Annotated in this window: 104 protein-coding genes (1 of these 104 cut by a window edge); 52 read left to right on the forward strand and 52 right to left on the reverse strand. The window is 74.4% G+C overall.

The features are described from left to right. A protein-coding gene (locus ACH5A8_RS15190; RefSeq protein WP_399001921.1) for a hypothetical protein crosses the window boundary here: on the reverse strand, positions 1–272 show its 5' portion. It extends 2,335 nt beyond the left edge of the window; only the first 272 of its 2,607 coding nucleotides appear in the window; the start codon lies at positions 270–272; its stop codon lies beyond the left edge, outside the window. A 389-nt stretch (positions 273–661) separates the two neighbouring features. Here ACH5A8_RS15190 and ACH5A8_RS15195 point away from each other — a divergent pair, with 389 nt between their 5' ends. Beyond that, entirely contained in the window at positions 662–1,498 is an 837-nt protein-coding gene (locus ACH5A8_RS15195) for a DeoR/GlpR family DNA-binding transcription regulator (RefSeq protein WP_399001923.1), read from the forward strand. Between the two features lie 162 nt (positions 1,499–1,660). Here ACH5A8_RS15195 and ACH5A8_RS15200 read toward each other — a convergent pair whose 3' ends face one another. Continuing rightward, on the reverse strand, positions 1,661–2,785 hold the full coding sequence (locus tag ACH5A8_RS15200) for a PLP-dependent cysteine synthase family protein (protein ID WP_399001925.1): 1,125 nt from the start codon (positions 2,783–2,785) through the stop codon (positions 1,661–1,663). 368 nt (positions 2,786–3,153) lie between these two features. Between ACH5A8_RS15200 and ACH5A8_RS15205 the strand changes: the two genes are divergently transcribed. Beyond that, on the forward strand, positions 3,154–3,477 hold the full coding sequence (locus ACH5A8_RS15205) for a hypothetical protein (RefSeq protein ID WP_399001927.1): 324 nt from the start codon (positions 3,154–3,156) through the stop codon (positions 3,475–3,477). Positions 3,478–3,672: 195 nt separating this feature from the next. Continuing rightward, complete coding sequence (locus ACH5A8_RS15210; RefSeq protein ID WP_399001929.1) at positions 3,673–4,227, forward strand: ATP-binding protein; 555 nt, start codon at positions 3,673–3,675, stop codon at positions 4,225–4,227. A 531-nt stretch (positions 4,228–4,758) separates the two neighbouring features. On the opposite strand, the gene ACH5A8_RS15215 is transcribed toward ACH5A8_RS15210, so the two are convergent. Beyond that, positions 4,759–5,073 (reverse strand): SHOCT domain-containing protein, encoded by a 315-nt coding sequence (locus tag ACH5A8_RS15215; protein WP_399001931.1) that lies wholly within the window; start codon positions 5,071–5,073, stop codon positions 4,759–4,761. 170 nt (positions 5,074–5,243) lie between these two features. Here ACH5A8_RS15215 and ACH5A8_RS15220 point away from each other — a divergent pair, with 170 nt between their 5' ends. The 5 genes from ACH5A8_RS15220 (at position 5,244) to ACH5A8_RS15240 (ending at position 9,087) form a co-directional block, all read left to right on the forward strand. Further along, positions 5,244–5,882 (forward strand): TetR/AcrR family transcriptional regulator, encoded by a 639-nt coding sequence (locus tag ACH5A8_RS15220; protein ID WP_399001933.1) that lies wholly within the window; start codon positions 5,244–5,246, stop codon positions 5,880–5,882. 88 nt (positions 5,883–5,970) lie between these two features. Continuing rightward, positions 5,971–6,363: a cupin domain-containing protein gene (locus ACH5A8_RS15225; RefSeq protein ID WP_399001935.1), complete on the forward strand. Its 393-nt coding sequence runs from the start codon at positions 5,971–5,973 to the stop codon at positions 6,361–6,363. 22 nt (positions 6,364–6,385) lie between these two features. After that, positions 6,386–6,970, forward strand: coding sequence for a DUF4865 family protein (locus ACH5A8_RS15230; protein ID WP_399001937.1), 585 nt, complete (start codon positions 6,386–6,388; stop codon positions 6,968–6,970). Further along, positions 6,967–7,875, forward strand: a complete 909-nt coding sequence (locus tag ACH5A8_RS15235; protein ID WP_399001939.1) for a phosphotriesterase — start codon at positions 6,967–6,969, stop codon at positions 7,873–7,875. The genes ACH5A8_RS15230 and ACH5A8_RS15235 overlap by 4 nt, the downstream gene beginning before the upstream one ends. Positions 7,876–8,070: 195 nt before the next feature. After that, positions 8,071–9,087 carry a zinc-dependent alcohol dehydrogenase family protein gene (locus ACH5A8_RS15240; protein WP_399001941.1) on the forward strand — a complete coding sequence of 339 codons (1,017 nt, stop codon included), beginning with the start codon at positions 8,071–8,073 and terminating at the stop codon, positions 9,085–9,087. Between the two features lie 61 nt (positions 9,088–9,148). On the opposite strand, the gene ACH5A8_RS15245 is transcribed toward ACH5A8_RS15240, so the two are convergent. After that, the gene (locus ACH5A8_RS15245; RefSeq protein WP_399001943.1) at positions 9,149–10,387 is read right to left on the reverse strand and encodes an ROK family protein; all 1,239 of its coding nucleotides are present in this window, start codon (positions 10,385–10,387) and stop codon (positions 9,149–9,151) included. A gap of 52 nt (positions 10,388–10,439) precedes the next feature. Continuing rightward, positions 10,440–11,132, reverse strand: coding sequence for an alpha-ketoglutarate-dependent dioxygenase AlkB family protein (locus ACH5A8_RS15250; protein WP_399001945.1), 693 nt, complete (start codon positions 11,130–11,132; stop codon positions 10,440–10,442). Between the two features lie 76 nt (positions 11,133–11,208). On the opposite strand from ACH5A8_RS15250, the gene ACH5A8_RS15255 reads away from it, so the two are divergent. Then, positions 11,209–12,342, forward strand: a complete 1,134-nt coding sequence (locus ACH5A8_RS15255) for a methyltransferase (protein ID WP_399002401.1) — start codon at positions 11,209–11,211, stop codon at positions 12,340–12,342. A 143-nt stretch (positions 12,343–12,485) separates the two neighbouring features. On the opposite strand, the gene ACH5A8_RS15260 is transcribed toward ACH5A8_RS15255, so the two are convergent. Then, positions 12,486–13,358: a ketose-bisphosphate aldolase gene (locus ACH5A8_RS15260; protein ID WP_399001947.1), complete on the reverse strand. Its 873-nt coding sequence runs from the start codon at positions 13,356–13,358 to the stop codon at positions 12,486–12,488. Positions 13,359–13,395: 37 nt separating this feature from the next. Beyond that, positions 13,396–14,277 (reverse strand): SIS domain-containing protein, encoded by an 882-nt coding sequence (locus tag ACH5A8_RS15265; RefSeq protein WP_399001949.1) that lies wholly within the window; start codon positions 14,275–14,277, stop codon positions 13,396–13,398. 123 nt (positions 14,278–14,400) lie between these two features. Between ACH5A8_RS15265 and ACH5A8_RS15270 the strand changes: the two genes are divergently transcribed. Continuing rightward, positions 14,401–15,180, forward strand: a complete 780-nt coding sequence (locus ACH5A8_RS15270) for a DeoR/GlpR family DNA-binding transcription regulator (protein ID WP_399001951.1) — start codon at positions 14,401–14,403, stop codon at positions 15,178–15,180. A gap of 111 nt (positions 15,181–15,291) precedes the next feature. Here ACH5A8_RS15270 and ACH5A8_RS15275 read toward each other — a convergent pair whose 3' ends face one another. Then, positions 15,292–15,675, reverse strand: a complete 384-nt coding sequence (locus ACH5A8_RS15275) for a luciferase family protein (protein WP_399001953.1) — start codon at positions 15,673–15,675, stop codon at positions 15,292–15,294. 186 nt (positions 15,676–15,861) lie between these two features. On the opposite strand from ACH5A8_RS15275, the gene ACH5A8_RS15280 reads away from it, so the two are divergent. Together ACH5A8_RS15280 and ACH5A8_RS15285 are read left to right on the forward strand one after the other, a co-directional pair. Beyond that, a complete protein-coding gene (locus tag ACH5A8_RS15280; protein ID WP_399001955.1) occupies positions 15,862–16,434 on the forward strand; it encodes a hypothetical protein in 573 nt (190 codons plus the stop codon). A 94-nt stretch (positions 16,435–16,528) separates the two neighbouring features. Next, complete coding sequence (locus ACH5A8_RS15285; RefSeq protein WP_399001957.1) at positions 16,529–17,779, forward strand: MFS transporter; 1,251 nt, start codon at positions 16,529–16,531, stop codon at positions 17,777–17,779. Here ACH5A8_RS15285 and ACH5A8_RS15290 read toward each other — a convergent pair. Then, positions 17,740–20,286, reverse strand: coding sequence for an ATP-dependent Clp protease ATP-binding subunit (locus ACH5A8_RS15290; protein ID WP_399001959.1), 2,547 nt, complete (start codon positions 20,284–20,286; stop codon positions 17,740–17,742). The genes ACH5A8_RS15285 and ACH5A8_RS15290 overlap by 40 nt on opposite strands. Before the next feature lie 235 nt (positions 20,287–20,521). Here ACH5A8_RS15290 and ACH5A8_RS15295 point away from each other — a divergent pair, with 235 nt between their 5' ends. Next, complete coding sequence (locus ACH5A8_RS15295) at positions 20,522–21,277, forward strand: maleylpyruvate isomerase family mycothiol-dependent enzyme (protein WP_399001961.1); 756 nt, start codon at positions 20,522–20,524, stop codon at positions 21,275–21,277. A gap of 28 nt (positions 21,278–21,305) precedes the next feature. Here ACH5A8_RS15295 and ACH5A8_RS15300 read toward each other — a convergent pair whose 3' ends face one another. The 3 genes from ACH5A8_RS15300 to ACH5A8_RS15310 form a co-directional block, all read right to left on the reverse strand. Next, on the reverse strand, positions 21,306–21,971 hold the full coding sequence (locus tag ACH5A8_RS15300; RefSeq protein ID WP_399001963.1) for a response regulator: 666 nt from the start codon (positions 21,969–21,971) through the stop codon (positions 21,306–21,308). Beyond that, positions 21,968–23,329 carry a sensor histidine kinase gene (locus tag ACH5A8_RS15305; RefSeq protein WP_399001965.1) on the reverse strand — a complete coding sequence of 454 codons (1,362 nt, stop codon included), beginning with the start codon at positions 23,327–23,329 and terminating at the stop codon, positions 21,968–21,970. The genes ACH5A8_RS15300 and ACH5A8_RS15305 overlap by 4 nt, the downstream gene beginning before the upstream one ends. A gap of 129 nt (positions 23,330–23,458) precedes the next feature. Further along, the gene (locus ACH5A8_RS15310) at positions 23,459–24,148 is read right to left on the reverse strand and encodes a TetR/AcrR family transcriptional regulator (RefSeq protein WP_399001967.1); all 690 of its coding nucleotides are present in this window, start codon (positions 24,146–24,148) and stop codon (positions 23,459–23,461) included. A 149-nt stretch (positions 24,149–24,297) separates the two neighbouring features. Here ACH5A8_RS15310 and ACH5A8_RS15315 point away from each other — a divergent pair, with 149 nt between their 5' ends. After that, positions 24,298–24,750 (forward strand): nitroreductase family deazaflavin-dependent oxidoreductase, encoded by a 453-nt coding sequence (locus tag ACH5A8_RS15315; RefSeq protein ID WP_399001969.1) that lies wholly within the window; start codon positions 24,298–24,300, stop codon positions 24,748–24,750. On the opposite strand, the gene ACH5A8_RS15320 is transcribed toward ACH5A8_RS15315, so the two are convergent. Then, positions 24,740–26,020, reverse strand: a complete 1,281-nt coding sequence (locus ACH5A8_RS15320; protein ID WP_399001971.1) for a geranylgeranyl reductase family protein — start codon at positions 26,018–26,020, stop codon at positions 24,740–24,742. The two genes, ACH5A8_RS15315 and ACH5A8_RS15320, sit on opposite strands and share 11 nt — an antisense overlap. Positions 26,021–26,237: 217 nt before the next feature. Between ACH5A8_RS15320 and ACH5A8_RS15325 the strand changes: the two genes are divergently transcribed. Then, on the forward strand, positions 26,238–27,593 hold the full coding sequence (locus ACH5A8_RS15325; RefSeq protein ID WP_399001973.1) for a dipeptidase: 1,356 nt from the start codon (positions 26,238–26,240) through the stop codon (positions 27,591–27,593). Positions 27,594–27,913: 320 nt separating this feature from the next. Here the strand turns inward: ACH5A8_RS15325 and ACH5A8_RS15330 are convergent, their stop codons facing one another. From ACH5A8_RS15330 to ACH5A8_RS15340, 3 genes are all read right to left on the reverse strand, one after another. Continuing rightward, positions 27,914–28,957: an NUDIX domain-containing protein gene (locus ACH5A8_RS15330; RefSeq protein ID WP_399001976.1), complete on the reverse strand. Its 1,044-nt coding sequence runs from the start codon at positions 28,955–28,957 to the stop codon at positions 27,914–27,916. A 147-nt stretch (positions 28,958–29,104) separates the two neighbouring features. Further along, a complete protein-coding gene (locus ACH5A8_RS15335) occupies positions 29,105–29,299 on the reverse strand; it encodes a hypothetical protein (protein ID WP_399001978.1) in 195 nt (64 codons plus the stop codon). A gap of 335 nt (positions 29,300–29,634) precedes the next feature. Continuing rightward, the gene (locus ACH5A8_RS15340; protein ID WP_399002403.1) at positions 29,635–30,576 is read right to left on the reverse strand and encodes an ROK family protein; all 942 of its coding nucleotides are present in this window, start codon (positions 30,574–30,576) and stop codon (positions 29,635–29,637) included. Positions 30,577–30,961: 385 nt separating this feature from the next. Here ACH5A8_RS15340 and ACH5A8_RS15345 point away from each other — a divergent pair, with 385 nt between their 5' ends. Continuing rightward, complete coding sequence (locus ACH5A8_RS15345; protein ID WP_399001980.1) at positions 30,962–32,035, forward strand: LacI family DNA-binding transcriptional regulator; 1,074 nt, start codon at positions 30,962–30,964, stop codon at positions 32,033–32,035. Between the two features lie 85 nt (positions 32,036–32,120). Here ACH5A8_RS15345 and ACH5A8_RS15350 read toward each other — a convergent pair whose 3' ends face one another. The 5 genes from ACH5A8_RS15350 to ACH5A8_RS15370 all read right to left on the reverse strand — a co-directional run bounded on the left by ACH5A8_RS15350 (position 32,121) and on the right by ACH5A8_RS15370 (position 36,716). Beyond that, positions 32,121–33,425: a DUF6986 family protein gene (locus ACH5A8_RS15350; RefSeq protein ID WP_399001982.1), complete on the reverse strand. Its 1,305-nt coding sequence runs from the start codon at positions 33,423–33,425 to the stop codon at positions 32,121–32,123. Positions 33,426–33,623: 198 nt separating this feature from the next. Beyond that, the gene (locus ACH5A8_RS15355) at positions 33,624–34,586 is read right to left on the reverse strand and encodes an electron transfer flavoprotein subunit alpha/FixB family protein (protein WP_399001984.1); all 963 of its coding nucleotides are present in this window, start codon (positions 34,584–34,586) and stop codon (positions 33,624–33,626) included. A gap of 55 nt (positions 34,587–34,641) precedes the next feature. Further along, entirely contained in the window at positions 34,642–35,427 is a 786-nt protein-coding gene (locus ACH5A8_RS15360) for an electron transfer flavoprotein subunit beta/FixA family protein (RefSeq protein ID WP_399001987.1), read from the reverse strand. Between the two features lie 230 nt (positions 35,428–35,657). Further along, positions 35,658–36,176: a flavin reductase family protein gene (locus ACH5A8_RS15365; protein WP_399001989.1), complete on the reverse strand. Its 519-nt coding sequence runs from the start codon at positions 36,174–36,176 to the stop codon at positions 35,658–35,660. Positions 36,177–36,383: 207 nt separating this feature from the next. Further along, the gene (locus ACH5A8_RS15370; RefSeq protein ID WP_399001991.1) at positions 36,384–36,716 is read right to left on the reverse strand and encodes a TlpA family protein disulfide reductase; all 333 of its coding nucleotides are present in this window, start codon (positions 36,714–36,716) and stop codon (positions 36,384–36,386) included. Positions 36,717–37,024: 308 nt separating this feature from the next. On the opposite strand from ACH5A8_RS15370, the gene ACH5A8_RS15375 reads away from it, so the two are divergent. Continuing rightward, positions 37,025–37,753: a lysophospholipid acyltransferase family protein gene (locus tag ACH5A8_RS15375; RefSeq protein ID WP_399001992.1), complete on the forward strand. Its 729-nt coding sequence runs from the start codon at positions 37,025–37,027 to the stop codon at positions 37,751–37,753. Between the two features lie 201 nt (positions 37,754–37,954). On the opposite strand, the gene ACH5A8_RS15380 is transcribed toward ACH5A8_RS15375, so the two are convergent. The 5 genes from ACH5A8_RS15380 to ACH5A8_RS15400 all read right to left on the reverse strand — a co-directional run bounded on the left by ACH5A8_RS15380 (position 37,955) and on the right by ACH5A8_RS15400 (position 42,634). Beyond that, positions 37,955–38,656: a B3/4 domain-containing protein gene (locus ACH5A8_RS15380; protein ID WP_399001994.1), complete on the reverse strand. Its 702-nt coding sequence runs from the start codon at positions 38,654–38,656 to the stop codon at positions 37,955–37,957. Between the two features lie 20 nt (positions 38,657–38,676). Then, positions 38,677–39,270, reverse strand: coding sequence for a transglutaminase domain-containing protein (locus tag ACH5A8_RS15385; RefSeq protein WP_399001996.1), 594 nt, complete (start codon positions 39,268–39,270; stop codon positions 38,677–38,679). Between the two features lie 99 nt (positions 39,271–39,369). Further along, complete coding sequence (locus tag ACH5A8_RS15390; protein WP_399002405.1) at positions 39,370–40,440, reverse strand: threonine aldolase family protein; 1,071 nt, start codon at positions 40,438–40,440, stop codon at positions 39,370–39,372. After that, complete coding sequence (locus ACH5A8_RS15395) at positions 40,437–41,195, reverse strand: SDR family NAD(P)-dependent oxidoreductase (RefSeq protein WP_399002407.1); 759 nt, start codon at positions 41,193–41,195, stop codon at positions 40,437–40,439. The genes ACH5A8_RS15390 and ACH5A8_RS15395 overlap by 4 nt, the downstream gene beginning before the upstream one ends. Positions 41,196–41,236: 41 nt before the next feature. Beyond that, positions 41,237–42,634 (reverse strand): DUF6421 family protein, encoded by a 1,398-nt coding sequence (locus tag ACH5A8_RS15400; RefSeq protein WP_399001998.1) that lies wholly within the window; start codon positions 42,632–42,634, stop codon positions 41,237–41,239. A 443-nt stretch (positions 42,635–43,077) separates the two neighbouring features. Between ACH5A8_RS15400 and ACH5A8_RS15405 the strand changes: the two genes are divergently transcribed. Further along, positions 43,078–43,761 carry a glycerophosphodiester phosphodiesterase gene (locus tag ACH5A8_RS15405; RefSeq protein ID WP_399002000.1) on the forward strand — a complete coding sequence of 228 codons (684 nt, stop codon included), beginning with the start codon at positions 43,078–43,080 and terminating at the stop codon, positions 43,759–43,761. Between the two features lie 36 nt (positions 43,762–43,797). Here ACH5A8_RS15405 and ACH5A8_RS15410 read toward each other — a convergent pair whose 3' ends face one another. Continuing rightward, positions 43,798–44,346 carry a GNAT family N-acetyltransferase gene (locus ACH5A8_RS15410; protein ID WP_399002002.1) on the reverse strand — a complete coding sequence of 183 codons (549 nt, stop codon included), beginning with the start codon at positions 44,344–44,346 and terminating at the stop codon, positions 43,798–43,800. Between the two features lie 72 nt (positions 44,347–44,418). Here ACH5A8_RS15410 and ACH5A8_RS15415 point away from each other — a divergent pair, with 72 nt between their 5' ends. Together ACH5A8_RS15415 and ACH5A8_RS15420 are read left to right on the forward strand one after the other, a co-directional pair. Continuing rightward, on the forward strand, positions 44,419–44,811 hold the full coding sequence (locus tag ACH5A8_RS15415) for a VOC family protein (RefSeq protein WP_399002004.1): 393 nt from the start codon (positions 44,419–44,421) through the stop codon (positions 44,809–44,811). Positions 44,812–44,914: 103 nt separating this feature from the next. Next, a complete protein-coding gene (locus ACH5A8_RS15420; RefSeq protein ID WP_399002006.1) occupies positions 44,915–45,715 on the forward strand; it encodes a VOC family protein in 801 nt (266 codons plus the stop codon). A 206-nt stretch (positions 45,716–45,921) separates the two neighbouring features. Here ACH5A8_RS15420 and ACH5A8_RS15425 read toward each other — a convergent pair whose 3' ends face one another. Then, positions 45,922–46,536: a MarR family winged helix-turn-helix transcriptional regulator gene (locus ACH5A8_RS15425; protein ID WP_399002409.1), complete on the reverse strand. Its 615-nt coding sequence runs from the start codon at positions 46,534–46,536 to the stop codon at positions 45,922–45,924. 110 nt (positions 46,537–46,646) lie between these two features. Then, positions 46,647–48,347: an FUSC family protein gene (locus ACH5A8_RS15430; RefSeq protein WP_399002008.1), complete on the reverse strand. Its 1,701-nt coding sequence runs from the start codon at positions 48,345–48,347 to the stop codon at positions 46,647–46,649. 191 nt (positions 48,348–48,538) lie between these two features. Between ACH5A8_RS15430 and ACH5A8_RS15435 the strand changes: the two genes are divergently transcribed. The 5 genes from ACH5A8_RS15435 to ACH5A8_RS15455 all read left to right on the forward strand — a co-directional run bounded on the left by ACH5A8_RS15435 (position 48,539) and on the right by ACH5A8_RS15455 (position 53,447). Continuing rightward, positions 48,539–49,108 carry a DUF5134 domain-containing protein gene (locus tag ACH5A8_RS15435; RefSeq protein WP_399002010.1) on the forward strand — a complete coding sequence of 190 codons (570 nt, stop codon included), beginning with the start codon at positions 48,539–48,541 and terminating at the stop codon, positions 49,106–49,108. A 234-nt stretch (positions 49,109–49,342) separates the two neighbouring features. Next, positions 49,343–50,278 (forward strand): M56 family metallopeptidase, encoded by a 936-nt coding sequence (locus tag ACH5A8_RS15440; protein ID WP_399002012.1) that lies wholly within the window; start codon positions 49,343–49,345, stop codon positions 50,276–50,278. Positions 50,279–50,364: 86 nt separating this feature from the next. Then, positions 50,365–51,069 carry an HAD family hydrolase gene (locus ACH5A8_RS15445; RefSeq protein WP_399002014.1) on the forward strand — a complete coding sequence of 235 codons (705 nt, stop codon included), beginning with the start codon at positions 50,365–50,367 and terminating at the stop codon, positions 51,067–51,069. Between the two features lie 154 nt (positions 51,070–51,223). After that, positions 51,224–51,901, forward strand: coding sequence for a TetR/AcrR family transcriptional regulator (locus tag ACH5A8_RS15450; RefSeq protein ID WP_399002016.1), 678 nt, complete (start codon positions 51,224–51,226; stop codon positions 51,899–51,901). Positions 51,902–52,100: 199 nt separating this feature from the next. Continuing rightward, positions 52,101–53,447 (forward strand): FAD-dependent oxidoreductase, encoded by a 1,347-nt coding sequence (locus ACH5A8_RS15455; protein ID WP_399002018.1) that lies wholly within the window; start codon positions 52,101–52,103, stop codon positions 53,445–53,447. Positions 53,448–53,685: 238 nt separating this feature from the next. Here the strand turns inward: ACH5A8_RS15455 and ACH5A8_RS15460 are convergent, their stop codons facing one another. Further along, positions 53,686–54,051 carry an ArsR/SmtB family transcription factor gene (locus ACH5A8_RS15460; RefSeq protein ID WP_399002020.1) on the reverse strand — a complete coding sequence of 122 codons (366 nt, stop codon included), beginning with the start codon at positions 54,049–54,051 and terminating at the stop codon, positions 53,686–53,688. A 120-nt stretch (positions 54,052–54,171) separates the two neighbouring features. Here ACH5A8_RS15460 and ACH5A8_RS15465 point away from each other — a divergent pair, with 120 nt between their 5' ends. Beyond that, positions 54,172–55,251, forward strand: a complete 1,080-nt coding sequence (locus ACH5A8_RS15465; RefSeq protein ID WP_399002022.1) for an NADH:flavin oxidoreductase/NADH oxidase — start codon at positions 54,172–54,174, stop codon at positions 55,249–55,251. 39 nt (positions 55,252–55,290) lie between these two features. Here ACH5A8_RS15465 and ACH5A8_RS15470 read toward each other — a convergent pair whose 3' ends face one another. From ACH5A8_RS15470 to ACH5A8_RS15480, 3 genes are all read right to left on the reverse strand, one after another. After that, on the reverse strand, positions 55,291–59,649 hold the full coding sequence (locus tag ACH5A8_RS15470; RefSeq protein ID WP_399002024.1) for an HAD-IC family P-type ATPase: 4,359 nt from the start codon (positions 59,647–59,649) through the stop codon (positions 55,291–55,293). 9 nt (positions 59,650–59,658) lie between these two features. Then, on the reverse strand, positions 59,659–60,459 hold the full coding sequence (locus tag ACH5A8_RS15475; protein WP_399002026.1) for a hypothetical protein: 801 nt from the start codon (positions 60,457–60,459) through the stop codon (positions 59,659–59,661). A gap of 389 nt (positions 60,460–60,848) precedes the next feature. After that, positions 60,849–61,598 (reverse strand): PaaX family transcriptional regulator C-terminal domain-containing protein, encoded by a 750-nt coding sequence (locus ACH5A8_RS15480; protein ID WP_399002028.1) that lies wholly within the window; start codon positions 61,596–61,598, stop codon positions 60,849–60,851. Positions 61,599–61,670: 72 nt separating this feature from the next. On the opposite strand from ACH5A8_RS15480, the gene ACH5A8_RS15485 reads away from it, so the two are divergent. Continuing rightward, positions 61,671–63,404, forward strand: coding sequence for an acyl-CoA dehydrogenase family protein (locus ACH5A8_RS15485; protein ID WP_399002031.1), 1,734 nt, complete (start codon positions 61,671–61,673; stop codon positions 63,402–63,404). 120 nt (positions 63,405–63,524) lie between these two features. On the opposite strand, the gene ACH5A8_RS15490 is transcribed toward ACH5A8_RS15485, so the two are convergent. Then, positions 63,525–64,157 (reverse strand): hypothetical protein, encoded by a 633-nt coding sequence (locus ACH5A8_RS15490; RefSeq protein ID WP_399002033.1) that lies wholly within the window; start codon positions 64,155–64,157, stop codon positions 63,525–63,527. 268 nt (positions 64,158–64,425) lie between these two features. Here ACH5A8_RS15490 and ACH5A8_RS15495 point away from each other — a divergent pair, with 268 nt between their 5' ends. The 4 genes from ACH5A8_RS15495 to ACH5A8_RS15510 all read left to right on the forward strand — a co-directional run bounded on the left by ACH5A8_RS15495 (position 64,426) and on the right by ACH5A8_RS15510 (position 68,441). Beyond that, positions 64,426–65,511, forward strand: a complete 1,086-nt coding sequence (locus tag ACH5A8_RS15495; RefSeq protein ID WP_399002035.1) for a WD40/YVTN/BNR-like repeat-containing protein — start codon at positions 64,426–64,428, stop codon at positions 65,509–65,511. A gap of 128 nt (positions 65,512–65,639) precedes the next feature. Then, entirely contained in the window at positions 65,640–66,317 is a 678-nt protein-coding gene (locus ACH5A8_RS15500) for a uracil-DNA glycosylase (RefSeq protein ID WP_399002037.1), read from the forward strand. After that, a complete protein-coding gene (locus ACH5A8_RS15505) occupies positions 66,314–67,309 on the forward strand; it encodes an N-acetylglucosamine kinase (RefSeq protein ID WP_399002039.1) in 996 nt (331 codons plus the stop codon). Before ACH5A8_RS15500 ends, ACH5A8_RS15505 begins: the two co-directional genes overlap by 4 nt. 208 nt (positions 67,310–67,517) lie before the next feature. Further along, a complete protein-coding gene (locus tag ACH5A8_RS15510) occupies positions 67,518–68,441 on the forward strand; it encodes a sirohydrochlorin chelatase (RefSeq protein ID WP_399002041.1) in 924 nt (307 codons plus the stop codon). 177 nt (positions 68,442–68,618) lie between these two features. Here ACH5A8_RS15510 and ACH5A8_RS15515 read toward each other — a convergent pair whose 3' ends face one another. Then, positions 68,619–69,692, reverse strand: a complete 1,074-nt coding sequence (locus ACH5A8_RS15515; RefSeq protein ID WP_399002043.1) for a lactonase family protein — start codon at positions 69,690–69,692, stop codon at positions 68,619–68,621. A 255-nt stretch (positions 69,693–69,947) separates the two neighbouring features. Beyond that, complete coding sequence (locus ACH5A8_RS15520) at positions 69,948–71,441, reverse strand: FUSC family protein (protein WP_399002045.1); 1,494 nt, start codon at positions 71,439–71,441, stop codon at positions 69,948–69,950. A 305-nt stretch (positions 71,442–71,746) separates the two neighbouring features. Here ACH5A8_RS15520 and ACH5A8_RS15525 point away from each other — a divergent pair, with 305 nt between their 5' ends. Beyond that, complete coding sequence (locus ACH5A8_RS15525; protein ID WP_399002048.1) at positions 71,747–72,223, forward strand: Lrp/AsnC family transcriptional regulator; 477 nt, start codon at positions 71,747–71,749, stop codon at positions 72,221–72,223. Between the two features lie 20 nt (positions 72,224–72,243). Here the strand turns inward: ACH5A8_RS15525 and ACH5A8_RS15530 are convergent, their stop codons facing one another. Continuing rightward, the gene (locus ACH5A8_RS15530; protein ID WP_399002050.1) at positions 72,244–74,217 is read right to left on the reverse strand and encodes a BTAD domain-containing putative transcriptional regulator; all 1,974 of its coding nucleotides are present in this window, start codon (positions 74,215–74,217) and stop codon (positions 72,244–72,246) included. A 417-nt stretch (positions 74,218–74,634) separates the two neighbouring features. Between ACH5A8_RS15530 and ACH5A8_RS15535 the strand changes: the two genes are divergently transcribed. Then, a complete protein-coding gene (locus tag ACH5A8_RS15535; protein WP_399002052.1) occupies positions 74,635–75,513 on the forward strand; it encodes an alpha/beta fold hydrolase in 879 nt (292 codons plus the stop codon). Positions 75,514–75,682: 169 nt separating this feature from the next. On the opposite strand, the gene ACH5A8_RS15540 is transcribed toward ACH5A8_RS15535, so the two are convergent. Continuing rightward, positions 75,683–76,510, reverse strand: coding sequence for a LysR substrate-binding domain-containing protein (locus ACH5A8_RS15540; RefSeq protein WP_399002054.1), 828 nt, complete (start codon positions 76,508–76,510; stop codon positions 75,683–75,685). A gap of 58 nt (positions 76,511–76,568) precedes the next feature. Between ACH5A8_RS15540 and ACH5A8_RS15545 the strand changes: the two genes are divergently transcribed. The 4 genes from ACH5A8_RS15545 (at position 76,569) to ACH5A8_RS15560 (ending at position 79,789) form a co-directional block, all read left to right on the forward strand. Next, a complete protein-coding gene (locus tag ACH5A8_RS15545; protein WP_399002056.1) occupies positions 76,569–76,973 on the forward strand; it encodes a DUF5997 family protein in 405 nt (134 codons plus the stop codon). Positions 76,974–77,105: 132 nt separating this feature from the next. After that, positions 77,106–77,948 (forward strand): patatin-like phospholipase family protein, encoded by an 843-nt coding sequence (locus tag ACH5A8_RS15550; RefSeq protein ID WP_399002058.1) that lies wholly within the window; start codon positions 77,106–77,108, stop codon positions 77,946–77,948. A gap of 207 nt (positions 77,949–78,155) precedes the next feature. Continuing rightward, the gene (locus ACH5A8_RS15555; RefSeq protein WP_399002060.1) at positions 78,156–78,830 is read left to right on the forward strand and encodes a dienelactone hydrolase family protein; all 675 of its coding nucleotides are present in this window, start codon (positions 78,156–78,158) and stop codon (positions 78,828–78,830) included. 92 nt (positions 78,831–78,922) lie between these two features. Continuing rightward, on the forward strand, positions 78,923–79,789 hold the full coding sequence (locus ACH5A8_RS15560; protein ID WP_399002062.1) for a universal stress protein: 867 nt from the start codon (positions 78,923–78,925) through the stop codon (positions 79,787–79,789). A gap of 404 nt (positions 79,790–80,193) precedes the next feature. Here the strand turns inward: ACH5A8_RS15560 and ACH5A8_RS15565 are convergent, their stop codons facing one another. Both ACH5A8_RS15565 and ACH5A8_RS15570 read right to left on the reverse strand, forming a co-directional pair. Then, a complete protein-coding gene (locus tag ACH5A8_RS15565) occupies positions 80,194–81,501 on the reverse strand; it encodes a glycoside hydrolase family 3 N-terminal domain-containing protein (protein WP_399002064.1) in 1,308 nt (435 codons plus the stop codon). Between the two features lie 176 nt (positions 81,502–81,677). After that, positions 81,678–82,100 carry a secondary thiamine-phosphate synthase enzyme YjbQ gene (locus tag ACH5A8_RS15570; protein WP_399002066.1) on the reverse strand — a complete coding sequence of 141 codons (423 nt, stop codon included), beginning with the start codon at positions 82,098–82,100 and terminating at the stop codon, positions 81,678–81,680. Between the two features lie 59 nt (positions 82,101–82,159). On the opposite strand from ACH5A8_RS15570, the gene ACH5A8_RS15575 reads away from it, so the two are divergent. Continuing rightward, positions 82,160–83,242 (forward strand): NAD(P)-binding domain-containing protein, encoded by a 1,083-nt coding sequence (locus ACH5A8_RS15575; RefSeq protein WP_399002068.1) that lies wholly within the window; start codon positions 82,160–82,162, stop codon positions 83,240–83,242. Positions 83,243–83,314: 72 nt separating this feature from the next. Here the strand turns inward: ACH5A8_RS15575 and mltG are convergent, their stop codons facing one another. Both mltG and ACH5A8_RS15585 read right to left on the reverse strand, forming a co-directional pair. After that, positions 83,315–84,178: an endolytic transglycosylase MltG gene (mltG, locus tag ACH5A8_RS15580; protein WP_399002070.1), complete on the reverse strand. Its 864-nt coding sequence runs from the start codon at positions 84,176–84,178 to the stop codon at positions 83,315–83,317. A gap of 43 nt (positions 84,179–84,221) precedes the next feature. Then, on the reverse strand, positions 84,222–86,024 hold the full coding sequence (locus ACH5A8_RS15585; protein WP_399002072.1) for an ABC transporter ATP-binding protein: 1,803 nt from the start codon (positions 86,022–86,024) through the stop codon (positions 84,222–84,224). 115 nt (positions 86,025–86,139) lie between these two features. On the opposite strand from ACH5A8_RS15585, the gene ACH5A8_RS15590 reads away from it, so the two are divergent. Continuing rightward, a complete protein-coding gene (locus ACH5A8_RS15590) occupies positions 86,140–86,595 on the forward strand; it encodes a MarR family winged helix-turn-helix transcriptional regulator (RefSeq protein WP_399002074.1) in 456 nt (151 codons plus the stop codon). 30 nt (positions 86,596–86,625) lie between these two features. Here ACH5A8_RS15590 and ACH5A8_RS15595 read toward each other — a convergent pair whose 3' ends face one another. Next, positions 86,626–87,375 carry a L,D-transpeptidase family protein gene (locus ACH5A8_RS15595; RefSeq protein ID WP_399002076.1) on the reverse strand — a complete coding sequence of 250 codons (750 nt, stop codon included), beginning with the start codon at positions 87,373–87,375 and terminating at the stop codon, positions 86,626–86,628. Positions 87,376–88,021: 646 nt separating this feature from the next. On the opposite strand from ACH5A8_RS15595, the gene ACH5A8_RS15600 reads away from it, so the two are divergent. The 4 genes from ACH5A8_RS15600 to ACH5A8_RS15615 all read left to right on the forward strand — a co-directional run bounded on the left by ACH5A8_RS15600 (position 88,022) and on the right by ACH5A8_RS15615 (position 92,997). Then, a complete protein-coding gene (locus tag ACH5A8_RS15600; RefSeq protein ID WP_399002078.1) occupies positions 88,022–90,016 on the forward strand; it encodes an ABC transporter transmembrane domain-containing protein in 1,995 nt (664 codons plus the stop codon). Continuing rightward, positions 90,013–91,794 (forward strand): ABC transporter ATP-binding protein, encoded by a 1,782-nt coding sequence (locus ACH5A8_RS15605; RefSeq protein WP_399002080.1) that lies wholly within the window; start codon positions 90,013–90,015, stop codon positions 91,792–91,794. Before ACH5A8_RS15600 ends, ACH5A8_RS15605 begins: the two co-directional genes overlap by 4 nt. 393 nt (positions 91,795–92,187) lie before the next feature. Continuing rightward, positions 92,188–92,661, forward strand: a complete 474-nt coding sequence (locus ACH5A8_RS15610) for a DUF5709 domain-containing protein (protein WP_399002082.1) — start codon at positions 92,188–92,190, stop codon at positions 92,659–92,661. A 57-nt stretch (positions 92,662–92,718) separates the two neighbouring features. Continuing rightward, a complete protein-coding gene (locus tag ACH5A8_RS15615) occupies positions 92,719–92,997 on the forward strand; it encodes a type B 50S ribosomal protein L31 (protein ID WP_399002084.1) in 279 nt (92 codons plus the stop codon). Between the two features lie 89 nt (positions 92,998–93,086). On the opposite strand, the gene ACH5A8_RS15620 is transcribed toward ACH5A8_RS15615, so the two are convergent. Beyond that, the gene (locus tag ACH5A8_RS15620) at positions 93,087–93,881 is read right to left on the reverse strand and encodes a metal-dependent hydrolase (protein ID WP_399002086.1); all 795 of its coding nucleotides are present in this window, start codon (positions 93,879–93,881) and stop codon (positions 93,087–93,089) included. A 145-nt stretch (positions 93,882–94,026) separates the two neighbouring features. Between ACH5A8_RS15620 and ACH5A8_RS15625 the strand changes: the two genes are divergently transcribed. After that, positions 94,027–96,540, forward strand: a complete 2,514-nt coding sequence (locus tag ACH5A8_RS15625) for a DEAD/DEAH box helicase (protein WP_399002088.1) — start codon at positions 94,027–94,029, stop codon at positions 96,538–96,540. A 19-nt stretch (positions 96,541–96,559) separates the two neighbouring features. After that, entirely contained in the window at positions 96,560–97,426 is an 867-nt protein-coding gene (locus ACH5A8_RS15630) for an acyl-CoA thioesterase (protein ID WP_399002090.1), read from the forward strand. A 45-nt stretch (positions 97,427–97,471) separates the two neighbouring features. Here the strand turns inward: ACH5A8_RS15630 and ACH5A8_RS15635 are convergent, their stop codons facing one another. Further along, a complete protein-coding gene (locus ACH5A8_RS15635; RefSeq protein ID WP_399002092.1) occupies positions 97,472–98,491 on the reverse strand; it encodes a DUF6397 family protein in 1,020 nt (339 codons plus the stop codon). A 124-nt stretch (positions 98,492–98,615) separates the two neighbouring features. Next, complete coding sequence (locus tag ACH5A8_RS15640) at positions 98,616–99,029, reverse strand: roadblock/LC7 domain-containing protein (RefSeq protein ID WP_399002094.1); 414 nt, start codon at positions 99,027–99,029, stop codon at positions 98,616–98,618. 94 nt (positions 99,030–99,123) lie between these two features. On the opposite strand from ACH5A8_RS15640, the gene ACH5A8_RS15645 reads away from it, so the two are divergent. Further along, positions 99,124–99,552, forward strand: coding sequence for a PPOX class F420-dependent oxidoreductase (locus ACH5A8_RS15645; RefSeq protein ID WP_399002096.1), 429 nt, complete (start codon positions 99,124–99,126; stop codon positions 99,550–99,552). 42 nt (positions 99,553–99,594) lie between these two features. On the opposite strand, the gene ACH5A8_RS15650 is transcribed toward ACH5A8_RS15645, so the two are convergent. Next, positions 99,595–100,200 (reverse strand): GTP-binding protein, encoded by a 606-nt coding sequence (locus ACH5A8_RS15650; RefSeq protein ID WP_399002098.1) that lies wholly within the window; start codon positions 100,198–100,200, stop codon positions 99,595–99,597. 248 nt (positions 100,201–100,448) lie between these two features. Here ACH5A8_RS15650 and ACH5A8_RS15655 point away from each other — a divergent pair, with 248 nt between their 5' ends. Further along, complete coding sequence (locus ACH5A8_RS15655) at positions 100,449–101,048, forward strand: class I SAM-dependent methyltransferase (RefSeq protein WP_399002100.1); 600 nt, start codon at positions 100,449–100,451, stop codon at positions 101,046–101,048. Positions 101,049–101,084: 36 nt separating this feature from the next. On the opposite strand, the gene ACH5A8_RS15660 is transcribed toward ACH5A8_RS15655, so the two are convergent. After that, on the reverse strand, positions 101,085–101,840 hold the full coding sequence (locus tag ACH5A8_RS15660) for an alpha/beta fold hydrolase (protein WP_399002102.1): 756 nt from the start codon (positions 101,838–101,840) through the stop codon (positions 101,085–101,087). A gap of 124 nt (positions 101,841–101,964) precedes the next feature. Between ACH5A8_RS15660 and ACH5A8_RS15665 the strand changes: the two genes are divergently transcribed. Further along, the gene (locus ACH5A8_RS15665; protein WP_399002411.1) at positions 101,965–102,498 is read left to right on the forward strand and encodes a PadR family transcriptional regulator; all 534 of its coding nucleotides are present in this window, start codon (positions 101,965–101,967) and stop codon (positions 102,496–102,498) included. Here the strand turns inward: ACH5A8_RS15665 and ACH5A8_RS15670 are convergent. Continuing rightward, positions 102,475–103,383, reverse strand: a complete 909-nt coding sequence (locus tag ACH5A8_RS15670; protein WP_399002104.1) for an oxygenase MpaB family protein — start codon at positions 103,381–103,383, stop codon at positions 102,475–102,477. The genes ACH5A8_RS15665 and ACH5A8_RS15670 overlap by 24 nt on opposite strands. Positions 103,384–103,672: 289 nt before the next feature. Here ACH5A8_RS15670 and ACH5A8_RS15675 point away from each other — a divergent pair, with 289 nt between their 5' ends. Next, positions 103,673–104,632 (forward strand): hypothetical protein, encoded by a 960-nt coding sequence (locus tag ACH5A8_RS15675; protein ID WP_399002106.1) that lies wholly within the window; start codon positions 103,673–103,675, stop codon positions 104,630–104,632. Positions 104,633–104,797: 165 nt separating this feature from the next. Here the strand turns inward: ACH5A8_RS15675 and ACH5A8_RS15680 are convergent, their stop codons facing one another. The 3 genes from ACH5A8_RS15680 to xylA form a co-directional block, all read right to left on the reverse strand. Then, positions 104,798–104,980 carry a hypothetical protein gene (locus ACH5A8_RS15680; protein ID WP_112467663.1) on the reverse strand — a complete coding sequence of 61 codons (183 nt, stop codon included), beginning with the start codon at positions 104,978–104,980 and terminating at the stop codon, positions 104,798–104,800. Positions 104,981–105,143: 163 nt separating this feature from the next. Beyond that, positions 105,144–106,199 carry a fatty acid desaturase family protein gene (locus ACH5A8_RS15685; RefSeq protein WP_399002108.1) on the reverse strand — a complete coding sequence of 352 codons (1,056 nt, stop codon included), beginning with the start codon at positions 106,197–106,199 and terminating at the stop codon, positions 105,144–105,146. Between the two features lie 243 nt (positions 106,200–106,442). Beyond that, positions 106,443–107,609 (reverse strand): xylose isomerase, encoded by a 1,167-nt coding sequence (xylA, locus tag ACH5A8_RS15690; protein WP_399002110.1) that lies wholly within the window; start codon positions 107,607–107,609, stop codon positions 106,443–106,445. 180 nt (positions 107,610–107,789) lie between these two features. On the opposite strand from xylA, the gene xylB reads away from it, so the two are divergent. The 3 genes from xylB (at position 107,790) to ACH5A8_RS15705 (ending at position 111,454) form a co-directional block, all read left to right on the forward strand. Then, complete coding sequence (xylB, locus tag ACH5A8_RS15695; RefSeq protein ID WP_399002112.1) at positions 107,790–109,232, forward strand: xylulokinase; 1,443 nt, start codon at positions 107,790–107,792, stop codon at positions 109,230–109,232. 78 nt (positions 109,233–109,310) lie between these two features. Then, positions 109,311–110,519, forward strand: a complete 1,209-nt coding sequence (locus tag ACH5A8_RS15700; protein ID WP_399002114.1) for an ROK family protein — start codon at positions 109,311–109,313, stop codon at positions 110,517–110,519. 332 nt (positions 110,520–110,851) lie between these two features. Then, on the forward strand, positions 110,852–111,454 hold the full coding sequence (locus tag ACH5A8_RS15705; protein ID WP_399002116.1) for an N-acetylmuramoyl-L-alanine amidase: 603 nt from the start codon (positions 110,852–110,854) through the stop codon (positions 111,452–111,454). Positions 111,455–111,491 lie beyond the last annotated feature (37 nt).

A 111,491-nucleotide genomic window follows, 5' to 3' on the forward strand; every position in this document is an offset into this window, starting at 1 on the left:
GGCACCGGCGCGTCGCGGGACCGCTCGGGCCGGGACTCCGCGTCCACGTCGGCGGCGCGCCGGTGGAGGGCGGCGGTGTCGTCCCCGCTGATCCGTACCGTGTGCGGATCGTCCAGCATCTCCTCGGGCGTGGTGCCGCCCACCCCGTGGACGAGGAGTTCCAGTGCGGGCCGCGTGGGGGCGGGTGTCCGCGGGCAGGGCTTCGCCCGGTCCGTCCCCTCGTGTCCCGCCGGCCGACCCGCCGCCGGGCGCCGCTGTGCGCGTCCCGCCATGGGCACCCCCGGTGCCGTGCCGTCGCCCGTGTTCTCGCGGGGACAGGATCGCCGGCGGCGGAGGCCGGCACACCCGCCGCCACCGGAATGCCCCCGATCCGGTGACGCGCGCCGTGAGCGGAAGGACTGGACGGCGGTCCGGTGGGGGTGCCGGACGGATCGGTGGGGGGCGCCGGACTACGGTCCGGCGGGGTGACGGACGGCGGTCCGATGGAGGTGTCGACGGCGGTCCGGTGGGCGCGTGTGCGCCGCGGGGCGGGCGATGGCGCGACGGACGGAGCCCCGTGAAAGGATGGGACGCCCGCGTGCCGCCCTCGGGGGCGACTCCTCGTCGCGGCGGGCGCGCCGGGCCTGTCGAGCGGCTTGAGGCGAAAGGAACCGGAGCACACGTGAGTGAGAATCAGAACCTCCTCGCGGAGCAGCGGCGCGCCCTGATCCTGGACGAGGTCCGGCGGCGTGGCGGCGTACGGGTCAACGAGCTGACGCGCAAGCTCGGCGTGTCGGACATGACGATCCGTCGCGACCTGGACGCGCTGGCCCGTCAGGGCATGCTGGAGAAGGTGCACGGTGGCGCCGTCCCGGTGGTCGAGGCCAGCACCCACGAGCCGGGCTTCGAGGCGAAGTCGGGCCTGGAGACGACGGCCAAGGAGGACATCGCACGGGCGGCGGCCCGGTTGGTCGCGCCGGGTTCGGCGATCGCCCTGTCGGGCGGTACGACGACGTACGCGCTGGCCCATCATCTGGTGGACGTGCCGGACCTGACGGTGGTCACCAACTCGGTGCGGGTGGCGGACGTCTTCCACACCGCGCAGCGCACCTCCGGTCAGCGGCAGGGCGTGGCGACGGTGGTGCTGACCGGCGGGGTGCGCACCCCGTCCGACTCGCTCGTGGGGCCGGTGGCGGACCAGGCGATCGCCGCGCTCCACTTCGACGTGCTGTTCCTCGGCGTGCACGGCATATCGGCCGAGGCGGGACTGTCGACGCCGAACCTGGCGGAGGCCGAGACCAACCGGCGGCTGGTGCAGTCCGCACGGCGGGTCGTGGTGGTCGCCGACCACACCAAGTGGGGCGTGGTGGGCCTGAGTTCCTTCGCTTCGCTGGAGCGGATCGACACGCTGGTGACGGACGCGGGCCTGCCGCCCGAGGCGCGCGCCGAGATCTCGGAGCATCTGCGGCTGGTGGTGGCCGGCGAGAGCCCGGAGACCTCGGGGACCGAGGACATCTGAGCGCACGTCAGCGCTCACCGCTCACGACCGTGTCCGATCCGTGAAGCGCGGCGGTCGTCACGGCCCGCGTCGGCCGCGTTCCCGCGAAGGCCTGCCCGGCCCCCAGGGGTCAGCCGACGGCCCCCGTACGTCCCGGTGGGACGGCGGCACCGCCGAGGGCGCTCAGCGCGGCCACGCGCCTGTCGACAGGAACGAGTCGATCGCCGCCGTGTACGGCGTGCTGTCCAGGCCCTGTTCGGCCAGCCACGCGTCGGAGTAGTACTTGTCGAGGTAACGGTCACCCGGGTCGCACAGCAGGGTCACGACGCTGCCCCGGCGGCCCTGAGCCACCATCTCCGCGACGATCTTCAGCGCGCTCCACAGACCGGTCCCGGTGGAGCCGCCCGCCTTGCGGCCGATGGCCCGCTCCAGCGCGCGTACGGCGGCGACGGCCGCCGCGTCGGGCACCTTCATCATCCGGTCGATCGCGCCGGGCACGAAGCTCGGTTCCATGCGCGGCCGGCCGATGCCCTCGATCCGCGAGCCGCGGTCGCAGGTGATGTCCGGATCGCCGGTGGTCCAGCCGTCGAAGAAGCAGGAGTTGTCCGGGTCGGCGACGCAGATACGGGTGTCGTACTGCATGTAGTGGACGTAGCGGGCGAGGGTCGCGGAGGTGCCGCCGGTGCCGGCGGTGGCGACGATCCACGCCGGCTCGGGGAAGCGCTCCAGTTCCAGCTGGCGGAAGATTGACTCGGCGATGTTGTTGTTGCCGCGCCAGTCCGTGGCCCGCTCGGCGTAGGTGAACTGGTCCATGTAGTGGCCGCCGGTCTCCACGGCGAGCCCGGCGGAGGCCTCGTACATGGTGCGCGGATCGTCCACGAAGTGGCAGCGGCCGCCGTGGAACTCGATCAGACGGCACTTCTCGGCGCTGGTCGTGCGCGGCATCACCGCGATGAACGGCACGCCGATCAGCTTGGCGAAGTACGCCTCCGAGACGGCCGTCGAACCGCTGGACGCCTCGATCACCGGGCGGTCCGGCCGGATCCAGCCGTTGCACAGGCCGTACAGGAACAGCGAGCGCGCCAGCCGGTGCTTGAGGCTCCCGGTCGGGTGGGTCGACTCGTCCTTCAGGTACAGGTCGATGCCCCACTCCTCGGGCAGCGGGAAGCGCAGCAGATGGGTGTCGGCCGACCGGTTGGCGTCGGCCTGGACCTTGCGGACCGCCTCTTTGAGCCAGTCGCGGTAGCCGGTGTCACTGCGGTCGACGTCGAGGGTCTCGCCGCTCCGGCGCTGCTCGGTGGTGATCACGGCAGGACTCCTTACGCTGGGCGCCGACGGCGTGTCGCACGGCCGGACCCCACCGATGATAGACACCTTGCTCACGCTTCTCACCTGCATAAACACCACTTTGAGAGGCTCAAAGACAGCCCTGGGGCGCGACCCGCCAGAGCGCGTCGCGGGCGCATGGGCCGCACCGGCGGGGGCGCGTTCACGCGAGTGCTCCGGGCGTCCGCGGTGAACGCGCCACGCGCACTGGTGCCGCGTGGCGAAGGGGGGCAGACTGCGGCGCGGGACGGGAGGCCGGACGGGGGCGCGAAGGAGATCTCGGCCGGACCGTACCGTCCCGCGACCGGGCCGGATCACGGGCCGGCGGCACGCGCGAGGGGGCGGGCAGGATGGCGGAAGCGGAGTTCACGGCCACGGGCGTGGGGATCGCCAGGCGACTGCGCTCACTCACCCGGGCCGGGCGCGTCCGGATCAGCGGCGGCAGGCTCGAACTGCTCACCAGCCTCGGCAGCGAGATCGACAGCGCGCCGGTGGGCGCGGTGCGCACGTCCAGGCCCTGGCTCGGCCCGGACGGGCGGGTGCGCGCCGACCTGAACGGAACCCGGTACCTGCTGGCCCTCGGCGACCACGACCCCTTGCCCGGGGAGCCGGGGCCGCCGGCGGCGCACCGGTTCATCGAGGCCGTCCGCGAGGCGACGGGGCGCGGCGGCTGAGGCGTCGCGAAGGTGGCGCGAAGTTGCGGTGCCGAACCCCTTGCGTCACGCTGGTCTCACGTCACTCTGGGTTTACCGGCGATAACGCTGCGAACCAGCCCGCCGGCCACGACAGCAGGCGGCAGTGTCACGCAGGCGCCCGCTGCATCCGAAACGTCGTGTTCTTCCGGACCTCAACGTCGGGGAGTCGCAGCCGTGATCAGTCACCCAAGCAGGCACTGCACGGTGGAGCTCCAAGCCCTGCCGTCGCGGATCGGCCAGGTCCGCAGAATCGTATCGGCGCACTTGCGCTACTGGCATCTGGACCCTCTGATAGACCGGGCCGCGCTCGGTGTGACGGAGTTGTTGACCAACGTCCACCAGCACGCCCGTCCCGACAAGTTGTGCACCGTCGAGCTCGAATTGCTGCTCGACCGGCTCACCGTCTCCGTGCGCGACCACGATCCGCGTCTTCCCGTGGTGGAGGAGATGGGCGACATCGCGCCACTGGCCACGGAAGGCCGGGGACTGGCGATGGTGGCCGCGATGAGCGAGAGCTGGGGCGCGCGCCCGGACGGCGAACAGGGAGGCAAGGTGGTCTGGTTCACCCTGCCCACCTGCGCCGACCAGGTCGCCGTCACGATGCCGGCGCGGGTACCGCGGCTGGCGGCCGGGGAGCAGCAGCCCGTTCGCCGGTTCACGGAGGCCGGGCCCGCGCTCGACGGCGCCGGGGCCGCACCCGTCCCCGCCCGGTCCGCCGTCCCCGGCTGACCGGGGCGGGCCGGCCACCCGCCGCCACCGCCGGGCACCGGCCGGTGACGGCGGACCCGCGCGCCGGGCCGGACGGCACCCGCCGCCGTCATCTTTGCCGGCCTCCGCCCGGCCGACCTCCGCCCCGGCCTGCCTCCGCCCCGACCGGGCGCCGCGACCGGTCGGCGGGGTTCGGCCACCGTGCGAGAACCAGCCGGGACCCGGTCCGGCGCCGGTTCGGCAACGGTCGACCGGTCGCGGCCGCTCGACAACGGACCGACCGGTCGCGGCGGTCCGACCATGAAGCGACCGGTCCCTGTGCTTCGACCACGGACCGACCGGTCCCGGCGGTCCGACCACGGACGGGCCGGGCCCCCTGGACGGCGGGTCGGCCGGTCCGCCGTCGCGCCGTCGGCCCGCCCGCGCCGCCCGGCACGGGCAGCCGCCCGGGCGAGCCATGACGGTCGCCCTCACGAGTCGCCGTCACGGATCGCCTCTCACGACGGTCGATCAGCCGTGCCGGCGAGCCCGTGGCGTCCGCTGCCGCGCCGGTCAGGGGGCGCCGCGCTTCTCGGTACGGCCGAACTGCTCCTCCAGGACCGACGCCCGCCGCCAGTACTCGTCCTCGTCGATCTCGCCGGTAGCGAAGCGCCGGCCGAGGACGGCGAGCGGCGAGTCGCCCGCGGGACGGCCGTCCGGGTCCCGCCACGGTCCGGCGGCGAGGCCGGGCCGGAGCCCTCCCCGGCCGCGCCGGGCGGTGCGCCGCACCAGCGTGACCACCGCGGCGATCGCGGCCGCCCAGAGCAGCGGGAAGAGGAGGATCCACGGCCCGGGGCCGCCGGCCTCCCAGTTCGCCAGGGTCTGCATCGCGCTCGTCTCCTTCGGGTTCTTCCGTGTTCTCCGGTGCTGCACCGACGATGCCTCCCGGACGGGGCCCGGGTCGTCGTACGGCCGGCGGCGGCTCCCGTACCTCCCGAGGAGTACGGACACCCCCGCGCGACCGCTTCCCCAAGGGCTCGACTTCTGTAACTACTAGTATGTACAGTGCCGTCATGAGCACCTCGGAGCGACTGATCGAGTCCACCCGCGAGCTGCTGTGGGAGCGCGGCTACGTGGGCACCAGCCCCAAGGCGATCCTGGAGCGCGCGGGCGCCGGCCAGGGCAGCATGTACCACCACTTCAAGGGCAAGTCCGACCTGGCGCTGACGGCCATCCGGCGGACCTGCGAGGAGCTGCTGGCCACCGCGGAGACGCTGCTCGGCGGGCCGGGCACGCCCTTCGAGCGCATCGAGGCGTACTTGCGGCGCGAGCGCGACGTGCTGCGCGGCTGCCCGGTCGGCCGCCTGACGATGGACCCGGACGTCATCGCCGACCCCGGGCTGCGCGCGCCGGTGGACGAGACGCTCGACCGGCTCCGCGAGCGGCTGGCGGCGATCGTCGAGGAGGGCAAGGAGCGGGGCCAGTTCCCGCCCCGCCTCGACGGCGAGGAGATCGCGGCGGCGATCGTCGCCACCGTGCAGGGCGGCTATGTGCTGGCGCGCGCCTCCGGGTCCCCCGCCGCCTTCGACGCCGGCGTGCGAGGGCTGCTCTCCCTGCTCGCCCCGGGCGATGCCCGGCAGGCCCCGCGCGTCCCGCACACCCACACCCCGCACGGCCCCGACGTCGACCCGCGGTGACGAGGGCCCGCGACGACGTCGGGGACTACGTCGACCGGAACGACGGCGGCCGCAACGACGGCGCCGGACCCAGGAGGAATCAGCGCACATGCACATCACCAGGCAGCGTCCGGACACCCAGTCGGGTCCGGCCGCGAACTTCACCGGCGCGGTGTGGCTCGACGAGGTCGCCGCGCCGCCGTCCCCGTCCCGGCTGCGGATGTTCAACGTCCACTTCGCGCCCGGCGCCCGCACCGCCTGGCACCGCCACCCCCACGGGCAGGTCCTGTACGTCCTCGACGGCGAGGGGCTGGTCCAGCGCGAGGGCGGCGCGGTGGAGCGGATCCGGGCCGGCGACACGGTCTGGACCGAACCGGGTGAGTGGCACTGGCACGGCGCCGCGCCCCGCACCTTCATGACGCACCTCGCGGTCGTCGAGGCCGCCCAGGACGGTACGACCGTCGAGTGGGGCGCGCACGCCGAAGCCTGCTGCCCGGCCTGACCCCCGAGGAGGGACTTTCTCCATGCACGCGATGCAGTACGAACTGACCCTGCCCGCCGACTACGACATGGGCGTCATCCGCGACCGTGTGGCCCGCATCGGGCATCTGCTCGACGACTGGGACGGCCTCGGCATCAAGGCGTACCTGATGCGCGAGCGCGGAACGCACGGCTCGCCGGTCAACCAGTACGCGCCGTTCTACCTCTGGAACACCGTGGAGGGCATGAACTCCTTCCTGTGGACAGGCGCCTTCCAGGGGCTGGCGGACGGTTTCGGCCGGCCCGTGGCGCGGCAGTGGACGGGGCTCTCGTACGAGGAGGGCCCCGCCGCGGACTCGGTCCCGGCCGTCGCCGTGCGGCATCGGCTGCCCGTCCCGGAGGGGGTGGTGCTGTCCGAGGTCGCGGACGAGGCGGTGCGCGAGACGGGGCGGCTGGCCGAGCGGGACGGCGCGGTGCTCGCGGCGACCGCGGTGGACACGAGCCGCTGGGAGCTGGTGCGCTTCTCGCTCTGGGCCCATGATGCGCCGCAGGCCGACGGCGAGGTCTTCCAGGTCCTCCATGTGTCCGTGCCCGGACGCGAGACGCTGCCCGCCGGACGGCAGTGGTGAGCCTGGTCCGCACGGTCCTCGGCGACGTCCGCCCCGGCGAACTGGGCCTGACCGACGCGCACGACCACCTCTTCTTCCGCAGCCCCCTGCTGCCCGGCCAGGAGCTGGACGACGCCCGGGCCGCGCGGGCCGAACTGGCCGCGTTCCGCGCGGCCGGCGGGTCGGGTGTCGTGCAGTGGACGCCGTACGGGCTCGGCCGCCGGGCCGCCGACCTGCCGCCGCTCTCCCGGGCCACCGGTGTGCACGTGGTGTGCGCGACGGGGCTGCACCAGGCCGCCCACTACGACGACGAGACGCTGAAGGATCTGCGCGGCCGGCTCGCGGAGGTGTTCGTCGCCGAACTCACCGTGGGGATCGGCTCCTCGGGCGTGCGGGCCGGACTCGTCAAGGTCGCCGGCGGTTTCCACGGTCTCGACGCGCACGCGCGCTGGACGATGGCCGCCGCGGCCGAGGCCCATCACGCCACCGGCGCGCCCGTCGCCGTCCACCTGGAGATGGGGACGGCCGCCCTCGACGTGCTGGACCTGCTGTGCGGCGAGCTGGCGATGCCGCCGCACCGGGTGATCCTCGGCCACCTCAACCGCTCCCCGGACCCCGTGGTGCAGCGCCAGGCGGCCGGCACCGGCTGCTACCTGGCCTTCGACGGCCCGTCCCGGTCCCACCACGCCACCGACTGGCGGATGCCCGCCGCCGTGCGGGCCCTGGCCGAGGCCGGGTTCGGCGACCGGCTGCTGCTCGGCGGCGACACGGTGGTCGCCGGCGCCCGGTCGGTCGACGGCGGCCCCGGCATGCCGTACCTGCCGCGCCGCCTGCGCCCGCGGCTGGCGGCCGAGCTGGGCGAGGAGCTGGTGGAGCGCGTCCTCACCGAGAATCCGGGCCGGGCCTTCGCCGTCGACTGGCGCTGAGGGCCGCCCCGGACCCGGTCGGGTCGAGACAGTGCGGGGCCCGCGCGCGCGACCGCGCCTCCCGGAGCGCGAGGGAGGCCGGCGGGACTTCAGGCCGGCGCGGGCGGGGTACTCGGGGCGGGTCCCGGATCCCCGACCCGCTCCCCTCTCCCGCCTCCCGGGCGACACTCCCGGACCTACACCAGAGACACGATCATGCGCGCAACCATCATCCACGCACCCGGTGACATCCGGGTGGAGAACGTTCCCGAGCCGTCGGTCACCGCGCCGACCGACGCGGTCGTCCGCACCGTCGCCACCTGTGTGTGCGGCTCCGACCTGTGGGCGTACCGCGGGATCGAGCCCGTCGACGAGCCCCGTCCCATGGGCCACGAGTACGTCGGCGTCGTCGAGGAGACCGGCGACGACGTCACCTCGGTCCGGCCGGGGCAGCTGGTGATCGGCTCGTTCGCCACCTCGGACAACACCTGTCCGAACTGCCGGGCGGGTTACCAGTCCGCCTGCGTGAACCGGGAGTTCATGAGCACCTGTCAGGCCGAGCGCATCCGCGTCCCGCAGGCCGAGGGCACCCTCGTGGCGGTTCCCGACGGCGCGGCGGACGAGCTGCTCCCGAGCCTGCTGACCCTGTCGGACGTGATGGGCACCGGCTGGTACGCGGCCCTGGCGGCCGAGGTGCGGCCGGGCGCCACCGCCGTCGTCGTCGGCGACGGCGCGGTCGGCCTGTGCGGTGTCATCGCCGCCAGGGAGCTGGGCGCCGAGCGCGTCGTCGCGATGAGCCGGCACGAGACCCGCCAGAAGCTGGCCGAGGAGTTCGGCGCCACCGACATCGTGGCCGAACGCGGCGAGGAGGGCGTCGCCCGCGTGCGGGACCTGACCGACGGCGTCGGCGCCGACTCGGTCCTGGAGTGCGTCGGCACCGCCGAGTCCATGAGCCAGGCGCTGCGGTCGACCCGCCCGGGCGGCAACGTCGGTTTCGTCGGCCTTCCGCACGGTGTGCGGATCGACGGGCAGGAGCTGTTCCTCTCCCACGTCGGCCTGCGCGGCGGTCCCGCGCCCGTCCGCGCCTATCTGCCCGATCTCATCCAGCGGGTCCTGGACGGCCGGATCGACCCGGGCCGGGTCTTCGACCTGACGCTGCCGCTGGAGGAGGTCGCCGAGGGCTACCGGGCCATGGACGAGCGCCGCGCGATCAAGGCACTGTTGCGGCCCTGACCCTCCCCGGGCGCCGGAGGGCGCGGGGCGGGCCCGGTCCAGGGCAGGGCCGCCGGCCGGCTCAGGCCAGGGCCGCCAGCGGATCGTCCAGGACCGGCTGCCAGGCCAGTTCCGCCGCGCCGACCAGACTGTTGTGGTCGAGGGTGCAGGGCAGGATGGGCACTCCGCCGCTCTGCCCCCACAGGCTGCGGTCGGCGACGACCGCCCGCAGCCGGTCCGGGGCGGCCTCCAGCAGGGTGCGGTGCAGTCCGCCGAGGATGATCCGGTCCGGGTTGAGGAGGTTGACCAGGCCGGCCAGGCCGAGTCCGAGGCGGTCGACGAGTATCTCCACGGCCCCGCGAACGGCCGGGTCGTCGTGCCGGCCGCCGATCAGGTCGTCGGCCTGCTTGAGCAGCGACACCTCGGGGCCCGGCTCGCGGCCCGCGGCGGTGAGCAGGGCCAGCGGGTCGGTCTCCACGTCCAGGCAGCCGCGGCCGCCGCAGTGGCAGGGGCGTCCCTCGGGGCGGACGGTGAGGTGCCCGACCTCCAGCGCCAGGCCCGAACTGCCCGTGTGCAGCCGCCCGTCCAGCACCAGCGCTCCGCCCACGCCGCGGTGCCCGGTGGCCACGCACAACAGGTCGCGGGCGCCGCGCCCGGCGCCGTGCCGGTGCTCGGCGAGCGCCGCCAGGTTCACGTCGTTGGCCGCGAACGCCGGTCCGGTGATGCCCGCCGCGCGCACGCACTCGGCGAAGATCCGCCGCACCGGCGCTCCCACGGGCCAGGCGAGGTGGAGCGGGTTCAGGGCCAGGCCGTCCGGTTCGGCGACCGCGGACGGCACGGCGAGCCCGGCGCCGACGCAGCGCCGGCCGGTCGCGCGCAGCAGCTCGGCGCCCGCCTCGACGACGGAGCCGAGCACCTTCGCCGGGTCGGCCTCCACGGTCTCGCAGCCGGGCGCGGTGGCCACGATCCGGCCGCCGAGGCCGACCAGGGCCGCGCGGAACCCGTCGGCGTGCACCTGCGCGGCGAGGGCCACGGGCCCGTCCTCGGCGAGCGAGAGCCGGTGCGAGGGCCGTCCCTGCGAACCGGCGGCCGCGCCCGGCCGGGCGTCCACCCGGATCAGGCCGAGCGCCTCCAGTTCGGCGGCGACCGCGCCGGCGGTCGCCCGGGTCACCCCCAGCTCCGCGGTGAGCACGGCCCGGGTCGGCGCGCGCCCGGTGTGCACCAGCTCCAGCGCGGGCCCGAGCGCACCGCGTCCCCGGTCCAGCCGCGTCCTCGAGGTGGTCCCCTCCCCCGCCGTCCGGGGGTCAGCCTTGCCGCTCATGAGGGCGAGTCTCCCATGATCGCGGGCCCGGCCGCCCGGCATCCTGCCCGGCTCAGACCCGCTGTCCGCTTCGGCCGGGGTAGGGGGCGGGGTCCCGCAGGCCGCTCACCCGGAGGGTGACGTTCAGCCGTCCGGCGAGCCCCAACTCGCCGGGGCCCGTGCCCGGGTGGACGCGCGGCACGCCGTGGTACGCGAGCCGGGAGGGGCCGCCGAACACGAAGAGGTCGCCGCTGCGCAGCTCCACGTCCGTCCACGGCCGGGTACGGGCGCGGGTGTTGCCGAAGCGGAACACGCAGGTGTCGCCGAGGCTCAGCGACACCACCGGCGCGCCGGACTTCTCGTCGCCGTCGCGGTGCATGCCCATGCGGGCGTCGGCGTCGTAGAAGTTGATCAGGGCGATGTCGTAGTCCGCGTCCCCGGCCGCCCGAGGCCCGAGCGCGTCCGCCACCGCGCGCCGTCCCAGCTCGCCCAGCCAGGCGGGGAAGGGCTTGACCGGCGCGCCGTCCCCGTCGGCGACGGTGCGGGCGTAGGCGTACGGGTACCAGTGCCAGCCCAGGCAGACCTGCCGGGCGGTCATGGTGCCGCCGCCGGGAGTGCGCACCGTGCGCAGGCCGGCCGGCGGCCGGGCCCATCGCCGGCAGGCGTCCAGCAGCTCGCGCTGGAGCGCCGGGTCCAGCCAGTCCGGGACGTGCACCGCGCCGGGCGCGATCTCGCTCCGGCCGCGGGGGAACAGCTCGGCGTCCATGGATCCATCCTGCCGCAGCGGCCCCGACCACCGTGAGCTGCGGCTCCGCTAGCCTGGACGGACGATGAACGACCGTATGACGACTCCCTGGGGCGAGCTCGAGCTGTCCCGGTTCCCCGTGGACCCGCGTGACCGGCTGCGCGCCTGGGACGCCTCCGACGAATACCTCCTGCGGCACCTCGCCGAACAGGCGACCGACCTGTCCGGGACGGTCGTGGTCGTCGGGGACCGCTGGGGCGCGCTGGCCACGGCGCTGGCGGCGCACCGGCCGACGCAGATCACCGACTCCTTCCTCGGGCAGGAGGCGACGCGCCTCAACCTCGCCCGCGCCGGCGCCGAGCCCGGCACCGTGCGCCTGCTCACCACGCAGGACCCGCCGCCCGAGCGCGTCGACGTGCTGCTGGTGCGGGTGCCCAAGAGCCTCGCGCTGCTGGAGGACCAGCTGCTGCGGCTGGCGCCCGCCGTGCACGCGGGCACCGTCGTCGTGGGCACGGGCATGGTGAAGGAGATCCACACCTCCACCCTGGCGCTGTTCGAGCGGATCCTCGGTCCGACGCGGACCTCGCTCGCCGAGCGCAAGGCCCGGCTGATCCTGTGCGCCCCGGATCCGTCGCTGAGGCGGCCCGAGAACCCGTGGCCGTACCGCTACACCCTGCCCGGCGGCGTCGGCCCGGTCTCCGGCCGGACCGTCGTCAACCACGCGGGGGTGTTCTGCGCCGACCGGCTGGACATCGGAACCCGTTTCCTCCTCCGGCACCTGCCGGACGCCGGGGACGCGCGGCGCGTGGTGGACCTGGGCTGCGGCAACGGTGTGGTGGGCACGGCGATGGGGCTGGCGCACCCGGAGGCCGAGGTGCTGTTCACCGACGAGTCGTTCCAGGCGGTGGCGTCGGCGGAGGCGACGTACAAGGCGAACGAGGTGCCCGGGCACGCCGAGTTCCGGGTCGGCGACGGGCTGTCCGGGGTGCCGGCCGGCAGCGTGGACCTGGTGCTCAACAACCCGCCGTTCCACTCCCACCAGGCGACGACGGACGCGACGGCGTGGCGCATGTTCAGCGGCGCGCGGCGCGCGCTGCGCCCCGGCGGCGCCCTGTGGGTGATCGGCAACCGGCACCTGGGCTACCACGTGAAGCTGCGCCGGCTGTTCGGCAACAGCCAACTGGTGGCGAGTGACCCGAAGTTCGTGCTGCTGCGGGCCGTCAAGCGGTAGGGAGGGCGTCCGCCGGACCGCGCGGGGGCGGCGGACGGACGCCGGGCGAGGAGCGGCGGGCGGACGCGTTTCGGGGCGCCGTCGGTCGGCCCACGCCGTACGGGGCGTGCCCAGGCCGGCCGAGGCCTGGCGGGGGTGTGCCGTCAGCCGACGGGCACGGTGCGGGGTGTGCCGATCACCCCGAGGAGCCGCGTCACCTCCTTCACCATCGCCTCGCGGCCCACGCCGAGGTACTTGCGGGAGTCGACCGCCTCGGGGTTGCCCGCGAGGAAGTCGCGGATGGCCCGGGTCATGGCGATGTTCAGGGCGGTGCCGACGTTGACCTTCGCGATGCCGCCGGTGACGGCCGCGGTCAGCTCGCCGTCGGCGAGTCCGGAGGAGCCGTGCAGGACGAGGGGGACCTCCAGCGCGCCGGCGAGGCGTTTGAGGAGGTCGTGGTCGAGGGCGGCGGTGCGCTCGGTCATGGCGTGCGCGTTGCCGACGGCCACGGCCAGGGCGTCCACTCCGGAGCCGGTGACGAACGCGTGCGCCTCCCCGGGGTCGGTGCGGGCGCCGGGGGCGTGGGCGTCCAGCGGCGGCCGGCCGTCCTTGCCGCCGACCTCGCCGAGCTCCGCCTCGATCCACAGGCCCTGCGCATGCGCCCATTCGGCGGCGGCCCTGGTGGCGGCGAGGTTCTCCGCGTACGGCAGCCGGGAGGCGTCGTACATCACGGAGCTGAAGCCCGCCTCGGGCGCCTGGCGCAGCAGGTCGTCGCTCTGCACGTGGTCGAGGTGCAGGGCGACGGGCACGGTGGCGCACCGGGCGGCGGCCACGGCCGCCCGGGCCAGCGGCAGCAGCCGTCCGTAGCGGTATCTGACCGCGTTCTCGCTGATCTGGAGGATGACGGGCGTGCCGGCCGTCTCGGCGCCGGCGACGACGGCCTCGACGTGTTCCAGCGTGATGATGTTGAAGGCGACGACGGCGGAGCGCGCGGCGGCGGCGCTGCCGACCAGCTCTCCGGTGGCTGCGAGCGGCACGGCCTGTCCTTTCCGTGGCGAAGTGGGTGACGGGGCGTCAGGGCGTGAGGATCACCGAGCGGGTGAGGTGGCGCGGCTGGTCGGGGTCGAGGCCGCGGGCCGCCGCGACGGCGACGGCGAGCCGCTGGGCGCGGACGAGTTCGGCGAGCGGGTCGAGGCCGCCGTCGACCCACGACGCGCCCGTCGCGCGGACCTGTTCGGCCAGTCCGTCGGGCGCCGGGCCGAGCATCCAGGTCGCCGTGCCGCTGGTGGAGACGCTGATGGGGCCGTGCCGGTACTCCATCGCCGGGTAGGCCTCGGTCCACGACAGCGAGGCCTCGCGCATCTTCAGCCCGGCCTCGTTGGCGAGTCCGACGGTCCAGCCGCGGCCCAGGAAGGTGAACTGCCCGCAGTCGACGAGCCCTTCGGGCAGCGGCCGGGACAGCGCGGTGCGGGCGTCGTCGACGACGGCGTCGGTGTGCAGGCCGAGGTGGGCGCGCAGCAGGGTGAGCGCGGTCGTGGCGAACCGGGTCTGCACGACGGAGCGTTCGTCGGCGTAGTCCAGTACGACCACGTCGTCGGCGGCCCCCATCACCGGGGTGCCGGGGTCGGCGGTGACCGCCGTGGTGCGGGTGCGGCCCTTCAACCGGCCGAGCAGGTCGAGCACTTCGGTGGTGGTGCCGGAACGGGTGAGGGCGAGGACGCGGTCGTAGGCGCGGCCGTCGGGGAACTCGGATGCGGCGAAGGCGTCGGTCTCGCCCTGCCCCGCGCCCTCGCGCAGCGCGGCGGCGGCCTGCGCCATGAAGTACGAGGTGCCGCAGCCGACGATCGCCACGCGCTCCCCCGGAGCGGGCAGCCCCCGGCCGTGCCCGGCGGCTTCGTCGGCGACGCGGGTCCAGCACTCGGGCTGACTGGTCAGCTCGTCCTCGACATGGCTCATGGCACACCCTCCCGACCTTCTGATTGTTCTTGCAAGATAGCGCCGAGTTTCGAGCACAATCAAGCATTTCACTCGTCAGTGGGTGCGTTAGGGTCACGGAGGACCGAGGAACGGAGGCCGTCGATGTCGCGCGACGCCCGCTGGAAGGCGCTGCTGGAACTGCTCGTCGAGCGCGGCCGGCTGGAGGTCGAGGAGGCCGCGGCCCGGCTCGAGGTGTCGGCCGCGACGATCCGGCGGGACTTCGACCAGCTCGCCGAGCAGCAGATGCTCGTGCGCACCCGGGGCGGCGCGGTCGTGCACGGCGTCTCCTACGAACTGCCCCTGCGCTACAAGACCGCCCGGCGTGCGAGCGAGAAGCAGCGGATCGCCGAAGCGGTCGCCGAACTCGTCTCACCCGGCGAGGCCGTGGGCCTGACGGGCGGCACCACCACCACGGAGGTGGCCCGCGCCCTGGCGGTGCGCGCCGACCTCGCCGACGGCTCGCCCGCCCTCACCGTGGTCACCAACGCGCTCAACATCGCCAACGAGCTGGCGGTGCGGCCGCAGTTCAAGATCGTGCTGACCGGCGGCGTGGCGCGGCCGCAGTCGTACGAGCTCATCGGGCCGCTGGCGGACGGCGTGCTGAGCCAGATCACGCTCGACGTGGCCGTGCTCGGCGTGGTCGCCTTCGACGTCACGCACGGCGCGGCGGCGCACGACGAGGCGGAGGCGGCCATCAACCGGCTGCTGTGCGAGCGCGCCGAGCGGGTGGTCGTCGCCGCGGACTCCAGCAAGCTCGGCCGGCGCGCCTTCGCCCGCATCTGTCCGGTGGAGTCGGTGGACACCCTGGTCACGGACTCGGCGGCGGGGCAGGACACGGTGCGCAGGTTCGAGGAGGCCGGGATCCGCGTCGTCACGGTCTGAGGGCCGGCGGACCGGGTCGTCACGGTCCGAGGGCCGGACGGACCGCGTCGTCACGGTCCGAGGGCCGGGCGGACCGGGTCGTCAGACCAAGGGCAGGGGGATCATGTCGGCTCAGGTGCGCAGGAAACCCACCCCGCGGCCGTCGTTGCAGCCGGCGGGCACCGGGCGGTCGTCGGCGGCGGGACCGCCGAGGTGGGCCTTGAGCGCGACGCTCATCAGGGACAGCAGCAGGTCGACGTCGGCGGAGGCGTCGAGGCGGATCGTCACCCAGGACGAGCCCGGCACGACGCGGACGGCGGCGAAGCGCCTGAGGTCGCCCGCCAGCCGGCGTATGGCCCGGTCGGTCAGGTTCAGGTCGACGTCGCGGTCGGAGTGGAAGTGGGCGATCTCCCCGTACGGCGAGCTGAGCGCCTGCCCGGCGCCACAGCTCGGAGCCGCTTCCATCAGGTCGGGCCAGGTGGCCAGTTGGGCGAAGGCACGCGCGGCGAGCGTCATGGCTCCATCATGACGCGCTCACCGCACGGCAACCGATACGTGAGCGAGCCTTAACCGATCCGTGTCCCGGCCCGCGTCCGGTCCACGTCACGACCCGGCCCTCCCCCGGCCCTCACCGGGGCCCTCGGCCGCCTTCGGGGGCACACTGGCAGTAGGAGCCCGTCGGTGCACGAGGGGGTGTCGAAGGTGACACGTCGTGCGGGAGTGAGGCTGTGGCGATGGCGGCGCAATCCGCTCCGGCGCACCAGCGACGTCGTCGAGGCGTGGATCGTGCTCGCCGCCTGGGTGCTCGCCGTGGTGGGAGCGCTGGCGACGGCGCTGCTGACGGCGGGCGCCATGCAGCAGAGCGCGCAGCGCGTCCGCCAGCAGAGCCACGCCGTGTCGGCCGTGCTGACCCGGGAGCCGGAGCGGACGACGGCCCGGACCACCGGCGCGCAGCTGGTGTGGGGCACCGTGCGCTGGACGGATCCGGGCGGCGCGGCGCACACCGACCGGACCAGGGTCCCGGCCACCGCGACGCCCGGCGCCCGTGTCACGGTGTGGACGAACGGGCGCGGCGCCCTGACGGCCCCGCCCCCGTCGCCCGCCGACACCGCCTTCCAGTCCGTGCTGGGCGCGCTGTGGGCCGGTACGGCCACGGCGGGCCTCGTCGCCGGGGGCGCCAGGCTGGCACGCACCCGGCTGGACCGCCGCCGCTTCGACCAGTGGGCCGAGGAATGGGCCCGGATGGACACGCCGTGGGGGCGCACGAGGGGCTGACACCGCCCCCCGCACCGCCGTGGGGCGACGCCGGGCCTGCCGGGCGGTGGACCCGCCCCTTGCCGGGTGCCGCGCGCGCTCCTAGCCTCAGTTTGTGCCGCTCATAAACAAAGTCCGTCAGCACAGTGCCGTGCCGGACGCCTCCCTCACCCGGCTCCGGGTCGCCCTCACCGCTTTCTTCGCCCTCGACGGCTTCGTCTTCGCGGGGTGGGTGGTGCGCATCCCGGCCGTCAAGCACCAGACCCACGCCTCCGCCGGGGCCCTGGGCCTCGCCCTCCTCGGCGTCTCGGCCGGGGCCGTGGTCACGATGACCCTCACCGGGCGCCTGTGCCGCCGCTACGGCAGCCACCCGGTCACCGTCGTCTGCGCCGTCCTGCTCTCGCTCAGCGTCGCCCTGCCCCCGCTCACCCACTCGGCCTGGACCCTGGGCGCCGTGCTGCTGGCCTTCGGCGCGTCGTACGGCGGTATCAACGTCGCCTTCAACAGCGCGGCCGTCGACCTGGTGGCCGCGCTGCGGCGGCCGGTCATGTCCACCTTCCACGCCGCCTTCAGCCTCGGCGGCATGGTGGGCGCGGGGCTCGGCGGCCTCGTGGCCGGCTCCCTGTCCCCCACCCGCCATCTGCTGGGCCTGACCGTGATCGGCCTGCTCGTCACGGCCGTCGCCGGACCCATCCTGCTGCGGCAGCCCTCGCCCGCGCCGGCCGACCGCGGCCGGCCCGCCGAGCCGGGCCCGCGCCGCCCGGACCGCCGCACGCGCGGGCTCGTCGTCGTCCTCGGCCTGATCGCCCTGTGCACCTCCTACGGCGAGGGCGCCATGGCCGACTGGGGCGCCCTGCACTTCCAGCAGGACCTGGGCGCGTCGGCCGGCACCGCGGCCGCCGGCTACTCGTGCTTCGCCCTCGCCATGACGGCCGGGCGCCTGACCGGGACCACACTCCTCCAGCGGCTGGGCCGGTCCCGGACGATCGTGGCCGGCGGCGTCACCGCGGCGGCCGGCATGCTGCTCGGCTCCCTGGCGCCGTCCGTGTGGGCGGCGCTGCTCGGCTTCACCGTCACCGGGCTGGGACTCGCCAACGTCTTCCCGGTCACCGTGGAACGCGCCGGCGCCCTGGCCGGACCCGGCGGCGTAGCCGTCGCCTCCACACTCGGCTACGGCGGCATGCTGCTCGGGCCCCCGGCCATCGGCCTCATGGCCGACCGGTTCTCCCTGCCGGCCGCGCTGACCAGCGTCGCCGTCCTCGCCGCCGTCGCCGCCGGGATCGGTCGGGCCACCCGGCGGTCGGCGCACGAGCCGGCCGCCGCCGGTCAGCCGGCCGGGACCGGTCCCGGCTCGCCCTCCTCGTAGACCTTCGCGTCGGACGGGACCGGGCGTTCGACACGGCACACGAGGGCGTCGTTCACGACGTCGGCCACGATGGTGTCGCCGGGATCGGCCTCGTCGCTCAGCAGCAGGGACGCGATGCGGTTGTCCAGTTCGGCCTGGATGGTGCGGCGCAGCGGTCGGGCGCCGAACTCGGGCTGGTGGCCGTGGGCGACCAGGAGCCTCTTCGCCGCGTCGGTGACCTCCAGCTCCAGGCCCTGGGCGCGCACCCGCCGGCGGCTGTTGTCCAGCAGCAGGTCCACGATTTGGTTCAGCTCGTCCTCGCCCAGGCCGTGGAAGACGATGATGTCGTCGATGCGGTTGAGGAACTCGGGCAGGAACCTGCCGCGCAGGTCCTCCATCAGCCGGTCCTTGATGTCGGCCACGTCGCCGTGGTGGGCGAGGATCCGCTGCGCGCCGATGTTGGAGGTCATGACGACCACCGTGTTGCGGAAGTCGACGGTGCGGCCCTGCGCGTCGGTGAGCCGTCCGTCGTCCAGGACCTGGAGCAGGGCGTTGAAGACGTCCGGGTGGGCCTTCTCCACCTCGTCGAACAGCAGCACGCTGTAGGGCTGGCGGCGGATCTTCTCGGTGAGCTGGCCGGCCTCCTCGTGGCCGACGTAGCCGGGCGGGGCGCCGACCAGCCGGGAGACGGTGTGCTTCTCCTGGAACTCGCTCATGTCGAAGCGGACCAGGCGGTTCTCGTCGCCGAACAGGAGTTCCGCGAGCGCCTTGGCCAGTTCGGTCTTGCCGACGCCGGTCGGGCCGAGGAAGAGGAAGGAGCCGACGGGACGGTTCGGGTCACCCATGCCGGCGCGGCTGCGGCGCACCGCCTGCGCGATCGCGGTGACCGCCTCGTCCTGCCCGACCACCCGGGCGTGCAGGGCGTCCTCCAGCTTCAGCAGCCGTTCCTTCTCGCTCTCGGTCAGCTGGGCGACGGGGATGCCGGTACGCCGGGACAGCACGTCGGCGATGTCGTCGACGGTCACCTCCAGCACGCCCTCGCGCCGCTCGGCGAGCCCCTCCAGTTCGTCCTCCACCTCCGCGATGCGGTCCTTCAGCTCGCTGGCCCGCTCGAAGTCCTCCGCGGCCACGGCCTGGTCCTTCTCGCGGCGCAGCTCGGCGAGCCGGTCCTCGCCGTCGGCGACCTCGGTGGAGCGGCCCAGCGAGCGCAGCCGCACCCGGGCGCCGGCCTGGTCGAGCAGGTCGATGGCCTTGTCCGGCAGGAAACGGTCGCTGACGTAGCGGTCGGACAGTTCGGCCGCCGCGGCGAGGGCGTCGTCGCTGTAGCGGACCTGGTGGTGGGCCTCGTAGGAGTCGCGCAGTCCCTCCAGGATCTGCACGGTCTCCTCGACGCTCGGCTCGGGCACCATGACGGGCTGGAAGCGCCGCTCCAGGGCCGCGTCCTTCTCCACGTACCGGCGGTACTCGTCGAGCGTGGTGGCCCCGACGACGTGCAGCTCGCCGCGGGCCAGGGCCGGTTTGAGGATGTTGCCCGCGTCCATGGACCCCTCGCCGGTGGCGCCCGCGCCGACGACGGTGTGCATCTCGTCGAGGAACAGGATCGTCGACTCGGAGGCCGCCTTCACCTCGTCGATGACGTTCTTCAGCCGCTCCTCGAACTGGCCCCGGTACTGGGCGCCCGCCACCAGCCCGGTCAGGTCGAGGGCGACCACCCGCTTGTCCTCCAGCGTCTTCGGCACGTCCCCGGCCACGATCCGCTGGGCCAGGCCCTCGACGATCGCGGTCTTGCCGACGCCCGGTTCGCCGATGAGGACGGGGTTGTTCTTCGAGCGGCGGGAGAGGATCTCCACGGTCTGCTCGATCTCCAGGGCCCGGCCGACCACCGGGTCCAGCTTCCCGTCGCGCGCCTCCTCGGTCAGGTCGCGGCCGTACTGGTCCAGGGTCGGTGTGTCGCTCGGCCGCTCGTCGCCGCCCGGCGCGCTCTCGCCGCGCGTCGCCTCCTCGGTGCCCCGGCGCAGCCGCTCCGCCTCCAGGCCGTGCGTGGACAGTACGCGTGCCGCCGCCGTGCCCGGCGCGTCCAGCAGGGCGCCGAGCACGTGTTCGGGCCCGATGTACGACACCCCGGCGGCCCGGGAGCGCTCGTAGGCGCGCAGCAGGACCCGCTTGGCGGCGGGGGTGAGCCCGGGCTCGGCGGAGGGGGCGCCGCTCTCGCCGGGCAGCGCGGCGGCGAGCTCCGCCCCGAGCCGTTCGGGGTCGGCGCCCGCCTGGGCGAGCAGTCCTCGGGTGGGGTCCACCTGGGTGCACGCCCACAGCAGGTGCTCGGTGTCCAGGTCGGAGCTGCCGTCCTCGGCCGCCCGCCGGGTGGCCGTGTTGATCAGCTCGCGCGCGGACTCGGTCAGCAGCCGCCCGATCGGCACCCGCTGCACCTGCGGCGGCGAGGCGGCCGGCGTCATGCCGAAGAAGCGGTTGAGGATCTCGGAGAACGGGTCCTGGCCGCCGAAGGAGGCGCCGAAGGGGGACATCGTCATGATCGCCGCCCGAGCGTGGGAAGTAGGGGTCCTCACCAGCCCACCTCCATCGGGGTACGAGCGCAACGCGACGTACGCCGACCCGGTGCCGGACCGGCCCGGAACGCCGTGGCGCCCCTCGGCGGCGCCCGCCCCGCCACCGGCGCGCCCGCCCCGCGGGCAGGGTGGCGCCTCGTCCGCCCGAGGGGCGGGACGGCCCTGTCCGGACAGGTGCCCGTCGGGCACACTTCCTGGAATGAAGACTGCCGAGTTCCTTGACGTGCTCGACCGGGAGGGCGCGCTGCTGGCCGCGGCGGCCGAGGAGGCGGGGACCGACGCCGAGGTGCCGTCCTGCCCGGGATGGCGGGTGCGCGACCTGCTGAGGCACACGGGCACGGTGCACGAGTGGGCCGCCGCGTTCGTCGCCGACGGCCACACCTCGCCCCGCCCCATGGGCGATCCGCCGGATCTCGACGGCGCCGCACTGGTGGCCTGGTACCGGGACAGCCACCGCCGGCTCGTGCGGACCCTGGCGAAGGCGCCGGCCGAGGTGCGGTGCTGGACGTTCCACCCCGCGCCCCAGGATCCCCCCTCGCCCCTGGCCTTCTGGACCCGGCGGCAGGCGCACGAGACGGCCGTCCACCGCTTCGACGCCGAGTCGGCGCGCGGCGGCGACCCGACGGCGATCGACGCCGACTTCGCCGTGGACGGCGTCGACGAGCTGCTGCGCGGCTTCCACGCCCGCTCCAGGAGCCGGGTCCGCGTTCCCGAGCCGCGCGTCCTGCGGGTACGCGCCACGGACGCCGGCGAGGGCGACGAGGCGGTGTGGACCGTACGGCTGTCGGACGGGCCGCCGGTCACGGCGCGGGACGCCCTCGGCGCGGCCGACGCCGAACTCGCCGGTCCGGCGGACCGGTTGTACCTGGCGCTGTGGAACCGGGCGTCGGTGCCGAGCGTGACGGGCGACGCCTCGCTCGCCGCGCTGTGGCGGGAGACCTCGGCGATCGTCTGAGCCGCAGGCCGTCGGCGCCGCGCGGGCCTCAGCCCAGCCAGCCCGGCCGTACGAGCCCCGACTCGTAGGCGAGGACGACCAGTTGAGCGCGGTCGCGGGCGCCGAGCTTGACCATGGTGCGGCTGACGTGGGTCTTGGCGGTGAGGGGGCTGACGACCAGGCGGCGGGCGATCTCCTCGTTGGACAGGCCGATGCCGACCAAGGCCATGACCTCGCGTTCGCGCTCGGTGAGCCGGCCGAGGGCGTCGGCCGCCGCGGGCTCCTTGGAGCGGGCGGCGAACTCGGCGATCAGCCGGCGGGTGACGCCCGGCGACAGCAGGGCGTCACCGGCGACCACCGCCCGTACCGCGCGCAGCAGTTCGTCCGGTTCGGTGTCCTTGACGAGGAAGCCGGAGGCGCCCGAGCGGATCGCCTCGAAGACGTACTCGTCGAGTTCGAAGGTGGTCAGCATGACCACCCTGACGTCCGCCAGGGAGGGATCGTCCGTGAGGCGGCGGGTGGCGGCCAGGCCGTCCAGCACCGGCATGCGGATGTCCATCAGCACGACGTCCGGGCGCAGACCGCGCACCTGGCGCAGGGCCTCCTCGCCGTCGGCGGCCTCCCCGGTGACCTCGATGTCCGGCTGGGCGTCGAGCAGCGCCCGGAACCCGGCCCGGACCAGCGACTGGTCGTCGGCGAGCAGCACACGGATCACCGGTCGTCCTCCTCGGTCGTCAGGGGCAGTACGGCCAGCACCCGCCAGCCGCCGTCGGGGCGCGCGCCCGCGTCGATCGTGCCACCGAGCGCGGCGGCCCTCTCCCGCATCCCGGCCAGTCCGTTGCCGCTGCCGCCCGCTGCCGCGCCGGTCGCGGGCCCGTCGTCGTCGACGCGCAGCCGCAGCGCGCCGCCGTCCTGATCGAGGCGTACCCGCGCGTGCCGCGAACCGGAGTGCCGTACGACGTTGGTCAGGGCCTCCTGGACGATGCGGAACGCGGCGAGGTCGGTGCCGGGCGGCAGCCGGGGCGGGTCGCCGTCGACCTCGACGGTGAGGCCGGCGCCGGCCGCCTGCTCCACCAGTTCGGGCAGTCGGCCGAGGCCGGGCGCCGGGGCGCGCGGCGCGTCGCCGGGGGTGCGCAGCGTGTCGAGCACCTGCCGCACCTCGCCGAGCGCCTCCTTGCTGGCGGCCCTGATGGCGGTGAGCGCCGTACGGGCCTGTTCGGGATCGATGTCCAGGAGGGCGAGGCCGGCGCCCGCCTGCACGTTGATGACGGAGATGCTGTGCGCGAGGACGTCGTGCAGCTCACGGGCGATGCGCAGCCGTTCCTCGTCGGCGCGCCGCCGGGCCGCCCGGGCGCGCTCGGCGCGTTCCTGGGCCCACTGCTCGCGGCGGGCCCGGGCCAGTTCGGAGACGGCGACGACGGCCACCACCCAGGTGGCGACGACGAGTTCCTGCCCCCAGGAGGAGGGGCCGTCACCGGGCGGCGGCAGCCACCGGTACAGCCAGAGCGCGATCAGCGCGTGCCCCGCCCACAGCAGCCCGACCGACGTCCAGGCGGCGCGGCGGTGTCCGGCGACGACGGCGCTGAAGCAGCTGACGGCGACGGCCGCGAACACCGGCCCGTAGGGGTATCCGGCGGCGAGGTAGGCCAGTGTGGCCGCCGCGGTGCCGTACGCCACGAGGCCGGGGTGCCGGTGGCGCCACAGCAGCAGGCCCGAGGCCACGAGCAGCAGCGCGTACGCGTAGCCGTCCAGCGGCTCGCGGTGGCCGTGCTGGCCCCGGGCGGCGAAGTGGGAGCCGGCGAGCACGAGGGCGGTGCACAGCACGGTGGAGAGCCAGGGCCGGTGCGGGCCGGGCACGCCCCGCCCTCCGATGTGCGGGCCTGACGCGTCCGGGCTCTGGGAGTACGGCCCCGGCGCGCCCGGGCTGTCGGCGCGTGGGCCCGGCGTCCCCCCGCTCCCGGCGGGCCGGCCGGGCGCGCTGCGTCCGTCGGCGCGGTTCCACCACGGCGGGCCGTGCCGCCACCGCCGCGGCGGGCCGCCCCGGCGGACGCGCTGCTCTTCCATGACCGCCACGCTAGACGCCGCGCACCGCCCGTGCGTCGGCCCGGAGAGGTGATCATCCGTACTCCCCGGGGAGTACGGCCCCTGACGGCGGCGGGCGGCCGGTGAGCGCGGTCGGCACCGGCGCCGCGGTCGGTGCGGTCAGGAGGGAAGGCCCACCCCGTGCGCGAGCCGGACCACCGCGTGCCGGAAGAACGGTTCCCGGTCCTCCACCACCCGGTTGAACTGCCCGAACAGCTCGAACCCGACGAGTCCGTACAGCTGCGCCCAGGCGGCGACGAGCGCCGTCGCGATCTCGGGCGGCAGGTCGGGGGCGAGGTCGGCGGTCATCCGCTCGGCCTCCCTGCGCAGTTCGCCGGGGAGCGCGGGGCCGGTCAGGCGGCCCTGCTCGTGGGCGTCGCGGACGATGCCGATGAGCAGGAGGCCGACGCGGGCCGCGGCCGGCACGGTCGTCCGAGGCGCGGTGTAGCCGGGCACGGGCGAGCCGTAGATCAGGGCGTACTCGTGCGGATGGGCGAGCGCCCAGCCGCGTACCGCCTCGCAGACGGTGGTCCAGCGTTCCAGGGGCCCGGCGTCCGCGACCGCGCGGTGGGCGGTCTCGGCGGTGGCGCCGAGCGAGTCGTAGGCGTCGATGATGAGCGCGGTCAGCAGGTCGTCGCGGCTGGGGAAGTACCGGTACAGCGCGGAGGAGACCATGCCGAGTTCACGGGCCACGGCGCGCAGCGAGAGTTTCGCGGCGCCCTCGGCGGCCAGCTGTCCGCGCGCCGCCTCCTTGATGGCCGCGGTGATCTCCGTCCTGGCCCGTGCGCGGGCTCCCTTGGCGGTGTTCATGGGAGTAGTGTTCCACGATTCCGGAGCACCGCACACAAAAGAGAGCGCCGCACAGAAAAGAGAGCACTGCTCTTGCCCCGGAGCGGCGATCCGTGCACACTGGAACCCGGAAGCGAGAGCACCGCTCTCCCGAATCTGTGGGGGTCACCATGCCGTCGTCGCCGTACTACCTCCAGGGCAGCCCTGTGAACGTCCGTCTGAACGGCGTGATCGGCTGGCTGGCCCGGCACGGACTGAGCCTCGCGGGCACGGCGGAGATGTCCGTGCGCGGCCGCAAGAGCGGCAAGCTCCAGCGCATCCCGGTCAACCCGCACACGTACGAGGGCGGGCAGTACCTCGTCTCGGCCCGCGGCCACTCCCAGTGGGTGCGCAACATGCGCGCCGCGGGCGGCGGGGAACTGCGCGTCGGCCGGAAGGTGCGCGCGTTCACCGCGGTGGAGCTCCCCGACGCGGAGAAGCTCCCGGTCCTGCGGACCTACCTGGAGAAGTGGGGCTGGGAGGTCAACCAGTACTTCCAGGGGGTCACCGCCAAGTCCTCCGACGAGGAGCTCGCCGCGGCCGCCGGCGACCACCCGGTCTTCCGCATCACGGTCACGGACTGACCGAGTCCTCCGCGTCCTGGGCGTCCTCGGCGTCCCGCTCGACGGGCGGGACGGGCGTGGCGGCCCTGCGGTCCATCACGGACAGGGCCCGCTGGGCCATCGGGTGGCTGCGGACCAGCTCGCCCAGCGAGGTCGAACCCTGGGTGATGTCCCTGAACGCCTTCCAGGCCGGGCGGAAACCGGTCAGCGCGGCGTGGAAGAGGCCGGGACGGCGCTCGAAGACCGCGAGCATCCGCTTGCCGACGGCCATCTCGACGCCGAGCCCCGCCTTGATCGCGAACGCGTAATTCAGCGCCTGGCGCCGGGCGTCGACCGCGTCGTGGGCCTCGGCGATCCGCACCGCCCACTCCCCCGCGAGCCGCCCGGACCGCAGGGCGAACGAGATGCCCTCGCGCGTCCACGGCTCCAGCATCCCGGCCGCGTCGCCGCACACCAGCACCCGCCCGCGCGACAGCGGCGAGTCCTCGGCTCGGCACCGCGTCAGATGCCCGGAGGAGACGCTCGGCTCGAAGCCGGCCAGGCCCAGGCGGGCGATGAAGTCCTCCAGGTACCGCTTGGTGGCGGCGCCCTCGCCGCGGGCCGAGATCACGCCGACCGTCAGCGTGTCGTCCTTGGGGAAGACCCAGCCGTAGCTGCCGGGCATCGGGCCCCAGTCGATCAGCACCCGCCCGCGCCAGTCCTCGGCCACGGTCTGGGGCACCGGGATCTCCGCCTCCAGGCCGAGGTCCACCTGGTCCAGTTTGACGCCGACGTGGGCGCCTATGCGGCTCGCGCTGCCGTCGGCGCCGACCACCGCCCGCGCCAGGACCGTCTCGCCGCCCTGGAGCACCACGGCGACCGTACGCCGGTCCGGCACCGACGAGCCGTGCTGCTCGACCCGGGAGACGGTGGCGCCGGTGCGCAGCTCGGCGCCGGCCTTCTGCGCGTGCTCGACGAGCTGCTGGTCGAACTCGGGCCGGTTGATCAGCCCGAACAGCATCTGCTTGGAGCGGCGGGTACGGGTGAAGCGCCCGTTGTTCGAGAACGTCACCGCGTGCACGCGGTCCTTCAGCGGGAGTTCGAAGCCGGGCGGCAGCGAGTCGCGGGACGGGCCGATGATGCCGCCGCCGCACGTCTTGTAGCGCGGCAGCTCCGCCTTCTCCAGCAGGAGCACGCGCCGCCCCGCGACCGCCGCCGCGTAGGCCGCCGAGGCCCCCGCGGGTCCCGCGCCCACCACGACGACGTCCCACACCTGCCGCACGTCGTCCGCCGAAGAGTTTTCGCTGCTCACGATGGTCTACCGCTCCAGATCAAGCCGGCTGCCGCTGCTGTCCCACGCATCCTACGGCGGTCGGCGGCGAGGTCCTCTGTGGGAGGATCGGCAGCGTGGGCGCCCCGGCCGCCGAAAGGCGCCTACGCTGAGTCGATCACCCGCAGAAACACCAGCGCCCGCGAGTACCCCGACACGTGCTCACGAGTGCGACGTCGCACCCACAAGGAGCGTGCCCATGTCGTCGAATCAGGTCGCCGAGACCGTCGCCTCCCTGATGCCCAGGGCCAAGGCGGAACTCGCCGAACTGGTGGCCTTCAAGTCGGTGGCGGACTTCGACCAGTATCCGCGCAGCGAGAGCGAGGGCGCCGCCGCCTGGATCGTCGACGCGCTGCGCGCCGAGGGCTTCACCGACCTGGCCCTGCTCGACACCCCCGACGGCACCCAGTCGGTGTACGGCTGCCTGCCCGGCCCCGAGGGCGCCAGGACGGTCCTCCTGTACGCCCACTACGACGTGCAGCCGCCGCTGGACGAGGCCGCCTGGATCACCCCGCCGTTCGAGCTGACCGAGCGCGACGGCCGCTGGTACGGGCGCGGCAGCGCCGACTGCAAGGGCGGGTTCATCATGCACCTGCTCGCGCTGCGCGCCCTCAAGGCCGACGGCGGCATACCGGTCGCCGTGAAGATCATCGTCGAGGGTTCCGAGGAGCAGGGCACCGGTGGCCTGGAGCGCTACGCCGAGCAGCACCCCGAGCTGCTCACGGCCGACGCCATCGTGATCGGCGACGCCGGCAACTTCCGCGTCGGCCTGCCCACCGTCACCTCCACCCTGCGCGGCATGACCCTGATGCGCGTCCAGGTCGACACCCTGGAGGGCAACCTTCACTCCGGCCAGTTCGGCGGCGCCGCCCCCGACGCCCTCGGCGCGCTGATCCGCGCCCTGGACTCGCTGCGCGCCGAGGACGGTTCGACGACCGTGGACGGCCTGGCCTGCGACGCGGCCTGGGACGGACTGCAGTACGACGAGGAGCAGTTCCGCAAGGACGCCAAGGTGCTCGACGGCGTCGGGCTGATCGGTTCGGGCACGGTCGCCGACCGCATCTGGGCCCGCCCGGCCGTCACCGTCCTCGGCATCGACTGCCCGCCGGTCGTCGGCGCCACCCCGTCGGTGCAGGCCGCGGCCCGCGCGCTGATCAGCCTGCGGGTGCCGCCGGGCGTCGACGCGGCCGAGGCGACCAAGCTGCTCCAGGCCCACCTGGAGGCGCACACGCCGTGGGGCGCCCGGGTGCGCACCGAGCCGATCGGCCAGGGCCAGGCCTTCCGCGCCGACACCACCAGCCCGGCCTACCAGGCGATGGCCGACGCGATGGCGGTCGCCTACCCCGGCGAGGAGATGCAGTACGCGGGCCAGGGCGGCTCCATCCCGCTGTGCAACACCCTCGCCTCGCTCTACCCGCGGGCCGAGATCCTGCTGATCGGCCTGAGCGAGCCCGAGGCGCAGATCCACGCCGTCAACGAGAGCGTCTCCCCCGAGGAGCTGGAGCGGCTGTCGGTCGCGGAGGCGCTGTTCCTGCGCAACTACGCGGCGAGCTGAGCCGGAGGGCGGCTTGGCCCGGGGCGGCGGGACTCCGCTCCGAACAGGGCTTGGGCCCGCGGTCGCGCCGTGCGGCATGGACCGGGCCGGGCGTCCTCGACCCCGGCCGGGCCCGGCCCCTCGCCTCCTTCCAGCGGCTCACCGCGACGGGGAGCGGAGGCAATCCGCTCCGGGCACGGCGCGCCGGTGACCGAGGGGGCGGTCAGGCGCCGCGCGAGGCGGCCGGCAGGCACCCCGTGCGGGACTCGCCGGGGCGCGCCGCGGGGTCCCGGGACCCCGCCGTCCCCCGTCCGGGTCCCGGGACGTGGACGTACGGCCCCTCAGCCCACCGGCACGCCCGCCTCCAGGTACACCGCCGCGCCGCGTTCCCGGGCCCGCAGCGCCCAGCGCAGCCGTTCATAGCGGACGGGCGGGAGCAGGGTCGCGGCCTCCCGCTCGGTGACGAAGCGGCAGTCGCGCAGCTCGGGCCCGGGCAGCAGCAGCCGGCCGGCCGCCTCGGAGTCCAGCCGGCCGCCGTCGAACAGCAGCCGCAGCCCGCCGAAGCCGGGAGGTCTGGGCGACTCCCAGTCGACGACGAGCAGCCGCGGCACCTCCTCCAGCCGTATCCCGGTCTCCTCGGCGACCTCGCGGATCCCGGCGCGGGCCGGCGCCTCGCCGGGCTCGACGATCCCGCCGGGGAACTCCCAGCCGGGCTTGTAGGTGGGGTCGACGAGCAGCACCCGGTCCCGCTCGTCGAAGAGGAGCACACCGGAGGCGACGGTCTCCGCGGTGGGCTCCGGGGTCTGCACGATGTCGCAGGCGGGCACGGTGCCGCTGCCGACCGCCTCGGCGATACGGAAGGCCGTCTCGTACGGGGTCAGGGCGCCGGTGTCGACGACGTGGGCGTCGGCGGTGAGCCAGGAGGCGAGGGCCGCCCGGTAGGGCTCTATGTGGTCGTAGGACCACTGGCGTATCCGCAGTTCGCCGTCGGGCAGGTCGGGCGGGACCTCGCGCCCGGCGATCCGCTCCCGCAGGATCGTTTCGGCCGGCGCGAGGAGGATGTGCCGGACATCGATGCGGCGGGCGGCGAGGCCGCCGAAGATCTCGTCGCGGTACTCCTGGCGCAGCAAGGTCATGGGCACCACCAGGGTGCCGCCGAGCTCGGCGAGCATGGCCGCCGCCGTGTCGATCACCAGCCGCCGCCAGATCGGCAGGTCCTGGAAGTCGCCGACCTCGGCGAGGTGTTTGGGCGGCAGCAGGTGCGCGAGTGCGCCGCCGATCACCTCGGGGTCGAAGAGCGTGCTGTTCGGGATCAGCTCGATCAGTTCCCGTGCGGTGGTGCTCTTGCCCGCACCGAACGTGCCGTTGATCCAGACGACGGTCACTGGTCCCCCTCTTCTGTTGGCCCCCTGTGGCTTGCCCGCTCCACCCTGCCATGGAAACCAGGCCCAGTTGAGGACGTGCACGAGACGGCGCCGGCGCCCCCGCGACGGGGACGCCGGCGCCGTGCCGGGAACGGTCTGCCGGCGGGCTCAGCCCCGCTCCGCCGGGGCCCGGCCGTCGTCGGCGGGGTCTTCGTGGTCGACGGAATGGTCCAGGGCGCCCACGGCTTCCCTGGCCTTCGCGTCGCCGGTGGCCGGATGGCCGGTGGCGTGCGAGGGGCTGACGGCGGCGACCACGAAGCCGGTGGCGAGGGAGGCGAGGGCGAGCATGCTGCGCTTCTTCATGCCTGCTCAACGGCGTGGGACGCGGTCGGTCACGGCACCGCGGGCCGAAGATGCGGAACCTCCGGGCCCGCATCTCGGTCCGCCCGGGCCCAGGACGCGCCCGGCCCGGCACGGCCGGCCCCGGCGGGCCCCTGCCCCGCACGGCCATCCACGGCAGGCCCCTGCCCGCACCGCGCACATCGTCGCCCCGGCGGGGTTTCCGCCCGTCACCGGGCGGGCCCGCCCTCGACGGGGTCCGCCACCGCCCGGACGGGGCGGAGCCCGGTGACCGGGACCACCACCGGCGTGCCCGCTGCCCGCCGGACGCGGCGGAACCCGGCGGGCAGCGGGCAGGGTCAGACGCCGGCGGCCGCCGCCTTCGCCGGTCCGGCCAGCGCGGCGGCGGCCGCTCCGACCAGGCCGGCGTCCGTGCCCATCCGGGCCGGGACGACCGTCAGACGCTGCACGAAGGACAGGGTGGCGTAATCGGCCAGGGCCTTGCGCAGCGGGTCGAGGAGCACGTCGCCCGCCTTGCCCACACCGCCGCCGATGACGGCGATGTCGATCTCGACGAGGGTCGCGGTGGCGGCGATGCCCGCGGCCAGGGCCCGTGCCGCGCGGGCGAAGGAGGCCATGGCGACCGGATCCCCGGCACGGGCGGCGGCGGCCACCGCGGCGGCCGAGGCGTCGCCGTCGGAGCCCGGCCGCCAGCCGTCCGCCAGCGCGCGGCGGGCGATGTTCGGGCCGCTGGCGATGCGCTCCACGCAGCCGCGCGAGCCGCACGGGCACGGGTCGCCGTCCAGGTCGACGCTGATGTGCCCGATGTGCCCGGCGTTGCCCGTCGGGCCCGGGTGCAGCCGGCCGCCCAGCACCAGACCGCCGCCCACGCCGGTGGAGACCACCATGCACAGCGCGTTGTCGTGGCCGCGGGCGGCGCCCTGCCAGTGCTCGGCCGCGGTGATGGCGACCCCGTCGCCGATCAGCTCCACGGGCAGCCCCCCGACCGCCGAGCGGACCCGCTCCACCAGCGGGTAGCCGCGCCAGCCCGGCACGTTGACCGGGCTGACGGTGCCCGCGGAGGCGTCCACGGGCCCGGCGCTGCCGATCCCCAGGGCCACGACCCGCCCCCACAGCGGCGACGTGGTCAGCTCGCCGAGGACGTCCGTCACCGCCCGCATCACGGTGTCGCCGTCCTCCTGCGCGGGCGTCGCGCGCTGGGCGCGCACCAGGATGTCGCCGCGGCCGTCCACCAGGGCCGCTGCGATCTTCGTACCGCCGATGTCGAGCGCGGCCACCAGCGCCCCGGAGGGGGAGGTCCCCCCGTCGGGCAGCGGTGTACGGTGCGTGCTCTCGGCAAGCCGGCCGGAAGCCCCCGTGCCGGGCGGCGCACCCGGGCTCTCGACGGGTGCGGCGAGAGGGCGTGCCGGGCGTCGCGACGGGGCGAACGATGCCTGTCGGGGCACTGGGTCGGTGTGCATCAGAGTCGGATCTCCCCGTCAACCGTGAAGGAACCAAGAGGCGGGCACAGTCGCGGTCGCGCGGTGGGGCGGCGGGCCGAGTGTGCGATGGACAGTCTCTCGCGCCCATGACAACGTTGTCCAGGCTCTATGCTCGACGCCACATCAGTAATCGCCTCCGGGGACCGACGTCCCCGCGTCGACGAGCAGGACAGGACGCCGCATCGTGCCAGAGACCGCCCGCCGGGCCGACCGCCCCGGCGACCGCCGCCCGGACCGCCTCTCCGGGACCCGTTACGGCAACCGTCCGACCATGAAGGACGTGGCGGCCCGGGCCGGCGTGGGCCTCAAGACCGTCTCCCGCGTCGTCAACGGCGAGCCCGGCGTCACCCCCGACACCGAGCGCCGGGTCCAGGAGGCCATCGACGCCCTGGGCTTCCGCCGCAACGACAGCGCCCGGGTGCTGCGCAAGGGCCGCACGGCGAGCATCGGGCTGGTGCTGGAGGACCTCGCCGACCCGTTCTACGGGCCGCTCAGCCGCGCGGTCGAGGAGGTCGCCCGGGCGCACGGCGCGCTGCTCATCAACGGCTCCAGCGCCGAGGACCCGGAGCGCGAGCAGGAACTGGCGCTGGCGTTGTGCGCGCGGCGGGTGGACGGGCTGGTCGTCATCCCGGCCGGCGACGACCACCGGTACCTGGAGCCGGAGATCAAGGCCGGCGTCGCGACGGTGTTCGTGGACCGGCCCGCCGGGCGGATCGACGCCGACGTGGTGCTGTCGGACAACTTCGGCGGCGCCCGGGACGGCGTCGCGCACCTGATCGCCCACGGCCACCGCCGGATCGGCTTCATCGGCGACATGCCCCGGATCCACACCGCCGCCGAGCGGCTGCGCGGCTACCGGGCGGCCATGGAGGACGCGGGCATACCGGTCGAGGCTTCGTGGATGTCGCTGGGCGTCACGGACCCGGAGCGGGTGCGCCGGGCGGCCGAGGAGATGCTCTCCGGGCCGGATCCCGTCACCGCCGTCTTCACGGGCAACAACCGGGTGACCGTCACCGTCATCCGGGTGCTGGCCGGACTGCCCCGCCCCGTCGCGCTCGTCGGCTTCGACGACATCGAACTGGCCGATCTGCTCCAGCCGGGCGTCACCGTCGTCGCCCAGGACGCGGCGGCCCTCGGCCGCACCGCCGCCGAACGCCTCTTCCGCCAACTGGACGGCAGTCCGCTCGGTCCCGAGCGGATCGAACTGCCGACCCGGCTGATAGAGCGCGGCTCGGGCGAACTGCCCCCGCCGGCCTGAGCGGGCGGCCCGAGGGCGTGAGGAAGGCGGGCGCGTCCGCGGCGCCCGCCGCGGTCACGCCCGCCTGTGACGGTGCGGCGCTCCCCTACTGGGCGGACGCCGTCAGGTCGCCCCGGCGCGGGGCGGCGAAGCCCTCCAGGTCGGCCCGGGTCAGGCCGGTGAGGCGGGCCACCTCGGAGATGTCGAGGGCGCCGCAGTCCAGGCCGCGCAGCAGGTAGCCGCTGAGCGCCTTGGCGGTGGCGGGCTCGTCCATGACGTCGCCGGCCGTGCGGTTGGCGTAGCGGGACAGCCGGGCGGCGGCCTGCTCGAAGCCCTCGCGGTAGAAGGCGAACACGGCCGCGTACCGGGTGGGGATGTGCCCGGGGTGCATGTCCCAGCCCTGGTAGTAGGCGCGGGCCAGGGCGCGGCGGGTGAGGCCGAAGTGCAGCCGCCAGGCGTCGTGCACCTTCTCGGTCGGGCCGACGGGCAGGACGTTGGTGGAGCCGTCCGACACACGTACGCCGGTGCCGGCCGCGGCGACCTGCATGACGGCCTTGGCGTGGTCGGCGGCCGGGTGGTCGCTGGCCTGGTAGGCGGCGGAGACACCGAGGCAGGCGCTGTAGTCGAAGGTGCCGTAGTGCAGTCCGGTGGCCCGGCCCTCGGCGGCCTGGATCATACGGGCGACGGCGGCGGTGCCGTCGGCGGCGAGGATGGACTGGCTGGTCTCGATCTGGATCTCGAAGCCGAGCCGGCCGGGCTCCAGGGCGTGCGCCTTCTCGAAGGCCTCCAGGAGCCGGACCATCGCGGTGACCTGCTCGGGGTAGGTCACCTTCGGCAGGGTCAGGACCAGTCCGTCGGGCAGGCCGCCGGCCGCCATCAGACCGGTGAGGAAGACGTCGAGGGTGCGGATGCCCCGGTCGCGGACCGCCGCCTCCATGCACTTCATGCGGATGCCCATGTACGGGGCGGCCGTGCCGTCGGCGTACGCCTCCGCGACCAGACGCGCGGCGCGGGCGGCGGCCTCGTCCTCCTCGGCGTCGGGGCGGGGGCCGTAGCCGTCCTCGAAGTCGATGCGCAGGTCCTCGATCGGCTCGCGCTCCAGCTTGGCGCGGACGCGGGAGTAGACGGGTTCGGCGAGTTCGTCTCCGAGGCCGAGGACCTCGGCGAAGGCGGCGGCGTCGGGGGCGTGCTCGTCGAGCGCGGCGAGCGCGCGGTCGCCCCAGGAGCGGACGGTGTCGGCGGCGAAGACGTCACCGGGGACGTAGACGGTGTGGACGGGCTGGCGGGTGCCCGGGTCGCCCGGATAGCGGCGCTCCAGCTCGGCGTCGACCGGGGCGAGGGAGGCGCTGATCTCCTCGCTGACGGCGCCCGCGAGGCTCGTCGCCACCTTCTCCTGCTGGCCCTGACCCATTCCCACACCCTCCTGTTTTCCGCTGTACGGAATCGACAATCCGCACTACGAAGTTATCCGTGGATCTTCCCGCCGGTCAACACCTGTCCGCAGCCTGAGCCATCGGCGGGCCCCGGACAACCGGGGCATGCCGAGGCCCCCGCGACCGCGTGGGTCACGGGGGCCTCGTGAGGACCGGGTCCGGCCGGCCGGGGAGTGTCAGCCCTTGCGGGTCTTGATCTCCTCGGTCAGCTGGGGGACGACCTCGAAGAGGTCGCCGACGACGCCGTAGTCGACGAGGTCGAAGATCGGAGCCTCGGCGTCCTTGTTGACCGCGACGATGGTCTTCGAGGTCTGCATGCCGGCGCGGTGCTGGATCGCGCCGGAGATGCCGTTGGCGATGTACAGCTGCGGCGACACGCTCTTGCCGGTCTGGCCGACCTGGTTGGTGTGCGGGTACCAGCCGGCGTCGACGGCGGCGCGGGAGGCGCCGACGGCCGCGCCGAGGGAGTCGGCGAGGGCCTCGATGAGCGCGAAGTTCTCCGCGCCGTTGACGCCACGGCCGCCGGAGACCACGATCGCGGCCTCGGTCAGCTCGGGGCGGCCCGTCGACTCACGCGGCGTACGGCCGGTGACCTTGGTGCCGGTGGCCTGCGCGGAGAAGGACACGGACAGCGCCTCGACCGCGCCGGCGGCCGGGGCGGCCTCCACGGCCGCGCTGTTGGGCTTGACCGTGATGACCGGAGTGCCCTTGGAGACGCGGGACTTGGTGGTGAAGGAGGCGGCGAACACCGACTGCGTGGCCACGGGGCCCTCGTCGCCGGCCTCCAGGTCGACGGCGTCGGTGATGATGCCCGAGCCGATGCGCAGCGCGAGGCGGGCGGCGATCTCCTTGCCCTCCGCGGAGGACGGGACCAGGACGGCGGCCGGGGAGACCGCCTCGACGGCGGCCTGCAGCGCGTCGACCTTCGGGACGACGAGGTAGTCGGCGTACTCGGCGGCCTCGTGGGTGAGGACCTTCACCGCGCCGTGCTCGGCGAGCGTGGCGGCGGTGTCGGCGGCGCCGCCACCGAGGGCGACGGCGACGGGCTCGCCGACGCGGCGGGCCAGGGTCAGCAGCTCCAGGATGGGCTTGCGGACGGCGCCGTCCACGTGGTCGACGTAGACGAGAACTTCAGCCATGGGACTTCTTCTCTCCTGCTGTGCGAAGTATGAGGGGCGGTCAGCGAGCCGGGCTTCAGATGAACTTCTGGCCCGCGAGGAACTCGGCGAGCTGCTTGCCGCCCTCGCCCTCGTCCTTGACGATCGTGCCCGCGGTACGGGCCGGGCGCTCGGAGGCCGACTCGACCGTGGTGTACGCGTTCTCCAGGCCGACCTCGTCCGCGTCGATGTCCAGGTCGGACAGGTCCCAGGACTGCACCGGCTTCTTCTTGGCCGCCATGATGCCCTTGAAGGAGGGGTAGCGGGCCTCGCCCGACTGGTCGGTCACCGACACGACGGCCGGGAGGGAGGCCTCCAGCTGCTCGGAGGCGGCGTCGCCGTCGCGACGTCCCTTGACCGTGCCGTCCTCGACCGACACCTCGGACAGCAGGGTGACCTGCGGGACGCCCAGGCGCTCGGCCAGCAGGGCCGGGACGACGCCCATGGTGCCGTCGGTGGAGGCCATGCCGGAGATCACCAGGTCGTAACCGGCCTTCTCGACCGCCTTCGCCAGCACCAGCGAGGTGCCGATGGCGTCCGTGCCGTGCAGGTCGTCGTCCTCGACGTGGATCGCCTTGTCGGCGCCCATCGACAGGGCCTTGCGCAGCGCGTCCTTGGCGTCCTCCGGGCCCACCGTCAGCACGGTGACCTCGGCGTCGTCGGCGTCCTCGGCGATCTGCAGCGCCTGCTCGACCGCGTACTCGTCCAGCTCGGAGAGCAGACCGTCCACGTCGTCCCGGTCCACGGTCAGGTCATCGGCGAAGTGCCGGTCGCCAGTGGCGTCGGGCACGTACTTCACAGTGACAACGATCCTCAAGCTCACGCCGGCTCTCCTACTGCATCGTCATTTCCAGGGCTGCCCTCTTGCAGGCAGCATAGGCGCCTGAAGCGGCCGATCCCGGTCGGGGCGACCCCGCGCTCCGAGCGGAATATTACTCGTCAGTACACCCAGTTCATTCCCGCTAAGCAAGCGCTTTGAACTGTGACCTTCGCAACGCAGCGTAACCGGAACTCGACGCCTCCGCAGATCCGGGGGCGGGCGGAGGCCGTCGGTCAGTCGCGCAGGCCGCTGAAGCGACCCTGGTGGTACAGCAGCGGCCGGCCGGAGCCCGCGGGGTCGCCGAGGACCACCTCGGCGAGGACGATGCGGTGGTCGCCCGCCGGGACCCGTGCGACGACCCGGCAGACCAGCCACGCCAGCACGCCGTCGAGCACGGGGACGTTCTCGGGTCCGTCCCGCCAGGAGGTGGGCGCGCCGAAGCGGTCGGCGCCGCTGCGGGCGAAGGTGGCGGCCAGTTCCTCCTGGTGCTCGCCGAGTATGTGCACACCGATGTGATCGGCGACGGAGACGGCCGGCCAGCTGGAGGCGCCGGTGCCGATGCCGAACGAGATCAGCGGGGGCTCGGCGGAGACGGAGGTCAGGGAGGTCGCGGTGAAGCCGACCGGACCCGCCTCCCCACGCGCGGTGATCACCGCCACGCCCGCCGCGTGCCGCCGGAAGACGGACCGCAGCAGGTCGGGCGAGGCGAACTGGAGGGCGCCGGCGGCGCCGAGGCCGGAGGTGGCCGTCATGGAGTTGTCCTTCTGCTGGTGGGCCGGGCGGGATCCGTCGCTGCTCAACAACCCGGACAGCGCGCGCTCGCGGTACGGGCCAGATCGACGTGCACCCGTGCGAAGAGAAGGAGTTCCCAGTCCATACGGTCAGGCTGACGACAGGCGACGGGCGCAGTCAAGTGGCGCCGGGCACATGGGAGATGCCTCACGGTGACGGACGGCACGTCAGACAGCCTCGCCGAGGGCCGCGATGACGTCCGCCCTGCGCGGCTGCCCGGCGGCCCGCCGCACGACGCGGCCGGCCGCGTCCAGGACCAGCACGGTGGGGGTCCTGAGGATGCCGAGTTCACGCACGAGGTCCAGGCGGTCCTCGGCGTCGATCTCGACGTGGACCACGCCGGGCACCATGCGGGCCACTTCGCCGAGGACCCGGCGGGTCGCCCGGCAGGGGGCGCAGAAGGCGGTGGAGAACTGCACCAGAGTGGCGCGCTCGCCCAGGTCCTCGCCCAGCCGGGCGGCGCCGAGCCGTCCGTTCTCCTCGCTGGCGTGCTCCCGCACCGCACTCTCCTTCTTCTCCCGCTCGCGCCGCCGCTCCCGGCGACGCCGTCGCACCGTCGTGCACCCGCGCCGCGCCGGCCGTCCTCAGCCTTCAGCGCTCGGGCGGCCGCGGTTGATTCCCGGCCGCGGCGGCGGGGCGCTCGCCGCGGCATTGGGCCGACGTGACGAGGATCTCGCCGTGGACGGGCACGCGGGCTGGCTCCCCGGCCGTTCTTCGGGCACGATCTGCGACATGCCGTAAACCTACGGCAGCGTAACTTCCGCAGGGAGCCCCCCTTCCCTGACAGACAGAAGGGTCCACCCCGCCCATGGCCGAGCTTGTCTACCGTCCCGTCATCGGTCTCGCCCGCACGATGTTCAAGGTGTGGGACCTCAGGATCGATTGCCGGGGGTCGGAGAACATTCCGCGCTCGGGCGGCGCCGTACTGGTGAGCAATCACATCAGCTATCTGGACTTCATCTTCAACGGCCTGGCGGCGCTCCCGCAGAAGCGCCTGGTGCGCTTCATGGCGAAGGAGTCGGTCTTCCGGCACCGGATCTCCGGTCCGCTGATGCGCGGCATGAAGCACATCCCCGTGGACCGCGCGCGGGGCGAGGCGGCCTACGAGCACGCGCTGGACTCGCTGCGCTCGGGCGAGGTGATCGGGGTCTTCCCCGAGGCGACCATCTCCCAGTCCTTCACCCTGAAGAGCTTCAAGTCGGGCGCCGCCCGGCTGGCCCAGGACGCGGGCGTTCCGCTGGTCCCGATGGCGGTGTGGGGCACGCAGCGGCTGTGGACCAAGGGACACCCGCGCAATTTCCGGCGCAGCCACACGCCCGTCACCATCAGGGTGGGCGAGGCGGTCGAGGCCCCGCGCGACCAGTACGCCGGCGCCATCACCCGCCGGCTGCGCGAGCGCGTCCAGGAGCTGCTGGAGGCCGCGCAGCGTGCCTACCCGGTGCGCCCCCGCGGCCCCGAGGACACCTGGTGGATGCCCGCCCACCTCGGCGGCACGGCCCCGACCCCGGAGCAGATCCGCCTGGCCGAGGCGCACTGACACCGCGCCCGGCCGGCCCGCCGAGGCCACACCCGTGCCGTCACGTCGGACGGCGCCGGTGCCGCGTCGCCGTCGCGGGACAGCGGCGCTGTGCGCGCCGTTCCCCGGCGGCGGTGCCCGCCGCGCGGACGCCGCCGGGCGAGCCGGGACGTGACGGCGCAAGGCCCGCAGCAGCGCGGCCGGGGCGTGGGCGGGGCCCGCTCAGGCCGCGGACCGCGGCGGGTGGACGGTGACCCGCGCCCCCGGGCTGAACTTCTCCAGCAGCTCGGCCAGTTCGGCCCCCGCCGCCGCGACCTCGGACACCGGCATGGGGGCCAGGCTCTCCAGCAGGAACACGCCGGAGGCGGTCCGCTCGGTCAGGCGGGTGCGCGGGCCCTGGCGCCAGTTCCACCGGCGGCAGGTGACGCCGGCCTCGTCGCACCACACGACCTCGCCCGCGTCGGGGTGCTCGACGACCTCCTCGCCGCCGGCCACGGTCGTGAAGTCCTCGTCGCCGGTGGCCCGTACCAGGCGCATGCCGCCCTGGATCAGATCCAGGTCCTCGCCGCCGACGGGGATCAGACGGGCCACGCTGATCGCGTTGTAGACGTCGACGAGGACGTTGATGCGGGGCAGCCCGGCGTCGGACAGGGCCCGCTTCGCCAGCGCCTCGGCCGAGTTGCGGGTGCGGGAGGGCTTGGAGCCGAACGCCGTGTAGACCTCGCGCCAGGCGGCCATGTGCGGATCCTCGTGCGGGGCGCGCCCCTCCAGCCGTGCGGCCAGCCGGCGGGCCGCGTCGTCGAGCAGCGCCGCACTCGCCTCGGTGCTCGGGCCGTTGGTCAGGCCGTGGGCCTCGACCGCCACATGGGTGAAGCCGGGCGCGAGCGCGCGCACCTCGTCGGACACGGTGAGCGTGAATGTCATCTTCTGTCGCCTCGGGGTGATCAGAGTGCGGTGGGCAGCGCCTTCCACAGCCACGGCCGGTCGGGGGCGGCCTTGAGGGCGCTCAGCACGACCGGATGTGGTTCAGCGTACAGTACCGGGTAGTCCACTTCATTTGCCTCTGGGGCGACCGGGAAGGCCAGGCGCTCGCCGGCCAGGGAGAACTGGGCGTCGACGCCCGGTTTGTTGCCGCGCGGGTCCTGCCGGTGCCAGGCGCCGTTGAACCGCACGGCGACCAGTCCGTGCACCATGTGCGCGCCGCCCTCGTCGAGCGTCAGCCGCTGGTAGCACAGGGCCGTCGGGATGTCCTCGGCCCGCAGCAGCGCTGCCAGGGCATGGGCCTTGGCGTGGCAGATGCCGGTGCGCAGCCGCAGGACGTCGGAGGCCCGCCAGGTGACGCGCAAATCGCCCGCGTCCTGCGAGTGCGGGATGGTGTCGCGCACGAACTCGTAGGCGGTCCGCGCATAGGCATACGAGTCGGCGACACCCTCGGCGAGGCGGTCGGCGGTCTCGCGGACCACCGGGTGTTCATGGTCGATCGCCTCGTCAGCGGCGAGATAGGCGGACAGGTCGGGCGTGTTCTGGATCAGCTCCATGTCCGCAGAGCATAGGAATGCGATCACCCGACAGTCAATGACTTTCCGAGTGACCGCATAACTATGCAGATAACCGGCCCGGTCGGCGCCGACGGCTCGTCAGCGCGCCATCTCCTCCTTCAGCGCGGCCACGAACGCGTCCACGTCGTCCTCCGTGGTGTCGAAGGAGCACATCCAGCGCACGACGCCCTCGGCCTCGTTCCAGAAGTAGAAGCGGAACCGCTTCTGCAACCGCTCGCCCACGTCGTGCGGCAGCTTGGCGAAGACGCCGTTGGCCTGCACCGGATGGAGGATCTCCACCCCGTGCACGGCGCGCACCCCCTCCGCGAGCCGCTGGGCCATCTCGTTGGCGTGCCGGGCGTTGCGCAGCCACAGGTCCTTGGCGAGCAGCGCCTCCAGCTGGACCGAGACGAAGCGCATCTTGGAGGCGAGCTGCATGCTCATCTTGCGGATGTGCTTCATGCGGCGGACGGCGTCGTGGTCGATGACGACGACCGCCTCGCCGAACATCAGGCCGTTCTTCGTCCCGCCCAGGGAGAGGATGTCGACGCCGACGGCGTTGGTGAAGGTGCGCATCGGCACGTCCAGCGAGGCCGCCGCGTTGGCGATGCGGGAGCCGTCCAGGTGCACCCGCATGCCGCGCGCGTGGGCGTGCTCGCAGATCGCGCGGATCTCCTCGGGCGTGTAGAGCGTGCCCAGCTCGGTGCTCTGGGTGATCGACACCACCTGCGGCATCGCCCGGTGCTCGTCCTCCCAGCCGTACGCCTGCCGGTCGATCAGCTCGGGGGTGAGCTTGCCGTCCGGGGTGGGCACGGTGAGCAGCTTCAGACCGCCCACGCGCTCGGGGGCGCCGCCCTCGTCGACGTTGATGTGCGCGCTCTCGGCGCAGATCACCGCGCCCCAGCGGTCGGTGACCGCCTGGAGCGCGACGACGTTGGCGCCGGTGCCGTTGAAGACGGGGAAGGCCTCGGCGCCGGCGCCGAAGTGGCCGCGCACGATCCGCTGGAGGTTGTCGGTGTAGTCGTCCTCGCCGTACGCGACCTGGTGCCCGCCGTTGGCCAGGGCCAGGGCGGCGAGCACCTCGGGATGGACCCCGGCGTAGTTGTCGCTGGCGAAACCGCGGACCTCCGGGTCATGGCGGCGGCGCGCGTCGGTCTTGGCGGGGTTCACGGCTGCTCGGTCAGCCACAGACGTTTTCCGTTCACTTCCGCGGCGGGCTCGCTCCAGACGTCGACGATGGCGTCGGCCAGGTCCTTGACGTCCGTGAAGCCCGCGAACTTCGCGTTGGGGCGCTCGGCGCGCATCGCGTCGTGCACCAACGCCTTCACCACCAGGATGGCAGCCGCCGACGTCGGCCCGTCGGCGCCCTCCGCCTTCCCGGCCTTGCGGAAGTAGTCGGCCATGGCGAGGGTCCACGCCTCGGCGGCGGCCTTGGCCGCGGAGTAGGCGGCGTTGCCCGCGGTGGGCTTCGTCGCGCCGGCGGCGCTGATCAGGACGTAACGGCCGCGCTCGCTGCGCTGCAGCGCCTCGTGGAAGGCGAGGGAGGTGTGCTGCACCGTCTTGACGAGCAGCAGCTCCAGGAAGTCCCAGTCGTCCAGGCTGGTCTTGGTGAAGGTCTCGCTGCCGCGCCAGCCGCCGACGAGGTGGACCAGACCGTCGACGCGGCCGAAGTCCTTCTCGATGTGGGCGGCCCAGTCACGGGTGGACCTCAGGTCGAGCAGGTCGACCGTGTCCCCGGTGACGGTGGCGCCGCCGGAGGCGTAGCGGGCCGCGTCCACGGCCTCGGAGAGCCGCTCGGGGTCGTTGTCCGCCCCGACGACCGTCGCGCCCGCCTCGGCGAGCCTGAGCAGCGCCGCCCGGCCGGCGGGTCCGCCCGCACCGGCCACCGCGATCACCGCACCGCTGAGAGCCCCGTTCCCCGCCATCTTCTTCGCCTCCGTAGCAGCAGTGTTCTGGACGTGATCGCTCACGCGGCGACCTGCTCGGCGCCGCCCGCCGTGATGCCCTTGGTCGAGGCGATCACGCTCTTCAGTTTCTTGGACAGTGCCTCGTAGAACATGCTGAGCGGAAACTCGTCCGGGAGCACGTCGTCGACGAGCTTGCGCGGCGGCAGGCTCAGGTCCAGGGCGTCGGGGCCCTTGGCCCACTTGGAGCCGGGGTGCGGGGCGAGGTAGGTGGCGACCAGCTCGTAGCCGGCGAACCAGTGCACCAGCTTGGGGCGGTCGATGCCGTCGCGGTAGAGCTTCTCGATCTCGGCGCACAGCTGGTTGGTGACCTGCGGGGCGCGCTCCCAGTCGACGGAGAGCCGGTTGTCGGTCCAGCGCACCACGTCGTGCTTGTGCAGGTAGGCGAAGAGCAGCTGGCCGCCGAGGCCGTCGTAGTTGCGCACCCGCTCGCCGGTGACCGGGAAGCGGAACATGCGGTCGAACAGCACCGCGTACTGCACGTCGCGGGCCTGCGGGACGCCGTCCGCCTGGAGCTTGACGGCCTCCTTGAAGGCGGTGAGGTCGCAGCGCAGCTCCTCCAGGCCGTACATCCAGAACGGCTGGCGCTGCTTGATCATGAACGGGTCGAAGGGCAGGTCGCCGTGGCTGTGGGTGCGGTCGTGGACCATGTCCCACAGGACGAAGGCCTCCTCGCAGCGCTTCTGGTCGTGGACCATGGCCGCGATGTCCTCAGGCAGTTCCAGGCCGAGGAGGTCGACCGCGGCGGCGGTCACCCGACGGAAGCGGGCGGCCTCGCGGTCGCAGAAGATGCCGCCCCAGGAGAATCGTTCCGGCGCTTCGCGCACGGCGATGGTCTCGGGGAAGAGGACGGCGGAGTTGGTGTCATAACCGGCCGTGAAGTCCTCGAACGTGATGCCGCAGAACAGCGGGTTGTCGTAGCGGGTGCGCTCCAGCTCGGCCAGCCAGTCCGGCCAGACCATGCGCAGCACGACCGCCTCCAGGTTGCGGTCCGGGTTGCCGTTCTGCGTGTACATCGGGAAGACGACCAGGTGCTGGAGGCCGTCCGCGCGGTCGGCGGCGGGCTGGAAGGCCAGCAGGGAGTCGAGGAAGTCCGGCACCCGGAAGCCGCCGTCGGCCCAGCGGCCGAGGTCGGCGACGAGCGCCCGGTGGTACGCGGCGTCGTGCGGCAACAGCGGGGAGAGCCGCTCGACGGCGTCGATCACGCGGCGTATCGCGTCCTCGGCGTCGGCCCGGGCCGGCGCGCCCTCGGCCTGGAGGTCGATGGAGCCGTCCTTCGACTGCCATGGCCGGATCTGCTCCACGGCATCCTTGAGCACGGGCCACGCCGGGTGCTCAACCACCCTGGTCGCCGGAGGAACCTCCCCCTCGGCACCCACCTGCACAAGAATTTCCGTCATGACCCATCCTCCACGGGAGAAGCTCGCGTAAGGAGACCGTATACATACGAGGTTTCTCCCATCAAGGGCACCCTCGGGAAATTATTCTGCGCACGCCCATCGTCACCGCCCATTTTCCTGTCGGACACCCGAGCGGCGGCTACTTCCGCTAGGCCGTTCGGGTGTCGCGTCCCGCAGTGCCCCTACGGCGACTTCCGGCCCGCGGCGAACGCGCGCACGACGATCCGGGTCCGTCGGTCAACATCCGGAGGACTCGCCCACGCCAGGGTGACCGCCCCGGCGCACCCGGCCCCGGCGGCTCGCGGCCGTCACCCCAGTGCGGCGTGTACGCGGGGGTTCAACACCGGTGCGGGCCGTTAGGCTGCGGGCCTGCCGCGTGGACGACGAGGTCCCTGTAGGTCCGCGGGCGTGCCGAGCCGCCGTCGACGGAAGCGAGTTGAACCTTGAACTTCCTTACCATCGGTCACCGCGGAGTCATGGGTGTCGAGCCCGAGAACACCCTCCGTTCCTTCGTGGCCGCCCAGCAGGCCGGTCTCGACGTCATCGAACTCGATCTGCACCTCAGCAAGGACGGCGCGCTCGTCGTCATGCACGACGCGGAGGTGGACCGCACGACCGACGGCAGCGGCGCGATCGCCGACAAGACCCTCGCCGAACTGCGGGCGCTCGACGCCGGGCACGGCGAGCGCGTCCCGGTCTTCGAGGAGGTCCTGGACGCCGTACGGACGCCGCTGCAGGCCGAGATCAAGGACGTGGCCGCGGCGCAGGCGCTGGCCGAGGTCATGCACCGGCGCGATCTGCTGTCCCGGGTGGAGGTGCTGTCCTTCCACGACGAGGCGATCACCGAGATCACCCGCCTGGTGCCCGGCGTGCGCACGGCGCTGGTCGCCGACCACTACGGCACCGAGGTCGTCGGGCGCGCCACCGCCGCGGGCGCCGGGGCCCTCGTCCTCAACATCCGCAGGCTCACCCTGGAGATCGTCGAACAGGCCCGCGCGGCGGACCTGAGGATCATCGGCTGGGTGGTGAACACCCTGGACCACCTGCGGCTGGTGCGCGCCCTGGAGCTGGACGGCGCGACCACCGACTACCCGGAGATCAAGCGCACCGGCCGCTTCACCGCGTGAGGGCGCTTCGCCCGGGGCCTGTCGACAGGCCCCGGGTCAGCCCAGTTCCTTGACCAGCAGCTCGAACCGCAGGTCGTCCCGGAGCGGCACGCCGAAGCGCTCGTCGCCGTACGGGAACGGGCTGGTGCGGCCCGTACGGCGGTAGCCGCGGCGTTCGTACCAGGCGATCAGCTCCTCGCGCACGGAGATCACCGTCATGTGCATCTCCTCCACGCCCCAGATCTCGCGGACCCGGCGCTCGGCCTCGGCGATGATGGCCTTGCCCAGGCCCGCGCCCTGGAGGGCGGGGCTGACCGCGAACATGCCGAAGTAGGCGTACGCGCCGCGGTGCTCCAGCTGGCAGCAGGCCACCACGCGGCCGTCCCGCTCGACCGTCAGCAGCCTGCTGTCGGGCGACTCGATCACGGCCAGCACGCCCTCGGGGTCGGTCCGCTGCCCGTCGAGGATGTCCGCCTCGGTGGTCCACCCGGCCCGGCTGGCGTCGCCGCGGTACGCCGACTCGATCAGCGCGACCAGCGTGTCGACGTCGGCGCCGGTGGCGTCGCGGAAGGTCAGTGCGGTGGCGGGGGTGGCGGCGGTCTCCATGGGGGCGTGCCTTTCGGACTCGGGCGCGGCAGGGCGGGGCAGGACGCCATCCTGCCACTAGGCTCCGGGTGCATGGTGCACGTACTCAGCAGCCGGACACTGCTCCAGCCCACCGACCCCGAGCGCTCCCGCCGCTTCTACGGCGAGCAGCTGGGCCTGCCCGTCTACCGCGAGTTCGGCACGGGGCCCGAGCGGGGCACCGTCTACTTCCTCGGCGGCGGCTTCCTGGAGCTGTCGGGCCGCTCCGAGGCCCCGCGCTCCCCCTCCTTGCGGCTGTGGCTCCAGGTGGCGGACGTCTCCGCGGCCCACGCCGAGCTGCGGGCCGAGGGCGTGGAGATCGTGCGCCCGCCGGTGCGGGAGCCGTGGGGTCTGATCGAGATGTGGATCGCCGACCCCGACGGAACGCCCCTCGTCCTCGTCGAGGTGCCCGCGGACCATCCGCTGCGCTACCGGCCGGGTGTCTGAGGGCTCCGGGGCCTGCCCGGACGTACGGCTCCGGCTGGCCACCGTCGGTGACCGGGGATAGCGTGCTGGAGGTGGGGGCGAGCCTTCTTCCCGGAGGAGTGCCATGGAGTTCGACAAGCCGGTGATCGGCGGCCCCTGCTGGGCGGAGCTGGGCACCGACGACCTGGCGGCGGCCAAGCGGTTCTACGGCGAGGTCTTCGGCTGGCGGTGCGACGCCCCCGACTCCCGCCCAGAGCTGCGGGGGTACACCGTGGCCCGGCTGGGAGACGCCGCGGTCGCCGGTCTCGGCCCCCTGTACCGGCCCACGCAGCCGATCGCCTGGAACGTCACGTTCGCCGTCGCCGACGCCGACGCGGCCACCCACAAGGCGGTGGGGGCCGGCGGGACGGTGATCCGCGGCCCGATGGACATCTTCGACGAGGGTCGCCGCACGGTGGCGCTCGACCCGTCCGGCGCGGCCTTCCAGATGTGGCAGGCTCGGGACTTCCCCGGCGCCGGCGTCTTCAACCGGCCCGGCGCGCTCGGCTGGGTGGAGCTGGCCACCCGGGACGTCAAACGGGCCAGGGACTTCTACACCACCGTGTTCGGCTGGAGCGTCAACGCCTCCGAGTGGTACACGCAGTGGGGCATGCACGGGATGGACTTCGGCGGTGTGACGGCGCTGCACGAGCGCTTCCCGGCCGATGTTCCGCCGCACTGGCTGCCGTACTTCGCGGTCGAGGACGTGGACGCCACCACGGACGTCGCGACGCGGGCGGGCGGCAAGGCCCTCCAGGAGCCCACCTCCGTCCCGGACGGGCCCCGTATCGCGGTGCTGCGCGACCCCCAGGGCGCGGCCTTCGGGGTGTACCAGGCCGGCGAGGAGGAGAACGGGCGGCAGGAGGCCGGAGCGGCGGAGAGCTGAGGCCCGGCCCGGGGGCCGGGCTCCGGGAGCGGACCGGTCCTTCGGGCCCTCCGATCCGGATCTCCGGATCTCCGGATCTCCGGATCTCCGGATCTCCGGGGAACTCAGGGGAACTCAGGGGCGCGGGCCTCGGCGGTGCCGCGCACGCCAGGCCCGCGGTGCGGGGCCGGCCCCGGGGCGCGCGCCTCGGCTCCGTGGTCCGCGCCTCAGGCCCGCGGCACGCCCGGGCGGCCCTCCAGCCTGCCGAGCAGCTCGCACAGCAGTGCGGCCAGTTCACCGCGTCCGTCGCCGTCCAGGCCCGCGAGGACGGTCCTCTCGTAGGCCAGCTGTTCGGGCAGGATGCCGTCGACCAGGCCCCGTCCGGCGTCCGTGAGGCGGACGTGGGCGACCCGGCGGTCGCGGGTGTCGCCGCGCCGCTCCACCAGGCCGCGTTCGGTCAGCTGCTTGAGGCGCTTGGTCACGGCCGCTCCCGAGGAGAACGTCTCGCGGGCCAGCTCACTGGGCGTGAGTTCGTGTCCGGTGCGCCGCAGCGCCCCGAGCAGGTCGAACTCGGCGCGGCTGAGTCCGGCCCGGCGCAGCGGCGCGTCCTCGGCCTGCTGGAGGAGGGCGGCGCAGCGGTTGATGCGGCCGATGATCTCCATCGGCGCGGTGTCCAGGTCGGGATGGACGGCCCGCCACTGGCGCACGACGCCGGCGACGGTGTCGTCACGGACGGCGCCGCCGGCGTCGGGGGCGACGACATCGGCGTCGCGGACGGCGCCGGCGGGGGCGGCTGTGCCGACGGGGAGCTCGTGGGCGGCGGCGGCCGTCCCCGTCGGCATCCCGCCGGATCGCTCCCGCTCCCGCCCGGCCGCCGCCGCGGTCACCGCCTCGTCCGGCACCGTTTCCTCCGGTGCCGTCTCCCCCGGTGCCGGCCGTCCGTCGCTCGCCGTCATGGCCGTAGGTCCTCCGTCGTGCCGCCCGTGCTCGCCGCCGGGGTGTGCAGGCCCAGGCGTCGTACCGTCGCGGCGAGCGTACGGTGTGCGGACTGCTCGGTGAGCACGACCCGCTCCTGGGGCAGGGCCCGCTGCCACCACTCGCCGGACGCGGCGTCGGCGGTGGCGCGCAGCTCGACCAGCGCGGCGGCCAGGCCGCGGCGGGCGGACTCCAGCGCGGCGGGCTCGGCGCGCTCCTCGGCGAGCAGCCGCGCGGCCCGCTCGCGAGCCCGGTCGACGGCGGTCAGACCGTGCTCGATGCGGTCGCCGGCCCGGCGGTTGGTGACGGCGACGGCGGCCACGAAGCCGACCAGCGCGCCGACCACGGTGTCCACCGCGCGTTCGGTGATCAGCTCCCCCGTCTGCTGCTGCCGGGCGAACTCGGTGATGAGCAGGGCCATGGGCGTCACGCAGATGGTGCCGAGCCAGTAGTTGCGGCCGATCAGCGCCTCGGCGCCGAAGTTGAGGGCCAGGCAGCACAGCACGAGGGCCACGCCGCTGGTGTGGGCCAACGGGGCGATGACGGCGAAGACGAGGACGCCGACGAGGTTGCCGACGACGCGCTGGACACTCCGGTTCCAGGTGAGGGTCATGTTGGCCTGGTAGAGGGCGGCGGCGGTGACCAGGGCCCAGTAGGGGCGGCCGATGCCGAGCGCCAGGGAGGCGTACCCGGCGAGCGCGCAGCCGAGGGCCGTGCGCAGCGCGATCGGGGTGAGCGGGCCGAGCCGGCTCCACCAGGGACGGTGCGGCGCGGCGCTCTCGGCGGCCACGCCGAGCAGTTCGTCGGTGGCCGCGGCCGTCTCGCCGGTGGTCGGGACGGGTCCGCTGCCGCACAGCTCGCGGGCCCAGGTGCGCAGCCGCCGCGGGTCGGTGTCGGCCGGTGCGGCGAGCGCCACCTCGGCGCGGACGACGAGGCGCTCCAGGGCGTACCGGGTCTCGGTGCGGGCGCCGGAGGCGAGCAGTGTCTGCCAGGCGGCCTGCACGGCGGCGGCAGCGGCCGCGCGGGTGCGGGCGTGGTCCTCGCCGGCGCCCCCGGTGGCGGCGTACGCGGCGGCGGCGTTCAGCGCCTGGGCGGTGGCGCGGCGCTCGGGGCCGTGCGGGCGCAGCAGCCCCGGCGCCATCCCGACCAGCCAGGCCCACACCGCCGCCGCGAGGGCCAGCGCCATGTGCCCGGGGACCTGGCCGAGGGTCTGCGGGACGAAGAGGGAGGCGGAGCTGATGAAGGTGAGGACCACGTTGCCGGGCGGGCCGAGGCGGGTGGCGTCGCACAGCGCCTTCTGCGCGGCGGCCATCAGGGCGCCCACGGTGACCAGGACGACCGCGTTCGTGGTCAGCGAGGCGGCGACCAGGGAGAGCGCGAGGCCGCCGAGCATGCCGAGCACGACCCAGGCCAGCACCCGGGCCCGGGCGGCGTAGGGCCGGTTGTGGGCGTAGAGGGCGCAGAGCGATCCGGCCATCGTGTACATGGCCAGGTCGAGCCGGCCGAGCGCGAGCAGCGTCAGGTTGGGCGGGGCGACCGAGACGACGACGCTCAGCGCGGGCTTGAACCAGATGTCCGAGGGACGGCCGAGCCGAAACACGCCGGCGAGCGGCAGTCGCGGGCCGGATCGGCCGCCGGGCTTCGGCGTGGGTGTGGGAGTGGGGGACGCACTGCTCATGACGACAAGCTTAACAGGTGTTTTACAAGTAAATTAGATCTTCGCGGGGCTCGTGACATGGCGCGCTCCGGCGAATGCTCCCCGCGTACACCCTTGCGCTCGTGTGCGCACCGCGTGTCCCGGGCATCGCTTGACCGACCGCCCGGCCGCCCCCAGCGGCGGCCGGGAACCGTCGAACGGGGAGGTGGGGGGTGCACGGACCGGCTTCGCCCGGCTGGCTGCTGGTCGCGCTGTGCGCGGCGAGCGGGGCCTACTGTCTGCTGCGGATGCGCAGCGGCGTCGAGGAGCAGCGCCGGGCCGCGGGCAGCGAGGCGGTGATGGGGTTCGCGATGGCCGTCATGGCCGTGCCCGCGGCGGTCTTCAGCCCGCCGGCGTGGGCCTGGCCGGTCTATGCGGCAGTCTTCGGCGCGGCCGCGCTGCGCTCGCTGTGGTGGGCGCGGATCGACGCGCACCATCTGCACCACTCGATAGGCGCCGCCGCGATGGTCTACATGTCGGTGGTGATGACCCTCTCCCCCGGCTCGCACCACCACGGGCACGGTGGCTCGGGGGTGCCCCTGCTCACCGGTGCGCTCCTCGCGTACTTCGCCGGCTACGTCCTGCTGTCGGGCGCCCGGCTGGTGCCGGCGGGGGGCGCGGGCGCGGCGACCGTGCGCGCCGGGGCGGGCGGTGGCGCCGGGTGGGGCGACCGGCCGGAACTCGCGCGCGCGTGCCGGCTGTCGATGGGGATGGCGATGGTGGCCATGCTGCTGACCCTGTGAGACCACGGCAGCTCCGGAGATCCCGGCGGATCGCGGCGGTGACGGACTCCGCGGAGGCGGAGACCGGGGCCGTCGTGGGCACGACGGGGCCGGCCGGGCCGGAGGCCGTGACCATGCGGTGACGAGGTGACGAGGCCCCGCGGTGACGCGCCCGGCGGGGCGCGGCGTCGTGGTCTGTGTCACTTCGCCGCGCCGGGCCGTACATGAGCGGCCGGGCGCTCATAGGGTGCTCGCATGATGGTCCCCGCGGTCCTGTTGCTGCTCGGCGTGCTGACCGCCGTGGCCGCTCCGCGGCTTCTCGCCCGGGCCGACTGGCCGGACCGTGAACCGGTCGTCGCGCTGTGGGCGTGGCAGTGCGTGGTGGCCGCCGTCCTGCTGTGCTGCGCGCTGTCGATGACGCTCAGCGCGGCCGCCGCCTGGCAGGCGGTGCGCGGCCATGTGTTCGCCACGGCGCCGCGCGCGGTGGTGGAGGCGTACGCGTTCGGCACGGCCGGCGCGTGGGCGCCGACGACCGCGGTGGCGCTCGCCTGCGGCGGGGTGTGGAGCGCGGCGATGCTGCTCCGCGAGCTCGTACGGGCCCGGCGGCGGCGCGGACTGCGGCGCGCCGAACTCCTCGTGCGCGCCCCGCTGCTGCCCGGCGAGGAGCCCGGCGCCGAGCGGCTCGTGGTGCTGGAGAGCGAGCGGCCGGACGCGTGGTGGCTGCCCGGGTCCACGCCCCGGCTGGTCGTCACCACGGCCGCGCTGCGCCGTCTTCAGGGACGGCAGTTGGACGCGGTCCTCGCGCACGAGCAGGGGCACGCGCGGGCCCGGCACGACTGGCTGCTGCACTGCTCGGCCGCGCTCGCGGAGGGCTTCCCGCAGGTGCCGGTGTTCGCCGCGTTCCGCGACGAGATGCACCGCCTGGTCGAGCTCGCCGCCGACGACGTGGCCTCGCGCCGCTTCGGCCGGCTCACGACCGCGCTCGCCCTCGTCGGACTCAACGAGGACCGGGGCGTGTTCGGTCCCTGCCCCACCCCGCGGGCCGATGTTCCCGAGCGGGTGCACCGCCTGCTCACGCCCCGCACCCGGCTCCCCGCGGCGCGCCGGCTGCGCCTGACGGCGGTGGCGTCGCTCGTGCCGGTGGTGCCCGTCCTGGTCGCCCTGATCCCGGGACTGCACGCACTGAGCTGACCGGCCGACGGGGGCGCCGGGCCGGGACGCCGCGGATTCTCCGTGATCGGTGGCGCACACGGCCGGCATGGACGATGATCACCACCATGCCGACCGCCGTCCTCTTCGACTTCTCCGGAACCCTCTTTCGCATCGAGTCCGCCGAGTCCTGGCTCCGGGCCGTGCTCGACGAGGCCGAACTGACGCTGGAAGAGCAGGAGTTCACGGAGACCGCGCGTCGCCTGGAAGAGGCGGGCGCACTGCCGGGCGGTGCGGAACCCATCGCCCTCCCGGACGAACTGGCCGCACTGTGGGCGGTACGGGACCGCAGCGCCGAGCAGCACCGGGCCGCCTACACCGCCGCGTCCCGGCGCGTGCGGCTGCCCGACGCGGCGCTGCACGACGCGCTGTACGACCGGCACATGACGCCGGCCGCCTGGACCCCGTACCCGGACGCGCCCGAGGTGCTGCGCACACTGCGCGAGCGCGGGATCGCGGTGGGCGTCGTGAGCAACATCGGCTGGGACCTGCGTCCGGTGTTCCGGGCACACGGCCTCGACGCCTGCGTGGACGCCTACGTCCTGTCGTACGAGCACGGCGTCCAGAAGCCGGATCCCCGCCTGTTCGCCGTGGCCTGCACGGCGCTCGGCGTCGAGCCCGAGGACGTGCTCATGGTCGGCGACAGCCGGAGGGCGGACGGCGGCGCGGCGGCGCTGGGCTGCGGGGTGCACTTCGTGGACCACCTGCCGGTCGCGCGGCGGCCGGACGCGCTGCGGGGCGTGCTCGACGTGGTGGCGGAAGAAGTGAAGTAGCCCGAGGAAACCAATGGGGCGGACGTACGCCCGTCTCGGACGATCCCCCGTGTCGCCCGAGACGGGCGGCATGCCGACCAGGCCCGCACAAGGGGGCCGGTCCGCTCGCGTTGAGTATAGTTGGCTGGCAGCCAGTCAACGCAGGAGTTACAGCATGTCCCCGCGCAGCGCCTCGGTCAATGAAGAGTTGCGGCGGCGTTCCCGGGAGCGGCTTCTGCAGTCGGCCGTCGAGCTGGTGGGCGAGCACGGGTACGACGCGACGACGCTCGGCGACATCGCCGACCGGGCGGGCTCGGCCCGCGGCCTGGTCTCGTACTACTTCCCCGGCAAGCGCCAACTGGTGCAGTCCGCCGTGCACCGGCTGATGCACCGCACGCTGGAGGAGGCGCTGGAGCGTGAGCCGCGCACCGAGGACGGCCGGGAGCGGATGGCGCGCGCCATCGACGCGATCCTGGGTCTGGCCCGGGAGCGGCCGGTGCTGATGCGCCAGCACATGGCGGGGATGCTGCAGGCCGAGGGCTTCGTGCAGTGCCCGGAACAGCAGCGCCTGTCGCACCTGCTGCGGGACACGGTGGCCCGGCGCGGTTCGGCGGACGTCGACGCGGACTACCCGAGGCTGCGCGCGCTGCTGATGGGCGCGGTCTACGCGGCGCTGGTGCCCGGAGCGCCGATGCCGGTGCCGGTGCTGCGGACGGAGCTGTTCGAGCGCTACGGCCTCGACTGGGACATGGGCCGCCCGCCCGGCGCCGAGACCACCGGCGCGGCCGGCCGCTCGGACGTCTCCCGCTTCTTCGCCACCGGCCGGCCACCGGCCGCCGACGCGCCGGAGTAGTCCGCGCCGGACGGGCTCCCGCCGGGCACCGGCTCGGCGCGCCGGGCGGGCGGAGACGGCCGGGCGGAGAAGGGCGGGCGAAGAAGGGCGGCCGACACGCCGTTCCTCCGGCGCCGTCGCTCTCCCCCGGCGGCCCGCTCGGTGCGATGCTGGTAATCATCAGCGATCTCCTCCGACCGCCGGGGTAAGGGGTTCCGCCGTGCTGCGTGTCGCCGTCGTCGGCTCGGGGCCGAGCGGGTGCTACACCGCTCAGGGCCTCGTCCAACAGGACTCCTCGGTGTTCGTCGACGTCCTCGACCGGCTGCCGTGCCCGTACGGGCTCGTCCGCTACGGGGTCGCACCGGACCACGAGAAGATCAAGTCGTTGCAGGGCAGCCTGCGTTCGGTGCTGGAGCACGAGCGGGTCAGGTTCCTGGGCGGGGTGCAGATCGGCGGACCCGGCGGACTGCCCGCCGGCAGGCTGCGGGAGCTGTACCACGCGGTGGTGTACTGCGTGGGCGCGGCGGCCGACCGCCGGCTGGGCGTGCCGGGCGAGGAGCTGCCGGGGAGCTGGTCGGCGACCGAGTTCGTGTCCTGGTACAGCGCCCATCCGGACGCGGTGGACGGCGGTTTCGTACGGGACGCGCGAAGCGCCGTGGTCGTGGGCATGGGCAACGTGGCCGTCGACGTCACACGCATGCTGGCCCGGGACACGGCGGAACTGAGCCCCACCGACATGCCCGAGGCCGCGCTCGCCGCGCTCGGCGCGAGCCGGGTCGCCGACATCCACATGGTGGGCCGGCGCGGCCCCTCGCAGGCCCGTTTCACCACCAAGGAACTGCGCGAGCTGGCCGACCTGCCGGACACCGACGTCGTCGTCGACCCGGCGGAACTGGCGCTCGACCCGGCGTGCGCGGATCCCTCGGCGCTGCCGCCGGCCCGGCGCCGCAACGTGGAAGTGCTGCGCGAGTGGGCGCACACGCCCCCGCGCGGCGGCTCCCGCCGGATCCGCCTGCGGTTCTTCCTGCGTCCCGTCGAACTGCTCGCCGCCCGGGGCCGGGTGGCGGCGGTCCGGTTCGAGCGGACGGCGCCGGACGGACGGGGCGGCGTGAGCGGGACGGGACGCCACGAGGAACTGGCGGCGCAGCTGGTGCTGCGTTCGGTGGGCTACCGCGGGGTGCCGCTGGACGGGCTGCCGTTCGACGCCGCCACCGCCACCGTGCCGCACCGGGAGGGCCGGGTGCTGCGCGAGGGGGCCGTGGCGCGCGGCGAGTACGTGGCCGGGTGGATCAAGCGGGGCCCCACGGGGGTCATCGGCACCAACCGGCCGTGCGCGAAGGAGACGGTGACCTCACTGCTCGCGGACGCGCCCGAGCTTCTGCGCGGGGAGGTGCCCGACGACGCGGTCGCCGCGCTGCGCGCCGAGGGGGTGGAGCCGGTGCGGTGGGCGGGCTGGCAGGCCATCGAACGGGCCGAGGCGCGCCTCGGCGTCTCGCTCGGACGCAGTGTGGTCAAGCTGCCCGACTGGGAGTCGCTGCGGGCGGCGGCCCGCACGGCGGCTCTGTAGGGCCGCACGGCGGCCTCGCGGCCGGGCGACCGCGCCGGGCGTCACGGCACGAGCGACCGGCTCATACGCCGCTCCACGCGTCCGAGGGTCGGAGTGGCCGGCTCACACGCCGCCAACGCACCCGGAAGGTCGCCGCCCGACGGCCCCCCGGACGGCCGGCTCACACGCCGCCCGGCCGCCGGCCGGCTCGCGCACGCGTCGGCCGGATGGCTCTCGTCCGGACCGGGGCGGTCCCGCCTCAGCCGTCCGCCAGGCGCTCCTCCTGGTGGGCGGCGGCGCCGAGGAGGCTGTCGAGGAGGCCCGGGAAGAGGGCGTCGAGCTCCTCCCGGCGCAGGCCGTTCATCTTCGCGGTGCCGCGGTAGACCTGCCGGATGACTCCGGCCTCGCGCAGCACCCGGAAGTGGTGCGTGGTGGTCGACTTGGTGACCGGCACCACGAAGTCCGAGCAGGACAGCTCCTCGCCGTCGGCGGCGAGTTCCCGCACGATCCGCAGGCGCAGCGGGTCGGACAGCGCGTGCAGCACGCCTTCCAGGCGGATCTCCTCCGGCGCGGGATGCGCCAGGACTCGGCCGCCGGCGGCGGGGACGGAGGCAGGGGCGGTCACGGCGGCTCCACTTCGTACGAGGCTCTTCATCCTACGAGAAACATCGTAGTTTGACAGCCTCCGTACTACGAGGGTTACCGTACAAGCCGACCACCGCACCCGTGATGAATGGAGGCCGCCGTGAGCGCGCTCTTCGAGCCCTGGACGCTGCGCGAAGTGACGATCCCGAACCGGGTCTGGATGCCCCCGATGTGCCAGTACTCGGCCGAGCCCGAGGGCCCGCTGACCGGCGTCCCGCACGACTGGCACTTCGCCCACTACGCGGCGCGCGCCGCCGGCGGCACGGGGCTGATCATCGTCGAGGCGACCGCCGTGTCGCCGCAGGGCAGGATCTCCCCGTACGACCTCGGCATCTGGAACGACGCCCAGGTCGAGGCGTTCCGCCGGATCACCCGTTTCCTGAAGGGCCAGGGCACGGTGCCCGCCGTCCAGCTGGGGCACGGCGGCCGCAAGGCGTCCACGGACCGGCCCTGGCGGGGCGGCGCACCGGTCGGACCGGACGCGCACGGCTGGCAGCCGGTGGCGCCGAGCGCGGTGCCCTTCGACGACGGGCATCCCGTCCCGGCCGAACTGACCGTCGAGCAGATCAAGGACGTGGTGCGGCAGTTCGCGGACGCGGCACGACGGGCCCTGACCGCCGGCTTCGAGGTCGTCGAGATACACGGCGCCCACGGCTACCTGATCCACGAGTTCCTCTCCCCGCACTCCAACCACCGTACGGACGCCTACGGCGGCTCGTACGAGAACCGGGCGCGGCTCGCCCTGGAGGTCGTCGACGCGGTGCGCGCGGTGTGGCCCGAGGACAAGCCTCTGTTCTTCCGCGTCTCGGCCACCGACTGGCTGGACGAGGGCGGCTGGACGGCCGACGAGACGGTGCGCCTGGCGACCGAGCTGCACGCGCACGGCGTCGACCTGCTCGACGTCTCCACCGGCGGCAACGCCCCCGGCGTGCGCATCCCGACGGGCCCCGGCTACCAGGTGCCGTTCGCCGCGCGGGTGAAGGCCGAGACGCCGATGCCGGTGGCCGCCGTCGGGCTCATCACCGAGGCGGAGCAGGCCGAGAAGATCCTCGCCAACGGCGAGGCCGACGCGGTCCTGCTCGGCCGCGAGCTGCTGCGCGACCCGTCCTGGGCCCGGCACGCGGCCCGCGAGCTGGGCGGCTCGGTGCACGTGCCGGACCAGTACCACCGGTCCGTCTGAGCGACGGGGCGCGTCCCTCGGGAAAGCGGCGCGCCCCTCTCATGTCGCGGCGGGGGCGGTGGTCTCCTCGTCGCTCCGCGTCGGCAGAAGGCGTACGACCGTCTCCTCCAGGCGGGGCAGCGCGCGCTGGCCGGCCAGGGCGAGGGCGATGGCCGCGACGACGCCGGCCCAGGCGACCGGGCCCAGCGGCGTGCAGCCGAAGACGCGGCTGACGCCCGGGGTCTGCACCATGGCGACCAGGGCGACGGCGGAGCCCAGCGAGGTCACCTGGACCAGCCGGCTGTCGCGGCGGTCCAGCAGGGTCTGGGCCAGCTGGGTGCCGACCACCCCGCACAGCGCCATCGTGCCGGAGCGGCGCGCGGTGCCCGGGGTGAAGCGGCCGATCAGCCAGGCCGTGACCGCGCCCAGGCAGGTGGTCAGGGCCCGGTGGCGGATCTGCCGGATCAGCGGCTCCCCGAGGACGCCGCCCGCCGCGTCCTCGGGCGATCCGGCGCGCGCCTGCTCGACGTCCTCCTTCGGCGTCACCGCCACCGCCATGGCCGGGAACAGGTCGGTGAAGAGGTTCACCATCAGCATCTGCCGGGTGGACAGCGGCGCCCGGCCCGCCAGCAGGGTGCCGAGGATGCCGAAGCCGACCTCGCCCGCGTTGCCGCCGATCAGGATGGCGATGGCGTCCGCGACGCTGTGCCACAGGGCGCGGCCCTCGCCGATCGCGTCGATCAGGACGGTGAGGTCGTCGTCGGTGAGGACGATGTCCGCGGCGTTGCGCGCGGCGGCCGAGCCGCGGGCGTTGATGCCCACGCCGATGTCGGCCGCGCGGATCGCGGCCGCGTCGTTGGCGCCGTCGCCGACCATCCCCACCACCCGGCCCGCGTCCCGCAGGGCCTCGACGACCTGGAGCTTCTGCTCGGGCGCCACCCGGGCCACCACTCCGGCGTCCCGCAGCATCCGGGCCCGGGCGGAGCGGTCGGCGGCGGCCAGTTCGTCCCCGGTGACCACGGCCGTGTCCTCCGGCCAGCCGAGTTCGGTGGCGATCGCCCGCGCCGTCTGCGGATGGTCGCCGGTGAGCATGACCGGCCGTACGCCCTCCTCGTACAGGCCGTGCACGAGGGTCGTGGAGGTCTCCCGGGGCACGTCCGACAGGGCCAGCAGGCCGGTGAACTCCAGGTCCCGGAGCCCCTGTTCGAGGACGTCCGCCTCCTCCTCGCCGTCGCCGAGCCGCCGCTGCGCCACCGCCAGGATCCGCAGTCCGCCGCCGGCCAGGGAGTGCGAGGTGTCGGCGGCGTGGGAGGGCAGGGCGGGGCAGGCGGGCAGGACGGTCTCCGGGGCGCCCTTGACCACGAGCAGCCGCTGCCCGTCCGCGGTCTCGCCGACGGCCGCCGCGTAGCCGCGCGCGGCCTCGAAGGCGAGGCCTTCGAGCTGTGTCCAGTCCGGGTCGGGACGGGCCGCGTCGAGCACGGCCTCGTCGGTGGCGTGCACCGGCCGGTCGGAGCCGCCGTTCAGGCGGGGGCAGGCGCGTGCCGCGGCGCGCAGCGTGTCCGCGCCCGCCTCGTCGCCCACCGCGTGGACGGTGCCGCCGCCGTCGGAGATCCGCACCAGGCGCAGCCGGTTCTCGGTGAGGGTGCCGGTCTTGTCGAAGCAGATGGTGTCCATCCGGCCCAGCGCCTCCAGGGTGCGGGGCGTGCGCACGAGGACACCGGCCCGGCTGAGCCGGCGGGCCGCGGCCAGCTGGGCCACCGTCGCCACCAGCGGCAGCCCTTCGGGCACGGCGGCCACCGCGACGGCCACGCCTCCGCTGACCGCGTCGCGGATGGGGGCGCCGCGCAGGAGGGCCAGTCCGGTCACCGCCGCGCCGCCCGCGAGGGTCAGCGGCAGTGCCTTGCGGGTGAGTTCCTGCAGCCGGGCCTGGACCCCGGCGGCCGGGGGCGTGCGGGCGGCCAGGTGCACGGCGCGTGCGGCCTCGGTGAGCTCGCCGGTCTCCACGACGACGGCCCGGGCCTGTCCGGCCACCACCGTGGTGCCCTCGAAGACCATGCAGAGCCGGTCGGCGACCACGGCGTGCGGGGTGGGGTCGGTCTGCTTCTGCACCGGCAGCGATTCCCCGGTCAGCGCGGACTCGTCGACCTCCAGGCCCTCCTCCCACAGCAGCCGGGCGTCGGCGGGCACCACGTCGTCGGCCTTCAGTTCGATCACGTCGCCCGGGCCGAGTCTGCCCGCGTCGACGGTGCGGGCGCTCTCGGCCGGCGCCCGGCCGGCCCGCGCCCGCCCGGCCGGCGGCGCGAGGCGCGCCTTCTGCTTCTGCTCCGCCAGCAGCCCGGACAGCGCCCGTTCGGCGCGCAGCCGCTGGACACCGCCGACGAGGGCGTTCAGGTCGAGCGCGCCGACGACGAGCAGGGCGTCCATGACGGAGCCGAGCATCGCCGAGGCCGCCGATCCGACGGCCAGGACGGGGGTGAGCGGGTCCTGCAGTTCGCCGCGCACGGCCTGGCCCAGGTCGTACGTCCAGCGGGCCGGGGCGAGGGCGGGGTGCCGGAAGGCGCCGCCGACCGTCTCGCGGACACGGGCGGTGGTCTGCTCCAGGGCGGTCGGTTCGTCCGCCGGTTCGTGTTCCAGCCGCTCCCGGGCCTCGTCCGACTCCAGTTCGTGCCAGGGCACACGCGGGTGGGGGCGCGGCGCGCGGGCGGCGGCCACGCCCAGGGCGGCGCGCGCCCCGGAGAGCAGGGCGGTGGCCGCGCCGGCGTCGACCGGCGCGTGTCGCAGCCCGGGGAGCAGGGACCGGCGGCCGCGGCCGTTCCCGGACTCGCCGACGGCGACCATGAGCCCGGACAGCGCGGCGCCCGACCGGGCCAGGGTCTGCGCCCGGCGGCCGACGGTGCGGGCGGCCGGGACCGCGGTGAGCAGCCGCCACACGTCGGGCAGACCGTGCAGGGCCAGGACGTCGGCGCCCCAGACGACGGCCCCGGCGCGGTCGGTGAGGGCGACGGCGACATCGCTGCCGAGCAGTCCGGCCAGGACGTCGTGGTCGTCGGCCGACCGCGCCCGGGCGACGGTGATGACCGCGCCCTCGTCCTCGTCGCGGCGCAGCCCGTACACGACGTCGTCGAGGGGCCGCCGGGCGTCCACCACCTCGTCGGCGAGGCCGGTGAAGTCCTCCAGGGCCGGGTCGCCCACGACGACGACCCGGAGGCCGGCCCGGCGGGCGGCGTCCAGGACGGGTTCGGCCCAGGGGTCGGCGTCGCCGTCCTCGGTGCGCAGCGCGCTCGGGTGCAGGACGACGGTGCCGGCCATCTCCAGTTGCCGCAGCCGCTCCGGGTCGCGCACCAGCACGCCGGTGCGGGCCAGTGCGGCGCTGAGCACGGAGTGGAAGGCGGCGGGCCCGTAGCGGGCGGCCTTGGGCGAGCCGGCGAGCACCGCCTCGGCCGCCTCGGCGCCGTCGTGCTTGACCAGCAGGGTGGCCGCCGCGCCGATCAGACTGCCCGCGGAGGCGTGGTTGGCGTACTCCTGGGCAGGCGAGACGCGCAGCGGCGGACGCGGGCAGCCGTCGGCGGCCACACTGATCCGGTCGGGCGAGCACAGCTGGTCGTGCACCGCGTCGAAGGCGGCGGAGCGCGCCACCGTCTCGGCCAGCTGGCAGGCGCGCAGGGCGCCGTCGAGGACGAGCGAGGTGGGGGTCTGGCCGACGCCGTGCGCGGCCGCGTTCGCGCACGCCAGCAGCAGGTCCATCCGGGCGGCGCCGAGGCGGGCGCGCAGCCGGGCGCGAAAGCGCGGGTTCTCCCGCAGCAGGGTCACGACGGCGGTCGCCAGGCGCGGTGACGGCGGCAGCCGCATCCCGTACGCGGTGAGGCCGATGGCGATGCCCAGCGCGTCGGCGGCGAGCGTGGCCGCGGCGGCCCGCACTCCGGCGGGGTCGGCGGGGTGCGTCGTCTCCTCCGGGTCGCCGCCCTCCAGGGTCAGCCCGTGCCGGGTGGCGAGATCGCTCGCGTGCTCCACGACCCGGTCGGCGAACTCGTCCTCGGTCACGCTGACGACCAGTCGCCCGAGCCCCTGGTCCCAGTAGGCGAAGAGGACGTCGGGCCGCTCGGCGAGCTTGGCGGCCACCCGCCGCGCCAGGTGGTCGGTGCCTCCGGCGCGCCGCACGGCGCCCGGCTCGGCGGCGCGCAGCGCGATGTGGGCGCGCGTGCCGGAACGCCAGTTGCCGCCCGCGCCGGGGAGCGCGTTGCGGGCGACCCGTACGACGCGCGCAGCGGTGTCCGCGCTCCGTACGCCGGCGCGCGCCGTTCCGGCCGCCGCTCCGGCGGCCATCCCGACCGCCGGGGCGGCGGCCCGGGCCAGGGCCCGGGGCGCCGCGGGCAGCAACCGGGCGGCGGCCGACGGGGCGGTCAGCAGACCCAGCACCATGGCGCGCCCTCAGAGGGTGGTGCGGCCGGGCCGCGCCGTGGGGCCGAGGGGGCCGGTGGACGTGTGGCCCGTACCCGGTGCGCTCGTGGGCTCCTTCCCTGTCGGCGTCCCCGTGGACGCCTTGCCCGTCGGAGGCTTGCCGGTCGGGCGCGTCCTCCCGGTGGGCGGCTCGGTCCGGTCGCCCGCCGGGGGCTTCGGGGCCTCGGCGCCGCCGTGCGCGGAGGTGAGCGCCGCGGTCGCGATGTCCTGCGCCGGCTCGCCGGTCGCGGGGGCGTGCGCGGGCGCGGTGCGCCGGGCGGCGTGCTCGGCGGTGCCGGTCTCCTGGGCGGGGCCGGCGGTCTCGGCGGCGCCGGCCGGGCCGGTTCGCCGTGTGGCGCCCGTGTCCTGGGTGGTGCCGGTGGTGGACGGTCCGCCGCCGGGTGCGGCGTCCGTGGTGGCGGTCTGCGGTCCGCCGTCCTCTGCGGCGCCCGGGTGCGCGGTGCCGGTGTCCGGCGCCGTCGACGGCTGTCCGCCGCCCGTGAGGCGTCCGGGCCCGCGGGACTGCTCCGGATGTTCGGGCCGGGGCTGGGTGAGCCAGGCCACGGCCGCTCCGGTGAGCGCGACGGGCCACTCCACCACTCCGGCGACGCCGAGGACTCCGGCGCCCGTGTAGACCGCGAGCCGACGCCCCTTCGGCGACACCGCGCCGACCTTGTCCAGCGTGCCCTGTGCGGCCCTGCCGACCACTCCGGCGCCGGGCACCTTCCGGAGCACCGAGGCGGCGCCGTGCAGGGGCGCCGCGAGGGCCGACGACGACTTCTGCTCAGCCATGACTCTCCTCGCCTGGGTGAGATCCCTTCCGTGCCCACCGGGTGCCCGTGACCGTGCAGGTCATCCCGCCCATCTCAGGGAACGTCAGGGCCCTCGTCCGCGCCACCGGCCACGCCGTCCGCTCGGCCGGACGGCGATCGTGCGGGGGAGATCGGCCGCGCCGCGATCAGGGCGCGCCCCTCGCCGCGCCGCACGCGCCCCACCGCCGTGGAAGCGCCCCCCCCGCCGCCGCGCGGACCACCGACCCGCTCTTTCCGGTCCCGGTCAGCGCGGTCGCGGTGGGCGTGGCCGCCCCCGCCGTGCCGGAGGCGTCGCGCGGCTCCCTTCACACCCTGGCGCGTCGCACTCCCTGGCGCGTCGCACTCCCTGTCGCGTCACTTCCTGGAACGTCACTCCCTGGCGCGGCCGAGCATCTCCTCGGTCAGCTCCCGCCGGTAGCCGGTGTACACGGCGCGCAGCGCCGGGCCGGGCCACTGGCCGGGCAGCAGACGGGCCGGCAGGACGGGGTCGGCCAGCAGGTGCCGTACGACGGCGGCGAGTGCGGTGAAGCGGTCGGCGGGCCGTTCGGCGCGGGCGACATGGGCGAGCAGCGCCCGGGCCGTCGCGGCCCAGGCGTCGACCGGCCACAGGCGCGCGGCGAGGTCCTCGGCCGGCTCGTCGGGCCGGGCGGTGAAGCGCCGGACCACGTCGTCGAGGCCGTCGGGCCAGGGGCGGCTCAGGTTGGCGGGGCGCAGCCAGACGCCCTCGCGGAGTTCGGCGAGCCGCAGGGCGGTCAACCGGGTGCGCAGCGCGGCGCGTTCGGCGGGTCCGCGGCCGGTCGCCGTCACCACCGCCATCTCCCACTCCCCGGCCCAGCGACGGGTCTCCGGGTGCACGGCGGCGTCCTGGCGCCGCTGGCGTTCCAGCAGACGGTCGCTGAGGCCGTAGACGCCGTCCGCGCGCCGCAGGTCGCCGGCGGCCACCATGCGGCTGAGCGCCGCCCGGAGGGTGGATCCGCCGACGCCGAAGGGCTCCACGGCCCGCAGCAGGTCCCGTACCGGCAGCTCGGGCGGGTGGGTGCCCAGCAGCAGGCTCAGCACGACGGACCGCGCGGACAGCGGGCGCAGGTCCACCGCGGCGGGCTCCTCGGAGACGTTCATGGTCACGTACTGTACGGATCCGGTCTTGTTGCATCATTGCTGCGACCGCAGGATAAGTGCAACACTGCTCGTATGACCTCCACTCTCGCGCACGAGCAGCAGGACGAGCGGCGGAACGGGCCGGACCGGCGGCCGGCGCCCCAGGAGCCGCCCCGGCCGGCCGGTCCCTACGCCACGCACGACGTCACCAACCAGCCCCCTCCGCTCGCCCCCTACGACGCGTCCGACGACACGGCCCTGCTGGAGGGCCTGCGCCGGGAGGGCGCCGGATGGGCCGAGGAGGACGTACGGCGGCTCGGGCTGCGGGCCGGCGGCGCCGAGGCCCAGGAGTGGGCCGAGCAGGCCAACCGGCACGAGCCGGAGCTGCGCACCCACGACCGGTACGGCAACCGGGTCGACGAGGTCGACTTCCACCCGAGCTGGCACCACCTGATGCGGACCGCCGTCGCCGAGGGCCTGGCCGGCGCGCCCTGGGCCGACGACCGGCCCGGCGCGCACGTGGCCCGCACGGCGGGCGGGCTGGTGTGGGGGCACACCGACGCCGGCCACGGCTGCCCGACCTCGATGACGTACGCCGCCGTCCCCGCCCTGCGGGCCCAGCCCGACCTGGCGGCCGTCTACGAACCGCTGCTGACCAGCAGGGTCTACGAGCCCGGACTGCGGGCGCCGACGGAGAAGCCGGGCCTGCTGGCGGGCATGGGCATGACCGAGAAGCAGGGCGGCTCGGACGTGCGGACCAACACGACGGCGGCCACGCCGACCGCCGAGCCCGGCGTCTACACACTGCGCGGGCACAAGTGGTTCACCTCGGCGCCCATGTGCGACGTCTTCCTGGTGCTGGCCCAGGCGTCCGGCGGGCTGTCCTGCTTCCTGGTCCCGCGCGTCCTGCCCGACGGCAGCCGCAACGGCTTCCGCATCCAGCGGCTCAAGGACAAGCTGGGCAACCGGTCCAACGCCTCCTGCGAACCCGAGTTCGACGGGACGGTCGCCTGGCTGGTCGGGCCGGAGGGACGGGGCGTCAAGACGATCATCGAGATGGTCAACTGCACCCGCCTGGACTGCGTGATGATGTCGGCCGCGCTGATGCGCAAGACGCTCGTCGAGGCGGGCCACCACGCCCTGCACCGCCGTGCCTTCGGCGCGCGCCTGGCCGACCAGCCGCTGATGCGCAACGTGCTGGCCGACCTGGCGCTGGAGTCCGAGGCGGCCACGACGCTCACGCTGCGGCTGGCCGGCGCGGCCGACCGGGCCGTGCGCGGGGCCGGCGACGACGGCGAGGAGGCCGCGTTCCGGCGGATCGCCACCGCCGTCGGCAAGTACTGGGTCACCAAGCGTGGCCCGGCCTTCACCGCGGAGGCCCTGGAGTGCCTGGGCGGCAACGGCTACGTCGAGGAGTCCGGCATGCCCCGCCACTACCGCGAGGCTCCCCTGCTGTCGATCTGGGAGGGCTCGGGCAACGTCAACGCCCTGGACGTGCTGCGGGCGCTCGGCCGCGAGCCCGGCACCGCCGAGGCGCTGTTCGCCGAGCTCGCCCTGGCCCGGGGCGGCGACGCCCGGCTGGACGCGGCCGTCGCCCGCCTCAAGGACGGGCTCGGCGAGGCGTCCCCGCTCGGCGCGCGGCGCCTGGTGGAGCTGATGGCGCTGACCCTTCAGGGCGCCCTCCTGGTCAGGCACGCCCCGTCCGCCGTCGCCGACGCCTTCTGCGCGACCCGGCTGGGCGGCGACTGGGGCCACTCCTTCGGCACGCTGCCGGACAGCGCGGAGCTCGGGACGATCCTGGGGCGGGCGCTGCCGGGCCTGGCCTGAGGGAGCCCGCCGGCCGCACCGAGTTCGTGCCGCCCCGGGGACGGCGGCTTCGTCCGGCGGCGCGAGCACGGTGGGCCCGGCCGCCGCACGCACCACGGCGTGAGCGGCGGCCGGGCCCGCTCACCGGGTCTCGCGGCCCCACAGGGGGTCGAAGCGGGCCCACTCGACGTCCCAGCGGTCCAGCCGCCGGCGTTCCAGACGGGCCCGCAGGAGACGGCCGCAGACGAACGGCACGGCGGCGGCGCCCACGCCCGCCAGGCCTCCGATCACCAGTGACCGGGTGTGGGCCTGGGCGGCCGTGGGCGGCCGGGTCACCAGCCGGCCGCCGCGGTCGGTCCACACGGTGACCGCGGTGCCGGCGGCGCTGCCGGAGGCCACCCGGATCCGGCCGGTACGACCGGCGCCGTCGGGCGCGGTCCAGCGCACCTGCGCCCACACGGAGGCGGGGTCGCCTGCCCCGCCGTGTCCGGCCCCCTCGTCGTCGGCGGCGGCGCCGGGCCTGCCGGGGTCGTCGCCGGAGACCGGAACGGGAGCCGTCCGGGTCACCAGCGCCACCGTGGGCCGCCACTCCAGCCGCTCCCGGGCGAGCCCGCGCTCCACCCCCCGGGCGCCCGCCCAGCCGGCGAGCGCCCCGGCGGCGACGGTGAGCAGCCAGACGCCCAGCACGACCCAGGCCTCCACCGCGTCGGCACGGCGCCTGAGCGGATTGCGGCGCCACCGCCACAGCCACACCTGGGGACCACGGACGGCCATCGAAGGCATCCTCCTCACGAACGCGCGGACACACCGGACCGCTCTTCCGTACGGAAAGCGGTTCGCCGATGCTCATCCCGGGTTCCCCGGGCCCGCGGTCCCATGGGCGCGCTGATCCCGCACCACCGGCCGGAGTACCGACGGTGCCGGTCCGACCTGCGACGACGGCCACGCGCGGGTGACTGTCAGTGGTGGGGTGCACACTGACCGGTGTCCGGGACGAAGGCGCCCGGGACGGCGATGTCGCCAAGCGGCGGAGGTGATCGGCATGACCGAGGTACTGCTCGCGGTGGGCACCCGCAAGGGCCTGTTCATCGGACGGCGGCGGGACGGCGCCTGGGAGTTCGACGACAGTCCCCTTTTCAACGCCCAGGCCGTGTACTCGGTCGCCATCGACACCCGCGGGTCCGTCCCGCGGCTGCTGGCCGCCGGCGACAGCGCGCACTGGGGACCGTCCGTCTTCCACTCCGACGACCTGGGCCGCTCCTGGACCGAACCGGCCCGGCCGGCCGTGAGGTTCCCCAAGGACACCGGCGCCTCGCTGGAGCGGGTGTGGCAGCTGCACCCGGCGGCCGCGGAACCGGACGTGGTGTACGCCGGCACGGAACCGGCCGCGCTGTACCGCTCCGAGGACCGGGGTGAGAGCTTCGACCTGGTGCGGCCGCTGTGGGAGCACCCCACCCGCTCGAAGTGGGTGCCGGGCGGCGGCGGTGAGGGTCTGCACACCGTGGTGACGGACCGGCGCGACCCGCAGGCCGTCACGGTCGCGGTGTCCACCGCCGGGGTGTTCCGCACGTCCGACGGCGGGGCGAGCTGGGCCCCGTCGAACTCGGGGGTCTCCGCCGTGTTCCTGCCGGACCCGAACCCGGAGTTCGGGCAGTGCGTCCACAAGGTCGCCCAGGACTCGGCCGACCCGGACCGGCTGTACCTGCAGAACCACTGGGGCGTGTACCGCAGCGACGACGGTGGCGCGCACTGGACGGACATCGGCGAGGGACTGCCCTCGACGTTCGGCTTCGCGGCCGCCGCCCATCCGCACCGCGGCGACACGGCGTACGTCTTCCCGATCAACGCCGACGCGGACCGGGTGCCCGCCGGCCACAGGTGCCGGGTGTTCCGCACGGCCGACGCGGGCGGCAGCTGGGAGCCGCTGTCGGCGGGCCTGCCGCGGGAGGAGCACTACGGCACCGTGCTGCGCGACGCCCTGTGCACCGACGACGCCGACCCGGCGGGCGTGTACTTCGGCAACCGCAACGGCGAGGTGTACGCCTCGGCCGACGACGGCGACAGCTGGCGGCAGTTGGCCGCGCACCTGCCGGACGTGCTGTGCGTGCGCGCGGCGGTGATCGGGTGACCACCGCGACCGCCCCCGGTCCGCACGGTGCGCCGGCCGCCGCGGTCCGGTCGCCCCTCCTGCCGTCTCCGGCCTCTGCCCGGCAACCGCTTGATCATCGCCCGGGGCCCGGCAGTAGGGTGACGCCCGTGGCACCACGACCCTTGCATGAAATCGTCGAACCGGGCTGGGCGAAGGCCCTCGAACCCGTGGCCGGAAGGATCGCCCAGATGGGCGACTTCCTGCGCGCGGAGATCGCCGCGGGACGCACCTATCTCCCGGCCGGGGCGAACGTCCTGCGGGCCTTCCAGCAACCCTTCGACGACGTACGCGTCCTGATCGTCGGACAGGACCCGTACCCGACCCCGGGCCACGCGGTGGGACTGTCGTTCTCGGTCGCGCCCGAGGTGCGTCCGCTGCCGGGAAGCCTCCTCAACGTCTACCGGGAGCTGAACAGCGACCTGGGACACCCCCAGCCGTCCTCCGGCGACCTGACGCCGTGGACCCGGCAGGGCGTGCTGCTGCTCAACAGGGCGCTCACCACGGCCCCGCGCAAGCCGGCCGCCCACCGCGGCAAGGGCTGGGAGGAGGTCACCGAGCAGGCGATACGCGCACTGGCCGCACGCGGCAAGCCCCTCGTGTCGATCCTGTGGGGCCGCGACGCCCGCAACCTCCGCCCGCTGCTCGGCGATCTGCCCTCGGTGGAGTCGGCGCACCCCTCCCCCATGTCGGCCGACCGCGGCTTCTTCGGCTCCCGGCCGTTCAGCCGCGCCAACGACCTGCTGATCGGACAGGGCGGACAGCCGGTGGACTGGCGCCTGCCGTGACGGGCGGCGCGGAGACCGGAGCCGAGGGGTACCTCGCCGTCGACTCCGGCGGTTCCGGGATCCGGGCGCTCATCGGCGTGCCCGGCCGCGGACCGCTGGCCGAGCGCCGTTCCGCGGAGCCCGTGCGCACCGGTGACAGGGGCATCGACCCCGCGCACCTGATGGCGCAACTGCTGCCCATGGCCCGGGCGCTGACCGCCGAGGCAGGAGTGGGGCGACTGGCGACCGCCGTCGTGGGGGCCGCCGGGTTCGCCACGCTGGGCGACGCGTTGCGCGCCGAACTGCCCGGCGCGCTCGCGCGGGAACTCGGGGTGCGCCGGGTCGCGCTCGCCGCCGACGCGGTCACCGCGTACGCCGGCGCCCTCGGTCCGCGCCCCGGCGCCGTGATCGCCGCCGGAACGGGACTGATCGCGATCGGCACCGACCTGTCCCGCTGGCGTCGCGCGGACGGCTGGGGCCATCTGCTGGGCGACTGCGGCGGCGGGGCCTGGATCGGCCGGGCCGGACTGGAGGCCGCGCTGCGTGCCCACGACGGGCGCGAGGGCGGTTCCACGGCCCTGCTGGCGCAGGCCGAGGAGGCGTTCGGGCCGATGCCCCGGCTGCCCGGCCTGCTCTACCCGCGCGCCGACCGCGCCGGCGTCCTGGCCTCCTTCGCACCCCGGGTCGCCGCCTGCGCCGCCGACGACGACCCGGTCGCCGCCGGTGTGCTGCGCGCCGCGGCCCGGCACATGGCCGAGTCGGCCGCCGCGGTGTGCCCGCCGGCCGGCGAGCCGCTGATCGCCCTCACCGGGGGCCTGTTCAAGATGGGCGACCCGCTCCTCGTGCCGCTGGGCCGGGAGCTGGCCGTACGGCTGCCGCACGCGCGGCGCGTCGCCGCCGAGGGCGATCCCCTGCACGGCTCGGCGCGCATCGCGACCGCTCTGGCCGAGGGCGCCCTCGCCCTGCCGGGTGACGAAAAGATGCTGTACGTCCCCCGGGCGCAAAGGGGCTGATTTCCCGACCGGCCTCCCGCATCCGGACGTGTCGGGCACGCGTCGGACAAGTGCGCCGATGTCCCGGTCGAGTTGTCGGGTCCGGGCGGAATGCGCACTTGGGTCAGCCATGATCGGTACGTAACTCATCAGACAAAACCGGACGGAAACCGCTCACCTGCACCCTCCCCGAACAGGGGCACCGCGAAAGCCAGTAACATGCGGCGCCATGAGCTCCCCCACTGGGCCCGCGTCCGGCCTGCCTGTACGAATGCCGCGCCCCCGCCAGCCCGGACGGCACCGTCGACCCGAACCGCTGGCGGCTCCCGAGGGCGCGCCCGCGCTCGTCCTGGCGGTGCCGGGCACGCCCAGCACCGCCACGCGCGGCCTCGCCGAGGAGGTCGTGAGCATCGCCCGTTCCGAGCTGCCCGGCCTGGACGCCCTGATCGGGTACGTCGACGGCGATGACTCGGAGTTCCCGACCCTGCGGTCCGTGCTCGCGCGCGCGGCCGACGAGCGGACCGCCCGGTACGAGCAGGCCCTCGCCGCCGGTCTCGACGTCAAGGAGCCCGACGGCCCGGTGGCGGTCGTCGTGCCGCTGCTCGCCGGCCCGGACAGCGCGCTGCTGCGCCAGATCCGCCAGGCCGTCATGGACAGCCGGGTCGCCGCCGAGCTGACCGATGTGCTCGGCCCGCACCCGCTGCTCGCCGAGGCGCTGCACGTGCGTCTGTCGGAGGCGGGGCTCGCCCGCGCCGACCGCGCCCGGCTGTTCACCGTGGCGACCGCGGCGGACGGCATCATCCTCGCCTCGGTCGGGGGCGAGGAGGCCGTGCAGGCCGCCGGGATCACCGGCATGCTGCTCGCCGCCCGCCTCGCCGTGCCGGTGATGGCCGCCGCCCTGGACCAGGAGGGCTCGATCTCGGCCGTCGCCGAGCAGCTGCGTGCCTCCGGCTCCCAGCAGCTGGCCCTGGCCCCGTACCTGATCGGCCCGGAGATCGAGGCCGAGCTGATCGAGGCCGCCGCCAAGGAGGCGGACTGCGCCGCCGCCGAGTCCCTCGGCGCCTACCCGGCGATCGGCAAGCTGGCCCTGGCGAAGTACACGACCGCCCTGGGCATCGCCCCGCAGCAGGCCCAGAGCACGCCGGTCCTCTGACCTCGGCGTCCGCCAGGCACCGAGCACGAAGGCACCACCGCACGACAGCACGCCGTACGACCACGCCGAAGGGCCCGCTCCGCACAGACCGGCGCGGGCCCTTCGCCCTGCCGCGCTCGTGACGGCAGGCGGCCCTGGCGGTCCTACGGCCCGGCGGCGCGCGGACCCGCAGGGTGATCAGCCGAAGATCACACAGGAAGCGGCCGCCACCCGCACCGCGCCGGCGCGCTCCGGCAGCCCCGTGGCCGGGTCCACGGCGAACCAGGTCACGTCCCCGGAGCGCTCGTTCACGACGTACAGGAAGACGCCCTCCGACGCGGAGCGGCCGGACGACGAACCGTGGGACAGGGCGAGCGCGCGCGGCCAGTGGCCGCCGCACGGCACCGTCCCCACCCGTGTGAGCCCCTCCCCGTCCGCGTCGACGGCGAAGGCGGAGAGCACGTCCTCGCCGCGCGTGGCGGTCCACAGGAACCGGCCGTCCGGCGCGACGACGATGCCCGAGGGGTAGGCGTCGCCGGCCGGGGTGTCCGGCAGGAGCGGCGTCTCGGCCAGCGGCCTGAGCGAGCCGGCCGCCGCGTCCCAGCGGCAGACCGTGACGGTGGGCGTGAGTTCGTTGACGACGTAGGCGTGCCGGCCGTCCGGGTGGAAGGCCAGGTGACGGGGGCCGGAGCCGGGGCGCAGCGCGACCTCCCGGTGCAGTTCGAGCCTGCCGTCGGTCAGCGCGCACACCCGTACCGAGTCCGTGCCCAGGTCGACGCTGACGACCCAGCGGCCGCTGGGGTCGGGCTGCACCTGGTGGGCGTGCGGGTCGCGCTGGCGGCGCTCGTGCGGACCGGAGCCGCTGTGCCGCAGTACCCCGGAGGGCGCGTGGGCGAGGCGCCCGTCGGCCCGGACGGGCACGGCGCTGACGCTGCCGGAGCCGTAGTTCGCGGTGAGGACGTGTCCGTCGAACAGGCTCAGGTGGGTGGGTCCGCTGCCGCCGACCCGCACGGGCGGGCCGGTGAGTTCCAGCGCCGCGTCCTTGACCCGGTACGCGGCGACCGCGCCCTCGGTGGTCTCGCTGACGGCGTAGAGCGTGTCGCCGTCGGGCGACAGGGCCAGGTAGGACGGGTCGGGTACGCCGTCCACGCTGGTGAGCGGCGTCAGCGCCCCGCTGTCCCCGGCCACGGCCGCGGCGACGACGCCGGGGCCGCCCGCCGCCGTGAACGATCCGATGAACGCCCGCCGTGCCCGCCTGCCGCCGTCTGTCACCGCTGTCCCCTCTCGGTCGACCCGTTGCGGTGACGGTAGCAGTCGATCACGCGCGGTCTAGACCAAGACTCCGGCTCCGGTCGAACCCGCGCGCCCCGCCGCGGCCGGGCCCGTACTCCGGACGCGGTCCGACTCGGGTCCCAAGGCCGGCCCGACGCACGCCTCAGGTCAGGCCCGGCGTATGACTCGTCGCCGGCCCGACGCATGTCCCGGATCCGGCCCGACGCATGTCCCGGGTCCGGCCGGCTCCCCGGCTCAGGCTCCGACCAGCGGGGAGCCCGAGGGTGCGCGCAGGGGTGCGGACAGCTCGGCCAGAGCGCGTTCGAGACCGTGCAGGTGGACGAGCGCGCCGGCGTCCGCGCCCGGCCGGGCGGCGACGGCGGTGACGGGTTCGGCGCCGCCGGTGAGCGCCTCCACCGCCGCCTCCACCCGCCAGCAGGCGGCGGCCAGCCGCGCGTCGTGGGAGGCCTCCGGGTCGGCGGCGACGGCGACGAGGCCGCGGATCTCGCGGGCGCAGTCGTCGAGCAGGCAGAGCACCCGCCGGGCGCGCCGCTTGCGGCCGAGCATCGGGTTCAGCGGGTGCACGAGCGGGGCGACGGAGAGCCGTACGCGGGCGAGCAGCTGTTCCAGTTCGGCGACCCGGAGGGCCGGGTCGGCGTCCACCGCGCCCGCGAGCCGGGCGGCCGCCTCGCCGGTGCAGGCGTGGACACAGCGCAGGGCGCGCTGGATCCAGGCGTCGGTGACGGCATGGGTGCTGACCGGCAGCACGAACAGTACGGCGAGCCAGGCGCCCAGCGCGCCGACGGCGGTCTCGCCGACCCGCAGGGCGAGCAGTCCGGGGGTCAGCACGCCGAGCAGGCCGTAGAGCGACTCGGCGAGCACCGTGACCCAGAGCATCATCCAGGTGTAGGACACCGCGGCCGTGTAGAAGATGCCGAAGACGCCCACGGCGACGAGCAGGGCCGTGGGCAGCGCGGCCCCGTGCAGGGGGACGACGAGGAGGGCGCCGAGGCCGATGCCCAGCACCGTGCCGAGCACCCGGCGGAAGCCCCGTACCAGGGTCTCGCCACGCGAGGCGGTGTTCACGAACACCCACCAGGTGGCGCCGACGGCCCAGTACCAGCGCTGCCCGGACAGCAGCTCGCCCAGGACGAGCGCGAAGCCGGCGCCGGCGACCGCCTGCACGGCCTGCCGGGTGGTCACCCGGGCCAGTCCGGTGCCGGCCGGCGGTGCGGGCGCGCCGACCGGGGGCAGCCCGCGTTCGTAGCACCACAGGCCGAACCGGACCGCCGCCGCGCTGAGCACGGACAGGACGACGGCGACGGACAGCTCGGGCAGCTGCCGGGTGGTGGCGTGCAGGAACTGCGCCACGAAGAAGGTCATGAACGCGAACACGCCGAGGCTGTGGCCGCGCGGCCCCCAGCGGCGCGCGTACACGCCGGCGCCGACCACCGCGAGGAAGGCGAGGTCGCGAACCAGGGGCCGCCCGTGCAGCGCGGAGGCGGCGGCGAGGACGGGGAGGCCGACGGCCGGCAGCAGCGCGGTGGTGACGGCCTGGCCGCGGACGGTGGGGTCGGCGACGGTGAACAGGGCGAGCAGCGCGGCGAGCCCGCCGGTGACGGCGCCCGTGAGCGAGTGTCCGGCCGCGGCGCAGACGAGGACCGCCAGGCCGATGCCGAGGACGGCCCGGGCGGCGAAGCGCAGTCGCGCCCGCCCCGGGTCCGGAGCCGCGAACACCCTCTTCAGCACTGCTGATCTCCCCCTAGGAGCACGTGGAGTGCCGGCGCACGCGCCTTGCGCGCGGCAGCCGGACACCGACATGAAAAAGGCGCCGCGGGGTTCCGCAGCGCCATCGACGTCCCCATCAGAGCATCACCGTGGCCCCTGGCTCAAGTGACACGCCTCCGACTGGGCCATTGGCCCATACCGGCCGGTGCGATCCGCGCCGATCACGGGCCATTGGACGACGGTCGCTGGCTCATCCGAGCCGCCGTGTGCTGGGCCATTGGTACAGTCGTCGTGGATCGACGAACGCATCAGGAGGCGGCGCCGTCATGGCCGTGGACGAACTCGACACCCGCATCCTGCGGCTGCTGCTCGAACAGCCGCGCACCAGTGTGCGCGAGTACGCCCGTGTCCTCGGCGTCGCGCGCGGCACGCTCCAGGCCCGGCTGGACCGCCTCGAACGCGACGGCGTGATCACCGGCACGGCCCCCGCCCTCTCCCCCGCCGCGCTCGGTCATCCGGTGCTCGCGTTCGTGCACATCGAGGTGACCCAGGGCCACCTGGACGACGTCGGGGAGGCGCTGGCCGGGGTGCCGGAGATCGTGGAGGCGTTCTCCATCACCGGCGGCGGCGATCTCCTCACCCGGGTGGTGGCGCGGGACAACGCCCACCTGGAGGACGTGATCCAGAAGCTGATCAGCCTGCCCGGCGTGGTCCGCACCCGCACCGAGGTGGCCCTGCGTGAACGGGTCGCGCACCGGATGCTGCCGCTGGTGGAGTCGATCGGACGTACGGCGCGGAAGTGAGCCGAGGGCGGGGCGCGCCCTCATGACACCGGGGTGCGCGACGCGGCGGTGATCTCCGCCAGCCACCGGTCGACCGGGCCGAGGGCGACCAGGCCGCTGCCCGCGCCCGCCACTTCCCCGGCGGCCGGCAGCAGACGCGTCCGGGTCCGCTCCAGGGCCGTCCGGTCGCCGAGTTCCAGGGCGAGGGCCGCCTCCAGACAGCACAGGGCCTCCTGGAGCAGGTCGGCGGGCGGTTCGGGCAGGGCGCCCAGCGCGGTCCGGGCGTCGTCGCGGCGCCCTGCGCCGAGCAGGGCGAAAGGAAGCATCCAGGGACGGTACGGGCCCCAGTCCTCGCCCGGGTCGACGGCCCCGGCCGCCTCCGCCGCCGCCCTGGGCCGGTCCGCCAGCCGCAGGCACAGCAGCGCCAGCGGAAGCAGTCCGGCCGCCAGGCCCGGCATGCCCGCGCCGTCCAGAAGCGCGGCGGCCGACCGTACGGCCCGCTCGTCGCCGGCCTCCATCGCGCGGTACCAGCCCGTGAACACGGCCACCAGCGGGCGTTCGTGACGTTCTCCGAGGCGGTCGGCGGCAGCGGCGTGCGCCCTCGCGCCGGCCCGGTCGCCGAGCCCGGCGCGGGCCTGCATCCGCACGAGCTCGCCCAGCACCTCGTACGACGCCAGCCCGTGCCGCGCCGACAGGGTCACCAGTTCCTCGCCGATCGCGTCGCGCCGGGCGGCCAGGCCGGCTCGCGCGCAGGACTGCATGAAGCGGCCGTTGAGCGCGAAGGCGAGCAGCGCCGGGTCGTCGAGCCGGCGGGCGAGTGCCTCCGCCTCCGCCGCGGCGGCGGGCCCGCGGGGCGACCGGGTGCCCCGCGACTCCAGGGCGACGGTGGCCAGCAGACGGCAGCGGTCGGCGTCGTGGGCGGGACCGGGCGGGAGGGCGGCGAGGGTGCGCTCGGCCGCGGCGACGATCCGCAGGGCTGCCCGCGGATCGTCGCCGCGGGTCCAGACCGCCGGGACGTCGTAGGCGCCGATGACCCGGGCGGTCAGAGCGGGATCGCCCAGTTCCTCGGCGGCGTCGACCACCGCCGTGCGCTGCTCGCGCGCGGCGGCCAGTCCGCCTCCCCCGGCCAGCGCGAGGCCGCGCAGCAGTCCGACCGTCGACTCCAGCCGCGCCCGGGACCCGGCCGCGACGGTGCGGTCGTACGCCTGAGCGGCGCGGTGCCACAGGCTCGCCGCGCCGGCCGCCTCCTCCGGCGCCTCCAGCGCGGGGTCCTGAGCCAGCACGTCCGCCTCCAGACGGCGCAGAGCGGGTCCGGGGTCCACCCCGAGCTGGTCGACGAGCGTCGTGCGGGCGCGGCGCAGGACGGTCAAGGCGTCGCCCTGGCGGCCCGTGCGGTACAGCGCGAGCGCCAGCAGCCGCCAGGCCTCCTCGCGCCACGGATGGTCGGTGACATGGGCCTCCAGATCGGGCACCGCCTCGGCGGACCGGCCCAGTGCCAGCCGCGTGGCGGCCCGCTGCTCCTCGGCGCGCAGACGCAGTTCGGCCAGCCGGGCGCGCTCGGCGCGGGCCCAGTCGTCGTGGGCGAACTCGGCGTAGGCGGGCCCGCGCCACCACGTCAGGGCCTGTTCGAGCCGGTCGAGTGCCTGCCCGGGGGGCAGGCGGACGGCTTCGGTGACCGCCTTCTCGAACCGCCAGGCGTCCACCGCGTCCGGGGCGGCCCGCAGGGCGTATCCGGGGCCCTCGGTGACCAGCAGGTGGGCGGGGGCGCGGGGCGGGCGGTCGGGTTCCAGGGCGCGGCGCAGGGCGGCGACGAAGGTCTGGAGGGCTCCGACGGCTCCGGCCGGCGGCTGCGGCCACAGGTCCGCGACCAGCCGGGCGACCGGGACCACCCGGCGGCGGGCGACGATCAGCCGGGCGAGCACGGCGCGGTGCCGCGGCCCCTTCAGGTCCAGCGGGCCGTCCTCGCACTCGGCCGTCACCGGCCCGAGCACACCGAAACGGATCCCGTCCGTCATCGTCCACCTTCCTCTCGCCCCGGCGCACCGGCCGGCCGTCCCTGACCGACCCGTCCCCCGCCGGGCGCCGCTGACCGGTCGCCTTTGGACCGGTCGCCCCTTGTCGATCGTCCCTCGCCGCCCGGATTCGTTCGGTCCACGCCGCCGCCCGGTGCCGGCTCCTCGGCCGTCCGTCGCCGTCGGCGCCGCACCGGCGGACCAGCCTCCGTTCGCGGCCCGGCACCCCGGTGATCGCCGCACCGACGGTACGACGGTGCGGCGATCCGGTGGTCCGCTCGTCCGACTGTCAGCTCGTCGGGCGGTCGGGCGATCCGGTAGTCCGGCGGCCCGGTGTGCTGATCGTCCGCTGATCGGGGCGCGGCAGGCTCGGTGCAGCCGGCCGATCCGACCGGCCCCGCGAAGGAGAGGCATCACCGCATGACACCCGCCATCCCCGGTTTCGACCTGCGCCGCGTACCCGTCGCCGACGAAGTCGCGCTGACCACGGCCGTGGGCGGCTCGGGCACCCCCGTCGTCCTGCTGCACGGCTTCCCGCAGACCCACCTGATGTGGCGGCACGTGGCCGCCGACCTCGCCGCCGACCACACCGTGATCTGCCCCGACCTGCGCGGATACGGAGCCAGTGACAAGCCGGCCGACGCCGACGGAACGGTGTACGCGAAGCGGACGATGGCCGCCGACGTGGTGGCGCTGGCCGAGGCTCTCGGGCACGAGCGCTTCGCGCTGGCCGGGCACGACCGTGGCGCGCTGGTGGCCTTCCGCGCGGGCCTCGACCACCCGGAGAGGATCACCCACCTGGCCCTGCTCGACATCCTGCCCACCCTCGACATGTGGGACGTGCTGCGGGGGGCGCCGGCCGCCGTGGCCTTCCACCTGTATCTGATGGCCCAGTCGCCGGGCCTGCCCGAGCGGATGATCGCCGCCGCCGCGGACGACTTCTTCGGGTACTTCCTCGACGCCTGGACCCGGGACCCGAAGGCGCTGCCCGCCGACGTGCGCGCCGCCTACCTCGCGGCCTGCCGCGCCGCCGTGCCGTCGATCGTGGCGGACTACCGGGCCTCGGCCGGCATCGACGTGGCCCACGACCGTGCCGACCGGGAGGCCGGCAACCGGCTGCGCATGCCCGTCACCGTGCTGCAGCAGGACTGGGGCGCCGCCCTCGGCTACGACGCCGCCGCGCTGTGGCGGGCCTGGGCGCCGGACCTGCGCCACACCACGGTCGCCTGCGGTCACTTCATGGCCGAGGAGGCCCCGCGGGAAGTGGCGCGGGCGCTGCGGGAACTGCTCGCCGTTTGAGCCGCCCGACGCCCGCCCCGGCGACGGGGCTGTGGGGCGACGCCCGCTCACGGAGCCGGGGAGAAGCGGCGGCGCCCGGGTCGACGCCGGTCCGGCGGTCGGCGCCTGTCTGACAGGCGGCACTGGTCCGGCGGACGGCGCCGGTCCGGCGAGCGGCGCCTGACGGAGCTCAGGACCGGCGGCGCGAGCCGCCCTGCCGGCCGCCCCCCTTGGTCCCCTTCGCGCCCTTTCCGCCCTGCCCGCCCTTGGCGCTCCTGGCGCCCTTGGCCGTGCGGGAGGCGCCCGGGGCCTCCTTCCGGGCGGTCGCCCTGCCGGTGCGGCCGGCCGCCCGCTTCCCGCGGGCGCTCTCCCCCTCGCCGCCGGGCCGGTCCGCGCCCTGGGCACTGGAGCGTCCCCGGGTGCTGTTGACCGTCCGGCCGCGGACGATGCCGATGAAGTCCTCGACCATGTCCGTGGTCGCCTCCTCCGGCCAGGTGAGCGCGACGCCCGACTGCGGGGCGTCGACGACCGGCCGGTAGGTGAGGTCCCTGCGGTGGTGGAGGCGGGCCAGCGACTGCGGGACGACGAGCACCCCCACGCCGGCCGCCACGAGTTCGACGGCGTCCTCGGTGGTGGCGGGGCGCTCGAAGGCGGGCTCCCCGGGCGGCCGCTCCCAGCCGAGTACGTCGTCCAGGGGGTGGAGGACGACCTCTTCGGCCAGGTCGCCCAGCGACACCTCGTCCGCGGCCGTCAGCAGATGGTCCTTGGGGACGACGACGACCGTCGCCTCGGTGTAGAGCGGGATCGCGCTGAAGAACGTACGGTCCACCGGCAGCCGGACGAGGCCCGCGTCCGCCGCGCCGTCACGCAGTGTCGCGGGCGCGTCGGCGGCCGGGACCTGGACCAGATCGAGGGGGACGTCGGGCAGGCGCTCGTTCCAGGTCCGCACCCACTTCGCGGGCGTCACCCCGGGAACGTACGCGAGCCGGAACGTGGGGGATGTCTCCGAGCCTGTCACCCCGCCAGGTTACCCGCCGTGGTCGGAGCCCTCTCCGGCGGTCGATAGTCTGGACACCATGAAGTCGCACCAGACCGCCCAGACCATGAAGGCCGCCACGGCGGCGAAGAAGCTGGGTGTGTACCTCCCCGCCACGCCCGCCGAGTTCCAGCAGGGCGTCGTCTCGCGCGCCGAGCTGAACGAGCTCCAGGCCGATCCGCCCGAGTGGCTGCGGGAGCTGCGGATCAACGGCCCCCACCCGCGTCCGGTGGTCGCGGCCAAGCTGGGTGTCTCCATCGCCGGCCTGGCGCGCGGCGGAGTGACCGAGGCCCTCACCACGGAGCAGATCGAGGCGCTGAAGCAGGACCGGCCCGAGTGGCTGGAGAAGGAGCGCGCCACCCAGGCCGAGGTGCGCAAGGAGACCGCCCGTCTGAAGAAGCGGGACGCCGAGCGCGCGGAGGAGAGCGGCGAACCGCGTTCCTGACGGTGTCCCGCCCGGACCGGCCGACCGATCCGCCCGTCACGATCATCTGACCGATCTGATGAGGAGTCAGTCGAACTCGTGGATGATGCCGGTCGGACACGTGGACGATCCGGACAGGTCGAGGGGGCGCGCATGACCGAGGCGTTGGTGCTGGGCGGTGGCGGTGTCGGGGGCATCGCCTGGATCACCGGGCTGCTGACCGGGCTCGCGGAGAGCGGACAGGACGTGACGGGGGCCGACGTCATCGTCGGGACCTCCGCCGGGTCGGCCGTCGCTGCCCAGCTGGGCAGCGGACTGCCCCTGGAGGAGCTGTACGCCCGGCAGGTCGAGCCCTCGTTGCAGGCCGTCGAGATCATGGCCGAGATGGATCTGGAGGCCTTCGCGGCGCAGCTCGGGGCCGCGCTGGGCGGCGGTGCCGACGTGCCGGAGATGCGGCGCGCCGTCGGGGAGCTGGCGCTGCGCGCCGGGACCGTGCCGGAGGCCGAGCGGCGGGCGGTGATCGAGTCGCGGCTTCCGCGGCACGAATGGCCCACGCGCCGGCTGCGGATCGTGGCGGTGGACGCCGCGAGCGGCGAGCCGCGGGTGTTCGACGGCGCCTCGGACGTGAGCCTGGTCGACGCGGTCGCCGCGAGCTGCGCGGTCCCGGGGATCTGGCCGCCCGTGACGATCGAGGGCCGACGGTACGTCGACGGCGGGGTCCGTTCCGTCGCCAACGCCGACTACGCCGCCGGCGCCTCGCGTGTCCTGGTGATCGTGCCGATGGGCGCCGAGGAGCCGTTCCCGAGCGAGACGCCGCTGCCGCGGGCCGTGGAGGAGCTGCGCGCCCAGGGCGCCGAGGTGGCGGTGATCGCGCCGGACGAGGCGTCGAAGGCCGCGATCGGCGCCAACGCGCTGGATCCGGCCACGCGCGGGCCGGCCGCCGAGGCCGGGCGCGCGCAAGGACGTGCGCTGACCATCGAGTGGGTCCGCGGCTGAGCGGAGCGCTCTCGCGCGTCCGCGCGGCCCGAGCGGACACGAGCCCGGCCGTCGCCGTCATCCGCGTATCCCGGCCGCCCGGGCCTCCCGGCCGCCGCCGTCCGGCCCCCGCCACCGCGGGTCCGGTTCCCGTCCGGCGGGTACCCGGCGAGCGGCGGAGTCCCTCCCCGTGGAACATGGAGCCGAGCGACCCGGGAAGTGATGCCCATGATGTCCGAGACGGTGTCGGTGCCTGCCGACCGTGTGACGCTCGAGGGTGACTTCTCCGTCCCGGCCTCGGCCGGGGCGGTGGTGCTGCTCCCGCACGACGTGGACAGGTCCCGGCGGGACCCGCACAGCCAGGCGCTCGCCGCCCGGCTGCGAAGCGCCGGGTGGGCGACCTTGCTGGTGGACCTCCTCAGCGAGCGGGAGGACCGCGGGGCGACCGAGCGGGGGGAACAGCGCTTCGACGCGGGGCTGCTGGCCCACCGCCTGGTGGCCGCGGTCGACTGGGTCAGGGCCCAGCCCGGCACACGGACCCTGCCGGTCGTCCTCCTCGGCTTCGGCACGCAGGCGGCCACCGTGCTCGAGGCCGCCGCGGAACTGCCGGAGCACGTGCTGACCGTGGTGCTGTGGGGCGGGCTGCCCGACCCGACGGCCGACACGGTCCGGCGCGTACGGGTACCGGTGCTGTTCATCGCGGGCGGCCAGGAGTCCGGGGTGCTGAGGCTGACCGAGAGGGCGGCACGGCGCCTGCACTCCCCGCACTCCGTCCGCGTGGTGCCCGAGGCCACGCATCTCTTCCAGGGCCAGGACGAGCTGGACCGGATCACCGACATCGCCGGCGAGTGGTGCACGGAGTACCTGCGGTTCTCACGGGAGACCACCCGACCGCGGTGGTGACCGCCTCGGGCGGACCCGCACGCACGGCGCCCGGTGGGCGGGCGCGTCCTGACCGCCGTACGTGACCCGGCGACCACGGCCTTGGAGGGAAGATGACCGACGATCACCGTGGCACGGTCCTCGTGGGGATCGACGACACGTCCCACTCCTGGCTCGCCGTGGACTGGGCGGCCACGGAAGCGGCACTGCACGGCATGACGCTGAGGCTCGTCCATTCCGTGGGGCCCGGCCCCGAGATCGGATACGACCAGACCGGTGCCGGGCTCACCGACCAGGTCTTCCAGGCGGCCACCGGCATGCTGGACGACGCCCGGGGCCGGATCGCGGCCGACCGCCCCGACCTGCCGATCGAGACCGCGCTCGTCCACGGCCGGCCGGCGGAGGCCCTCCTCGGCGCGGCCCAGGACGCCGACGTGCTGGTGCTCGGCACCCGTGGCCGCGGCGGCTTCGCCGGACTGCTGCTGGGCTCGGTGAGCCTGAAAGCGGCCGCGCACGCGGACCGGCCGGTGGTCGTCGTCCGAGGCCATGTGGAACGGGCCGTGGACGACGACATCGTGGTCGGGATCCGCGACGACCGGGACGAGAGGGCCGTGCGGTTCGCCCTCGCCGAGGGGGACCGCCGCCGGGCCACGGTGCGCATGGTCCACGCCTGGACACCGCTGCGCGAGGCCGGGCTCATGGTGCCGCAGGTGGACACCATGGACGAGGAGCAGCGCGGTCATGCCGAGCTGCTGAGCCGCGCCGCCCGTACCGCCGGGGACTTCCCCGGGGTGCGGGTGGCCACCGAGCTGGCCGTGGGCTCGCCCGCCTCCGCGCTGGTGGAGGCCTCCGGGCGGGCCGGTCTCGTGGTGCTTCCGCGCCACCCGGCCGAGGGCGGCCTCGGACTGCCCCTGGGGTCGGTGACGCACGCCGTGCTGCACCACGCGAACTGCCCCGTCGCCATCGTGCCGGTGCGCTAGGTCCTGTCGTTCGGACCGTGCCGGGCTCGCGGGCCCCGCCCGCGAACTCCGCCGCCCGGTCCGGGGTGGTTCCCGGACCGGGCGCTCGAACGTCCGGGCGGCGCGGCACAGCCTCACGTCACCGCACAGGCGCGCCTCGGCGCCCGGCTCGGCGAAGAGGGCCGACTCGGCGCGCGGCGCCCTGTCGGCGGTCGTCGCGTCGTGGACGTAGGGCGACGTCGAGGTGGTCGGCCCGGAGGCGGAGGCGGGCCGTGAACTGGTCGCGGGTGAGCCGTGCGGGACCGCGCGCGTGATCGGCCACGGGTGGTTCGTGACGTCGAGCCCGCGCCGGGTCTCCTCCTCGCGGCCCCGGGCGGGGCCGGAGAACGATCGTGGGACGACCCGAACGGTCAGGGCGCAGAAACTCAACCGCAGTCGAGCAGGCCCGCGTCGCGCTTGGCGTCGAGTACGCGGCGCACGCCGGCGTCGACCTTGGCCCGGAACGAGGCGTCCTGCTGCACCCGGGTCTGGAGGGCCTGTGTCATCGCGGGTATGGTGCTCGGCCGCACGGTGAGGATCATGTCGCCGCCTGCCGCGATGAAGTTCACGGCCCGCTGGCCGGGGCTGAACGACCGCACCGCGACGGCGTTCCCGAGGTCGTCCGAGATGACCACGCCCTTGAAGCCGAACTGGCCGCGCAGCAGATGGTCGACGACCGTCGGCGAGAAGGCCGCCAGGTGCTTGGGGTCGATCTTGGTGTACGTGGCCGACGAGATCATCACGAAGGGGGCTCCGGCCTGGATGCCGGCCCGGAAGGGCGCGAGGCTGGAACTGGAGGCGGTCGTCACCGAGTCCACGACGTTCGCGGTGGTGTCGGTGTTGCCGATCACCTGGCCCAGTCCGGGGAAGTGCTTGAACGTGGTCATCACGCCGGACTGCGCGAACCCGGCGGCGAAGGCGCCGGTGTGCGAGGTCACGGTGTCCGCGGTGTGGCCGTACTCCCGCTGGAAGGAGCCGATGGGGATGTTGCGGGTGCCCAGGGAGGCCGGGACCACGTCGGCGACCGGCGCCAGATTCAGGTCGACCCCGGCGGACTTGAGCTCCTTGGCCCACTCCGCGGCTCGGGCGCGCAGCGTCGCGGTCGGCCAGCTGCCCTGGGTCTGGCCGCTGGGCATGGCCGAGAAGCCGGGGCCGTTGAGCACCTGCACCCGGCCGCCCTCCTGGTCGGTGGCGACCAGGTAGCCGACCTTCCGGCCGTCGATCTGGTCCGCCTGCCCCCGGAAGCCGTCGACGACCTTCCTGGTGGCCGTCGTACCGGCGGTGCTGCGTCCGGTGAGCATGACGGCGCCGACGTGGTTGTTGCGCAGCGTGCGCAGCTGGTCCTGGGAGGGGCCGGTCGCGGGAAGTCCGCCCATGATGAGCTGGCCCACCCGTTGGGCCGTGGTCATGCCGGACAGGTACCGGTCGGTGCAGGTGGCCGCGGTCGGCGACGCGGCGGCACTGGTGGTGGCCGGGAGGGCGTCGGCGCCCGTACGGCTCGGCGGTGACTTCGGGGTGCCCGTGACCACCGTGCCGTGGCTGGTGGTGGGAGACCGCGGCGAGTCGGCTGTCGCCCCTGGTGTCGCCGATGTGCCGCAGGCGGTGACGGCGAGCGCCACGACGGCCAGCGAGGCTCCGGTGAGCGGACCTGTGCGACGGCGGCCCCTGGGCTGCTGCCGGACGCGTATCGTCATGCTTGTTCTCCCGGCCTGGACGAGTCGGGGCTGCCTCCGGCCGCGTGCTGCGCAGTCACTTCCGTCACGGCGAGCCCGGTTTGCTGCGTTCTTCACACCGTACGCTGCCGGGAATTCGTTCGCCTCTCGGCGGTCGCGGTGAGATGCCCGGGCCAAGCCCGGCGTCGCCCGCGCGACTACCCGAGGAAGGACAGCCGCACCTGCCGGTCGGGGTTGTCCTTGTTGGTGTCGACCAGGCACACCGACTGCCAGGTGCCCAGCTCCAGGCGGCCGCCGAGGACCGGGATCGTGGCGTGCGGCGGGACGATGGCCGGCAGGACGTGGTCACGGCCGTGGCCGGGGCTGCCGTGGCGGTGCTGCCAGCGGTCGTCCGCGGGCAGCAGGGTGTGCAGGGCGGCGAGGAGGTCGTCGTCGCTGCCGGAGCCGGTCTCGATGATCGCGATCCCGGCGGTGGCGTGCGGCACGAACAGGTTCAGCAGGCCGTCCCGGCCGGCGGCGGCGTCCCGCAGGAAGGCCTCGCAGTCGCGGGTGAGGTCGACGACCGTCTCACGCGAGCCGGAGGCGACGTTCAGGACTCGGGTGGTGAAGGCATGTGACATGCCCCCATCCTCCTCGATCCTCGGGGAAGATCCGTGCCCGCGGCGCGGTTGACCGCTGCGTGGACAGCATGCGCGAGGTCGATGTGGTCGTCGTGGGGGCCGGGCAGGCCGGACTGTCGAGCGCCTATCACCTGCGGCGCGCCGGATTCCGGCCGGACCGCGACTTCGTCGTGCTCGACCACTCACCCGGTCCGGGCGGCGCCTGGCAGTTCCGGTGGCCGTCGTTGATGTACGGCAGGGTGCACGGGATGCACGCGCTGCCGGGGAGGGAACTGACCGGCGCCGATCCCGCGCGGCCGTCGGCGGACGTCATCGCCGGGTACTTCGCCGACTACGAACGCGCCTTCGATCTGCGGGTGCGACGGCCGGTGGACGTGCGCGCCGTGCGGGAGGGGACCGGTGGACGGCTGCTCGTGGAGACCTCCGACGGCATGTGGTCGGCGCGGGCGCTGATCAACGCGACCGGCACCTGGGAGCGCCCGTTCTGGCCGCGCGTCGCCGGGCAGGAGACCTTCCGCGGACGGCAGTTGCACACGGCCCGGTACACGGGGCCCGAGGAGTTCGCCGGTCAGCGGGTGGTCGTGGTCGGCGGGGGCGCGTCCGGCACCCAGCACCTGCTGGAGCTCGCGCCGTACGCGGCGGCCACCACCTGGGTGACCAGGCGCCCGCCGGTCTTCCGCGAGGGGCCGTTCGACCAGGAGGCGGGCCGGGCCGCGGTCGCCCTCGTCGACGAGCGGGTGCGCCAGGGGCTGCCGCCCCGCAGCGTCGTGTCCGTCACCGGTCTGCCGTTGAACGACGCCGTGCGGCAGGGGCTGGCGGACGGGGTGCTCGACCGGCGGCCGATGTTCGACCGGATCACCCCGGACGGCGTGGCCTGGCGGGACGGGCGGCAGGTGAGCGCCGACGTCATCCTCTGGGCGACCGGGTTCCGGGCCGTGCTCGGCCACCTGGCGCCGCTCGGGCTGCGCGAGCCGGGCGGCGGCATCCGTGTCGAGGGGACGCGAACGGTGGCCGACCCCCGGATCCACCTGGTGGGGTACGGCCCGTCGGCCAGCACGGTCGGCGCCAACCGGGCCGGGCGCGCGGCCGTCCGGGACATCCGGCGGCTGCTCGCCGAGGGGCCTTCCGAGGCGGCGGCCTGAGGCCGTCCGGACCGGCGGCAGGGGCGGCGCGCTCGGGTCGGCCGAGGGGTCTGCCCGGGGCCGGCCCGCGGGTCACTTCGACGGCTTCGGGCTCGGACTCCGCTTCCGCGCGAGGCTCTGCTGCCGGGCGTCGAACTCGGCGACATTGCGCTCGTGTTCGGCGTAGTCGGCGGTGAAGCGTGTGTCGCCCGGTTTCACGGTGACGAAGTACAGCCAGTCGCCCGGGGCCGGGTCGAGCGCGGCACGCATCGCGTCCTGCCCCGGGTTGTCGATGGGGGTCGGGGGCAGCCCCATGCGCTGATAGGAGTTGTACGGGCTGTCCAGCCGGGTGTCGGCGGCGGTCGTGCGGACGCCGGTGCGGCCCAGGGCGTAGTGCAGGGTGGAGTCCATCTGCAGCGGCATGCCGCGCTCGAGCCGGTTGAACACCACCCGGGCCACCTTCGCCATGTCCGTCTTCGTCCCGGACTCGGCCTGGACGATGCTCGCGACGGTGACCGCCTGGTAGAGGTTCATGTAGTCGCGCTGCGGGCCCGCCGCGACCGGGGCGGCGGCGAACTTCTTGACGGCTGTGTCGACCATGGCGGTCAGCAGCGACCGCGGGGTGGTCCTGTCGTCGAGGGGGTACGTCGCCGGATACAGGTAGCCCTCCGGATTGCCCCCGGCGGCGTCGGGCAGCTTCAGGCCGGCCTTGGCCGCCGCCTGCTCGGTGCTCCCCGCGGGCAGGGCGAGGGCCTTGTCCACGGCGGTGTACACCTGGCCGGCCCGCCAGCCCTCGGGGATCACGAGGGTGCGCGGGCGCGTCGGCCGGTCGCCGTCCAGGGTCAGCAGCGGCACCGCCACGGCGGTGCCGGCCAGGACGGCCCCGGACACGACGAGGGCCAGCCGGCCCCGGCGCGTCAGCTTGATGGTGTTCCGTGACGGAGTGTTCGTCTGCATGCGGGCACGGTAACTCCCATCAGCTCATAAACCTGGCATATCGTCAGCTTGTCGGCTCCAGTTGGGCGTCCCGGCGGACCAGCGCCGCGTAGCGGCCGTCGAGCTCCAGCAGTTCCTGATGGGTGCCGCGTTCGGCCACCCGGCCGGAGTCGAGGACCACGATCTGGTCGGCGCCGCGGACGGTGGACAGCCGGTGGGCGATGGTGAGCGTGGTGCGGTCGGCCGACAGCGCGTCGATGGCCTCCTGCACGGCCGCTTCCGTACGGGTGTCCAGGGCGCTGGTCGCCTCGTCGAGGAGGAGGACCGGCGGGTCGCGCAGAATGGTCCGGGCGATCGCCAGGCGCTGCTTCTCCCCGCCGGAGAAGCGGTGACCGCGCTCTCCGACGACGGTGTCGTAGCCGTCGGGCAGGGCCGCGATGTGGTCGTGTATCTGGGCCGCCCGCGCCGCCGCCACCAGTTCCTCGTCGGTGGCGTCCGGCTTGGCGAAGCGCAGGTTCTCGGCGACCGAGGCGTGGAAGAGGTACGTCTCCTGGGAGACGACGCCCACGGCGCGGGCGAGGGTGTCGAAGTCGAGGTCGCGCACGTCGACCCCGTCGAGGGTGACCCGGCCGCCGGTGACGTCGTAGAGCCTGGGGACCAGGCAGCCGAGCGTGGACTTGCCGGCGCCGGTGGGGCCGACGATCGCGAGGCCGCTGCCCGCCGGGACGGTGACGTCGATGCCGTCGAGGATGGGGGCACTCTTGTCGTCGTAGCGGAAGGTGACGTTCTCGAAGCGGACCTCGCCCTTGATCCGGTCCAGGCGGACGGGCCGTTCCCGCTCGGTGATGTCGATGGGCAGGTCGAGGTATTCGAAGATGCGCTGGAAGAGGGCGAGCGAGGTCTGGATCTGCACCCCGGTCGAGAGCAGGCTCACCGCGGGGCGGAACAGGCCCTGCTGGAGCGAGACGAACGCGACGATCGTGCCGATCGAGACCTTCGGGCCGCCGAACTGGAGGGCGATGCCCGCGGTCCAGTAGATGACGGCCGGCATGGCGGCCATGACGATGGTGATGACGGCCATGCGCCACCGCCCGGCCATGTTCGACCGCACCTCCAGGTCGACCAGACCCTCGGACTCGGCGGCGAAGGACGCGGTCAGCGAGTCCGAGCGGCCCATCGTGCGGCCGAGCAGGATGCCGCTGACGGAGAGCGATTCGGTGACGGTCGCCGCCATCGCGGCCATCTGCTTCTGCCGCTGGGTGGTGATCTTCTTGCGCTCGTTGCCGACCCGGCGGCTGATCCACACGAACACCGGGAGCAGGAGCAGCGAGACGACCGTGAGCCGCCAGTCGAGGGCGACCATCGCGACGATCGTGGCGACCACGCTGGTGAGGTTGGAGACCAGCGAGGTGGCGGTGGAGGTGACGGTGGCCTGCATGCCGCCGATGTCGTTGGCGATGCGGGACTGCACCTCGCCGGTGCGGGTGCGGGTGAAGAAGGCCAGCGACATGCGCTGCAGCCGCCCGTAGACGGCGGTGCGCAGATCGTGCATGACGCGCTGGCCGACGGTCGTGGAGATCAGCGTCTGCAGGACGCCGAAGACGCTGGACAGCACGGCGCTGAGGATCATGCCCGCGGCGAGCAGGCTCAGCAGGCCGGTGCGGCCCTGCGGGATCGCGACGTCGAGCGTCTCGCGCAGCAGGAAGGGCGTCGCCACGGAGACCAGCGAGGAGGCGCCGACGAGCAGGCCGACGACGGCGAGGCGACCGCGATAGGGACGGAACAGTCTCAGGATGCGTCCGACCTGCCGCGGCCGGTCCTCGGCGTCGGCGGGCGGGGTCCAGGAAGGTTGACGGTCGGGGTGCATGGGCTCCTACGAGGTGTGCGGGCGCCGCCCGGACAGCACGAGCGGCGAAGGCTCACGGATCCTAGCTCATTGTTACCTATACTCACAATGAACAGGGTCCTGATATTGTTCCCGCATGACCGACCCCGATGCCGACGGCCTCCTCGCCGAGCAGCTGCTGCGGCTCACCCGCCGGCTGCACCGCGTCCAGAAGCGCCACCTGCTGGAGCGCGCCCCGGGCGTCACACCGGCCCAGTCCCGGCTGCTGCGCACGCTGGCGCACTTCGGCGAGCCGCCGCGCATGGCGGATCTCGCCGAGGCCCTGGAAGTGGTTCCCCGTGCGGTGACCACACTGGTCGACGCCCTGGAAGCGGGCGGTAACGTGCGCCGGGTCCCGGATCCGGCCAACCGCCGGGTGATCCGGGTCGAGCTCACCGAGGACGGCCGCGATGCGCTGCGGCGACTGCGCGGCGCCCGCCGCGCCGCCGCGGAGGAGATCCTGGCACCCCTGACCGTCGAGGAGCGCGAGGCACTGGGCGGACTGCTGGACACACTGGTGGGCGCGGAGCCCGCGCGGGGACATCGCTGCTGAGCAGCCGCGACGCCGGCCCTGCCGAGGGACCTACGCCCGCAGGTGGGCCTTGTCCCCCATCACCACGACGGGCTTGTCCTTCGGGTTCAGCGTGCGCAGCAGGAACTCCATCGCCGTCTCCGGGACACTGACGCAGCCCAATGTGCCGTCCCCGTGGTCCAGATGCAGCCAGATGCCGCCGCCCTTGGTCTGTCCCAGCGGGCGCCTCGGGTCGTCGGGGCGGGTGCCGCGCAGGCGGTTGTAGTCGACGGCGATCACGTAGTCGAAGTCGTGCCAGTGCGCCTCGTCCCAGTAGTAAGGGGACGCGAAGGCGTCCTCGTCCTGGGTGTACGGCAGCCGGGTGCCCGGGTCGTCGAGCAGACCGCCCGCGTCGGAGAGGGTGAACACGCCGACCGGGGTGCGCTCGTCACTCTCGTGGTGGTCGGTCGTCCAGCCGCGCTTGCCGTTGTGGGCCGGCCAGCTGCCGGTGCGCTGCCATGTCGCTCCTCGCTTCTCGTAGAGGACGAGCGTGGAGTCCGGGGAGTCCTCGCCGTCGCCGTAGACCGTCACGATCTGACGGGTGCCCGCCGGGATCCGCTGCCACATCCGGTCACCTACGCCCGGGACATGGACCGGCTTCGCGGTCGGACTCGGTCGGGCGGTTCCCGAGGGACCGCCGGGTCTGGGCAGTTCCCCGTGACGGACCTCCGCCCGCGTGTCGCCGCACGCGGCCAGGGCCGTCAGAAGGAAACCGCAGGCCGCTACCGCGGCTGTCGCACGCCTTGCGCCACCTTTTCGCATGACCCCATGGTGGTCACGCGTGGCCCGCGCGATCTACTCGAGATTGGACCAAATAGCGCTATATGCGGCTTTTTGACTCTTTTGAAGTATGTCGGTCATGCGCTGAGGGTGACTCACCTGATAGGCGCGCCGCCGGGCGGCGAGGGTGGGGCGGTGGGCCGGCGGAGCCGCTGGCGGGGCGGGGCAGCGGGCCGGCGGAGCCGCTGGCGGGGCGGGGCAGCGGGCCGGCGGAGCCGCTGGCGGGACGGGGCAGCGGGCGGGGTGGGACGGTCCGCGCGGCAGGGCCGGGCGGACCGCGCCGGGGGCCGGGGGCCGGGCGGCGCGCCGGGTGGGAGGCATGTCGAGGCGGGTGCGTACGCCAGGTCGTGTGAGCACACCGGGGCGGGTGAGCGAACCGGGGCCCGTGAGAGCACCGGGGCGTTGTGAGAGCACCGGGGCGGGTGAGCGCACCGGTATCGCCGAGCGCGCCCGGGCCTTCCGACGCCCGGTCAGGAGGCCCCTTCCGGGGGAGGGAACCGCATGACCGGTCCCCTCCCCCGGCGTCGAAAACCGCTTGCTTTCCGCGACTGCGTGAAGCGAGGCTGTCACGGCTTGTCACCGCCTTCCGCGGCCCGATCCCGCCCCTGACACGAGCCACTGGGACGTCATGCAGATTCACGACCTTCCGTATCCCGACCCGGGCGTGCCGGACGCACGCTCGGGCCCCCGATTCCTGTGGTGGCTGGGACGGAGCCAGCTCGGCGGCCAGCTGAGAGCACTGGCCTGGGGCCTGCTGCACTTCGCCTCGGTCTCCGCCCTGCCGTTCTGCGTCGGCCTCGCCGTACAGGCGGTCGTCGACCGCTCGGGGAGGCGTCTCGCCCTGACCGGCGGACTGCTCCTGCTGGCCTGCGCCGGCAACGCGCTCGGGGACACCTTCCTGCACCGCGCCGCGGTCACCAACTGGATCACCGCCGCCGCCCGGGTCCAGCAACTGCTCGCGCGCAAGGCGGCCCGCCTGGGCTCGGCCCTGACCCGGCGGGTGGCCGCGGGCGAGGTGGTGGCCGTCTCCACCGGCGACGTCGAGAAGATCGGCTGGTTCGTGGAGGCCGTGTCCCGGTTCACCGCCGCGGCCGTCACCGTCGTGCTGGTCTGCGTCGCGCTGGTCGTGTACCAACCGGCCCTCGGCGTGATCGTCGCCGTGGGACTGCCCGCGCTGGCGCTCACGGTGCTGCCCCTGCTCCCCCGCGCGACCCGGCGCGCCGACGTACAGCGCGAGAAGGCGGGCCGCGCCACCGAACTGGCCTCGGACACCGTCGCCGGCCTGCGGGTGCTGCGCGGCATCGGCGGCGAGGAGCTGTTCCTCGACCGCTACCGCCGCGCCTCCCAGGAGGTGCGGCACGCCGCCGTCCGCAGCGCCCGGATGTGGTCGCTGATCTCCGCGATCCAGGTACTGCTGCCGGGCCTGCTGCTCATCGCCGTGGTCTGGCACGGCGTCCATCTGGCCCGCGAGGGCCGGATCACCGTCGGCGAGCTCGTCACCGTCTACAGCTCCGTCATGGTCCTCACCTATCCTCTGCAGCACTTCCAGGAGATCGCCATGGCGTACTCCTTCTCCCGCCCGTCGGCCAAACGGGCCGCCCGGGTGCTGTCGTTGGAGCGGACCACGGATCCGAAGAAGCCCGTGGAGCCCGAGGGAACCGAGAGGGCCGCTGAGCCGGACGGCGCGGGGACCGGGACCGTCGAACACGCCGACGCCGGCGGTGCGGGCGCTTGGCGGACGGACACCGGGACGACGGTGACGCCGGTGGACGGAGCCGGGGCGGACGCCCGGTCAGGCGGCCTGTACGACCCGGTCACCGGCCTGCGGGCGCCCGCCGGACGCCTCACCGCCGTGGTGTGCGGCGACCCCGACGCGGCGGGCCGTCTGGCGGAGCGGCTCGGCGGCCACCCCGCCGAGGACGGACCCGGCACCTCGGTGCTGCTCGACGGCGTACCTCTCGACGGTCTGTCACTCGACGCCGCCCGCACGGCCGTCCTGGTGCAGGACAAGGACCCGGTGCTGCTGTCCGGTTCGCTGCGCGACCTGCTCGACGTCCCCGGCTCGGGCGACGTCACCGTGGAGGCGGCGCTGACGGCGGCGCAGTGCGCTGACGTGCTGGAGGCCCTCGCCCAGGCGTCGCTGGAGGCCGAGGACCCCATGGACGTCCGGATCACCGAGCGCGGCCGGTCCCTCTCCGGGGGCCAGCGCCAGCGCCTCGCTCTGGCCCGGTCCCTGGTCACCGACCCCGGGGTGCTCGTCCTGGACGAACCCACCTCGGCCGTCGACTCCCACACCGAGGCCCGGATCGCGGAAGGCCTGCGCGGACTGCGGGCCGGGCGCACGACGGTCGTCCTCACCTCCTCGCCGCTGCTCCTGGACCAGGCCGACCGGGTGGTGCTGGTCCACGAGGGCAGGGTCGCGGCGGCCGGAGCGCACCGGGATCTGATGCGCGCCGACGCCCGGTACCGCTCGGTGGTGACGCGTGAGACGGACGAGGAACGCGCCGTCAGCGAGGTGCTGAACGACGACGGGACGCCGCGCATCGCTTCGGCCGCCGGGTCCGCACCTGAGGAGGACGCCCTGCGGGGCGCTCTGGAAGAGATCGAGGAGAAGACCGCATGATCGGCCTGGCCCCGCCCGCGTACGACCCGGCGGCGCCGACGACGGCGAACACCCTGCCCGTCGGCGCCTCCACCACCGTACGCGCCTACGTGAGCGAACTGCTGCGCCGGCACCGGCGTGCCTTCCTGCTCCTGGTCACCGTCAACACGGTGGCCGTGCTGGCCTCCATGGCGGGCCCCTGGCTGCTGGGCGACCTGGTCGAGCGCGTCTCGGACGGCGCACGGGAGCTCCGTCCGGGGCTCACCGCCACGCTGTTCGTCCTCGCGCTGCTCGTCCAGGCCGTGTTCGTCCGTGAGGTGCGGCTGCGCGGCGCGGTGCTGGGCGAGCGGATGCTGGCGGATCTGCGCGAGGACTTCCTCGTCCGGTCGGTCGGTCTGCCGCCGGGCGTGCTGGAGCGTGCGGGCACCGGTGACCTGCTGTCCCGCATCACCACCGACATCGACCGGCTCGCCAACGCGATGCGCGAAGCCGTGCCGCAGCTGTCGATCGGAGTGGTGTGGGTGGTGCTGCTGCTGGGCGGCCTGGTCGTCACGGCGCCGCCGCTCGCCGCGGCCGTGCTGCTCGCCGTGCCGCTGCTGGTGGTCGGCTGCCGCTGGTACTTCCGGCGGGCGCCGTCCGCCTACCGCTCGGAGGCCGCGGGCTACGCGGCCGTGGCCGCCGCGCTCGCCGAGACCGTCGACGCCGGCCGCACCGTGGAGGCCCACCGTCTCGGCGACCGCCGCGTCCGGCTGTCGGAGCGCCGGATCAAGGAGTGGACGGCCTGGGAGCGTTACACGCTGTGGCTGCGGTCGGTGCTGTTCCCTGTCGTCAACGTCACCCATGTGACCGTCCTCGCCTCGGTGCTGCTGGTCGGCGGTGTGTTCGTCCTGCACGGCTGGGTGGGAATCGGCCAGCTGACCACGGGCGCGCTCATCGCGCAGATGCTCGTCGACCCGGTCGGGCTGATCCTGCGCTGGTACGACGAGTTGCAGGTGGCGCAGGTGTCGCTGGCCCGGCTGGTCGGTGTCCGTGACATCGAACCGGACGCCGGGGACGCCTCGCTGGTGCCCGACGGACGGGACGTGCGCGCGCACCGGGTGCGTTTCGGCTACCGCGAGGGCGTCGACGTGCTGCGCGAGGTCTCCCTGCGGGTCGCTCCGGGCACCCGGCTCGCCCTGGTCGGCCCGTCGGGCGCGGGCAAGTCCACCCTGGGCCGGCTGCTCGCCGGGATCTACGCGCCCCGGGACGGCAACATCACCCTCGGCGGCGCCGAACTGTCCCGGATGCCGGCCGAGGGCGTGCGCTCCCACGTGGCCCTGGTCAACCAGGAGCACCACGTCTTCGTGGGCACCCTGCGCGACAACCTCCTGCTCGCCCGCGCCGACGCCGAGGACGCCGAGCTGTGGGCCGCCCTGGGCGCGGTCGACGCCGACGGCTGGGCCCGGGCCCTGGACGACGGACTGGAGACGGAGGTCGGCTCGGGCGGCCTGGCCCTCACCCCGGCCCAGGCGCAGCAGATCGCGCTGGCCCGACTGGTCCTGGCCGACCCGCACACGCTGGTGCTCGACGAGGCGACCTCCCTCCTCGACCCGCGCGCGGCCCGGCACCTGGAACGGTCCCTGGCCCGGGTCCTCGACGGCCGGACGGTAGTCGCCATCGCCCACCGGCTGCACACCGCTCATGACGCCGACGTCATCGCCGTGGTCGAGAACGGCCGCATCAGCGAGCTGGGCAGCCACGACGAACTGGTCAGGGCGGACGGGGCGTACGCGGCCCTGTGGCGGTCCTGGCACGGCTGAGCGAGCGCACACGGCGCCAGGAAGAGGCTGCCGGCCACCTCGCCCGGGACCGAGAGGACGCGAGGGGCCAGGTCCGGTGCGCTTCCCGGCGGTCCGCGACAGGGACAGCCGGGTTCCGCCGGGAGCGGCGGGCGCGCTCACGGCCGCCCTGCCGGGCGTGCGCGCCGGTGACCTCCGGGCGGCGGATCCGACGGTGACCGGGGCGCGGGCGGGGCGCTTCCCCCGTGCCGTTGCGCGGTGACGAACTGGAGTGGAAGGCTGGTAATCGGCAGCGGTTCGGGGAGCGCCCGGGAACCACGCGGTTCTCGCCGGGCGCCGGCCGTGGCCCGCGCACCGAAGGCCGCCGGTCGGCCACGGTGAGTACGGGACCGTCCCCACCACCTGGAGGTATCCGTGGACAGCGCCGACGGATGGGGCGACGACGTATACCAGCCCGACGACGACTCCGAGATCAAGGAAGACACCGGAGTCCTCGACTCGGAGGACACGCTGGAGTACGACGGCGTCGATGACCCCCTGGACCGTGGCTGGTCCCCTCCGGAGCGGCCGTGGGCGGTGGAGCACGCCGGGGTGACCGCGTCCGAGCGCCGACGGGGCGAGACCCTGGACCAGCGCCTGGCCGAGGAGCTGCCCGACCTCGCCGCACCGGACGGCGACGGCATCGGCGACTACGACGGCGGTGACGGGGAACTCCTGGACGACGAGGTCGGCGGCGCCCGCTCCGGCCGGCTGGTCGCGCCGGACGAGGGCGCGCACGAGGACGAGGAGAGCGCGCTGGTCGCCACGGACGTGGGCATCGACGGCGCGGCCGCCTCGGCCGAGGAGGCGGCGGTGCACGTCGTCGACGAGGACACCCTGTACGGCTGACCTGAACGGCCGCGCGCCGCTGTCCCGGCCTCGCCCACCGCCGCACGAGGAGCACCCATGCAGCAGGACAAGCATCCCGACTACCACCCCGTGGTCTTCCGCGACCGCGCCGCCGGTTACGCCTTCCTCACCCGGTCCACCGCGGCCAGTGACCAGCGCATCGAGTGGGACGACGGGCAGACGTACCCCGTCGTGGACGTGGAGATCTCCTCGGAGAGCCACCCGTTCTACACGGGCAAGGCCCGCACCGTGGACTCCGAGGGCCGTGTCGCCCGGTTCGAGCGCCGCTACGGCGGAGGGACGGGGCAGGAGGCCGGCGGCGACGCGCCTGCCTGAGCCGGTGGCCTCGCGCAGGTCTGCCGCCGGGGCGGGTCCCGGCCCGCCGCACGGACCGGTTGCCTCGCGAGGCCGGCCGGGCCGCCGGGTCAGATGAAGTTCAACGCGGCCGCGCAGCCGATCCCGCCGAGCACCATGAACACCGGCATCAGCACCTTGAGCTCGACCCAGCTGCCCGCGCGGAACCGCATGGCCTTCGGCGGGCCGATGGGGTACCAGCGCTTGCGGCCCACCGGTATCGGCCACAGGATCGGGCAGCCGGACACGGTCAGCGCGTCCCCGATGTCGTGCACCAGCGCACCGAGCACGATCGGCAGCCCCAGCCACAGGTACTCCTGGCCCGGCGCCGTGAACAGCCAGTTCGATCCCTTCCCCGGCTCGTCCAGGATCCCGGCGAGGATCCAGGCGCTGGTCCCGGCCAGCAGCCACACCAGGATGTCGCTGCTCGAGCCGCGGGCCGCCCGCCACAGCAGTCCCTCGATGGCCAGCACCATGTGGGCGAAGAGGATCGCGAGCACCGCCCAGCGGCCCCCGGTGATCGCCGCCGCCGAGGCGCCCGCGCCGATCAGCACCGCCCACAGCCAGGTGTGCGTCAGTGTGCGGTGGCCGCCGGAGCGGCGTGGGTCGCCCTTCTTGCGCGTCGCCTTGTAGGCGGCGTAGGAGAGCTTGTCGACGATCTCGCAGAGCCACCGTGAGAGCGGTCCGAAGGCCCGCGAGATGGTGGCGGCCTTGTGGTCCAGGTCGGGGGCGAGGGCGGCGCCGGCGCAGATCAGGGCGCCGACCAGCAGGACCGGCCAGGGCATCGGGTGCCCGGCCGCCGCTGTCGCGGCTCCGACGCCGAGCCAGGCCGCCGCGCCCGACAGTGAGTGTGCTGGTCCCATCATGGCCGCTTCCCGCCCCATTCCTCGTATGCCGCTGTCCAGTTGACCCGGTGCGCCGATCCTGCGTCGGCGACACAGCGTAGCGGCCGTGATCTTCGACCGGGCATCCGATTCCCGCCTCGGGCGTGGGGCCAGGCAAGATGGGGGCGTGACCCTCATCGATCAGCTGCCGCCGACCGCCGACCCCGACGCCCTGTACGAAGCCTTCGAGTCGTGGGCCCAGGAGCGAGGCCTCACGCTCTACCCCCATCAGGAGGAGGCGCTGATCGAGGCGGTCTCCGGGGCGAACGTGATCGTGTCCACGCCCACCGGCTCGGGCAAGAGCATGATCGCCGCCGGCGCGCACTTCGCGGCCCTGGCCCGGGACGAGGTCACCTTCTACACGGCGCCGATCAAGGCACTGGTGTCGGAGAAGTTCTTCGAGCTGTGCAAGCTGTTCGGCACCGAGAACGTCGGCATGCTCACCGGCGACGCCTCGGTGAACGCCGACGCGCCGGTGATCTGCTGCACCGCCGAGGTGCTGGCGTCGATCGCGCTGCGCGACGGCAAGGACGCGGACGTCGGCCAGGTGGTCATGGACGAGTTCCACTTCTACGCGGAGCCGGACCGCGGCTGGGCCTGGCAGATCCCGCTGCTGGAGCTCCCGCAGGCGCAGTTCGTCCTGATGTCGGCGACGCTCGGCGACGTGTCCTTCTTCGAGAAGGACCTCACCCGCCGCACCGGTCGTCCCACGTCCGTGGTCCGCTCGGCGACCCGCCCGGTCCCGCTGTCCTACGAGTACCGGCGCACCCCCCTCACCGAGACGCTCACCGAACTGCTGCAGACACGGCAGGCGCCGGTGTACATCGTGCACTTCACGCAGGCCCAGGCCGTGGAGCGGGCGCAGGCGCTGATGAGCATCAACATGTGCTCGCGTGAGGAGAAGGAGCAGATCGCCGAGCTGATCGGCAACTTCCGCTTCACCACCAAGTTCGGCCGGAACCTCTCCCGTTACGTGCGGCACGGCATCGGTGTCCATCACGCCGGCATGCTGCCCAAGTACCGACGGCTGGTGGAGAAGCTGGCCCAGGCCGGTCTGCTGAAGGTCATCTGCGGCACGGACACGCTCGGCGTGGGCGTGAACGTCCCGATCCGCACGGTGCTGTTCACGGCGCTCACCAAGTACGACGGCAGCCGGGTGCGGACCCTGCGCGCCCGGGAGTTCCACCAGATCGCCGGTCGGGCCGGCCGGGCGGGTTTCGACACGGAGGGTTTCGTCGTCGCCCAGGCCCCCGAGCACGTCATCGAGAACGAGAAGGCGCTCGCCAAGGCGGGCGACGACCCGAAGAAGCGCCGCAAGGTCGTCCGCAAGAAGGCTCCGGAGGGTTTCGTCGCCTGGTCGGACACCACCTTCGACAAGCTCATCGCCTCCGAGCCGGAGCCGCTGACCTCCCGCTTCCGGGTGACGCACACGATGCTGCTGTCGGTGATCGCCCGCCCGGGCAACGCCTTCGAGGCGATGCGGCACCTCCTGGAGGACAACCACGAGCCGCGTAAACAGCAGTTGCGGCACATCCGGCGGGCCATCGCCATCTACCGCTCGCTGCTGGACGGCGGCATCGTCGAGAAACTCGACCAGCCCGACGCCGAGGGACGCATCGTGCGGCTCACCGTCGACCTCCAGCAGGACTTCGCCCTCAACCAGCCGCTGTCGACCTTCGCGCTGGCCGCCTTCGAACTCCTGGACCCCGAGTCGCCGTCGTACGCGCTGGACATGGTCTCCGTGGTGGAGTCCACGCTGGACGACCCGCGGCAGATCCTGGCCGCCCAGCAGAACAAGGCGCGCGGGGAGGCCGTGGCCGCCATGAAGGCGGACGGCGTCGAGTACGAGGAGCGCATGGAGCGCCTCCAGGACGTGACCTACCCCAAGCCGCTGGAGGAGCTGCTCTTCCACGCGTACAACACGTACCGCAAGAGCCACCCCTGGGTGGGCGATCATCCGCTGTCGCCGAAGTCCGTCATCCGGGACATGTACGAACGGGCGCTCACGTTCACGGAGTTGGTCTCCCTCTACGAGCTGGCCCGGACCGAGGGCATCGTGCTGCGCTACCTGGCGAGCGCCTACAAGGCCCTGGAGCACACCGTCCCGGACGACCTGAAGTCCGAGGACCTGCAGGACCTGATCGCCTGGCTCGGCGAGACGGTGCGCCAGGTCGACTCCAGCCTGCTGGACGAGTGGGAGCAGCTGGCCAACCCGGAGGAGATGACCGCCGAGGAGGCCCAGGAGAGGGCCGACCAGGTCAAGCCGGTCACCTCCAACGCGCGCGCCTTCCGTGTCCTGGTCCGCAACGCCCTGTTCCGCCGTGTCGAGATGGCCGCCCTCGACCAGGTGGAGGAGCTGGGCGAGATGGACGCCGAGTCCGGCTGGGACGCCGAGGCGTGGGGCGAGGCGATGGACAGGTACTGGGAGGAGTACGAGGATCTCGGTACCGGCCCCGACGCCCGTGGCCCCAAGCTGCTGGTGATCAAGGAGGAGCCGCAGCACGGGCTGTGGCGCGTGCGGCAGATCTTCGACGACCCGAACGGCGACCACGACTGGGGCATCAGCGCGGAGATCGACCTCGCGGCCTCCGACGCCGAGGGCCGCGCGGTCGTCCGGGTGACCGCCGTCGGACAGCTGTGAGCACAGGAGAGTCCCGCTGATGACGAACCCGGCCGAAAGGCTCGTCGACCTGCTCGACCTGGAGCAGATCGAGGTCAACATCTTCCGTGGCCGCAGCCCGCAGGAGTCCTTGCAGCGGGTCTTCGGCGGCCAGGTGGCCGGCCAGGCGCTGGTCGCCGCCGGACGCACCACGGACGGCGATCGCCCGGTGCACTCGTTGCACGCGTACTTCCTGCGCCCCGGCAGGCCGGGGGTACCGATCGTGTACCAGGTCGAACGGGTGCGGGACGGGCGGTCCTTCACGACCCGCCGGGTCACCGCCGTGCAGCAGGGCCGCACGATCTTCAATCTCACCGCCTCCTTCCACAAGCCTGAACAGGGAGGTTTCGAGCATCAGTTGCCACCCGCCCGCAAGGTTCCGCCTCCGGAGTCCCTGCCGACGGTGACCGCGGAGATCCGGGAGCACCTGGGCGCGCTGCCCGAGCAGTTGGAGCGCATGGCGCGTCGCCAGCCCTTCGACATCCGTTACGCGGACCGGCTGCGCTGGACCGCCGAGGAGGTGCGGGACGCCGAGCCGCGCAGCGCGGTGTGGATGCGCGCGGTGGGCCCGCTGGGCGACGACCCGCTGGTGCACACGTGCGCGCTGACCTACGCCAGTGACATGACCCTGCTCGACGCCGTGCGGCTTCCGGTCGAACCGCTGTGGGGGCCGCGGGGCTTCGACATGGCGTCGCTGGACCACGCCATGTGGTTCCACCGCCCCTTCCGTGCGGACGAGTGGTTCCTGTACGACCAGGAGTCGCCGATCGCGACGGGAGGCCGGGGTCTGGCTCGCGGCCGGATCTACGACGCGGAAGGCCGTCTGCTCGTGTCGGTCGTCCAGGAGGGGCTGTTCCGCTCGCTGTAGGCGCCGGCCGTCGACCCGAGAGCGCGTTCCGGACGCCTCCGCTGGTCAGGCGTGCGGGGCGCCTCTGCGGAAGAGGCGGCCCAGCAGGCCGTGCGCCCGAGCGGAACGGCCGGTCCGCTCGGCCGGTACGGGCTGATCGCGCCGGCAGGACGGCCGGGCGGCATCGGTCCGACCGTTCAGCCGGTGCCTTCCGGCCGGATCCGGGTCCGGGTGCGGTACCCGCACGGGTCGGCGGTCGCTGTGCCGTGGAGCCGGCCGGGGCGCGGGACGGTGGGCTCGTGCTTCTCCCATCTCCTGTGCCAGGTCGGCCCGCAGCCAGGCGATCTCGTCGGCGTCCTGCGCCGTCGTGATCCGCTCGGTGAGGTGGGCGGCGGGTGAACCCGGCGCTCCGTGAGCTTCGGGCCGTGGCCGGTAGCGGTGGAGACGGGCCCGCTCGTAGGGGTCCGCCACGATCTCCGAGACCTGCAGGGGGTCCAGCAGCGAGGCCACGGCCGCCGCCCGCTCCCACGGATCGCCGGCCTGACGCAGCAGGAAGCCGAGGTGTCGTCCGCGCCAGTTGCGCGGGCGCAGGTCCAGCCCCGCGTCCAACTGGTCGCGCAGCCCCTCGGGCAAGGGCTTGTTCAACAGGGCGGCGTTCTTCGTGTCGGCCGCGAACTCCCGCAGATCGTCGGCCGTATAGAGCCAGACGACGGCCCTGTACCGGTTCAGATAGAAGGTCACGGGCACCAGCAGGCCCAGTCGCGCCAGGCGGGTGAACCGGGCCGCGGTGACCCGCATGGTCTCCGCGCCGTCCTTGGTCCCCACGACCGCCACGCGCTTTCGCAGCGTCCGCGGGAAGTCCTCCTGGGCGAGCAGCCGCTGGATCTCGGCGCGGGCGACGCGTCGGCCGCCCCCGCCTTCGTCGGGGAGGGTGCGGATGTGGCCGAGATGGACGGCCAGATCGAATTCGCCCGGTTTCAGACCGAGTTCGCGGGCCGCCCGGGCCTGGGTGAGGGGTGTCTCGCGATGTCGGGCCGTGGGGCCCGCCGTGGGAGTGGTCTCATGGGTGATGGTGTCGCCGGACATGTCGGTGCCCCCGTGGAGTGTGTGGCCAGCGCCGTCCGCGCTGACCTGCGAAAGACCGTAGCCGGTCTCGACGATCTCCGCGCGAGCCTGTGGACAACTCCACGGGGTACAGCGAATACGCAGGTCAAAGGTCTGTCGGCGAGTTGTGGCCGGGGCGGCGGGCGTCCACGTCGAGGTGCTCGCCGACCCGGTTGACCAGCAGGGTCATCTCGTAGCCGATCTGGCCGATGTCGGCCTCGGCACCGCTGAGGACGCACAGGCAGCTGCCCGCTCCGGCGGCCGTGACGAAGAGGACCGCCTCGTCGAACTCGACCATCGTCTGCCGCACCGTGCCCGCGCCGAAGTGGCGTCCTGATCCCTTGGCCAGGCTGTGCAGTCCGGACGACACGGCCGCGAGGTGCTCCGCGTCCTCACGCCGCAGGCCCGTGCTCGCCCCCGTGACCAGCCCGTCGTTCGACAGGACCAGGGCGTGCCGTACGTGTTCCACCCGCTGGGTCAGGTCGTCGAGCAACCAGCCGAGTGTCTGGTTCTGCGCCATGCTGCGGTCTCCCCCTGTGGTCTCCTCCTCCTTGGCCGGAGGATCTCCCGCCAGCCTTCCCCACCGCCGCCGCGGCGGCAAGCAAGATGGGCACATGGCACAGAACATGACCGATGAGGAATGGCGGGCGTTCGTCTCGTCCGGTACACGCACGGGCAAGCTGTCGACCGTCCGGGCAGACGGGAGTCCGCACGTCGCGCCGATCTGGTTCCTGCTCGACGGGGACGACGTGGTGTTCAACACCGGCAAGGAGACCGTGAAGGGGAGGAATCTCGCACGGGACGGCCGGGTCGCGCTGTGCGTGGACGACGACCGTCCGCCGTTCGGCTTCGTGGTGCTTCAGGGGCGCGCCCGGTTGTCCGAGAGTCTGGACGACCTCCGTCACTGGGCCGCCCGGATCGGCGCCCGTTACATGGGCGAGGAGCGCGCGGAGGAGTTCGGGGCCCGCAACGGCGTCCCGGGCGAACTGCTGGTCAGGTTCACCGTCGACAAGGTGACGGCGGTGCGGGATCTCGCGGCCTGAGCCACCCGCACGGGCGGACCCACCGCCCTGTGCGGTCCGGCCTCAGCCAACGGAGTCGAGCAGCCGGGCGGTGTGCATCCGCCCGGCGTACTCGACGAGCCGGATCAGCACCTCCTTGCCCGAGTCGCGTTCCCGGGCGTCGCAGGCGACGACGGGTGTCCCCGGGTCGAGGTCGAGGGCGCGCGAGACGTCGAGCGCCTCGTGCGCGCGGGAGCCCGGGAAGCGGTTGACGGCGACCACGAAGGGGATGCGCCGGTGCTCGAAGTAGTCCACCGCCGGGAAGCAGTCCTCCAACCTGCGGGTGTCCGCGAGGACCACGGCGCCCAGAGCCCCCTGCGCCAGTTCGTCCCACAGGAACCAGAAGCGGTCCTGACCGGGTGTGCCGAAGAGGTACAGGGAGAGGTCGGACCGGATGGTGATGCGGCCGAAGTCCATGGCGACGGTCGTCGCGACCTTCCGGTCCACGCCGTCGGTGTCGTCCACCGACTGTCCGGCCTGGCTCAGCAGTTCCTCGGTGCGCAGTGGCCTGATCTCGCTGACCGCTCCCACCAGCGTGGTCTTGCCCACGCCGAATCCGCCGGCGACCAGGATCTTCAGCGACAGTGCGGCCGTCTCGTCGTCGTGGATGCCGGAGTGCTCGAAGACCATGGATCACTTCTCTCGGAAGGGGCGGCATGGGCGGGGGCGGCGGGCCCGCTCACGCCGGGCGGCGTCCGCCCGGAGCTCGGTGGCACGGTGCGACGTCATCATCATGACGACCACGGCACCGGTTCGGGGGACGGGACCGGGATTCGTCCCATCTGACCGACTCGTTTGCGTATGGTGCCCGTTCGGGTGCGCATTGAGGCGGGTGTGTGCCTCCGCGCCGTCCGTCCCGATGGGGGATCATGCGGGACATGAGCGAGGACCACACCCACGTCCGTGACTTCTTCACCGCACGCGCGGCCGCCTGGGACGGCAAGTTCCCGGACGACGGCCCGGCCTACGCGGCGGCGGTCGCCGAACTCGGGCTGCGCGAGGGCGACCGGGTGCTCGACGCGGGCTGCGGCACCGGGCGCGCCCTGCCGCCGCTGCGCGCGGCCGTGGGCGCGTCGGGCCTCGTCGTGGGCGCCGATCTCACGCCGGCCATGCTGGACGCCGCCGTCCGGGCCGGCCGGGACCGGGACGGGCGGCTGCTGCTCGCCGACGTCGGTGCGCTCCCGCTGCGATCCCGGTCCCTGGACGCCGTGTTCGCCGCGGGCCTCGTCGCGCACCTGCCCGATCCTGCCGAGAACCTGCGGGAGCTGCGGCGCGTGGTGCGCCCGGGCGGCGGGCTGGCTCTGTTCCATCCCATCGGCCGGGCGGCCCTCGCGGCCCGGCAGGGGCGGCGGATCACCCCGGACGATCTGCGCGCGGAGCCCAACCTCCGTGAGCTGCTCGCCGGTTCGGGGTGGCGTTTGACGTCGTACGCCGACGAGGACGCCCGCTTCCTGGCGCTGGCGGTCCGGGAGGACTGAGGCCGGCGGGCTTCGGACCGGCGCGGCGGGCGGTTCTCAGAGGTTTCCCGCGACGGCCGCCGCGAACACGTCCGGGTTGTCGAACATGATGTTGTGGCCGGCCCCCGGAACGGTCACCACGCGCACTCCCGCGGCCCGAAGGCCGCTCCCGTCCTCCAGTTCGCCGCTGTGTTCGCCCTGAAGGCAGAGCCGGTCGACGGTGAGCCCTTCGAGTATGCGGCGCATCGTGGGCTCGGTGCCGCGCCGCAGGGCCACGGCGCTGCGGTGCAGGGCGCGCGGGTCGGCCAGCCGCATGGTCGCCGCCCAGAGGGGGCCGACGCGGTCCAGCACGCGCGCGTGGCCGACGTCGACGAACACCTCCTCCTCGAAGGAGGCGATGTCGCTGCTGCCCGCCGTGACCGGAGGAGACGGGTCGAGATTGGCCTCCGCGAGGACCAGACGGGATACCAGGTCGGGCCTGCGGTGGGCGAGCACGATCGCGACGGCGCCGCCCATGCTGTGCCCGATCACCTCGCAATCGGTCAGCTCCGCCGCGTCCAGTGCGGCTGCCAGGGCGTCCGCGTGCTCCTCCAGGGTGTACCCGAAGTGTCCGGGCCGGTCGCTGATCCCGTGTCCGGGCAGGTCGACGAAGAGGCTGCGGCGGCCCGCGAGTTCGGGACGTGCCGCGATGTGCGCGTGGTACACGGAGGACATCGAGCCCAGTCCGTGGACGTAGACCCGTGCGGGTCGCGCGCCGGGCACCTCCGTCCAACGGATACGGCTGCCCCGGCTGTCGAACTCGGCCTGCCTCACGTCGCCCTCCTCGCTGCGTCGCCGCTCTGATCGGCACGACCTGAACCATACATCGGTTGCGAGGTATTCCTGAGACGATGCACCTAGTGGTGGATGTACTTCGGTGATGCGAGAGAATGCGGGCATGCTGGAGCTGGCGATCCTCGGTTTCCTCTACGACACCCCGCTGCACGGGTATGAGCTGCGCAAACGCATCACGGCGCTGACAGGGCACGTACGGCCTGTCGCCGAGAGCACGCTCTACCCGGCCATCAAGCGACTGGAGAAGGCCGGACTGCTGGAGCGAGCCACCGAGCCGGGCTCGGTGGCGGCACCGCGCCATGTCCTCACCCTCACCGAGGGCGGCCGCAGCGAGCTGCGCCGTCGGCTCGCCGAGCCGGTCCAGCGGGACATCACCGACGAGAACCGCTGGTTCACCGTCCTGGCCTTCCTCCGGCACCTGGAGGATCCCGGCGCCCAGGCGACCGTGCTGCGGCGCAGACTGGCCTTCCTTCAGACGCCTTCGAGCTTCTTCTACGACGGAGACCGGCCGGTGCGCGCCGAGGAACTGGAGGATCCCTTCCGCCGGGGCATCCTCACCGTCGCGCGGGCCACGACGCGGGCCGAGCTCGCCTGGCTGCGCACCACGATCGAGTCACTGGAGGGCGTCGCCCGCTGAGCCGCCGGAGTGCCGCACGGGACAGCCCCGGAGGCCGGGGACCGGCCGGGTGCCGAGATCGGCCACCCGGTAGCCGTCCGGGTAACTCTTGATCTCCCGGTTCTGCCGCGCGAAGTGCGGGGCCCTGCGCACGGGCAGCAGGCGCACCGCCCGCCCCCGGGCGCGCACCGCCCGGCGCACCAGGGCGCGGGTGAGGGCGGCCGGCGGCTCGTAACGGAAGGCCTGCAGCAGGGGTTCGTCGAGCAGGGCGAGGGTGGCTCCGCGCAGCAGCGGCGCGAGGGGGCGCGGATACCAGGAGGTCATCAGGTCGAGCGTCGCGTCGGAGACCTTCCTGGCCTGCTCGTCCCAGCCGAAGTTGAGTTCCTCGTAGGCGTCGAGGCAGGCCTCGAACTCCTCGTAGGTCTCGGGGATGTCCTTGATGCCCATGTGCCGGCCGAGCGTGCGGTAGTGGACGGTGGAGGCGACGATCTCGTGGCGGGAGAGCCGGCGCCACCCGTAGGCCTCGATCCAGCGCTTCGGCACCACGACGAACGTGCAGAGCACGTAGCGCATGTCGTCGTCGCTGATGTCGTAGGCACGGTGCATCTGGTTGATGCGCCGGATCGCGGTACGGCCGGGCCGGCTCTCGAAGCCGTGCTCGACGACGGTGTCGAGGAGCAACGACGTGTCGTCGTAGCGCTTCTGCGTGCGGTCGGTCAGCTCCGCCGTCTCGGCGAGCAGCCGGCCGATGCTCGGGACGGCGTAGGTCCGGTAGAGGGCCAGCTCCAGTGCGCGGGTGACGTCCCAGGGGAACTCGTACGCGACGGTGAGCCGGTAGATCTCCGACGCGTCCGCCACCGGGTCCATGCGGCGGATCCGCTCGAGCCGTTCGAAACGCTTCGTCACGCCGCGCCCCCTCTGCCGTCGGTGCCCCGACTCTACTTCGGGCGGGCACGGACACGGGGGCCGACGCGGTGACCGCCCCGGCGCCCGAGCGCGACGGACGGCGCGTGCGGTGCGCGTACGGTCAGGGGGCGCCGCCATGGATCCCGGCGGCCCGAAGGTCGGGGGGACGGAGGTCGTTTCGCCCCCGTCCGGATGGAAAACTGCAGGTCCCGGTGGCTGGGGAGTCGTGACAAGCGGCTTCCCCTCGCACTAGGGTGCGCGCCGTTGGACGAACCGAGGGGAGGCCTGGATGGCCGGGACGGACGAGGAAGCCGTCGCCGCCGCGGACGACGCGCTCTACGTGCTGACGGCGGTACTGCTGACGCCCGCGCAGTTCCCGAGCGTGCTGGGCGACGACTACCCGGAGGCGTGCGCCGCGCTCGGTCTGGCGCCGTCGGCCGACGGGTACGGCCTGGTACTGGGACAGGACGGCACCGGCGCGCGGTGGACGGTCGTCGTCGATGACGTGTCGCTGGTCGCCGTCGCGATCGCCTCCTGGGACTGCGGCATGGAGTACGACCTGTCGCCCGACGAGCGCGCGGTCGTCGCCGCTCTGCCGGGCTGGCCCCTCGCCGTCGCCGTCGCGGCCCCCGGCGTGCCGGCGCCGCACGACCCCGATCCCTCGGTCTCGGACGGACCGCCGCTGTCGCCCCCGGACACCAGCGCCTGGAATTCGGCACAGCGCCGTCTGGGCGCCGACGAGATCGCGCGGCAGTGGACGGTGTGGCGGGACCAGATAGACGACAGCTCCTTCATCTTCCCGGGCGACAGCGACCGCGGGGCCGTGCCCGGCGGTCGCGGGGGCGGTGCGGCGGACGCCGAAGGCGTCACGGCACAGGACTCCGGAGCCGGCCCGGCACGGGAATCAGGAGCGGGCGGGGAGCAGGCACCCGGTCCGGACGACGGCTCGCCGGACGCGTCGGTCCCGGGTACGCCCCCGGGGCACCCCGGCGTGCGGCGCGTCCTCGCGGAGGTCCGCGCGTACGTGGACTCGCCTCCTCCGCTCGGCCGCGTCAGGTCGTCCTTCGCCCCGGGGGACGCCCGGACCCTGCGCGCCGACGGCCCGGGCTGGTCGATGGTGGCCCGCACCGACGACATCGCCTTCGTGCTCCTCGACGAGGAACCGGGCGAGGTGCTGCCGGTCGGCCGGGGCCCGGAGCTGCCCGGCCTGCTCCAGGCCCTGGACCAGCTCGCGGCGCGCCCCCACTGATCCGGCGCGCCCGCGGTGGCCTCGCCCCGCCGTCCGCCCCGGCCAACCGTCCCGGCCATCCGTTCCCGGCCATCCGTCCCGGCCGCGGATGCCCGCCGACAGGCCGCTCACGCAACCTGCGGGCGGCCTGTCGGCCGGCGCCCTCGCCTGATCGCTCCCGGCCCCTCAGCGCCCGAGTTCCTTGCGGGTGACGCGGCGCAGCCGCCGCCGCTGCGAGGGGTCCAGCGCGAGGTAGGCCGCGGCCGGGACCCCCAGGACGATCAGGAGTGCGGCCCACCAGGGCAGCCAGATCAGCAGGATCAGGCCGACCGCCACGCCACCGGCGGCGATCTTCGCGTTCTTCGACATCTGTCGCCTCCTTCGCGGCCACTGCCGCTCTCTGTCCTGGAAACGGCTCCGCGCCGCCGGCGGTTCCGGGCCTCGCCCCTGAGACACCCCTGAGAGTTCCCGGAGCCGCGCCCCTACGGGTCGCGTCGGGACACCGCGGTGCGGCGCCGCGTGTGCCGGTTGTCTACCGCTTCCTGAGGGGTTCCCCCACCTCGTGCAGGTGCCGCAGGGCCTGCCGGTAGGAGTCGAGGAGAGCGGCCTCCGTGTAGGGGATTCCCACCTCTCGGCAGTGGGCCCGCACCAGTGGCTGCGCCAGGCGCAGGTGCGGGCGCGGCATGCTGGGGAAGAGATGGTGCTCGATCTGGTAGTTGAGACCGCCCAGGAACCAGTCCGTCAGAGCCCCGCCCCGGATGTTGCGGGAGGTGAGCACCTGACGGCGCAGGTGCCCCCAGCGCTCGCCGTCCGGGTCGGGCATCTCCATGCCCTTGTGGTTGGGCGCGAAGGCGAGGCCCAGATGCAGGCCGAACAGCGCCTGGTGGAGGACGGCGAACGCCAGTGCCCTGACGGGTGACAGGACGGTGAGGAGCAGCCCCGCGTAGGCGGCGGCATGGATCACGAGCAGCGCGCCCTCGACCATGCGCTCCCGTGGCGGCTGCCGGCGCAGGTCCTGGAAGCTGTGCACCTTGAGGGCGACGCCCTCCAGGAGGGTGAGCGGGAAGAACAGCCAGGCCTGGTTGCGGGTGAGCCAGCGGCGCAGGCCCTGACGGTCGCCGGCCTGCCCGCCGGAGAACACGAGCACGTCGGCGGCGACGTCGGGATCCTTGTCGATGTGGTTGGGGTTGGCGTGGTGCCGGTTGTGCTTGGCGTTCCACCACGAGTAGCTCAGACCGAGGAGCAGGTTGCCGTGCAGAAGCCCGATGAGCCGGCCGACACCCTTGCCGCCGGTGATCTGCCCGTGGCCGGCGTCGTGCCCTATGAACGCGGTGCGGGCGAAGAGCACGGCGAGCGGCGGGGCGAGGAGCAGCGCCCACCAGGAGTCGCCGACGAGGACCAGCGCGGTGACGACAGCGGCCAGGGCGAGGGCGTTGGCGGCGATGACGCGCGTGTACCAGGCGTGGCGCCGCCCCAGGAGGCCGCAGGACCTGACCGTGCGCAGCAAGGGGGTGAACTCGCTCCCCGCGGGCGGGGCGTCGGTCCTTGTCTCGACACCGTCAGCGACGGCTGCGGCGGGTTGGGGCATGGCGGGGTCTCCGGCTCTCTCGGCAACGTCCTGACCTCGAGAAACGTACGGATCGGAGCCCTGTGGGGGCCATGGCGCCAGCACCCGGGTGCCTACGGGGGCCCGCCCCGTGCCCGGCGGGGGGCTGGCGGCACCCTCACGGGTGTGGCGGGCCCCAGCGCCGCCGGGCCCGACGACCATGGGCCCGGGGGCCCGGCGCACGCACGCGTGCTCCGGGCCGCCGGGCCCATGTCGTCCGCTCCGTCAGCCCCGCGCTCCCAGCAGGTGGTCCATCGCCAGCTGGTCCAGCCGCTCGAAGGCCATCCCGCGCGCGGCGGCGGCGTCGACGTCGAAGTCCTCGAAGGCCGAGCCGTCCGCCAGCAGCGCCTGCAGGCCGTCCTCGGCCGTGGGCTGCGCCAGCTGGTCGAGCCGGGAGGCGCGCAGGGCCTCCTGGACCTCCGGGTCGGCGCGGAAGGCCGCGGCACGCTCCTTGAGGATGAGGTAGTTGCGCATGCAGCCGGCCGCGGAGGCCCACACGCCGTCGATGTCCTCGGTCCGCGGCGGCTTGAAGTCGAAGTGCCGGGGGCCGTCGTAGCCGGCGCTCTCCAGCAGGTCGACCAGCCAGAAGGCGGCCCGCAGGTCACCGGCGCCGAAGCGCAGGTCCTGGTCGTACTTGATGCCCGACTGGCCGTTGAGGTCGATGTGGAAGAGCTTGCCGGCCCACAGGGCCTGGGCGATGCCGTGCGGGAAGTTGAGGCCGGCCATCTGCTCGTGGCCCACCTCGGGGTTCACGCCGTACAGCTCCGGGCGCTCCAGTCGCTCGATGAACGCGAGCGCGTGGCCCACGGTGGGCAGCAGGATGTCGCCGCGCGGCTCGTTCGGCTTGGGCTCGATGGCGAAGCGCATGTCGTAGCCCTGGGCGGTGACGTACTCGCCGAGGAGGTCGAACGCCTCCTTCATGCGGTCGAGGGCGGCGCGCACGTCCTTGGCGGCGCCGGACTCGGCGCCCTCGCGACCGCCCCAGGCGACGTACGTCCTCGCGCCGAGCTCGGCCGCCAGGTCGATGTTGCGGATCGTCTTGCGCAGCGCGTAGCGGCGCACGTCGCGGTCGTTGGCGGTGAAGGCGCCGTCCTTGAAGACGGGGTGCGTGAAGAGGTTGGTGGTGGCCATCGGCACGGTCAGGCCGGTCGCGTCGAGCGCCTGCCGGAAACGCTTGATGTGCGACTCGCGCTCGGTCTCGGAGGACCCGAAGGGGATCAGGTCGTCGTCGTGGAAGGTCACTCCGTGAGCGCCCAGCTCGGCCAGGCGCTGCACCGTCTCGACGGGGTCGAGGGCGGGACGCGTGGCGTCGCCGAACGGGTCCCGTCCCTGCCAGCCGACGGTCCACAGGCCGAAGGTGAACCTGTCCTCGGGGGTGGGCTGGTAGTTCATGCCGCGGCTCCTTGCTCGCTTGCGACTATTTCGTCATGGCGATTTACAAATTAGTATGCCGACGCGTCCCTGGGAAGGGACAGGAGGGTCCCGACCTGGGTTCCACCCCGGCGACCGGACCTGAAGGACCGAGACAAGCGCAGGTCAGATGCGGTGAGCCGCGAAAAAGAGGGAGAGCCGATGTCAGCAGCCGAGGGTCCGCTCGTCGTCGGTGTGGACTCGTCCACCCAGTCCACCAAGGTGCTCGTCGTCGACGCGGCCACCGGCCGGGTCGTGGCGAGCGGTCAGGCGCCGCACACGGTCTCCGGCGGGGCCGGCCGCGAGAGCAACCCGCGCCAGTGGTGGGACGCGCTGCACGCGGCGCTGCACCAGTGCGGCGAGGCGGCGCACGAGGCCGCCGCGGTGTCGGTCGCCGGCCAGCAGCACGGCCTGGTCGCGCTGGACGCCCGGGGCGAGCCGGTACGGCCCGCCCTGCTGTGGAACGACGTGCGGTCAGCCCCGCAGGCCCGTCGTCTGGTGGAGGAGCTGGGCGGCGCGAAGGAGTGGGCGCAGCGCACGGGCAGCGTGCCGGGCGCCTCCTTCACGGTCGCGAAGTGGGCCTGGCTCGCCGAGAACGAGCCGGAGGCCGCACGGTCCGCGGCGGCGGTGCGCCTGCCGCACGACTACCTCACCGAGCGTCTGACCGGCCAGGGAACCACCGACCGCGGTGACGCCTCGGGAACGGGCTGGTGGTCGTCGCGGACGGAGGCGTACGACGAGGAGATCCTCGCCCGTGTCGGCCTGGACCCGGCGCTGCTGCCGCGCGTGGTGCGGCCCGGCGAGGTGGCGGGAACCGTCCGTGACGTCCACGACCTGCCCTTCGCCAAGGGCACCCTGGTCGCGCCCGGCACCGGCGACAACGCCGCCGCCGCCCTCGGCCTCGGGCTGCGCCCCGGCACCCCGGTCCTCAGCCTCGGCACGTCCGGCACGGTGTACGCGGTCTCCGAGCACCGCCCCGCGGATCCGTCGGGCACCGTGGCGGGCTTCGCCGACGCGCGCGGCGACTGGCTGCCGTTGGCCTGCACCCTGAACTGCACGCTCGCCGTCGACCGGATCGCCGCCCTGCTCGGCCGGGACCGGGAGGCCGTGGAGCCGGGCACCGTGACCCTGCTCCCCTACCTGGACGGTGAGCGCACCCCGAACCTCCCCGCCGCCTCCGGGCTGCTGCACGGGCTGCGCCACGACACGACCGCGGGCCAGCTGCTGCAGGCGGCCTACGACGGCGCCGTCCACTCGCTGCTCGGCGCGCTCGATCTGGTCCTGGACCAGGACGCCGACCGCACCGCTCCCCTGCTGCTGATCGGCGGCGGCGCCCGCGGCACGGCCTGGCAGCAGACGGTCCGGAGGCTGTCGGGCCGGCCGGTGCAGGTGCCGCAGGCCGCGGAACTGGTCGCGCTGGGCGCCGCGGCGCAGGCGGCGGGCCTGCTGACCGGCGAGGACCCCGCCGCGGTCGCCCGCCGCTGGAAGACGGCCGACGGTCCGGTGCTGGAGGCCGTGGAGCGGGACGAGGCGACGCTGGCCAGGATCTCCGGGGTACTCTCCGACGCGGCCCCGCTGCTGGAGCGGGGGGCGGAGACCCGCTGACGGACCCGGCGGGCATCCGCTGACGGACCCGGCCGGCGGGCCCCCGCCGGCCGGACACCGACCGAGGACGACGGAGGCATGAGCGCACCGCTGCACGAACCCCACCCGGCCGCACCGAGGCGGGCGCTGCCCGACACCCAGCGGGGCATGCGCCGCCGCAACCTGGCCCGGGTCATGCACACCGTCAGCGCCGAAGGGCCCCTGTCGCGAGCGGCGGTCGCCTCGCGCATCGGACTGACCCGTGCGGCGGTCTCGACCCTCGTCGACGAGCTCATCCGCTCGGGACTGCTGGAGGAGCTGGGGCCCGAGCGGCCGGGCAGGGTGGGCCGTCCCGGCTCGGCGCTCGCCGTCAGCGGACGCGGCCCGGCCGGGGTCGGGGCCGAGGTCGGCGTCGATCATCTGGCGGCCTGCGTGGTCGACCTGCGGGGCGAGGTGCGGGCGCGCGCCGTGCGGCACGGCACGAACCGGGGCCGCTCCCCCGGGCCGGTGGCCGAGGACCTCGCGGCGCTGATATCCCAGGTCGTCACGGAGGCGGAGGGGCAGGGCCTGTGGCCGGCGGGGCTCGCCGTCGCCGTGCCGGGCCTGATCGCACGGGACGGCCGTACGGTCGTCCGGGCGCCCAACCTCGACTGGCACGACACCGACCTCGGCGCCCTGCTCCCCCGCGAGTTCAGCCCGGTCGTGGACAACGAGGCGAACTTCGGGGCCCTCGCGGAGCTCTGGCTCGGCGAGAGCACTCCGCCCGACTTCCTGCATGTGTCGGCGGAGATCGGCATCGGCGCCGCCGTGGTGGTCGACGGGAGGCTGCTGCGCGGCACGCGTGGCTTCGCCGGCGAGCTCGGGCACGTGCCGGTCGAACCGGAAGGACCCGCCTGCCCGTGCGGCGGGCGCGGCTGCCTGGAGCAGTACGCGGGCGAGGAGGCCGTGCTGCGGGCGGCCGGGCTGGAGGCGGACGAGGGCCGGGTCGGTCTGCTCGCCGCCCGCGCCGCCGAGGGCGACGAGGACGTACGGCGGGCCCTGCGCGGCGCCGGTACGGCCCTCGGGATCGCCCTGACCGGTGCGGTCAACCTGCTCGACCCCGAAGCCGTCGTGCTGGGCGGCGCGCTGGCCGAACTCGCGCCCTGGCTCCTGCCCGCCCTGGAGGCGGAACTGGCCCGCCGCACCGCCGGGCCGTCCTGTCCGGTGTCCGTGTCCCGGCTGGGGCCCGAGGGCCCGCTGCTCGGCGCCGCGCACGCGGTCGTACGGGCCGTCCTCGACGACCCGGCGGCGGTGGCCGAACGGGCCTGATCTCAGGCCCGCTTCACCTGTTCGAGTGGCGGAGTTGTCCACAATCCGGCGCGTGTCCACGGAACCTCGCCGCGCTCTTCTGCCCAAGTCGTGAGCGCCGTACCGTGATTCACGCGAGCCGCTGCCCCGGGCCCGGGTCGGCGGCACGTGTCGCACGGACGGCCACGGCGCCGTGGCCGTCCGTGCGACACCCGCCACACGCCCGCGGCCGGGCTCCGCGAGGAGCGGCCGACCGTGCGCGACACTCGCCGCACCGCCCGACGTCCCCGCACAGAAGAGCACCCTCCACGAGACAGGCAGAAGAACTTCCCCCACGAGAAAGGTCATCGCCCATGGACCGGGCCGGACCTCCGCCCAGCAGACGGCGCGTCATCAAGGGCGCCGCCGCCCTCGCCGCCGTCCCCTACGCGTTACTCCCCGCCGCCCGGGCGAGTGCCCGGACGCAGGCCGTCGACTATCCGCCCGCCGAGTGGCAGCCGGCCAGTCCCTCCAACTACACGGCGTCCAACCGGCCCAGCAGCTACTCCCTCGACCGAGTGATCATCCACGTCACGCAGGAGACGTACGCCGACACGCTGGCCATCTTCCAGAACTCGCAGAAGAAGGTGTCCGCGCACTACCTCGTCCGGTCCGCCGACGGACACATCGCGCAGTGCGTCCGTGAGCCGGACATCGCCTGGCACGCGGGGAACTGGGACTACAACACACGCAGCATCGGCATCGAGCACGAGGGCTGGGTGGACAGGCCCGCCTACTTCACCAACGCCATGTACGCGCAGTCGGCCCAGCTCACCGCGGCGATCTGCGACCGGTACGGGATCCCCAAGGACCGCGCCCACATCATCGGGCACTACGAGGTGCCGGGCACGGACCACACCGATCCCGGACCGAACTGGGACTGGGTCCGCTACATAAGGATGGTCAACTTCTCCTGAGCGCGGCAGGGCCCGCCCGGGCGGGATCCCTGGAGGG

Source organism: Streptomyces sp. NPDC018610, from assembly GCF_044391765.1.
Lineage (GTDB): Bacteria > Actinomycetota > Actinomycetes > Streptomycetales > Streptomycetaceae > Streptomyces.

Bases quoted from the DNA above. Each gene is read 5' to 3' on its own strand.
- ACH5A8_RS15215 (WP_399001931.1), bottom strand. From the start codon at position 5,073: ATGCAGACCCTGGCGAACTGGGAGGCCGGCGGCCCCGGGCCGTGGATC.
- ACH5A8_RS15350 (WP_399001982.1), bottom strand. From the start codon at position 33,425: ATGGGTCAGGGCCAGCAGGAGAAGGTGGCGACGAGCCTCGCGGGCGCC.
- ACH5A8_RS15445 (WP_399002014.1), top strand. From the start codon at position 50,365: ATGCCGACCGCCGTCCTCTTCGACTTCTCCGGAACCCTCTTTCGCATC.
- ACH5A8_RS15585 (WP_399002072.1), bottom strand. From the start codon at position 86,024: ATGCACCCCGACCGTCAACCTTCCTGGACCCCGCCCGCCGACGCCGAG.
- ACH5A8_RS15255 (WP_399002401.1), top strand. From the start codon at position 11,209: ATGACGACTCCCTGGGGCGAGCTCGAGCTGTCCCGGTTCCCCGTGGAC.
- ACH5A8_RS15365 (WP_399001989.1), bottom strand. From the start codon at position 36,176: ATGACGGCCACCTCCGGCCTCGGCGCCGCCGGCGCCCTCCAGTTCGCC.
- ACH5A8_RS15630 (WP_399002090.1), top strand. From the start codon at position 96,560: ATGACGAACCCGGCCGAAAGGCTCGTCGACCTGCTCGACCTGGAGCAG.
- ACH5A8_RS15410 (WP_399002002.1), bottom strand. From the start codon at position 44,346: ATGGAGACCGCCGCCACCCCCGCCACCGCACTGACCTTCCGCGACGCC.
- ACH5A8_RS15440 (WP_399002012.1), top strand. From the start codon at position 49,343: ATGATGGTCCCCGCGGTCCTGTTGCTGCTCGGCGTGCTGACCGCCGTG.
- ACH5A8_RS15680 (WP_112467663.1), bottom strand. From the start codon at position 104,980: ATGTCGAAGAACGCGAAGATCGCCGCCGGTGGCGTGGCGGTCGGCCTG.
- ACH5A8_RS15315 (WP_399001969.1), top strand. From the start codon at position 24,298: ATGCCGTCGTCGCCGTACTACCTCCAGGGCAGCCCTGTGAACGTCCGT.
- ACH5A8_RS15665 (WP_399002411.1), top strand. From the start codon at position 101,965: ATGCTGGAGCTGGCGATCCTCGGTTTCCTCTACGACACCCCGCTGCAC.
- ACH5A8_RS15205 (WP_399001927.1), top strand. From the start codon at position 3,154: ATGGCGGAAGCGGAGTTCACGGCCACGGGCGTGGGGATCGCCAGGCGA.
- ACH5A8_RS15685 (WP_399002108.1), bottom strand. From the start codon at position 106,199: ATGCCCCAACCCGCCGCAGCCGTCGCTGACGGTGTCGAGACAAGGACC.
- ACH5A8_RS15430 (WP_399002008.1), bottom strand. From the start codon at position 48,347: ATGAGCAGTGCGTCCCCCACTCCCACACCCACGCCGAAGCCCGGCGGC.
- ACH5A8_RS15335 (WP_399001978.1), bottom strand. From the start codon at position 29,299: ATGAAGAAGCGCAGCATGCTCGCCCTCGCCTCCCTCGCCACCGGCTTC.
- ACH5A8_RS15555 (WP_399002060.1), top strand. From the start codon at position 78,156: ATGATGTCCGAGACGGTGTCGGTGCCTGCCGACCGTGTGACGCTCGAG.
- ACH5A8_RS15325 (WP_399001973.1), top strand. From the start codon at position 26,238: ATGTCGTCGAATCAGGTCGCCGAGACCGTCGCCTCCCTGATGCCCAGG.
- ACH5A8_RS15495 (WP_399002035.1), top strand. From the start codon at position 64,426: ATGACCGAGGTACTGCTCGCGGTGGGCACCCGCAAGGGCCTGTTCATC.
- ACH5A8_RS15415 (WP_399002004.1), top strand. From the start codon at position 44,419: ATGGTGCACGTACTCAGCAGCCGGACACTGCTCCAGCCCACCGACCCC.
- ACH5A8_RS15700 (WP_399002114.1), top strand. From the start codon at position 109,311: ATGAGCGCACCGCTGCACGAACCCCACCCGGCCGCACCGAGGCGGGCG.
- ACH5A8_RS15535 (WP_399002052.1), top strand. From the start codon at position 74,635: ATGACACCCGCCATCCCCGGTTTCGACCTGCGCCGCGTACCCGTCGCC.
- ACH5A8_RS15655 (WP_399002100.1), top strand. From the start codon at position 100,449: ATGAGCGAGGACCACACCCACGTCCGTGACTTCTTCACCGCACGCGCG.
- ACH5A8_RS15565 (WP_399002064.1), bottom strand. From the start codon at position 81,501: ATGACGATACGCGTCCGGCAGCAGCCCAGGGGCCGCCGTCGCACAGGT.
- ACH5A8_RS15385 (WP_399001996.1), bottom strand. From the start codon at position 39,270: ATGGAGCTGATCCAGAACACGCCCGACCTGTCCGCCTATCTCGCCGCT.
- ACH5A8_RS15375 (WP_399001992.1), top strand. From the start codon at position 37,025: ATGGCCGAGCTTGTCTACCGTCCCGTCATCGGTCTCGCCCGCACGATG.
- ACH5A8_RS15490 (WP_399002033.1), bottom strand. From the start codon at position 64,157: ATGGCCGTCCGTGGTCCCCAGGTGTGGCTGTGGCGGTGGCGCCGCAAT.
- ACH5A8_RS15290 (WP_399001959.1), bottom strand. From the start codon at position 20,286: ATGACGATGTCCCCCTTCGGCGCCTCCTTCGGCGGCCAGGACCCGTTC.
- ACH5A8_RS15675 (WP_399002106.1), top strand. From the start codon at position 103,673: ATGGCCGGGACGGACGAGGAAGCCGTCGCCGCCGCGGACGACGCGCTC.
- ACH5A8_RS15380 (WP_399001994.1), bottom strand. From the start codon at position 38,656: ATGACATTCACGCTCACCGTGTCCGACGAGGTGCGCGCGCTCGCGCCC.
- ACH5A8_RS15545 (WP_399002056.1), top strand. From the start codon at position 76,569: ATGAAGTCGCACCAGACCGCCCAGACCATGAAGGCCGCCACGGCGGCG.
- ACH5A8_RS15595 (WP_399002076.1), bottom strand. From the start codon at position 87,375: ATGCGAAAAGGTGGCGCAAGGCGTGCGACAGCCGCGGTAGCGGCCTGC.
- ACH5A8_RS15550 (WP_399002058.1), top strand. From the start codon at position 77,106: ATGACCGAGGCGTTGGTGCTGGGCGGTGGCGGTGTCGGGGGCATCGCC.
- ACH5A8_RS15525 (WP_399002048.1), top strand. From the start codon at position 71,747: ATGGCCGTGGACGAACTCGACACCCGCATCCTGCGGCTGCTGCTCGAA.
- ACH5A8_RS15635 (WP_399002092.1), bottom strand. From the start codon at position 98,491: ATGTCCGGCGACACCATCACCCATGAGACCACTCCCACGGCGGGCCCC.
- ACH5A8_RS15265 (WP_399001949.1), bottom strand. From the start codon at position 14,277: ATGAGCCATGTCGAGGACGAGCTGACCAGTCAGCCCGAGTGCTGGACC.
- ACH5A8_RS15590 (WP_399002074.1), top strand. From the start codon at position 86,140: ATGACCGACCCCGATGCCGACGGCCTCCTCGCCGAGCAGCTGCTGCGG.
- ACH5A8_RS15560 (WP_399002062.1), top strand. From the start codon at position 78,923: ATGACCGACGATCACCGTGGCACGGTCCTCGTGGGGATCGACGACACG.
- ACH5A8_RS15480 (WP_399002028.1), bottom strand. From the start codon at position 61,598: ATGAACGTCTCCGAGGAGCCCGCCGCGGTGGACCTGCGCCCGCTGTCC.
- ACH5A8_RS15470 (WP_399002024.1), bottom strand. From the start codon at position 59,649: ATGGTGCTGGGTCTGCTGACCGCCCCGTCGGCCGCCGCCCGGTTGCTG.
- ACH5A8_RS15245 (WP_399001943.1), bottom strand. From the start codon at position 10,387: ATGAGCGGCAAGGCTGACCCCCGGACGGCGGGGGAGGGGACCACCTCG.
- xylA (WP_399002110.1), bottom strand. From the start codon at position 107,609: ATGAACTACCAGCCCACCCCCGAGGACAGGTTCACCTTCGGCCTGTGG.
- xylB (WP_399002112.1), top strand. From the start codon at position 107,790: ATGTCAGCAGCCGAGGGTCCGCTCGTCGTCGGTGTGGACTCGTCCACC.
- ACH5A8_RS15240 (WP_399001941.1), top strand. From the start codon at position 8,071: ATGCGCGCAACCATCATCCACGCACCCGGTGACATCCGGGTGGAGAAC.
- ACH5A8_RS15275 (WP_399001953.1), bottom strand. From the start codon at position 15,675: ATGACGCTCGCCGCGCGTGCCTTCGCCCAACTGGCCACCTGGCCCGAC.
- ACH5A8_RS15650 (WP_399002098.1), bottom strand. From the start codon at position 100,200: ATGGTCTTCGAGCACTCCGGCATCCACGACGACGAGACGGCCGCACTG.
- ACH5A8_RS15295 (WP_399001961.1), top strand. From the start codon at position 20,522: ATGAAGACTGCCGAGTTCCTTGACGTGCTCGACCGGGAGGGCGCGCTG.
- ACH5A8_RS15270 (WP_399001951.1), top strand. From the start codon at position 14,401: ATGTCGCGCGACGCCCGCTGGAAGGCGCTGCTGGAACTGCTCGTCGAG.
- ACH5A8_RS15570 (WP_399002066.1), bottom strand. From the start codon at position 82,100: ATGTCACATGCCTTCACCACCCGAGTCCTGAACGTCGCCTCCGGCTCG.
- ACH5A8_RS15645 (WP_399002096.1), top strand. From the start codon at position 99,124: ATGGCACAGAACATGACCGATGAGGAATGGCGGGCGTTCGTCTCGTCC.
- ACH5A8_RS15230 (WP_399001937.1), top strand. From the start codon at position 6,386: ATGCACGCGATGCAGTACGAACTGACCCTGCCCGCCGACTACGACATG.
- ACH5A8_RS15600 (WP_399002078.1), top strand. From the start codon at position 88,022: ATGCAGATTCACGACCTTCCGTATCCCGACCCGGGCGTGCCGGACGCA.
- ACH5A8_RS15475 (WP_399002026.1), bottom strand. From the start codon at position 60,459: ATGGCTGAGCAGAAGTCGTCGTCGGCCCTCGCGGCGCCCCTGCACGGC.
- ACH5A8_RS15605 (WP_399002080.1), top strand. From the start codon at position 90,013: ATGATCGGCCTGGCCCCGCCCGCGTACGACCCGGCGGCGCCGACGACG.
- ACH5A8_RS15615 (WP_399002084.1), top strand. From the start codon at position 92,719: ATGCAGCAGGACAAGCATCCCGACTACCACCCCGTGGTCTTCCGCGAC.
- ACH5A8_RS15620 (WP_399002086.1), bottom strand. From the start codon at position 93,881: ATGATGGGACCAGCACACTCACTGTCGGGCGCGGCGGCCTGGCTCGGC.
- ACH5A8_RS15705 (WP_399002116.1), top strand. From the start codon at position 110,852: ATGGACCGGGCCGGACCTCCGCCCAGCAGACGGCGCGTCATCAAGGGC.
- ACH5A8_RS15510 (WP_399002041.1), top strand. From the start codon at position 67,518: ATGAGCTCCCCCACTGGGCCCGCGTCCGGCCTGCCTGTACGAATGCCG.
- ACH5A8_RS15425 (WP_399002409.1), bottom strand. From the start codon at position 46,536: ATGCCGACGGGGACGGCCGCCGCCGCCCACGAGCTCCCCGTCGGCACA.
- ACH5A8_RS15355 (WP_399001984.1), bottom strand. From the start codon at position 34,586: ATGGCTGAAGTTCTCGTCTACGTCGACCACGTGGACGGCGCCGTCCGC.
- ACH5A8_RS15220 (WP_399001933.1), top strand. From the start codon at position 5,244: ATGTACAGTGCCGTCATGAGCACCTCGGAGCGACTGATCGAGTCCACC.
- ACH5A8_RS15310 (WP_399001967.1), bottom strand. From the start codon at position 24,148: ATGAACACCGCCAAGGGAGCCCGCGCACGGGCCAGGACGGAGATCACC.
- ACH5A8_RS15225 (WP_399001935.1), top strand. From the start codon at position 5,971: ATGCACATCACCAGGCAGCGTCCGGACACCCAGTCGGGTCCGGCCGCG.
- ACH5A8_RS15485 (WP_399002031.1), top strand. From the start codon at position 61,671: ATGACCTCCACTCTCGCGCACGAGCAGCAGGACGAGCGGCGGAACGGG.
- ACH5A8_RS15450 (WP_399002016.1), top strand. From the start codon at position 51,224: ATGTCCCCGCGCAGCGCCTCGGTCAATGAAGAGTTGCGGCGGCGTTCC.
- ACH5A8_RS15420 (WP_399002006.1), top strand. From the start codon at position 44,915: ATGGAGTTCGACAAGCCGGTGATCGGCGGCCCCTGCTGGGCGGAGCTG.
- ACH5A8_RS15250 (WP_399001945.1), bottom strand. From the start codon at position 11,132: ATGGACGCCGAGCTGTTCCCCCGCGGCCGGAGCGAGATCGCGCCCGGC.
- ACH5A8_RS15395 (WP_399002407.1), bottom strand. From the start codon at position 41,195: ATGGCGGGGAACGGGGCTCTCAGCGGTGCGGTGATCGCGGTGGCCGGT.
- mltG (WP_399002070.1), bottom strand. From the start codon at position 84,178: ATGCAGACGAACACTCCGTCACGGAACACCATCAAGCTGACGCGCCGG.
- ACH5A8_RS15530 (WP_399002050.1), bottom strand. From the start codon at position 74,217: ATGACGGACGGGATCCGTTTCGGTGTGCTCGGGCCGGTGACGGCCGAG.
- ACH5A8_RS15640 (WP_399002094.1), bottom strand. From the start codon at position 99,029: ATGGCGCAGAACCAGACACTCGGCTGGTTGCTCGACGACCTGACCCAG.
- ACH5A8_RS15400 (WP_399001998.1), bottom strand. From the start codon at position 42,634: ATGACGGAAATTCTTGTGCAGGTGGGTGCCGAGGGGGAGGTTCCTCCG.